The sequence below is a fragment of the Moraxella sp. HMSC061H09 genome, assembly GCF_001809255.1.
GTDB lineage: Bacteria > Pseudomonadota > Gammaproteobacteria > Pseudomonadales > Moraxellaceae > Moraxella > Moraxella catarrhalis.
This window is the reverse complement of the sequence record NZ_KV796849.1, coordinates 140,375-255,717: the sequence shown is the minus strand read 5'-3', so window position 1 is coordinate 255,717 and position 115,343 is coordinate 140,375. Positions and strand designations below refer to the sequence as shown.

The 115,343-nt window shown below is 40.9% G+C and carries 103 protein-coding genes, 3 tRNA genes, 1 other RNA gene and 4 pseudogenes (1 of these 111 cut by a window edge); 55 read left to right on the top strand and 56 right to left on the bottom strand.

What is annotated here, in order from left to right:
- Positions 1-1,040: the 5' portion of a dihydroxy-acid dehydratase gene (gene ilvD, locus HMPREF2573_RS05335; RefSeq protein WP_003660784.1), read on the bottom strand. It extends 859 nt beyond the left edge of the window; the window shows 1,040 of its 1,899 coding nt (coding positions 1-1,040); the start codon lies at positions 1,038-1,040; its stop codon lies off the left edge, out of view.
- A 510-nt stretch (positions 1,041-1,550) separates the two neighbouring features.
- On the opposite strand from ilvD, the gene HMPREF2573_RS05330 reads away from it, so the two are divergent.
- Both HMPREF2573_RS05330 and HMPREF2573_RS05325 read left to right on the top strand, forming a co-directional pair.
- A complete protein-coding gene (locus HMPREF2573_RS05330; RefSeq protein WP_003659108.1) occupies positions 1,551-3,251 on the top strand; it encodes a BCCT family transporter in 1,701 nt (566 codons plus the stop codon).
- Between the two features lie 136 nt (positions 3,252-3,387).
- Complete coding sequence (locus HMPREF2573_RS05325; protein ID WP_003659110.1) at positions 3,388-4,635, top strand: AI-2E family transporter; 1,248 nt, start codon at positions 3,388-3,390, stop codon at positions 4,633-4,635.
- Between the two features lie 71 nt (positions 4,636-4,706).
- Here the strand turns inward: HMPREF2573_RS05325 and HMPREF2573_RS05320 are convergent, their stop codons facing one another.
- Entirely contained in the window at positions 4,707-5,357 is a 651-nt protein-coding gene (locus HMPREF2573_RS05320; RefSeq protein WP_003660780.1) for a hypothetical protein, read from the bottom strand.
- A 116-nt stretch (positions 5,358-5,473) separates the two neighbouring features.
- On the opposite strand from HMPREF2573_RS05320, the gene HMPREF2573_RS05315 reads away from it, so the two are divergent.
- On the top strand, positions 5,474-5,908 hold the full coding sequence (locus HMPREF2573_RS05315) for an HIT family protein (RefSeq protein WP_070472811.1): 435 nt from the start codon (positions 5,474-5,476) through the stop codon (positions 5,906-5,908).
- A gap of 49 nt (positions 5,909-5,957) precedes the next feature.
- On the opposite strand, the gene HMPREF2573_RS05310 is transcribed toward HMPREF2573_RS05315, so the two are convergent.
- On the bottom strand, positions 5,958-6,731 hold the full coding sequence (locus HMPREF2573_RS05310; protein WP_003659117.1) for a ferredoxin--NADP reductase: 774 nt from the start codon (positions 6,729-6,731) through the stop codon (positions 5,958-5,960).
- A gap of 193 nt (positions 6,732-6,924) precedes the next feature.
- On the opposite strand from HMPREF2573_RS05310, the gene tsaA reads away from it, so the two are divergent.
- Complete coding sequence (gene tsaA, locus HMPREF2573_RS05305; protein ID WP_003659120.1) at positions 6,925-7,641, top strand: tRNA (N6-threonylcarbamoyladenosine(37)-N6)-methyltransferase TrmO; 717 nt, start codon at positions 6,925-6,927, stop codon at positions 7,639-7,641.
- Positions 7,642-7,744: 103 nt separating this feature from the next.
- Here the strand turns inward: tsaA and HMPREF2573_RS05300 are convergent.
- Together HMPREF2573_RS05300 and HMPREF2573_RS05295 are read right to left on the bottom strand one after the other, a co-directional pair.
- Positions 7,745-7,831: transfer RNA gene (locus tag HMPREF2573_RS05300), tRNA-Leu, on the bottom strand.
- 45 nt (positions 7,832-7,876) lie between these two features.
- Positions 7,877-7,950: transfer RNA gene (locus HMPREF2573_RS05295), tRNA-Cys, on the bottom strand.
- A gap of 376 nt (positions 7,951-8,326) precedes the next feature.
- Between HMPREF2573_RS05295 and HMPREF2573_RS05290 the strand changes: the two genes are divergently transcribed.
- The 3 genes from HMPREF2573_RS05290 to HMPREF2573_RS05280 are packed head-to-tail and all read left to right on the top strand — an operon-like array spanning position 8,327 to position 14,450.
- The gene (locus tag HMPREF2573_RS05290) at positions 8,327-9,748 is read left to right on the top strand and encodes an efflux RND transporter periplasmic adaptor subunit (protein WP_003659126.1); all 1,422 of its coding nucleotides are present in this window, start codon (positions 8,327-8,329) and stop codon (positions 9,746-9,748) included.
- Between the two features lie 13 nt (positions 9,749-9,761).
- Positions 9,762-12,917 carry an efflux RND transporter permease subunit gene (locus tag HMPREF2573_RS05285; protein ID WP_070472808.1) on the top strand — a complete coding sequence of 1,052 codons (3,156 nt, stop codon included), beginning with the start codon at positions 9,762-9,764 and terminating at the stop codon, positions 12,915-12,917.
- 9 nt (positions 12,918-12,926) lie between these two features.
- A complete protein-coding gene (locus HMPREF2573_RS05280; protein ID WP_070472805.1) occupies positions 12,927-14,450 on the top strand; it encodes an efflux transporter outer membrane subunit in 1,524 nt (507 codons plus the stop codon).
- Between the two features lie 59 nt (positions 14,451-14,509).
- Here the strand turns inward: HMPREF2573_RS05280 and HMPREF2573_RS05275 are convergent, their stop codons facing one another.
- A complete protein-coding gene (locus HMPREF2573_RS05275) occupies positions 14,510-15,178 on the bottom strand; it encodes a TerD family protein (RefSeq protein WP_003659132.1) in 669 nt (222 codons plus the stop codon).
- 187 nt (positions 15,179-15,365) lie between these two features.
- Complete coding sequence (locus HMPREF2573_RS05270; RefSeq protein WP_003660769.1) at positions 15,366-16,760, bottom strand: FAD-binding oxidoreductase; 1,395 nt, start codon at positions 16,758-16,760, stop codon at positions 15,366-15,368.
- Between the two features lie 272 nt (positions 16,761-17,032).
- Between HMPREF2573_RS05270 and yegQ the strand changes: the two genes are divergently transcribed.
- The 4 genes from yegQ (at position 17,033) to HMPREF2573_RS05250 (ending at position 20,420) form a co-directional block, all read left to right on the top strand.
- The gene (yegQ, locus tag HMPREF2573_RS05265; protein WP_003667742.1) at positions 17,033-18,442 is read left to right on the top strand and encodes a prephenate-dependent tRNA uridine(34) hydroxylase TrhP; all 1,410 of its coding nucleotides are present in this window, start codon (positions 17,033-17,035) and stop codon (positions 18,440-18,442) included.
- A 14-nt stretch (positions 18,443-18,456) separates the two neighbouring features.
- The gene (gene dcm / locus HMPREF2573_RS05260; protein WP_003660765.1) at positions 18,457-19,440 is read left to right on the top strand and encodes a DNA (cytosine-5-)-methyltransferase; all 984 of its coding nucleotides are present in this window, start codon (positions 18,457-18,459) and stop codon (positions 19,438-19,440) included.
- A 106-nt stretch (positions 19,441-19,546) separates the two neighbouring features.
- Entirely contained in the window at positions 19,547-20,155 is a 609-nt protein-coding gene (locus HMPREF2573_RS05255; protein WP_226889837.1) for a PDDEXK family nuclease, read from the top strand.
- Between the two features lie 4 nt (positions 20,156-20,159).
- Entirely contained in the window at positions 20,160-20,420 is a 261-nt protein-coding gene (locus HMPREF2573_RS05250) for a YfhL family 4Fe-4S dicluster ferredoxin (RefSeq protein ID WP_003660762.1), read from the top strand.
- Positions 20,421-20,497: 77 nt separating this feature from the next.
- Here HMPREF2573_RS05250 and HMPREF2573_RS05245 read toward each other — a convergent pair whose 3' ends face one another.
- The 5 genes and pseudogenes from HMPREF2573_RS05245 to HMPREF2573_RS05225 all read right to left on the bottom strand — a co-directional run bounded on the left by HMPREF2573_RS05245 (position 20,498) and on the right by HMPREF2573_RS05225 (position 25,189).
- Positions 20,498-20,944: a GatB/YqeY domain-containing protein gene (locus HMPREF2573_RS05245; protein WP_003660760.1), complete on the bottom strand. Its 447-nt coding sequence runs from the start codon at positions 20,942-20,944 to the stop codon at positions 20,498-20,500.
- Positions 20,945-20,969: 25 nt separating this feature from the next.
- On the bottom strand, positions 20,970-21,806 hold the full coding sequence (gene rsmI, locus HMPREF2573_RS05240) for a 16S rRNA (cytidine(1402)-2'-O)-methyltransferase (protein ID WP_003672930.1): 837 nt from the start codon (positions 21,804-21,806) through the stop codon (positions 20,970-20,972).
- A gap of 2 nt (positions 21,807-21,808) precedes the next feature.
- Positions 21,809-22,482 (bottom strand): annotated as a pseudogene (gene yihA, locus HMPREF2573_RS05235) (ribosome biogenesis GTP-binding protein YihA/YsxC).
- Between the two features lie 227 nt (positions 22,483-22,709).
- Positions 22,710-24,011 carry a homoserine dehydrogenase gene (locus HMPREF2573_RS05230; RefSeq protein WP_070472802.1) on the bottom strand — a complete coding sequence of 434 codons (1,302 nt, stop codon included), beginning with the start codon at positions 24,009-24,011 and terminating at the stop codon, positions 22,710-22,712.
- 374 nt (positions 24,012-24,385) lie between these two features.
- On the bottom strand, positions 24,386-25,189 hold the full coding sequence (locus HMPREF2573_RS05225) for a DsbC family protein (protein ID WP_003659154.1): 804 nt from the start codon (positions 25,187-25,189) through the stop codon (positions 24,386-24,388).
- A gap of 473 nt (positions 25,190-25,662) precedes the next feature.
- Between HMPREF2573_RS05225 and guaB the strand changes: the two genes are divergently transcribed.
- Both guaB and HMPREF2573_RS05215 read left to right on the top strand, forming a co-directional pair.
- Entirely contained in the window at positions 25,663-27,135 is a 1,473-nt protein-coding gene (gene guaB, locus HMPREF2573_RS05220; protein WP_003659156.1) for an IMP dehydrogenase, read from the top strand.
- A 393-nt stretch (positions 27,136-27,528) separates the two neighbouring features.
- Positions 27,529-29,805, top strand: coding sequence for a TonB-dependent receptor domain-containing protein (locus HMPREF2573_RS05215; protein WP_038519905.1), 2,277 nt, complete (start codon positions 27,529-27,531; stop codon positions 29,803-29,805).
- Between the two features lie 134 nt (positions 29,806-29,939).
- On the opposite strand, the gene HMPREF2573_RS05210 is transcribed toward HMPREF2573_RS05215, so the two are convergent.
- The 9 genes from HMPREF2573_RS05210 to HMPREF2573_RS05170 form a co-directional block, all read right to left on the bottom strand.
- Positions 29,940-30,509 carry a tetratricopeptide repeat protein gene (locus HMPREF2573_RS05210; protein WP_003659160.1) on the bottom strand — a complete coding sequence of 190 codons (570 nt, stop codon included), beginning with the start codon at positions 30,507-30,509 and terminating at the stop codon, positions 29,940-29,942.
- Between the two features lie 287 nt (positions 30,510-30,796).
- Positions 30,797-31,411: a methionine biosynthesis protein MetW gene (metW, locus tag HMPREF2573_RS05205; RefSeq protein ID WP_003659165.1), complete on the bottom strand. Its 615-nt coding sequence runs from the start codon at positions 31,409-31,411 to the stop codon at positions 30,797-30,799.
- Positions 31,412-31,465: 54 nt separating this feature from the next.
- Positions 31,466-32,635 (bottom strand): homoserine O-succinyltransferase MetX, encoded by a 1,170-nt coding sequence (locus HMPREF2573_RS05200; protein ID WP_070472800.1) that lies wholly within the window; start codon positions 32,633-32,635, stop codon positions 31,466-31,468.
- Between the two features lie 115 nt (positions 32,636-32,750).
- Complete coding sequence (locus tag HMPREF2573_RS05195; protein ID WP_070472798.1) at positions 32,751-33,248, bottom strand: FKBP-type peptidyl-prolyl cis-trans isomerase; 498 nt, start codon at positions 33,246-33,248, stop codon at positions 32,751-32,753.
- A gap of 205 nt (positions 33,249-33,453) precedes the next feature.
- Positions 33,454-33,966 carry a signal peptidase II gene (gene lspA, locus HMPREF2573_RS05190; RefSeq protein ID WP_003669222.1) on the bottom strand — a complete coding sequence of 171 codons (513 nt, stop codon included), beginning with the start codon at positions 33,964-33,966 and terminating at the stop codon, positions 33,454-33,456.
- Positions 33,959-37,186 (bottom strand): isoleucine--tRNA ligase, N-acetyltransferase domain-containing, encoded by a 3,228-nt coding sequence (gene ileS / locus HMPREF2573_RS05185; protein ID WP_310790504.1) that lies wholly within the window; start codon positions 37,184-37,186, stop codon positions 33,959-33,961. Before ileS ends, lspA begins: the two co-directional genes overlap by 8 nt.
- A 150-nt stretch (positions 37,187-37,336) precedes the next feature.
- On the bottom strand, positions 37,337-38,602 hold the full coding sequence (locus HMPREF2573_RS05180; protein WP_227502634.1) for an MFS transporter: 1,266 nt from the start codon (positions 38,600-38,602) through the stop codon (positions 37,337-37,339).
- On the bottom strand, positions 38,556-38,957 hold the full coding sequence (locus HMPREF2573_RS05175; protein ID WP_003660749.1) for a carboxymuconolactone decarboxylase family protein: 402 nt from the start codon (positions 38,955-38,957) through the stop codon (positions 38,556-38,558). Before HMPREF2573_RS05175 ends, HMPREF2573_RS05180 begins: the two co-directional genes overlap by 47 nt.
- Complete coding sequence (locus HMPREF2573_RS05170) at positions 38,941-39,948, bottom strand: aKG-HExxH-type peptide beta-hydroxylase (RefSeq protein ID WP_003672151.1); 1,008 nt, start codon at positions 39,946-39,948, stop codon at positions 38,941-38,943. The genes HMPREF2573_RS05175 and HMPREF2573_RS05170 overlap by 17 nt, the downstream gene beginning before the upstream one ends.
- A 654-nt stretch (positions 39,949-40,602) precedes the next feature.
- Here HMPREF2573_RS05170 and HMPREF2573_RS05165 point away from each other — a divergent pair.
- Entirely contained in the window at positions 40,603-41,910 is a 1,308-nt protein-coding gene (locus HMPREF2573_RS05165) for a solute carrier family 23 protein (RefSeq protein ID WP_070472794.1), read from the top strand.
- Positions 41,911-42,072: 162 nt separating this feature from the next.
- On the top strand, positions 42,073-43,572 hold the full coding sequence (locus HMPREF2573_RS05160; protein ID WP_070472791.1) for an alanine/glycine:cation symporter family protein: 1,500 nt from the start codon (positions 42,073-42,075) through the stop codon (positions 43,570-43,572).
- Positions 43,573-43,731: 159 nt separating this feature from the next.
- Here HMPREF2573_RS05160 and HMPREF2573_RS05155 read toward each other — a convergent pair whose 3' ends face one another.
- The 6 genes from HMPREF2573_RS05155 to ampD form a co-directional block, all read right to left on the bottom strand.
- On the bottom strand, positions 43,732-44,259 hold the full coding sequence (locus tag HMPREF2573_RS05155) for a protein disulfide oxidoreductase (protein WP_003667753.1): 528 nt from the start codon (positions 44,257-44,259) through the stop codon (positions 43,732-43,734).
- A 151-nt stretch (positions 44,260-44,410) separates the two neighbouring features.
- A complete protein-coding gene (locus tag HMPREF2573_RS05150; RefSeq protein ID WP_003659180.1) occupies positions 44,411-44,863 on the bottom strand; it encodes a CopD family protein in 453 nt (150 codons plus the stop codon).
- Between the two features lie 175 nt (positions 44,864-45,038).
- Positions 45,039-45,362 carry a ferredoxin FdxA gene (gene fdxA, locus HMPREF2573_RS05145; protein WP_003659181.1) on the bottom strand — a complete coding sequence of 108 codons (324 nt, stop codon included), beginning with the start codon at positions 45,360-45,362 and terminating at the stop codon, positions 45,039-45,041.
- A 288-nt stretch (positions 45,363-45,650) separates the two neighbouring features.
- Positions 45,651-46,166, bottom strand: coding sequence for a hypothetical protein (locus tag HMPREF2573_RS05140; protein ID WP_003660737.1), 516 nt, complete (start codon positions 46,164-46,166; stop codon positions 45,651-45,653).
- 196 nt (positions 46,167-46,362) lie between these two features.
- The gene (gene murJ, locus HMPREF2573_RS05135) at positions 46,363-47,913 is read right to left on the bottom strand and encodes a murein biosynthesis integral membrane protein MurJ (RefSeq protein WP_003659184.1); all 1,551 of its coding nucleotides are present in this window, start codon (positions 47,911-47,913) and stop codon (positions 46,363-46,365) included.
- A gap of 176 nt (positions 47,914-48,089) precedes the next feature.
- Positions 48,090-48,677 (bottom strand): 1,6-anhydro-N-acetylmuramyl-L-alanine amidase AmpD, encoded by a 588-nt coding sequence (gene ampD, locus HMPREF2573_RS05130; protein WP_003672940.1) that lies wholly within the window; start codon positions 48,675-48,677, stop codon positions 48,090-48,092.
- Between the two features lie 134 nt (positions 48,678-48,811).
- Here ampD and HMPREF2573_RS05125 point away from each other — a divergent pair, with 134 nt between their 5' ends.
- Complete coding sequence (locus tag HMPREF2573_RS05125) at positions 48,812-50,659, top strand: Lnb N-terminal periplasmic domain-containing protein (protein WP_070472788.1); 1,848 nt, start codon at positions 48,812-48,814, stop codon at positions 50,657-50,659.
- 1 nt (position 50,660) lies between these two features.
- The gene (locus HMPREF2573_RS05120; protein WP_003666111.1) at positions 50,661-51,509 is read left to right on the top strand and encodes a Rossmann-fold NAD(P)-binding domain-containing protein; all 849 of its coding nucleotides are present in this window, start codon (positions 50,661-50,663) and stop codon (positions 51,507-51,509) included.
- Between the two features lie 84 nt (positions 51,510-51,593).
- Here the strand turns inward: HMPREF2573_RS05120 and HMPREF2573_RS05115 are convergent, their stop codons facing one another.
- Positions 51,594-53,051 carry a DASS family sodium-coupled anion symporter gene (locus HMPREF2573_RS05115; RefSeq protein WP_196759429.1) on the bottom strand — a complete coding sequence of 486 codons (1,458 nt, stop codon included), beginning with the start codon at positions 53,049-53,051 and terminating at the stop codon, positions 51,594-51,596.
- Positions 53,052-53,338: 287 nt separating this feature from the next.
- Here HMPREF2573_RS05115 and HMPREF2573_RS05110 point away from each other — a divergent pair, with 287 nt between their 5' ends.
- Positions 53,339-56,266 (top strand): valine--tRNA ligase, encoded by a 2,928-nt coding sequence (locus tag HMPREF2573_RS05110; protein WP_070472784.1) that lies wholly within the window; start codon positions 53,339-53,341, stop codon positions 56,264-56,266.
- 74 nt (positions 56,267-56,340) lie between these two features.
- Entirely contained in the window at positions 56,341-56,559 is a 219-nt protein-coding gene (locus tag HMPREF2573_RS05105) for a hypothetical protein (protein WP_227497462.1), read from the top strand.
- Between the two features lie 39 nt (positions 56,560-56,598).
- Here HMPREF2573_RS05105 and HMPREF2573_RS05100 read toward each other — a convergent pair whose 3' ends face one another.
- The 3 genes from HMPREF2573_RS05100 to HMPREF2573_RS05095 are packed head-to-tail and all read right to left on the bottom strand — an operon-like array spanning position 56,599 to position 57,345.
- The gene (locus HMPREF2573_RS05100; protein WP_003663284.1) at positions 56,599-56,868 is read right to left on the bottom strand and encodes a DUF6953 family protein; all 270 of its coding nucleotides are present in this window, start codon (positions 56,866-56,868) and stop codon (positions 56,599-56,601) included.
- Entirely contained in the window at positions 56,861-57,079 is a 219-nt protein-coding gene (locus HMPREF2573_RS09070; RefSeq protein ID WP_077655999.1) for a YodC family protein, read from the bottom strand. The genes HMPREF2573_RS05100 and HMPREF2573_RS09070 overlap by 8 nt, the downstream gene beginning before the upstream one ends.
- A gap of 38 nt (positions 57,080-57,117) precedes the next feature.
- Complete coding sequence (locus HMPREF2573_RS05095) at positions 57,118-57,345, bottom strand: DUF2188 domain-containing protein (RefSeq protein WP_003663282.1); 228 nt, start codon at positions 57,343-57,345, stop codon at positions 57,118-57,120.
- 259 nt (positions 57,346-57,604) lie between these two features.
- On the opposite strand from HMPREF2573_RS05095, the gene HMPREF2573_RS05090 reads away from it, so the two are divergent.
- The 6 genes from HMPREF2573_RS05090 (at position 57,605) to HMPREF2573_RS05070 (ending at position 59,990) form a co-directional block, all read left to right on the top strand.
- Positions 57,605-57,865, top strand: coding sequence for a type II toxin-antitoxin system TacA family antitoxin (locus tag HMPREF2573_RS05090; protein ID WP_003663281.1), 261 nt, complete (start codon positions 57,605-57,607; stop codon positions 57,863-57,865).
- The gene (locus HMPREF2573_RS05085) at positions 57,849-58,106 is read left to right on the top strand and encodes a hypothetical protein (protein ID WP_003663280.1); all 258 of its coding nucleotides are present in this window, start codon (positions 57,849-57,851) and stop codon (positions 58,104-58,106) included. Before HMPREF2573_RS05090 ends, HMPREF2573_RS05085 begins: the two co-directional genes overlap by 17 nt.
- Before the next feature lie 124 nt (positions 58,107-58,230).
- Positions 58,231-58,449 (top strand): DNA adenine methylase, encoded by a 219-nt coding sequence (locus tag HMPREF2573_RS05080; RefSeq protein ID WP_003660726.1) that lies wholly within the window; start codon positions 58,231-58,233, stop codon positions 58,447-58,449.
- Between the two features lie 161 nt (positions 58,450-58,610).
- The gene (locus HMPREF2573_RS05075; RefSeq protein WP_070472781.1) at positions 58,611-59,390 is read left to right on the top strand and encodes a DpnI domain-containing protein; all 780 of its coding nucleotides are present in this window, start codon (positions 58,611-58,613) and stop codon (positions 59,388-59,390) included.
- Positions 59,377-59,547 (top strand): DpnD/PcfM family protein, encoded by a 171-nt coding sequence (locus tag HMPREF2573_RS09065; protein WP_003660722.1) that lies wholly within the window; start codon positions 59,377-59,379, stop codon positions 59,545-59,547. The genes HMPREF2573_RS05075 and HMPREF2573_RS09065 overlap by 14 nt, the downstream gene beginning before the upstream one ends.
- A 2-nt stretch (positions 59,548-59,549) precedes the next feature.
- Complete coding sequence (locus HMPREF2573_RS05070) at positions 59,550-59,990, top strand: DNA-methyltransferase (RefSeq protein ID WP_273557257.1); 441 nt, start codon at positions 59,550-59,552, stop codon at positions 59,988-59,990.
- A 7-nt stretch (positions 59,991-59,997) separates the two neighbouring features.
- Here HMPREF2573_RS05070 and HMPREF2573_RS05065 read toward each other — a convergent pair whose 3' ends face one another.
- Positions 59,998-60,903, bottom strand: a complete 906-nt coding sequence (locus tag HMPREF2573_RS05065) for a histone deacetylase family protein (RefSeq protein WP_070472779.1) — start codon at positions 60,901-60,903, stop codon at positions 59,998-60,000.
- Between the two features lie 35 nt (positions 60,904-60,938).
- Entirely contained in the window at positions 60,939-61,574 is a 636-nt protein-coding gene (locus tag HMPREF2573_RS05060) for a YbjN domain-containing protein (protein ID WP_003673665.1), read from the bottom strand.
- Between the two features lie 277 nt (positions 61,575-61,851).
- Here HMPREF2573_RS05060 and ccmA point away from each other — a divergent pair, with 277 nt between their 5' ends.
- Positions 61,852-62,610 (top strand): heme ABC exporter ATP-binding protein CcmA, encoded by a 759-nt coding sequence (gene ccmA / locus HMPREF2573_RS05055; protein WP_003673667.1) that lies wholly within the window; start codon positions 61,852-61,854, stop codon positions 62,608-62,610.
- The gene (locus HMPREF2573_RS05050; protein WP_003660714.1) at positions 62,607-63,281 is read left to right on the top strand and encodes a heme exporter protein CcmB; all 675 of its coding nucleotides are present in this window, start codon (positions 62,607-62,609) and stop codon (positions 63,279-63,281) included. Before ccmA ends, HMPREF2573_RS05050 begins: the two co-directional genes overlap by 4 nt.
- A 40-nt stretch (positions 63,282-63,321) precedes the next feature.
- On the opposite strand, the gene HMPREF2573_RS05045 is transcribed toward HMPREF2573_RS05050, so the two are convergent.
- From HMPREF2573_RS05045 to HMPREF2573_RS05015, 6 genes are all read right to left on the bottom strand, one after another.
- Positions 63,322-64,176 carry a nitrilase-related carbon-nitrogen hydrolase gene (locus HMPREF2573_RS05045; RefSeq protein ID WP_003673669.1) on the bottom strand — a complete coding sequence of 285 codons (855 nt, stop codon included), beginning with the start codon at positions 64,174-64,176 and terminating at the stop codon, positions 63,322-63,324.
- Between the two features lie 239 nt (positions 64,177-64,415).
- On the bottom strand, positions 64,416-64,616 hold the full coding sequence (thiS, locus tag HMPREF2573_RS05035) for a sulfur carrier protein ThiS (protein WP_003666128.1): 201 nt from the start codon (positions 64,614-64,616) through the stop codon (positions 64,416-64,418).
- 36 nt (positions 64,617-64,652) lie between these two features.
- Positions 64,653-65,036 carry a DUF423 domain-containing protein gene (locus tag HMPREF2573_RS05030; protein ID WP_003659203.1) on the bottom strand — a complete coding sequence of 128 codons (384 nt, stop codon included), beginning with the start codon at positions 65,034-65,036 and terminating at the stop codon, positions 64,653-64,655.
- 77 nt (positions 65,037-65,113) lie between these two features.
- Complete coding sequence (rpoH, locus tag HMPREF2573_RS05025) at positions 65,114-65,968, bottom strand: RNA polymerase sigma factor RpoH (protein ID WP_196758370.1); 855 nt, start codon at positions 65,966-65,968, stop codon at positions 65,114-65,116.
- A 445-nt stretch (positions 65,969-66,413) separates the two neighbouring features.
- Positions 66,414-66,830: a sulfurtransferase TusA family protein gene (locus tag HMPREF2573_RS05020; protein ID WP_036335130.1), complete on the bottom strand. Its 417-nt coding sequence runs from the start codon at positions 66,828-66,830 to the stop codon at positions 66,414-66,416.
- On the bottom strand, positions 66,830-67,483 hold the full coding sequence (locus HMPREF2573_RS05015; RefSeq protein ID WP_003663271.1) for a YcxB family protein: 654 nt from the start codon (positions 67,481-67,483) through the stop codon (positions 66,830-66,832). Before HMPREF2573_RS05015 ends, HMPREF2573_RS05020 begins: the two co-directional genes overlap by 1 nt.
- Positions 67,484-67,712: 229 nt before the next feature.
- Between HMPREF2573_RS05015 and serS the strand changes: the two genes are divergently transcribed.
- From serS to HMPREF2573_RS04920, 19 genes and pseudogenes are all read left to right on the top strand, one after another.
- Positions 67,713-68,981: a serine--tRNA ligase gene (gene serS / locus HMPREF2573_RS05010; RefSeq protein ID WP_070472776.1), complete on the top strand. Its 1,269-nt coding sequence runs from the start codon at positions 67,713-67,715 to the stop codon at positions 68,979-68,981.
- A 196-nt stretch (positions 68,982-69,177) separates the two neighbouring features.
- Positions 69,178-71,166, top strand: a complete 1,989-nt coding sequence (gene tkt, locus HMPREF2573_RS05005) for a transketolase (RefSeq protein ID WP_070472846.1) — start codon at positions 69,178-69,180, stop codon at positions 71,164-71,166.
- Between the two features lie 194 nt (positions 71,167-71,360).
- Positions 71,361-72,086 (top strand): UMP kinase, encoded by a 726-nt coding sequence (pyrH, locus tag HMPREF2573_RS05000; protein ID WP_003659214.1) that lies wholly within the window; start codon positions 71,361-71,363, stop codon positions 72,084-72,086.
- A gap of 105 nt (positions 72,087-72,191) precedes the next feature.
- Complete coding sequence (gene frr / locus HMPREF2573_RS04995) at positions 72,192-72,746, top strand: ribosome recycling factor (protein WP_003659215.1); 555 nt, start codon at positions 72,192-72,194, stop codon at positions 72,744-72,746.
- A gap of 96 nt (positions 72,747-72,842) precedes the next feature.
- Positions 72,843-73,589, top strand: coding sequence for a polyprenyl diphosphate synthase (uppS, locus tag HMPREF2573_RS04990; protein ID WP_003663268.1), 747 nt, complete (start codon positions 72,843-72,845; stop codon positions 73,587-73,589).
- Positions 73,590-73,655: 66 nt separating this feature from the next.
- The gene (locus HMPREF2573_RS04985; RefSeq protein WP_070472774.1) at positions 73,656-74,504 is read left to right on the top strand and encodes a phosphatidate cytidylyltransferase; all 849 of its coding nucleotides are present in this window, start codon (positions 73,656-73,658) and stop codon (positions 74,502-74,504) included.
- An 83-nt stretch (positions 74,505-74,587) separates the two neighbouring features.
- Entirely contained in the window at positions 74,588-75,832 is a 1,245-nt protein-coding gene (gene dxr / locus HMPREF2573_RS04980) for a 1-deoxy-D-xylulose-5-phosphate reductoisomerase (protein ID WP_003659218.1), read from the top strand.
- Positions 75,829-77,202: an RIP metalloprotease RseP gene (rseP, locus tag HMPREF2573_RS04975; RefSeq protein ID WP_003660702.1), complete on the top strand. Its 1,374-nt coding sequence runs from the start codon at positions 75,829-75,831 to the stop codon at positions 77,200-77,202. Before dxr ends, rseP begins: the two co-directional genes overlap by 4 nt.
- 172 nt (positions 77,203-77,374) lie before the next feature.
- Positions 77,375-79,816: an outer membrane protein assembly factor BamA gene (gene bamA / locus HMPREF2573_RS04970; RefSeq protein ID WP_003659220.1), complete on the top strand. Its 2,442-nt coding sequence runs from the start codon at positions 77,375-77,377 to the stop codon at positions 79,814-79,816.
- On the top strand, positions 79,816-80,829 hold the full coding sequence (gene lpxD / locus HMPREF2573_RS04965) for a UDP-3-O-(3-hydroxymyristoyl)glucosamine N-acyltransferase (protein ID WP_003660699.1): 1,014 nt from the start codon (positions 79,816-79,818) through the stop codon (positions 80,827-80,829). Before bamA ends, lpxD begins: the two co-directional genes overlap by 1 nt.
- A gap of 110 nt (positions 80,830-80,939) precedes the next feature.
- A complete protein-coding gene (fabZ, locus tag HMPREF2573_RS04960) occupies positions 80,940-81,467 on the top strand; it encodes a 3-hydroxyacyl-ACP dehydratase FabZ (RefSeq protein WP_003669183.1) in 528 nt (175 codons plus the stop codon).
- 43 nt (positions 81,468-81,510) lie between these two features.
- The gene (gene lpxA / locus HMPREF2573_RS04955) at positions 81,511-82,284 is read left to right on the top strand and encodes an acyl-ACP--UDP-N-acetylglucosamine O-acyltransferase (RefSeq protein WP_003667777.1); all 774 of its coding nucleotides are present in this window, start codon (positions 81,511-81,513) and stop codon (positions 82,282-82,284) included.
- A gap of 379 nt (positions 82,285-82,663) precedes the next feature.
- Complete coding sequence (locus tag HMPREF2573_RS04950) at positions 82,664-84,151, top strand: sodium-dependent transporter (protein WP_003659224.1); 1,488 nt, start codon at positions 82,664-82,666, stop codon at positions 84,149-84,151.
- Between the two features lie 15 nt (positions 84,152-84,166).
- The gene (locus HMPREF2573_RS09060; protein ID WP_003659225.1) at positions 84,167-84,295 is read left to right on the top strand and encodes a methionine/alanine import family NSS transporter small subunit; all 129 of its coding nucleotides are present in this window, start codon (positions 84,167-84,169) and stop codon (positions 84,293-84,295) included.
- A gap of 240 nt (positions 84,296-84,535) precedes the next feature.
- The gene (locus HMPREF2573_RS04945; RefSeq protein ID WP_003659226.1) at positions 84,536-86,140 is read left to right on the top strand and encodes a cytochrome ubiquinol oxidase subunit I; all 1,605 of its coding nucleotides are present in this window, start codon (positions 84,536-84,538) and stop codon (positions 86,138-86,140) included.
- Positions 86,141-86,142: 2 nt separating this feature from the next.
- On the top strand, positions 86,143-87,291 hold the full coding sequence (cydB, locus tag HMPREF2573_RS04940) for a cytochrome d ubiquinol oxidase subunit II (RefSeq protein ID WP_003659227.1): 1,149 nt from the start codon (positions 86,143-86,145) through the stop codon (positions 87,289-87,291).
- Positions 87,292-87,371: 80 nt separating this feature from the next.
- On the top strand, positions 87,372-87,500 hold the full coding sequence (cydX, locus tag HMPREF2573_RS04935; protein ID WP_003659228.1) for a cytochrome bd-I oxidase subunit CydX: 129 nt from the start codon (positions 87,372-87,374) through the stop codon (positions 87,498-87,500).
- Positions 87,501-87,688: 188 nt separating this feature from the next.
- Positions 87,689-89,650: a protein-disulfide reductase DsbD gene (gene dsbD, locus HMPREF2573_RS04930; RefSeq protein ID WP_003663264.1), complete on the top strand. Its 1,962-nt coding sequence runs from the start codon at positions 87,689-87,691 to the stop codon at positions 89,648-89,650.
- 279 nt (positions 89,651-89,929) lie between these two features.
- A pseudogene (locus HMPREF2573_RS04920) lies at positions 89,930-91,438 on the top strand (aldehyde dehydrogenase family protein).
- A gap of 210 nt (positions 91,439-91,648) precedes the next feature.
- Here the strand turns inward: HMPREF2573_RS04920 and HMPREF2573_RS04915 are convergent.
- Positions 91,649-93,154, bottom strand: a complete 1,506-nt coding sequence (locus HMPREF2573_RS04915; protein ID WP_003659239.1) for an alanine/glycine:cation symporter family protein — start codon at positions 93,152-93,154, stop codon at positions 91,649-91,651.
- Between the two features lie 421 nt (positions 93,155-93,575).
- Here HMPREF2573_RS04915 and HMPREF2573_RS04910 point away from each other — a divergent pair, with 421 nt between their 5' ends.
- The 4 genes from HMPREF2573_RS04910 (at position 93,576) to HMPREF2573_RS09320 (ending at position 96,379) form a co-directional block, all read left to right on the top strand.
- The gene (locus HMPREF2573_RS04910; RefSeq protein ID WP_003659240.1) at positions 93,576-94,199 is read left to right on the top strand and encodes a LemA family protein; all 624 of its coding nucleotides are present in this window, start codon (positions 93,576-93,578) and stop codon (positions 94,197-94,199) included.
- 22 nt (positions 94,200-94,221) lie between these two features.
- The gene (locus HMPREF2573_RS04905) at positions 94,222-95,304 is read left to right on the top strand and encodes a TPM domain-containing protein (protein ID WP_070472770.1); all 1,083 of its coding nucleotides are present in this window, start codon (positions 94,222-94,224) and stop codon (positions 95,302-95,304) included.
- On the top strand, positions 95,304-95,822 hold the full coding sequence (locus HMPREF2573_RS04900; RefSeq protein ID WP_003659245.1) for a TPM domain-containing protein: 519 nt from the start codon (positions 95,304-95,306) through the stop codon (positions 95,820-95,822). The genes HMPREF2573_RS04905 and HMPREF2573_RS04900 overlap by 1 nt, the downstream gene beginning before the upstream one ends.
- A gap of 269 nt (positions 95,823-96,091) precedes the next feature.
- A complete protein-coding gene (locus HMPREF2573_RS09320; RefSeq protein WP_003660680.1) occupies positions 96,092-96,379 on the top strand; it encodes a hypothetical protein in 288 nt (95 codons plus the stop codon).
- A gap of 356 nt (positions 96,380-96,735) precedes the next feature.
- On the opposite strand, the gene HMPREF2573_RS04890 is transcribed toward HMPREF2573_RS09320, so the two are convergent.
- Both HMPREF2573_RS04890 and HMPREF2573_RS04885 read right to left on the bottom strand, forming a co-directional pair.
- Positions 96,736-97,395: an NAD(P)H-dependent oxidoreductase gene (locus HMPREF2573_RS04890; protein WP_070472767.1), complete on the bottom strand. Its 660-nt coding sequence runs from the start codon at positions 97,393-97,395 to the stop codon at positions 96,736-96,738.
- Between the two features lie 105 nt (positions 97,396-97,500).
- Entirely contained in the window at positions 97,501-98,562 is a 1,062-nt protein-coding gene (locus HMPREF2573_RS04885; RefSeq protein ID WP_042510247.1) for an NADH:flavin oxidoreductase/NADH oxidase, read from the bottom strand.
- A 253-nt stretch (positions 98,563-98,815) separates the two neighbouring features.
- Here HMPREF2573_RS04885 and HMPREF2573_RS04880 point away from each other — a divergent pair, with 253 nt between their 5' ends.
- From HMPREF2573_RS04880 to rpmA, 3 genes are all read left to right on the top strand, one after another.
- A complete protein-coding gene (locus HMPREF2573_RS04880; RefSeq protein WP_070472764.1) occupies positions 98,816-99,733 on the top strand; it encodes a LysR family transcriptional regulator in 918 nt (305 codons plus the stop codon).
- A 166-nt stretch (positions 99,734-99,899) separates the two neighbouring features.
- Positions 99,900-100,211, top strand: coding sequence for a 50S ribosomal protein L21 (gene rplU, locus HMPREF2573_RS04875; RefSeq protein ID WP_003667943.1), 312 nt, complete (start codon positions 99,900-99,902; stop codon positions 100,209-100,211).
- Positions 100,212-100,275: 64 nt separating this feature from the next.
- On the top strand, positions 100,276-100,533 hold the full coding sequence (gene rpmA, locus HMPREF2573_RS04870) for a 50S ribosomal protein L27 (RefSeq protein WP_003659274.1): 258 nt from the start codon (positions 100,276-100,278) through the stop codon (positions 100,531-100,533).
- A 243-nt stretch (positions 100,534-100,776) separates the two neighbouring features.
- On the opposite strand, the gene HMPREF2573_RS04865 is transcribed toward rpmA, so the two are convergent.
- The 3 genes from HMPREF2573_RS04865 to HMPREF2573_RS04855 form a co-directional block, all read right to left on the bottom strand.
- Positions 100,777-101,421, bottom strand: coding sequence for a DUF2057 domain-containing protein (locus HMPREF2573_RS04865; RefSeq protein ID WP_003659275.1), 645 nt, complete (start codon positions 101,419-101,421; stop codon positions 100,777-100,779).
- A 98-nt stretch (positions 101,422-101,519) separates the two neighbouring features.
- Positions 101,520-102,284: a DnaA ATPase domain-containing protein gene (locus HMPREF2573_RS04860; RefSeq protein ID WP_003659276.1), complete on the bottom strand. Its 765-nt coding sequence runs from the start codon at positions 102,282-102,284 to the stop codon at positions 101,520-101,522.
- Positions 102,285-102,446: 162 nt separating this feature from the next.
- Complete coding sequence (locus tag HMPREF2573_RS04855; protein ID WP_003673686.1) at positions 102,447-103,556, bottom strand: AI-2E family transporter; 1,110 nt, start codon at positions 103,554-103,556, stop codon at positions 102,447-102,449.
- A 292-nt stretch (positions 103,557-103,848) separates the two neighbouring features.
- Between HMPREF2573_RS04855 and purM the strand changes: the two genes are divergently transcribed.
- The gene (gene purM, locus HMPREF2573_RS04850; protein ID WP_003659278.1) at positions 103,849-104,895 is read left to right on the top strand and encodes a phosphoribosylformylglycinamidine cyclo-ligase; all 1,047 of its coding nucleotides are present in this window, start codon (positions 103,849-103,851) and stop codon (positions 104,893-104,895) included.
- The gene (purN, locus tag HMPREF2573_RS04845; protein WP_070472760.1) at positions 104,895-105,563 is read left to right on the top strand and encodes a phosphoribosylglycinamide formyltransferase; all 669 of its coding nucleotides are present in this window, start codon (positions 104,895-104,897) and stop codon (positions 105,561-105,563) included. Before purM ends, purN begins: the two co-directional genes overlap by 1 nt.
- Positions 105,564-105,787: 224 nt before the next feature.
- On the opposite strand, the gene HMPREF2573_RS04840 is transcribed toward purN, so the two are convergent.
- The 11 genes and pseudogenes from HMPREF2573_RS04840 to alaS form a co-directional block, all read right to left on the bottom strand.
- Positions 105,788-105,863: transfer RNA gene (locus HMPREF2573_RS04840), tRNA-Asn, on the bottom strand.
- Between the two features lie 125 nt (positions 105,864-105,988).
- Positions 105,989-106,180, bottom strand: a non-coding RNA gene (gene ssrS, locus HMPREF2573_RS04835) — 6S RNA.
- Positions 106,181-106,263: 83 nt separating this feature from the next.
- The gene (locus HMPREF2573_RS04830; protein WP_036331921.1) at positions 106,264-107,019 is read right to left on the bottom strand and encodes a glutaminyl-peptide cyclotransferase; all 756 of its coding nucleotides are present in this window, start codon (positions 107,017-107,019) and stop codon (positions 106,264-106,266) included.
- 80 nt (positions 107,020-107,099) lie between these two features.
- On the bottom strand, positions 107,100-107,255 hold the full coding sequence (gene rpmG / locus HMPREF2573_RS04825) for a 50S ribosomal protein L33 (RefSeq protein ID WP_003659281.1): 156 nt from the start codon (positions 107,253-107,255) through the stop codon (positions 107,100-107,102).
- A gap of 39 nt (positions 107,256-107,294) precedes the next feature.
- Entirely contained in the window at positions 107,295-107,531 is a 237-nt protein-coding gene (gene rpmB, locus HMPREF2573_RS04820; protein ID WP_003659282.1) for a 50S ribosomal protein L28, read from the bottom strand.
- Between the two features lie 255 nt (positions 107,532-107,786).
- Complete coding sequence (locus HMPREF2573_RS04815; RefSeq protein ID WP_070472757.1) at positions 107,787-108,140, bottom strand: HopJ type III effector protein; 354 nt, start codon at positions 108,138-108,140, stop codon at positions 107,787-107,789.
- A gap of 98 nt (positions 108,141-108,238) precedes the next feature.
- Positions 108,239-108,406 (bottom strand): annotated as a pseudogene (gene csrA, locus HMPREF2573_RS04810) (carbon storage regulator CsrA); the annotation flags it as partial.
- 213 nt (positions 108,407-108,619) lie between these two features.
- Positions 108,620-109,903 (bottom strand): aspartate kinase, encoded by a 1,284-nt coding sequence (locus HMPREF2573_RS04805; protein ID WP_003659286.1) that lies wholly within the window; start codon positions 109,901-109,903, stop codon positions 108,620-108,622.
- Between the two features lie 386 nt (positions 109,904-110,289).
- A pseudogene (locus tag HMPREF2573_RS04800) lies at positions 110,290-110,489 on the bottom strand (IS982 family transposase); the annotation flags it as partial.
- A 351-nt stretch (positions 110,490-110,840) separates the two neighbouring features.
- Positions 110,841-112,406 (bottom strand): peptide MFS transporter, encoded by a 1,566-nt coding sequence (locus HMPREF2573_RS04795; RefSeq protein WP_070472754.1) that lies wholly within the window; start codon positions 112,404-112,406, stop codon positions 110,841-110,843.
- A gap of 301 nt (positions 112,407-112,707) precedes the next feature.
- A partial coding sequence (alaS, locus tag HMPREF2573_RS04790) for an alanine--tRNA ligase (protein WP_070472749.1) occupies positions 112,708-115,343 on the bottom strand: 2,636 nt, incomplete at its 5' end.

Sequence of the window (115,343 nt, the reverse complement as noted above, 5' to 3'; positions counted from 1 at the left end):
CCAGCACGATGCACATCTTCCATGTGGTATTTTTGGGTGGCAGGGGCAACTTTTGATAAGCAAGGCACCAAGCGAGACAGACGGTCAATGTCTGCCATCTTAAATGCCACGCCCGCTTCATTGGCTGCTGCCAGCAGATGCAAAATGGTATTGGTTGACCCGCCCATGGCGATGTCTAAGCTCATGGCGTTTTCAAAGGCGGATTTGGTGGCAATTGAGCGTGGCAAAACACTGTCATCACCCTGTTCATAATGACGCTTAGTAATCTCAACAATCATTCGCCCCGCCTTTAAAAACAGCTCTTTACGCTTGGTATGGGTTGCCAGCAGTGAGCCATTACCAGGCAATGACAACCCCAACGCTTCGGTCAAACAGTTCATGGAATTGGCGGTAAACATGCCTGAGCAAGAGCCACAAGTGGGGCAAGCCGAGTTTTCTACCGTTTGCACATCACTATCACTGACCAAATCATCTGCTGCGTCAATCATGGCATCAACAAGGTCAAGTTTGCGAATGGATTGCCCTTGGTCATTGACCACCGTTTCATGCACATTACTGCCATCAACCAAAGTGCTGGCGAGTACTTTGCCAGCTTCCATCGGTCCACCTGAGACAAAAATCGTCGGAATATTCAGACGCATCGCCGCCATCAACATACCGGGGGTGATTTTATCGCAATTACTGATACACACCAAAGCATCAGCACAATGGGCATTGACCATATATTCTACGCTGTCAGCAATCAAGTCACGGCTTGGTAGGCTATAGAGCATGCCACTATGACCCATGGCAATGCCATCGTCAACAGCGATGGTATTAAACTCTTTTGCCACCCCGCCTGCCTTTTCAATCTCACGAGCGACCAATTGCCCCATGTCTTTAAGATGCACATGCCCCGGAACAAATTGGGTAAAGGAATTGGCAATGGCGATGATGGGTTTTTGAAAATCGGCATCGGTCATGCCAGTGGCACGCCACAAAGCCCTAGCCCCTGCCATGTTGCGACCTGCGGTGGAAGTTTTTGAGCGATAAATTGGCATACATATTCCTTATTTGATGGCTTTGGGTTGCTTGATTGTCAGCGTTGACCTTTTATGCAGCCCATAATTTGGCTAATTTTTGCTATTTTAGCATTGTTTATTACAAAAAGTTGTTTGACTTTTTGTAATAAACATAACTATTAGTTATTAATAGTAGCTTATTCACTTTGCCTTGCTTTTTTGGCTGATTTATCAAATGATATTTATGAGATTATATCATAAAATTACAAAAGCCAAACATGTAAACCAAATACACACGCCCAACTTAAAAAATTGTTATAAAAACAAAATTTTATTGATTTTATTTGGTAAGGATTTGCTCAAAATTAGGTAATAAATTTGGGTAATAATATCTCACAAAATTTGCAATAAAACGGTATTCTTGTTAGGCTTATGTCCCAAAATATCAATGATTTATCATTGATACATTTTATTAAACTGAATAATCACAGTATATTAATTAAATTAATTTAATAAATTAATTAAAATTTTATAAAAATTGAGGGGCTTATGAGTGCATCACAACCACCTTCTCATCAAAAAAATCATAAAGACATACAAATTATGAATCAAGGCGTTAAGATAAGTCGGTTTGGTGTTTTTCCAAAGGTTAGCGTCCCTGTCTTTGCCGTTTCTGCTTTTTTGGTCATAGCATTTATGCTGTATGGTGCGATATTTAGTGAACAAGCAGGGCAAGTATTTGGACAAATGCAGCAATTTATCAGCCAAAATTTTGGTTTTGGGCTGGTGATTTTGATGAATCTTGCTTTGGCATTTTGTGTATATTTGGCATTAAGTCGCTATGGTGATATTCGGCTCGGGCATCAAACCGAAGTGCCAGCGTACAGTTTTGGTTCATGGATTGGCATGCTATTTTCAGCAGGTATTGGCATTGGGCTTTTATATTGGGGTACTGCTGAGCCTTTATATCACTTTGCCGCACCGCCTAGAGCCGAACCTGAGACGGTTAATGCAGCCGTTGAAGCGATGCAAATTTCATTTTTGCATTGGGGGCTACATGCGTGGGCAGTGTATGCGGTGGTTGCATTATCTTTGGCATATTTTCACTATCGCCGAGGATTGCCGCTGTCTGTGCGTTCGGTATTATTTCCATTGATTGGTAAACGCATTTATGGTGGCTGGGGTCATACGGTTGATATCTTGGCGGTATTTGGCACGATGTTTGGTGTGGTGACCTCTTTGGGTCTTGGCGTAATGCAGCTTGAGACAGGATTGGCACAACTATGGGGCGTGACACCAAGTTTAACACTAAAACTAGGATTAATCGCTGGGATTACGGTATGTGCGGCACTGTCGGTGATGGCGGGGCTTGATAAGGGCGTAAAACGCTTAAGTGATATTACCATCTTAGCTACCTTGGCGATGCTTGCTTTTATGATTTTGGCAGGTCCAACACGGTTTATTTTTGACAGCTTTATTGAAAATATTGGCAACTATGCAGGCAATCTGATTACGCTTGGGCTTTGGAATGAAGCTTATGTTGATACAGATTGGCAATCATCTTGGACCATCTTTTATTGGGCATGGTGGGTAAGTTGGTCGCCATTTGTGGGGATTTTTATTGCGCGCATTTCTCGAGGTCGTACCATTCGTGAGTTTTTATTTGGGGTGCTGTTTGTGCCGATGCTACTTTTATTTTTATGGTTTACAACTTTTGGCGGCGTAGCGGTTCATATGGAGATGCTTGGGTCGTATGGTTTTGTTGAAGCGGTTCAAGCTGATTACGGCAGTGCTATTTTTAGATTCATTGAACATTACCCATTCACCAAAGGCTTGATGGTTGTGATTATGATTATGATTGTGTTATGGTTTGTCACATCAGCAGACAGTGCAAGCTTGGTGGTGGATATGTTGACGGCTGGCGGTGAAACAGATCCACCAAAAATTCAAAGGTTATTTTGGGTAACCTCTGAAGGTATTATTGCAGCGGTTTTATTGGCAGCTGGTGGACTTGGTGCATTGCAGGCGGCGGCGATTGTGGCAGGATTGCCGTTTGCGATTGTGGTTTTTGTGATGATGTATTGTCTGTGGCGTGGTTTGGGTCGTGATCGCTTGACGCTGTACCGCAATAGCCAGTGGTACATCACCGAAGAATCCGCTGAGCATAATTCTCAAAATGAAATGATCGATGAGTATCTTTTAAAAGGGCCGTTACCCTTGCCTAAATCAGACCAATCAACTCAATCATAATCACTATAACAGTCATTGATAAAGGCGGCTTGATAAAGACATCAAGCCGCCTTTTTTATGTTGATGAATGATGATATGATAAACACAATTTTAAAGATGAATAAAACTTTAGTAAATAAAGTCTAATGGCAAATCTATGAATACACAAGAACAAAAGTCGTTTATTTTTATGACGGTAGCGGTCGTCTTGATGCTACTGAGTTTTTATTATTTAATACATGTTTGGCTGATTGTTTTTGCTTCAATTTTAATGGCGGTTTGGCTGTTAAGTTTGGTTGAATATCTAACTTTGATACCTTGGGTTGGTCAATATCTCAAAAAACTACCACATGGTATTTTATTAACAATGGTTTTGATGGGGCTTGTGGGGGTTTTGTCCACCTTGGCGGCACTGTTTGGGCATGAGTTGGCACTTCAACTAGAAAACTTAAAATTATTGGTGCCACAAGCATTTGAATATATGAACCAATATTTAACCCAGTATTTACAAACCCATCCTGCTGTTTATGAATGGCTGGCAGGCTTGGAATGGGCAAGAGAGCTAAGAGATAATCCGCAGCAATTTTTGACACGGTTTAGTGATGGTGCGATGGCGTATCTACCAACTTATTTGGGCGGTATGGTCAGCGGTATGGGAACTTTGGTCGTAATTACAATTATTGGACTATTTTTGGCAATTTCTCCATCTGTTTATCGCCGAAGCTTTGTGGCGATGGTACCAAAAGACAGCCGAGATAAGGCAGAATATTTGTTAGACCGTAGCTATCGTTCTATGCAGCAGTGGTTATTAGGGCAGCTGGTTGTGATGGCGTTTGTTGGCATTGCCACAGGGATAGCACTTTGGTTGATGGGCATTCCTTTTGCCTTAGCCTTGGGATTTATTGCCTTTTTACTGGACTTTGTGCCTGTTTTGGGCCCTTGGTTATCAGCCATACCGATTTTATTATTAACTTTAATTGTCTCACCAAAAATGTTGTTATGGGTGGCATTGATGATTGTTGTGGTGCAGCAGCTTGAAAGCTATGTCATCTCACCGATTGTCCAAAATCGTATGGTAGATTTGCCACCAGTGGCATTGCTGTTATCTCAGGTTATTATGGGTTCAATCACAGGCATTTTGGGCATTGCTTTGGCAACACCATTGATGGTTATGGTAATTGTTTGGGTTCAGGTGTTGTACATTAAATTTACTTTAGGCGATTATGCAGTGCGTATTTTGGATCAAAATGAAAGCCAAATGCAGGCTGACCCCTTTGGTGATTGGGAAGCTTATCAAAAAAAGCAATCTATTGAAGAAAACCCATCGCTTAAGCGTCGCTTACAGTTAATGCGTCAAAAAAGACAAGCCAAAGCCGCTCAAATCAAAGATAATCTCTCAGAATAATCAATGAATAATTAGGCATATCTATGCTGGTTATTAAAAATTCATTGTCAGCTAGGGCTTATAAAAATAGCTTATCGTTGGGCTGCGGTGATGGTTTCGATGATTGCATCATTTAAATAACCAATGGCATCAAGATTGGTATGCTTTAGGGTATTGATTGCATGGGTTGTGGCTAATGAATGGCTATTTGGTAGGCGTATATAACCGCCTTGTGCATGCATTGTCAGTATGTTATCTTCCAAATCAATGCTCACCAAATCGTAATTTGTATGTTTAAATAAGACATTCACATTACCTGTCATCTGCCAGCGGGCCGCTTCTTGATGGATGAGTGTTTGTTTATCACCATAGGCAACTTGGGCGGGTTTGGCAGTATTGGTAAAGTGAGTATGAATTGCCAACGATAATGCATCACATGCAATCACTGCCGTACCTTTTAGTTTGATATGCCAAGCTTTGGCGATGCTTGCATGTGGCAGCCCAAGCAATTTTTCTGCTTCATCGGCGGTCATCGGTGTATTCATGTGCTTTAAAAGCTGGGGGGTGAGAGGTATGCGTGCTTTTAACTCATCAGCCAATTGGTCATAATGTGCTAAAAACATTTGCGGTAAATCAAAATCAATGGTTAACTGAGCCAGTTTAACATTATGGATACGAAAGGTAAAACCTGTATCATTAAAAATATTTTGTAGTAAAATTAAAGTTTTATCGGTCTTGTTCATCTTAGTGCATCATCTTAAAACCCATACTATAGCATAAATTTACGACAAAATCCGAGCAAATACCAGCCAAGCTGTGCTAAAATAAGGTGACCATATCACTAACTCAGGAGGATATTATGACAACGCATTATGACGATAGTAATATTTTTGCTAAGATTTTAAGGGGCGAGTTGCCTTGCCATCGGGTCTATGAAGATGATCAGACTTTGGCATTCATGGATATCATGCCAGTGGCTGTTGGGCATGTGTTGGTCGTTCCAAAGTATCCAGCAGTTGAGTTGTCGGATTTGCCATTACAATATGTTCAAGCGGTCATTGCCACCGCTCAAAAAGTCATGAAAGCGCAAAGGCAAGTTCTACAAACACAAGGCATCACTCAAGTGCAGATAAATCACCCTGAAGCAGGTCAGTCAGTGCTGCATTATCATATGCATCTTGTGCCAGCACACTTTAGTGACATTGCCAAACATGAAGCCAAACATGAATCGGTATCTGCCAATCCAGATGAGTTGGCACAATTAGCTGCACAATTATCCGAGGCAATTAATTAAAAAATAAAAAGCCAAATCCTTGGGATTTGGCTTTTTTGATGAAAGTTAATTAACCAACAAACGCGCGTTCAACGACATAATCGGCAGGCTCACCCATACGGGGCGACACCGTCAGACCAAGCTCATCTAAGATGGCAGCAGTATCGGCATTCATCGCCATACTGCCACAAATCATCACACGGTCATCGTCTTTATTCATCACTGGTAAACCAATGTCATCAAACAGTTTGCCTGATTTTATCAAATCAGTGACACGACCAGTATGATGAAATTCATCACGAGTGACGGTAGGGTAGTAGATGAATTTTTCACGAATCCATTCGCCAAAAATCTCATCATTTGGTAGCTGATTTTCAAAAAAATCACGATAAGCCAAATCATTGACATGACGCACGCCATGTACCAAAATCACCTTTTCAAAACGCTCATATACCTCAGGGTCACGGCACAATGATAAAAATGGTGCAAGTCCTGTGCCTGTGGCAAGCATATACAAATGTTTACCAGGTAATAAGTCATCAAGCACCAAAGTACCAGTCGGTTTTTTACTGATTAATAATTCATCACCAACTTGAATGTGTTGCAGGCGAGAAGTCAGCGGACCATCGGGCACTTTAATTGAAAAAAATTCAAGCTCCTCTGCCCAGTTTGGGCTGGCAATCGAGTAAGCACGCGCCAAGGGTTTGCCATCAACCATGATACCAATCATGGCAAATTCACCATTACGAAAACGCAAGCTATCGCCACGGGTGGTCTTGATGGTAAATAAACTGTCATTCCAATGATGTACATAAGTGACGGTTTCTGTGATAAACTTTGACATAAAATTTCTCTGATTGTGATGATGTTTTGGTATCGGCAGATGATTACAGCAGCCGATGGGATAATTATTTTTTGTATGATAATGAATTTTACCCAGTTGTTTTAGGGTAATTTTGGAATAAGCAGCCTTTATTTTAGCATAAACCAGTTTTACATAAACGAAAAAATTTTAGCACAAATAAGAAAAATTCTCTATGACTATGATAACTTTTCCCATTATTGGTTACCATCATTCACCCCTAACGCAAAAATTTGGCATACCAAGACAGCCCAATCTTGTTCAAGTATCCAGTCATATTGAATTTGTGCCACCTTATGATAATGTGGCTGCTTTTGAGGGCATTGAAAATTATAGCCACTTGTGGATTATTTGGCAGTTTCATCATAATCGACCCCAAGCTAACTTTCGTCCACAAGTGAGGCCACCAAGATTTGGCGGTAATGCTAAAATGGGCGTCTTTGCAACCCGCAGCATGTATCGACCTTCACCTTTGGGGTTGTCGGTAGTCCGTCTAGAGCGTCTTGAGGTGATTAATCATAAAGTTAGGCTGTATATCATTGGCGCAGATATGGCGGATGGTACGCCAATTTTTGATATCAAGCCTTATTTGGCTTTTTCTGATAGTATCACCGATGCCATCAGTCAGCAGATAGACACGCCATCCATGCGTAAAACTGCCATAGATACCAAGGCTAAACAGGTGTTTGATGGGCTTATTAGGCAAGGTGTGTTAGAGGATGCTGATGTTCAGATTATCCAAGGTCTTATCGCTCAAGACCCAAGACCTGCTTACCGTCAAGATGAGGTGGGCACCATTTTTGCTTTGCGTTATGATGGCGTGGATGTGGATTTTTTGATGAATGAGACAGGCGTGCTTATGATTGTTGGGGTTCGCTTGATTGGGTCTTAAAATGCATTCATCACCCTAAATAATTGCACAATTCAAAAAAACCGCTAAAACCCAATCAGATTTAGCGGTTATTTGTTGAATTTGGTAATACCAAAGATAATGATGGTGCCCGAGGCCGGACTCGAACCGGCACACTCGTAAGAGCGAGGGATTTTAAATCCCTTGTGTCTACCAATTTCACCACTCGGGCAAAGCATTTTGCAAAAGTATGCTTTAGGTCTTTGCTGAATTACTTTGGAGGCTGGAGTCGGAATCGAACCGGCGTACACGGAGTTGCAGTCCGCTGCATGACCACTCTGCCATCCAGCCATTCAAGTGATGCTATCTTACCAAAAATTTTTAAAATTACAAGCAAAATTTTTAAAAATTTTCAAAAATGTGCCAAGTCTATGTCATTGCTCATAAAAAAGTATCAATTGCAAGACACAAATTTGACAACTTACCCAAAATATCTCAAAAAAATCTCACTGTTTTGGCGTTAAAATCAGCTATAATAAGAAATTTGGTTATTTTATATTTGTCCTTAAATGTTAGGAAAATCCTAGCCAAGATAGGGTGGTTTTTAAGGGTTTGCTTGATTTTGTGTCTAAGAGAATTTTGCGGTTATGGCAGTTATGGTTATCAATACCAAGTTAGCAGATCCATAAAATTATTCATTCAGTTTTAAAGTTTAAAGTGGGTTATCATGAAATTAAATCTAACAGCAGTGCTGGTCATTGGGCTGATGACCAGTATGGGCGTGCTGACGGCGTGCAGTCAACAGGACGATACCAGCGTGCAGCAACAAATGCCAAATCCGACGGTAGATGTTCAAACCATTATGCTCGAAACTGTGCCAGTGATTCAAAGTTTTGCAGGGCGTGTTGCCGCCATTGAGACTTCAGAGGTTCGCCCGCAGGTGACGGGCATTATTGATGAAGTACTGTTCTATGAAGGTAGTATGGTGCAGGCAGGACAGCCTTTATATCGGATTAATGTCGATAGCTATACCAGCCAAGTGCAAGCAGGTGAAGCAGCGGTTCAAAACGCTGAGGCGGCTGTCGGTAATGCCGAGGCCACACGAGCATCAGCTCAAGCAAATTTAGCCGCTCAAGAAGCCAATTTGGCTCAGGCACGGGCAGATGTCATGCGACTTGAGGGCTTATTGGAGGTTGAGGCGATCTCTCGTCAAGCTTTTGACCAAGCAGTAACCGCCATGCGAACCGCTGAAGCGAATGTTTTGGCTGCCAGAGCGGCAGTTGCGCAGGCAGATGCTAATATTCACAGTGCAACAGCATCCGTGCAAAGTGCACGCGCCAATCTAAACGCAAGCCAACTGGATGCAGGTCGTACCATTGTCAAGGCACCCATCAGTGGTGTAACGAGCATCTCAGCGGTGACAGCAGGTGCACTGGTATCCGCCAATCAGCCAACACCATTGGTGACAATTAATCGGTTGGATGAAGTGTATGTGGACATCAGCCAGTCTTCAACCCAAATGCTAAGATTGCGTGAACAGATTGAGTCTGGTCAAGTAGGTCAAGGCGGTGCAGATGTTCAACTGGTGCTTGAAGATGGTCAAACTTATCCAATCTTAGGACAATTATTGCTTGCCAATGCACAAGTGGATACAGCCACGGGCAACATGACCTTACGCGCTGTGTTCCCAAATCCTGATGGTAAGCTTATACCGGGTATGTTTGTTAATGCTCGCTTAATTCAAAGTGTGGTGCATGAAGCAGCTTTATTGCCACAATCAGCGATCATGCGTACACCAAAAGGCGAAACCCAAGTTTATATCGTTAACGCAGATAACAAAATCGAGATTCGCACGGTAACGACAGCAGGTACTTATCATGGTAATTGGATTGTAACAGGTGGTATTAATTCTGGTGATCGTGTTGTGATTATTGGCGGCAGTAAAGTTAAGCCAGACCAAGAGGTTAATGTGCGAGAACTGCCAGCTGCCAGCAGTGAAGCAAATGCTGATATCAGCACGCCACCGCCTTCTAAACCAAGTACTGTTAACTCAAACATTCCAATGGCAAGACCACAAAGTGATACGACGGTTGCCAACTTATCCGCCGAAGAACAAGCTGCGATGAACGCTGCTGACGAAACCAAGTAAATAAAGGTATAGCATGTCTCGTTTTTTTATACATAGACCGATTTTTGCTTGGGTGATTGCAATTCTCATCATGCTGGTCGGTATTTTGGCAATTAATAATTTGCCGATTGAACAATACCCAAAAATTGCACCGCCTCAAGTAAAGGTGCGTGCCGTCTACCCAGGTGCTGATGCTGAGACGGTTGAAAACTCGGTCACGCAGATCATCGAGCAGCAGATGAAAGGGATTGATGGACTGATGTACATGTCATCAAATTCATCAGCGGCAGGGTCTGCCTCTGTGACTTTAACATTTGAAAATGGCACTGATCCAGATACTGCCCAAGTACAAGTACAAAATAAATTACAATCTGCCATGAGTTCATTGCCTGAAACAGTACAACGCACGGGTTTGAATGTTGAAAAATCTGCCAGCGATTTTTTGATGGTGACAGCTTTTGTGTCTGAAGATGGCAGTATGGATCAGTCAGATATTGCCGACTATGTTGCAACCAGTATTGTTGATCCTATCAGCCGTGTGGAGGGCGTCGGTGGTACTAATGTGTTTGGTTCATCTTATGCCATGCGTATTTGGCTTGATCCTGCCAAATTGCGTGCCTACAACTTGATACCGTCAGATGTCTCATCTGCCATCAGATCCCAAAATGTTCAGGTTTCAGCAGGACAATTAGGCACTTTGCCAACCAATACTGACCGTGTGGTGATTAATGCGACCGTCAGCGTACAAAGCTATCTGCAAACACCAGAGCAGTTTGAAGATATCTTATTAAAAACAGATACTGCAGGCGCTCAAGTACGCATCAAAGATGTTGCTCGTGTCGAGCTTGGTAGTGAAAATTACCAATTTAGAGCTCAGTATAACGGTCAAGCAGCATCAGGCCTTGCCATTATGCTTGCACCAGGTGCTAATGCACTTGAGGTGCGTGAAGCGGTGGGCGTGCGATTAGATGAGCTGTCGCAAAATTTCCCAACAGGCCTAAAAATGGTCGTGCCTTATGACACAACACCATTTGTTCAACTGTCAATTACACAAGTTGTATATACGCTGTTAGAAGCAGTTGTACTGGTTTTTTTGGTGATGTTCTTATTTTTACAAAACTGGCGAGCGACAATCATTCCAACTTTGGCAGTGCCAGTGGTCATTTTAGGGACTTTTGCGGTATTATCGGTGTTTGGGTATAGTATTAATATCTTAACCATGTTTGCGATGGTACTTGCCATTGGTCTTTTGGTGGATGATGCGATCATTGTTGTTGAAAATGTTGAGCGGATTTTGGAAGAAAATCCATCTATCCAAGTGATGGATGCCACCATTCAATCGATGCGTGAGATTAGTAAGGTTGTTATTGGTATTGCACTGATTTTATCGGTGGTTTTTGTACCGATGATTTTCTTTGGTGGATCCTCAGGCGTGATTTATCGTCAGTTTGCGGTTACTTTGATGACCAGTATGGCACTGTCTGCATTTATTGCACTTGTGTTTACACCAGCTTTGTGTGTGACCATTTTAAAGCGTCAAGCACATAAAGATATCAACATTCAAACAGGATTTTTTGGTTGGTTTAACCGCTTTTTTTATCAAACCAGTCGTCGTTATGAAAACTTTATTGGTAAAACTTATGCCTCAAAATTGGCGTATTTAGCAGTATATACTGGCATTGTGGCGGTTATGGCATTGATCTTTATGCGACTGCCAAGCTCATTTGTACCTGAAGAAGATCAAGGTGCGGTCATGACTTTGGTGCAACTGCCAGCAGGTTCAACACTTGATAAGACCAATGCGGTGATGGATAAACTGGCAAATTATTATCATGATAAAGAAACGGATAACATCGAATCGGTGTTTACGATTTCTGGATTTGGCTTCATGGGCAGCGGCCAAAATTCTGGTATGGCATTTATCAAACTCAAAGACTGGGATGAGCGAGCAGGCAGTGAAAATACCGCTCAAAGTATTGCACGCCGAGCAATGGTGATGAATATGATGATCCCAGAGGCAAGTCTGATTTTTCCAATCGCACCGCCGCCAATCCAAGGCTTTGGTAATACCAGCGGCTTTGATTTACAATTAAAAGATGTTGGCGGTGTAGGTCATGAAGCCCTGCTGGATGCACGCAATCAGCTGATGGGTATGGCGATGCAAAATCCAGCGATTGCCTCGATTCGCCCAGGTGGTCAAGAGGATGCACCCAAACTAAAAGTTGACATCAATCAGGCACAAGCAGCCGCTTATGGCGTACCTTTGACAGCGATCAATGATACCATTGCACAAGCGTGGGGAGGCAGCTATGTGAATGATTTCATTGATCGTGGACGCATCAAAAAAGTCTACATCCAAGGTGAGCCAGACAGCCGTGTGGTGCCTGAGGACATCAATCGCTGGTATGTGCGTAATCAATCTGGTGAGATGGTGAGCTTTGGTGCTTTTTCTGGCAGTCAATGGGAATATGGCAGCCCAAGTTTGGCGCGTTATAATGGTGTGTCTTCGATGGTGTTGACTGGCAGTGCTGCCCTAGGTGTGAGTACAGGCGATGCCATGGAGGCGATGGCACAAATGGCATCACAGCTGCCTGCTGGCATTGATTTTGAGTGGACAGGTCTGTCGCTTGAGCAACAAAAATCAGGGGGTCAAGCACCAATACTATATGCCTTATCAATTTTGGTGGTTTTCTTGTGTTTGGCAGCACTGTACGAAAGTTGGTCTGTGCCTTTTGCGGTCATTTTGGTCATTCCTTTGGGGGTAATTGGCTCTTTATTACTCACAAAAATCCATGGGCTTGCTAATGATGTATACCTACAAGTTGCCCTATTGACTGTGATAGGTTTATCGGCAAAAAATGCCATTTTAATCATTGAATTTGCCAAAGAAATCCAAGAATCTGGTCAAACGCTCAAAGCGTCAATCATGATGGCGGCGCGTATGCGTCTGCGTCCAATCATCATGACCTCGCTTGCTTTTGGTGTGGGTGTTGTGCCACTATATATTGCCACAGGTGCAGGTTCAGGCAGTCAAAACGCTGTTGGTACGGGGGTTTTGGGTGGGGTGTTGACATCGACATTCTTGGGGATATTTTTTATCCCAATGTTTTATGTTTGGGTGCGTACGCTATTTCCCTATAAGCCAAAAGCTCAGCCTGTAACCCATGCTAAATCTCATGAACATGTTTAAGGATTGATTATGAAAATCTCTACAACTGCACGTATCTTGACGCTCTCAGCGCTGGCGATTGGCATGGCAGCTTGTAGTAGCATTCCAAAGAAAATTGACACATCGGCACCGATTTTGGCGGTGCCTAATGTGCCTATGAAGGATGGCTATCAAGTCTATGATGCTGACACCATCAGTGTGGCGCAGGCACCAAGCGTGGCATCACTACGCTGGCAGGAATTTTATACAAATCCTAAACTTGCAGCTTTGATTGAGCTTGCTTTACAAAATAACAAAGACTTGCAATCTGCGGTCTTAGCCGTGCAATCAGCCCGTGCTCAATATCAAATTACCGAAGCTGGCAGCGTGCCACAAGTCGGCTCAAATACCAGTGTGACACGCCAAGCGAATAACCGTATCGATGCCCATGCTTCAACCAATTATCATGTTGGGCTTGCGATGAGTGGTTATGAGCTGGATTTATGGGGCAAAGTTGCCAGTCAAAAACAGCAAGCACTACATCAATATTTGGCAACCAACGCCGCCAAAGACGCCGTTCAGATTTCAATCATCTCAAGCGTCGCCCAAGGTTATGTTAACTTAGCTCACGCTTTGGCTCAAAGGCAGTTGGCTGAGCAGACGCTAAAAACCCGTGAACATGCGATGATGATTACCCAAAAGCGTTTTGAAGCGGGGATTGATTCTAAGTCGCCAAGTCTACAAGCAGCAAGTTCACTTGAGTCAGCACGATTGGCAGTATATGCAGCAGATACCAGTATCTTAAAAGCCAAAAATGCGTTACAGCTGCTGATTGGTCGTCCTGTACCAAACGAGCTACTACCAGCGATAGATGCCAGTATGCATATGGGTCATATTACCACACAGACATTGTTTAGTGCAGGTTTGCCCAGCGAGCTTTTATATTATCGCCCAGATATTATGCAGGCTGAGCATCGCCTAAAAGCAGCAGGTGCAAATATCAATGTGGCACGCGCTGCTTATTTTCCGTCGATTCGTTTATCATCTAATGTGGGATTTAGTAGTAACAGTTTGAATAACTTATTTGAATCAAGTGCTTTGGGCTGGTCTTTTGGGCCTGCGATTAGCTTGCCTATCTTTGATGCAGGCAGTCGCCGTGCCAATCATGAGATGGCGCAAGTTGCTCAGCAGTCGGCATTGGTGGATTATGAAAAAGCCATTCAAAATGCCTTTAAAGAAGTGTCGGATGTTTTAGCTGAGCGTGCAACTTTAGGCTTGCGTCTTGATGCCCAGATTCGCCTTCAGGATAATTACCGTCAAACTTATGATATCGCTTATGCAAGATTTCGTTCTGGATTGGATAATTATCTGACGGTACTGGACGCCGAGCGGTCTTTATTTATTAATCAGCAAAATATACTACAGCTTGAGCTTGCCAAGTTAGTCAGCCAAATCCAGCTATACCAAGCATTGGGCGGCGGTGCAAGCTTAACTGCTGAGCAAATCACAGAATTTAATCGTCAGCGTGAAGCCATGCGTCCAGCCATGCTGATGGATGACGAAAAATCCCAATAGGCTGATAATCACCCAACAACCCAATATACCAACCAAGATATTGGGTTGTTGGGCATCAATTACCACCGTTTAGATTGTGCAGATTGAATGTGGGTTGTTACTGCATTTGTGAGCGTATCAAGTGATTTATCAGAAAGCTTGGTAAGTTTGATGTCGACCATCGGTGCACTTAACTCCCAATCTCCACGATAACAAGATAATTGCCAAGCCGCCAATGATTGGCAGTCTGGTTCGATTTGGTCAAAGCTGATACTAAATGCCTTAGGCGTTTCTTTATCACCAAAGTATAGCATGCCTTTTTTGGCTTTTTGTAGCGGTTGATTGTGATAACTACTCAGCACAAAAACCAAATGATGTGCCTCTTTGAGCAATTTATCCAATTTGATTTGAATTTGTTCTTGCTGAATTAGACTATCGTCAAAGCTTTTAGCACCTACCAAGGCATCGCCATGATGGCGAATAGATTCATTGGCATTACGCAAATTACCATACCAAATCGTCTCCAAGATATTAAATGCCTTATCATAAACAAAGCAAGATAAATCAATATCCATCGCCACAGGCGCCTCATCTACTAAGGGCAGTTTGGCAAGTAAGGCAGATAGCCCTTGTTTTTCAAGGCTGGTAAAGTGGTAGCTCACCCCCACGGTCACAGTATGACCAAGTTGATGCTCACGAATCTTGATTGGGTCAAAATATTCTTTTAAGATATGAGTATTGGTTGACATAAGGTAATTTTATCCATTTAAGTGAAAAGTTCATCATACCTTATCCACATCAGAGTTTTAAGTGTTGGCATGCAGATTGGTTGATAAAAGGGGCAATTTTAACAAAAAACCTAAACAGACCGTACAAATACAAGCAAAAACACCAATAGCAATCAGGCTGTGATGGGCAGGTTGATTGTTGGGTCAATTAATCAAAAATCTTCCCAGGGTTGATGATGCCATTGGGGTCAAATACCGCTTTGATGGCTTTCATATAATCAATCTCAGTCTGGGTGCGTGTGTAGGTTAGATATGGCTTTTTGGTCATGCCAACGCCATGTTCAGCCGAGATAGAACCTTGATATTTTTGCACGGTATCAAACACATAAGTATTGACCGTTTGGCATTTTTCAAAAAATTCATCTTTGGTCAAATTGGCAGGTTTTAGAATATTTAAATGTAAATTGCCATCGCCAATATGGCCAAACCAACAGATTTCAAAGTCGGGATAATTGGCTGTGACGATGTGTTCAATATCGCTGATAAAGTCTGCCAAATGGCTGATTAATACTGAAATATCGTTTTTATAAGGGGTGAATGCCGAGATGGTCTCAGAGATGCTTTCACGCAATTTCCAAAGTTCTTGAAGTTGCCCAATACTTTGGCTCATCACACCATCAACAATTAGCCCCTCTTCGGCACATTGCTCAAACACGCCCATCGCCAAATCCAGCACATCATCATTGATGGCCTCAAATTCTAGTAGTACATAAAAGGGTGCTTGGCTCTCAAAGGGTGCTTTGGTATGACCTGCGGCGATGACTTTATCAACAGCCAGTTGGTCAAAAAATTCAAATGCTGTTAAAGTCAATGCTTGACCAAATTGAGCCAGTAAAGTCACCACACTGTTAAACTCTGTCACGCCAAGCACCATGGCGGTTAGATTGATTGGCTGTTTTTCAAGTTTGATTAACGCCTTGGTAATAAAACCAAGTGTTCCTTCTGCACCGATGAATAAATGGCGAAAATCATAGCCTGTGGCATTTTTTAGCATACCGCCATTTAAAGTTAAAATATCCCCTTTGCCTGTAACAACGGTGAGACCTAAGATTTGATCTCGTGTCATACCATAACGGATAACCTTAATACCACCAGCATTGGTGCTGATATTGCCACCAATTTGGCTAGAACCTGATGAAGCAAAATCGACGGCATAATACAAACCTTGATTTTTGGCAAATTCTTGTAATGATTGAGTGATGACACCAGCGTCAACCTCAACCATACGGTCTGCTTCATAAAACTGACCAATTTGGTTCATTTTATCAAAACTTATCACCACCTCGCCTTTTGTCGCCACCGCTGCAGCGGATAGACCAGTGCGACCACCACTTGGCACTAAGGGGGTTTGATGCTCATTGGCCAATTTGACAATCACAGACACTTCTTCAGTTGTTTTTGGAAAAATGACTGCTTGGCAATGAGTATCAAAATGCACTGTCCAATCACGCCCCCAATGCTGGGTAGATTCGGTATCAGTTTTGATGCTTAAAGTGGGCAGAGTATTTGATAATGCTTGTAAAAATGCGTGATGTGGATTCATGCTCTTCTCAAAATTTTGGGTAAAAAACTAATCTAAACTACCATCAGTGTATAAAAGGTAAATCATACAAAATATAACTGTATCATAGCAGATTATCAAGTGATTTTAAAACATTCTTAAAAAACGGTTCTATAAACCACCTTAGAAAATAATCTTAATAAAATAATAAAATTAAATTAAATTAAATATAATTTTGGTGATGATACAACCCTAAAAGTAGAAAAATTTGCTATAATACAAATAATTTTGACCATAAAAAAAGAGCATTCATTATGACCTCCCCAATCGCCCAAAAATCTGAACTGCTTTGTCCTGCTGGCACATTTAAGAACATGCAATATGCTTTTGCTTATGGGGCAGATGCGGTGTATGCAGGGCAAGCCCGTTACTCTTTGCGGGTGCGTAACAACGACTTTGATGAAGAAAATTTGGCAAAAGGCATTGCCTACGCCCATTCGCTTGGCAAAAAGTTTTATGTGGTGGTGAACATTCAAGCACACAACGCCAAATTAAAAACCTTTATTGAAGACATTCGCCCTGTCATTGAAATGAAACCTGACGCGCTTATCATGTCCGATGCTGGCATGATTATGATGGTGCGAGAAGCTTTCCCCAATCAAGTCATTCACCTGTCAGTACAAGCCAATGCCGTGAACTGGGCAACGGTGAAGTTTTGGCAGCAGATGGGCATTAGCCGTGTGATTTTAAGCCGTGAATTATCACTCAAAGAAATTGAGCAAATCATCAAAGAAGTGCCTGACATGGAGGTTGAAGTTTTTGTGCATGGGGCGCTGTGCATGGCGTATTCTGGGCGGTGCTTGCTCTCTGGCTATATCAACAAACGAGACGCCAACCAAGGCACTTGCACCAATGCCTGTCGCTGGAATTACAACACTTATAAAGCGGTGGAGAATGAAACAGGCGATATCGTCCCTGCCAACCCAGAAGTGTTCGTCCCCAGTCAAGGCGAGATTAGCAATGTCAACCTAAATGGCGATGTCGTCATGGACGATGATTATGTAGAAAAACCGTCCGATGAGGTTGTACTCATTGAAGAACAAGGTCGCAAGGGTGAGCTGATGGCGATGTATGAAGACGAACATGGCACTTATATCATGAATTCAAAAGACTTGCGTGCGGTGGAGCTGGTGCCTGATTTGGTCAATATGGGCGTGCATTCTTTAAAAATTGAGGGGCGTACCAAATCGCATTATTATGTCGCTCGCACCGCTCAGGTCTATCGCCGTGCCATTGATGATGCTTTGGCAGGCAAGCCATTTGATACAGGACTCATCACTGCGCTTGATGGGCTTGCCAATCGTGGTTATACCGAAGGATTTTTACGCCGTCATGTGCATTCTGATTACCAAAATTATGAATACGGCTCATCTAAGACCGACAATCAGCAGTTTGTCGCTGAAGTGGCGGACATCAGCGATGAGCGTTTGACTTTGACTGTCAAAAACAAGCTGATGGTGGGCGATACCATTGAAATCATGACTCCGCAGGGGAATGTTAGCTACACGCTAACTGAGATGTGGGATAAAAAAGGCGAGGCGATTGATGGTGCGTTAGGCTCTGGTTGGGTGTGTCAAATTGCCAATCCCTTTAAGGATATGGATAAAGACGTGCTAAAATTTGCCCTAGTGATGAAAAGCGTGAGTGAGGCGATTTATAGCTAAGCGGTGATTGTTATATGCAGTTAAAATTTATGGATTTTTGTTCTGGCATAGGTGCAGGGCGTCTGGGTCTAGAAAATGCAGGCATGTGCTGTGTTGCTCATAGTGAAATTGATTTGAATTCTGACCTAACCTATCAATTATTTTTTAATGATTACTCAAATTTGGGGGATTTAACCCAACTAAATTCAGATGACTTACCTGATTTTGATGTGATGCTTGCTGGGTTTCCTTGTCAAACTTTTTCCATTGTTGGAAAAAGAGCAGGGCTTGATGATAACCGTGGGCAAATTATTTATTATCTGACAGATATTTTAAAGCAAAAAAAAGTCTCTTTTTTTATCTTAGAGAATGTCAAAGGGTTAATTAATCACAATAAAGGTGAAACACTGAACTTTATCTTATCATTATTGTTAGAAGCTGGCTATGATGTGTATCATCAAGTATTAGACAGCCAATATTATGGCGTACCACAAATGCGCCAACGGGTTTATTTTGTCGGCATCAGAAAAGATATTAAGCACATGCCTTTTAAATTTCCACAACCAATTTTATCAAAACCGATTGATGACTTTTTAAGTGATGATAGGGATTATGAATTTGATGTCAATAATCCCACTTTTCAAAAATACCTAGCCAGCAAATATAACAAAAATCAATACAATATTGAAGAAATTTTAAAAAATGACCATAACATTATTGATTGGCGACAATCAGATTTGCGCCTTTATGATAAAAAAGTTCCAACACTAAGAACAGGTAGGCATGGTATTTTATATACCAAAAATGGTACACTTCGTAAATTAAGTGGTTATGAAAGTTTATTATTGCAAGGATTTTCAAAGCAGCTTGCCAAAAAAGTCATAGAACACAAATTACCTGATGGTAAAATACTCTCGCAGGCAGGCAATGCCATGACTGTTACAGTCATTGAACAGATTGGCAAACAATTATTAAAATCTATTGGTGAGCAAGATGAACAACAAGCAAAACTTGATTGATTTGGGTTCACAAACTGCCAAAAATGGTTTCAAAAATGAAGAAGGCATTTGTGCTAAATTTAATCACTGGCAATCTGATGAGATTGCTCAGAAGTGGCTTGTTATTATGGGCTATGATTTATCACAAATTAAGAGCGTAAAAGCAGTTATTTTATCTGGATATAAGGCAGATATTAATTTACAAGTTTTTGTATTCTATAAAGAAGTGGTAGATATTAAAAATATTCAAGTCAAATTGGTTAGTAATAAAAAAGGTTTTAACCAAATTGATAAACGATGGGTAAAATCCTATCAAGAACTTTGGCATTTTGATGACAACATTGGTCAACTATTAAGATATTTTACAGGTGAATTAAAAAAAGGCAGTAAAAAACGACTTTTAATGAATGAATTTACTGACAATGAACAAATCATGTTATTAAATTGGTTTAAAAATAATAAAATCTTAGTACTGAGCGATATATTGCGTGGGCGAGGTGAGTTTAGTGCTGAATGGATGTTGGTTGCTCAAAAATTATCTCAAAATTCTCGTTGGGCTTTAAAAAATATTAATGAAGTTTTGCAACACTATGGCGATGGTGATGTGGTGATTTCACCTAGGGGTTCATTAAAAATTGGAAGGGTAACCATGCAAAGAAAAGGTGGGGATAATGGACGACCAACTGCCAATATGCTTCAGTTTAAGATTGACCCAGCAGAATTATTTGAGCTTTAAAGTTATGGCACTAAAAATCACCACCGACTGTATCAACTGCGACATCTGTGAACCAGAGTGTCCCAATGATGCCATCAGTTATGACCAAAAAGGGCAAAAGACTTATGTCATCAACCCTGATTTATGCACCGAATGCCTAGGCTTTTATGATGAACCGACCTGTGATAAGGTCTGCCCCATTGACTGTATCATCAAAGATGATAGCCGACCTGAAACCCCTGATGAGTTAATGGCAAAATATAAGCAGATTTGGGGAAAATCATAAAAATAAATCTTTTAAAGTAAACCGATTAAAAAGCGTACCCATTAGTACGCTTTTAATGTTTTGGTGGTTGTTTATTGCTATGCCGTCAGTGCTTTTTTGACCAATCCTGAAATGATGGCAGGATCAGCTTGACCGACGGTCTTTTCTTTAACAGCATTCATTACGCGTCCCATATCTTTCATGCTATTGGCTTCAAGCTCAGTAATAGTCGCAGCGATGATATCATTCAGCGCCGCTTCATTAAGTTGAGCAGGTAGAAACTGCCCAATGACCTCAATTTCAAATTTTTCTTTGGCTGCCAAATCATCTCGACCATTCGCTTCATAAATATCCAATGATTCTTGACGCTGTTTGATTTGCTTTTGTAACAGCTCAAGCACAGCATTATCATCTAAAGTTGTCTGAGTATCAATCTCTACTTTTTTGATGGCGGCTTGTACATTACGCAGGATTTTTACCACTTCCATCTCTCGAGCTTTCATAGAAGATTTGATGGTTTGGGTTAATGAGTCTTTTAAAGTCATGACAGTTTTCCTTTAATGGGGTTGATTAAGTATGGTTTTGTAGGGCTAACAGCCGATCATATACGGTCGTTTTTTTTAATCCAAGTACATCTGCAACAATGCTGGCAGCTTTTTTGGGTGGGAGTTCTTTGGTGATAGCAAGAAGCCACGCATCATAATCCGTGCTTTGGTGTACTGTGTCATCACATCCTGCAACCACCACGACAATTTCACCTTTTTGTTGATTGCTGTCATTTTGGACAAATTGGACAAGCTCACCTAAGGGCAGCTTTTTGATGGTTTCAAAGGTTTTGGTCAGCTCACGACATAAAGTTGCTTCACGAGTTGCCCCAAAAACAGTCATCATGTCAGTTAAGGAGTCAACGATGCGGTGTGGTGCTTCATAAAATATTAAAGTTTGTGTGCAGGCTTGCCAGTGTTGCAAGGCTTTAAGTCGTCCATGCGACTTGGCGGGCAAAAATCCAGCAAAAGTAAATCGGTCTGAGGGCAGTCCTGCCACCGAAAGGGCGGCTATCGCTGCACATGCACCCACAATAGGCACTGTATTGATACCGTGTTCGTGAGATGCCTTGACCAATCGATATCCAGGGTCAGAGACCAAGGGTGTCCCTGCGTCGCTAATGAGTGCAACAGACTGACCAGAGTTTAATTTTTCAATTAGGTGTACGGTTTGCTTATCGGCATTATGTTCATGATAAGCAATCGTTGGCGTGGTGATATTAAAATGCTTTAGCAATTTGGATGAAGTACGAGTATCCTCACAAGCGATGAGATTGACGGATTTTAGTGTGCTGATGGCGTGTTCTGTCATGTCTGATAAGTTGCCAATTGGCGTGCTAACAATGTATAAAGTACCATTCATGATTATTCATTCTCACCAAAAATATCTGTATTGCTGGGTGATAGATGATGCTTGTCAGAAGGTGTTAGGTGTAGCCAATCACCAAGCACCAAAGCAAGCTCATCCATACCCTCTTTTTTAAGTGCAGAAAACAACTGAATACTAAAAGGTAAGTCCAATACTTCTAGCTGTTTTTTTGTTGCTAACAAGGCGGATTTTTGTGCGCCTCGCTTAAGCTTATCAGATTTTGTGAGTAAAACATGAACAGGTAATTTGCCATCTTTTGCCCAGTGTAACATTTGTTCATCAAAATATTTAAGTGGATGGCGGATATCAGTCATCAAAACCAGCCCTGCCAAGGATTGGCGAGATACCAGATAGTCTTCAAGTTCTTTTTGCCATTTGATTTTCATGCTTTCAGGTACAGCGGCATAACCATAACCAGGCAAATCCACGATGCGTGCTTGTTCATCACCCACCATAAAAAAGTTAATCATTTGGGTTCGTCCTGGTGTTTTGACGAACGAGCAAGTTGTTTTTGGTGTGTGATGGTATTGATGGCAGAGGATTTACCAGCATTGGAGCGGCCAGCAAATGCCACCTCAAAGCCTGTATCTTCAGGGCATAGTTTAAAGGTGGGAGCGGACAATAAAAACTTAGTTTGGTGAATTTGTTTTAATATCTCTTGGCTGTTCATATCAGTTAATCGTTAAACATAATATTTAAGTGTACCATGAAAGATTAAAAATAGCGATATGAGCCTAGGGCGATGCGTGTTAAATTTCAGGCAAACCATCTATTTTTTTCAATGATGATAAAAAATGGCCATTTAAAAAATAGCCATTTAAGTGACATATTAAGCTTAAAAATGAATGTAAAAAGATGACTGGTATCTTTTTTACAAGGCAAATAGACAACTACGCTTTATTCTAAGCTTTCTAGGCGAATACGCACAACAGGTTCAACCACTGCTCCGAGTGCTTCAATTTGGCGGATGGCGGCATTCATTTGTTTTTCTAAGACAGGCAGTGTTAAAATAATCACTGGTACTAAGCCTGATTTATGGGCATCACGCTGTAAAATGGCATCGATATTAATACCATTATCACTTAAAATGCGGGTTGTGTCTGCCAAAACACCAACTTCATCTTTGACCGTTAAACGCAAGTAATAACCCGATGTCATCTCATCGGCAGGGAAAATACCAATATCAGACAGCTCTTCGGGAATAAATGCCAAATGTGGTACATCGCTTGGTGTGGCGGCATTGATGACATAAATCAAATCCATCACATCAGCCATAACTGCTGATGCGGTTGCACCTGCACCTGCACCATCACCATAATACAGTGATTGACCTAAGGGGTGAGCATCAATCATAACGGCATTTTTGACGCCATTAACATTGGCAAGAAGTGCTTGCGAAGGAATAAGTGTAGGATGAACACGAAGTTCAATGCCATGATCACGGCGGATAGCAAAGCCTAAATGCTTGATCGTATAGCCAAGCTCTTTGGCATAGATGACATCTTGTAAGCCGATCTTGGTAATGCCTTCGCAATAAACTTTATCAAACTGTACAGGAATGCCAAAGGCGATAGATGCCAATAGGGATAATTTATGTGCCGCATCAATCCCTTCAACATCAAAAGTTGGGTCAGCTTCTGCATAACCAAGCGCTTGAGCTTCAACAAGTACTTCGTCAAATTTACGATTTTTTTGTTGCATCTCTGTCATGATAAAGTTGCCAGTACCATTGATGATACCAGTGAGCCAGTCAATTTTATTTGCCGCCAACGCTTCTCGGACAATTTTGATGATTGGGATACCACCTGCAACAGCCGCTTCATAGCGTACTTGGACGCCATGCTCTTCAGCCAATCTAAAAATCTCATTACCATGTTTGGCAAGTAAAGCCTTGTTGGCGGTTACAACATGTTTTTTGTGGCGAATGGCATGCGTGATGACTTCATAGGCAATATCTGTACCGCCAATCACCTCAATCACGATATCCACATCCTTCGCCTCTGCAATGGACATTAAATCAGCAGTTTGATTGATACTTGGGTCGATATCATGGCGATGACGGCGAGTCCCTGCGTGTGTTATCACAAGCTGATGACCGCTACGGCGAGCAAGCTCATTGACATTATCTTTAATAAGGTTTAATACGCCAGTACCGACAGTACCCAAACCCAGTACGGCAAGATTGATGGTATTATTCACAAAATACTCCGCTATCGGAATGTTAATTTTGATACATTTGGCGATAAAAAGACCACCAAACTCTGAAAAAAGCGTTTATAATCAGTGCTGATATGTTCAATATTAAAATTATTCAAATTAAAAAATACCTTTTAACACCTTTGATAAATCTATAAATTGCCTAAGTTATCATAAGTTCGTGTTTTGTGCTAGGTTTTTTTGGTGATTTAATTTTTACCCTTAGGTATTAGGGTGTACTTACCTGTGGTATTGACAACAAAAATACAATTTAGTCGTTTTTCATCATAAATAATATTAAATTTTATTTTTATCAAAACTTAATAAAATATTATCAAGGGTAGGCACGCCCCAGCTTTTTTGATCAATCAGGACAGTTATCGTTGTTCAATGGCAGTATGGATGAGATCTTTGGCAGGCATATAGCCACCAATCTGCCTGCCAGATTCGGCAAAAACAGCAGGCGTGCCTGATACGCCCAAACTACGCCCTAATGCCAAATGTTCTTGAACAGGGTTTTTACAATGCTTGGCATGGACAGTTTGACCAAGCTTAGCTGCTGTTAAGGCTGCTTTTCGGTCTTGGCTGCACCAAATTGCTTCGGTGAGCGGTATGTCTTGTTCTGAGCGTGGCCACGCCAAATAACGCACCTCAATACCGCCAGCATTGAGCTGCTTGATATCCTTGTGTAGCATTCGGCAGTAGTGGCAAGTTGGGTCGCTAAAAACATAAATAGATGCTTTATGCTGACTGGTTGCAGGGTAAATAATCATATCATCAGTATTGGCTTTGGCTAAGGTTTCTTTGGCCAAAGATGACTGAATGTCAGCGGTAATATCTGTCGGATAATCACCACTTAATTTGACAATTTGCCCTTGAATTAAATATTCACCCGATTTATCTGTGAACATTGCAGGGGCATTTTCAAAGCTGACCCAATAGATATCAGGCATGGTTGTTGGCAGGGCATTTGTCACAGTGATATCAACCCCTGCTTGGGTCAAATTATCTTGGAGCGTCTTGACAAGCGTGGTATCGCTTTGAGAAGAAGTTTGGGTTGTTGGCTGGCTGGCATTAGAGGTATCTTTGGCATGAGAATTGCCAGAGCTGCAGGCGCTTAATAATAAAAAGCTTGCCATCAGTGTTGGCGGTAATAATCGGTGCATAAAAATTTGACGCATGGTTTTAACAGCCTAAAAGTGATAAACATGGTAGTTTGAGGGTGTGATATCAATGATTTATCAGTCATTGAGCGACTTGCCTTTGATGATTAAAATGGCTGTTGCATGAAGTTATGAAGTATTGACATCTTAATCATCATATCCCAAAAGTCATTGGCTTAACTAAAATAGATAATCTCAAAAAATTATACCAAAAAATGGCCATTGCTACCAAGATATTTCAAGATATTTGTTTAAATGACAGCGTTAATTTTTACTGTGGTTTGTTTTGGTTTTATCGCATTGGATTATTATTCATATTACATTTATAATAAATTGATAATAACTTAACTTATTTTATTTTAAATAATCGCATCATCTGACTTGCAAATTGTCATAATTATTTGATACAATACGGCGTTATTTCAAACCTGCCTTTGGTGTTTTATCACTCGATTTAAAGCCCAATTAGGCGCTCATACAGGAAATAACCTATGCTACGCATTGCCTATGATGCTTTGACATTTGATGATGTCTTGCTTTTGCCCGCCTATTCTGAAGTTCTCCCAAAACAAACTTCCCTAACCACTCGCTTAACCAAAGATATTACCATCAATTTGCCCATTATTTCTGCTGCCATGGATACCGTCACCGAATCAAAAATGGCAATTGCGATGGCTCAGCTAGGTGGCATGGGTATCATTCATAAAAATATGGATATCGCTCACCAAGCACGCCGTGTCCGCCATGTGAAAAAGTTTGAAGCAGGTACGGTGGCAGATCCGATTACTGTTACCGCCGATGCAACGGTTGGCGATTTGCTTGCCTTGACGCGTGAGCATAAAATCAGTGGCGTACCAGTCGTTGAAGCAGGCACTAATAAGGTTGTGGGTATTGTCACTCATCGTGATTTGCGTTTTGAGACCAATTTATCTCAGCCAGTCGCCAATGTGATGACCCCAAAAGATAAGCTTGTGACTGTTAAAGAAGGTGAAACCCAAGAGCGTATCAAAGAGCTGTTACATCGCCACCGTATTGAAAAAGTGGTGGTGATTGATGATGATTATCAGCTTAAGGGGTTGATTACCGTTAATGATTTTTCTAAAGCAGAAAATAACCCGAATGCCGCCAAAGACAGTAAAGGTCACCTGCTGGTTGGTGCGGCAGTTGGTACTGGTGCCGATACCCAAGCGCGTGTTGAAGCATTGATCGATGCACAAGCCGATGTGATTATCGTAGATACCGCACATGGTCATTCCAAGGGTGTGATCGATCGTGTGGCGTGGATTAAGAAAAACTACCCTAATATCCAAGTCATTGGGGGTAATATCGCAACAGGTGATGCTGCTTTGGCACTGTTAGATGTAGGGGCAGATGCTGTTAAAGTGGGTATTGGTCCTGGTTCTATTTGTACAACCCGTATTGTTGCAGGCATTGGCGTCCCGCAGATAAGTGCCATTGATAGTGTGGCAAGTGCGTTAAAAGATCGCATTCCTTTGATTGCCGATGGCGGTATTCGTTTTTCGGGTGATATCGCCAAAGCCATCGCAGCAGGTGCTTCATGTATTATGGTGGGTAGCTTGTTGGCAGGTACCGAAGAAGCACCTGGTGAGGTGGAATTATTCCAAGGTCGTTATTATAAGGCTTATCGTGGTATGGGCAGCTTGGGGGCAATGTCTGGTCAAAATGGCTCATCGGATCGTTATTTTCAAGATGCCAAAGATGGTGTTGAAAAACTGGTTCCAGAGGGTATCGAAGGCCGTGTTCCTTATAAAGGCCCTGTGGCAGGCATCATCGGTCAATTGGCGGGGGGGCTAAGATCATCCATGGGTTATACAGGTTGCCAGACCATCGAACAGATGCGTAAGAATACCAGCTTTGTCAAAGTGACTTCCGCAGGCATGAAGGAATCGCATGTACACGATGTACAGATTACCAAAGAAGCACCCAATTATCGCCAAAATTAACTCTATTAATAGCAAATACAAGCACTCATTAGATAGGGTGGGTGCTTTTTAGAGCATAAAAAATAAACTGACACATGACTTATTGTCATATTTTTAAAATGCTTTTAATTTAGATAATGGCTAAAAATAACAGAATATTAATTTAAAGTTTTCAAAATCAAGCGATTAGATGAAATTATGAAAATAAATAACAATAATTCTGATTTATTTTAACCAATAATATCAATTATCATTTACAAGAAAAATTTTTTTTGATAAAATTCTTACTTGTACCTTGCTATTTTTTCTTATTTATCATTTTTGGCGGTATTTTCGTTGATTTTAGTAAGTAGATGAGCAAGGGATAATTTGACAAAAACAAATTTGATTTCAAGCCTCATAATCGGAGTTATTATGAATAAGTTTCAATTATTACCGCTGACATTGGCGGTGAGTGCCGCTTTTACAACCACTGCTTTTGCAGCTGTTAGCCAGCCTAAGGTTGTCTTGGCAGGCGATACAGTGGTCAGTGATCGCCAAGGTGCAAAAATTAAAACCAATGTTGTTACCTTACGAGAAAAAGACGAAAGCACGGCTACAGATTTGCGTGGTTTGTTACAAGATGAACCTGCCATCGGTTTTGGCGGTGGTAATGGTACTTCTCAATTTATCAGCATTCGTGGCATGGGTCATAATGCCATTGACCTAAAAATTGACAACGCTTATCAAGATGGTCAATTACACTACCACCAAGGTCGCTTTATGCTAGACCCCCAGATGGTCAAAGTCGTTTCGGTACAAAAAGGGGCAGGCTTTGCCAGTGCAGGCATTGGGGCAACCAATGGTGCGATTGTTACCAAAACCTTAGATGCTGATGAGCTTTTAAGAAACAGCGACAAAGATTATGGCTTTAAAGTTGGTGCAGGCTTATCAACCAACAAAGGTCATTCTTATCATGGCAGTGCCTTTGGTAAAGCACAGACAGGATTTGGTCAGGTAGATGCCCTTGTCTCTTATAATCAAGTAAATGACAGCGACTATAAAGGCGGTAAAGGGTACACCAATCTGTTGGGCAATGATGTGGTTACAAGAAGTGCCTTGGATAAATCCAGTTACCTTGTCAAGGCAGGGCTAACTGCTGGCGATCATCGATTTGTGGTCAGCCATCTAAATGAAGTTCATAAAGGCATTCGTGGTGTGCGTGAAGAGTTTGACTTCGCCAATCGTGCCTTGACGCTAGATATAAAAAAAGATGATAAAACCCTTACCGAAACTGAGCTTCAGGCAGAGTTAGATAACAAATATGCAGGCAAGGGTTACAAACTTGGCAGTAAAACACCAGATGGTAAAAAGTATAATGTGGTTGATGCCAATGGTAAATTGGTGGCTGATTTAGATAGGAACAACCCAACTCAGCGTGAAACCTACCAGAAGTTAACTAACCTTGAATGGACAGGTAAAAACCTTGGTTTTGCAAATGAAGTTACTGCCAATGTCTATAAGTTAGAACATGGACGCAACTCTTCTAGCGATCAAGGTAACACCTATATCACCAAAGATGTGCCCAAAGAGATAATAGATAATGTTGATACACCATCAAACATGCATGTGGTAGCCACAGGGGCTAATATTAATTTTGATAAAGAATTTAATCACAGCCCATTAAAAGGCTTTGGTGTTGACCATACTTTATTAAAATATGGCATCAACTATCGCCATCAAAAAGCTGTACCGCCCAGAAGTCTAAAACCTGGTGTGGTGCATCAAGAAAAAACCGATGCTGGCATTTATCTAGAAGCGGTTAACCAAATTAATGACTTTACCATCAATACAGGCGTGCGTGTTGACCGTTTTGACTTTAAAGCCATGGATGGTAAAAAGGTTGGAAAAACCGACATCAACCCAAGCTTTGGGGTGATTTATGATGTCAATCCTAATCTTAGCGTCAGCGGTAACCTAATCTATGCCACTCGTAGCCCACGCTTTGCTGATGCTATCCTAAGCCGTGGTTATCGTGGTGGTGTGATTAGTATTGATGACAATGCAAAAGCAGAAAAAGCACGCAATACCGAGATTGGTTTTAACTATAATAATGGACCATATACCGCCTTTGGCAGTTATTTTTGGCAGCGTGTGGATAATGCCAGAGCGACCGCTGATATAACTCGTCATGGTACAACAGATGCTAATGGTAAGCCTATTAAAGTACCAACACTTGGCAACCAAGGTCATCAGACCAACCAAGGCTATGAGCTGGGTGTAGGCTATACCGAAGGTGCGTGGCGTGCGCGTGCTGGCGTTGCTCACAGCAAACCAACCATGCACAATGTCAAATTTAGTGGCAATCCTGAATATGCCGTGCGTACAGGTCGTACATGGACAGCAGATGTCGCCTATCGCCTGCCAAACCCCAGTGTAGAGCTTGGTGTGAGACACACATTGGTTGAAGGGGTAGATGCCAAAGACACATCCATCATAAGTGGTGAAGTTAGCAAACTTAACCGTGAAGGCTATAATGTCAGTGACATCTATGCCAACTGGAAGCCTTATGGTAATGATAAGGTGAATGTAAACTTTGCGGTGAATAATGTCTTTAATAAAAACTATCGCCCACACACTCAGCGTGCTTCCATAGATACCTTACCTGGGGCAGGTCGTGATTTCCGTGTTGGCGTGAACTTCACTTACTAATACTTACCGATTTATCGGTATAATACTGAACACTCAAGCACTGCTTGGGTGTTCTTTTTATGGGTATGAGTGGATAAAAACGATAAAAAACCAATCGTATCATATTGATTGGCTATAATGATAAAATTAAATCATTACTGATTTAAAAACCACGCATTGGCACTGCGTTTGGCAGATTCGATTTCACTGGAGGATAAATTCAGAGCAAGCTGGCTGACTTTAACCTTAGCACGATTGCGTACATTATCATCAAGCATACCCTCACGAGCGGATAAATCATACCATTTATAAGCATCAACCAAGCGTTGTTGCTGCTCATCAATCATTGCCAAAGCATAGCTGGCACGATTATCCCCCAAATTGGCTGCTTTCTCAAGCCAAGCTCGGCCTGTGGCTATATCGGCTCTAACACCTTCTCCACGCAAATACATGATGCCAAGATTGAGCTGAGCTGGAGCAATATTTTTTTCGGCGGCACGGGTATACCAATAAACAGCTTTTGAGGCGTCTTTGGTAACACCTTCTCCTTTTTGCAAGCGTTTGGCAAGAAAAAACTGGGCATGATAATCACCACGAGCGGCTTGATTGGTCAAGGTTGTGATATCGATTGTTTCAAAGCGAGTGTTAGCAATGGCGGATAGAGAATGACTGAAAGTGGCACTGCCCAATATGCTGGCAAATAAGGTGATTTTAAGCAGTTTCATGGCGATGTCCTTTGGTGTGTGAAAGCTTTGTAAAGTCTCCCAAAGTCATATGATGCTGACTGTCGGAAGTATTTACAGATAAAACCAAATAATACATCCATACCGTTCATATATGATATTCAATGATATTTATACGGTCTATGGCATGGCATATTATGAATGAATTCAACCACTTAGTATAATGTATTTATATCATCATATCAGTAAACAAAGGGTAACAGAAAGTTGCATAATATCATCAATTCATATCGCTAGGTGAATGTGCTTGCTCAACAGTCAGCGATACCTTAGTACTTGGCAATATGATAAACGGCAACATCTGCCAGCAGATTTGGAATACGCTTGACCATATGATTTAATAGCACTGGAGGTAATTTTGGATTTGGCTTATCGCTAATGGCAACTGTGTCTAGAATGCGAATGTTATTTTTATCGCACAATTGTTCAAAATCCTTAAAAGTACATAGATGAATATTGGGGGTATTATACCATTCATGGGGTAGAGTGTCTGATATCGGCATCATACCTTTGATGCCCAAATACATACGGTTTTGCCAATAGGCAAAATTTGGAAAAGTGACAATGCCTTCTTTGGCGACTCTGAGCATATCGATCAATAGCTGGTCTGGGGCCTTGACTGCTTGTAACGCACGAGCCATGACGACCGTATCAAAGCTATTATCAGCAAAGCGTGCCAAGCCATCATTGAGATTTTGTTCAATGATATTTAAACCTTTGGCAATGGCTTGATTGATTTTATATTCATCAATTTCAAGCCCATAACCTGTGACGCCTAAATGCTTTTGAAGATGTTCAAGCAGCGTTCCATCACCGCATCCTAAATCCAGTACACGGCTATTAGGTTCTATCCATTGCTCAACAAGTTGGTGGTCAATACGCATAAAATACCTATATGGATTTGATGAAAATTTTTGCTAACATATTAAAATTATGCTTTATTTGGCCTGTAAAAAACCTTTGAGAGCATCACGATAACGAGGAATATCAAATAAAAAAGAATCATGACCATGCGGGGCATCGACATTTACAAAGCTAACTGGCTTGGTATTAGCCATTAAAGCATCGACCAACTCAACTGAGCGTTCGGGGCTAAATCGCCAGTCTGTGGTAAAAGATATTACCAAAAATTGGCAGCGTGTGCGAGACAAAGTCAGCTTTAGGGCATCTTCATCAGACAGACCATCAGGTGCATAGTCACGAGTCGGATCAAAATAATCTAATGCTTTGGTCATTAAAAGATAAGTATTGGCATCAAAGTTTTGGCTGAAGCGTTCACCTTGATAGCGTAAATAGCTTTCTACCTGAAACTCAACATCATAGCCATACATAAACCGACCAGATTTTAAATCTCGTCCAAATTTGGCTTTCATGGCATCTTCGGTAATATAAGTGATATGCCCAACCATACGAGCTAATATTAAACCACGCCGTGGATAAGTGCCATGCTCTAAATACCAGCCATCATGAAACTCAGGATCTGATAAGATTGACTGGCGAGCAACTTCATTAAAGGCAATATTTTGGGCGGATAATTTGGGCGTACTGGCGATGATCACACAGCGAGATAATCTATCAGGATAATCAACCGACCATTGCAGTGCTTGCATGCCGCCCATTGAGCCACCCACGATGGCATGCCATTTTTTGATTCCTAAGCGATCAGAGAGCATAACTTGGGTTTTCACCCAGTCTTTGATGGTAATCAAGGGAAAATCTGCACCATAGATTTTACCTGTTTTGGGGTTGATGGTGGTAGGACCTGTTGAACCATGGCAAGAGCCAATATTATTTAAACAAACTACAAAAAATTTGCTGGTATCAATCGCTTTGCCGTTACCGATAAGATTATCCCACCAGCCAGCCTTGGTATCATCAGCAGAATGATAACCTGCAGCATGATGGCTGCCTGATAAGGCATGGCAAATTAAGATGGCATTAGATTTATCTGTATTGAGCGTACCATAAGTTTCAATGACAAGCTCAAAAGCAGGCAAAACCTGCTGGCATTCTAATGTTAAAGGCTCATCAAAAATAAGCGTCTGTGGCTGGACAATGCCAACGGAACTTGGATCAAGATACGGCGCTGTTTGTTCATAATCAGACACAACGGTTTCCTAATTTATTCAATGTATTTATGTACTTAATCTTGATTAACTGAAGTTAATTGACTGAATTTAGCTAAGCATTGATTTTAATGATAACTTAACTAAACACCATCGTCTAACTAGACCTTAATTGAAAACCAACCTGATTGGGCGGGGTAACCTTAAAGATTTGCACTTTAAATAACACATCTTGACCTGCTAAAGGGTGATTAAAATCAACCAAAACCTCATCATCGGTTACCAAGCTTATGACACCAACCAGTGAATTTTGACCTTTATCGGCAAATTCCATCATCATACCAACCACAGGATTGGGTTCGGATAGGGCAAATTGTGTCCGAGTAAAAGTTTGTACATTTTCAGGATTCCATTGTCCAAAGGCATCATCAGCTGACAAGGTGGCGGTGCGTGTATCACCAGCTTTGAGGTTGATTAAGACTTTTTCAAATCCTGCCAATAAACTTTCATCGCCGATGGTGAGTGTGACAGGTTCGTGGCGATGAAAAGTTGAATCAATCACCTCACCGTTCATCAAACTGACCTCAAAATGTAAACTGACGGTACTTTTATGGGTGATGCGAACTTCTTCACTGGGTAAAATGGGTGTATTCATGAGATGGCATTCAATTGGTGAATTGGATTTTGGGATGGATGGCGGTTTTTGTGGTTATTTTAGCACAGTTAATCAACAAAGATGGTTAAAACTTGAAAAATTGCGATTTGATTGGTGCTGGGTCTTTTAAACCTTATGGCAAAATGGTCAAAAATCTGCTCATTTTGATTGAATTTTTTGACCATTTTGACAGGCGATGGGTGATTTAAACAGATCGCCGTTTTTTTTCTAAAAATAGCATGTCATAAATAATCATTGCCATCCCAACACAAATACCAATATCTGCAATATTAAAAATCGGATAATGCCACACATCAGCATAATGCACATGGATAAAATCCACCACATGATTATGTAAAATACGGTCAATGACATTACCAATAGCACCACCTAATACCAATGATAAGCCTAAGTTTAGGATGTTGGCGGTTTTTGGTGCTTTTTTTAGATAAATGATGATGCAGCCTGAGACTATCAAACCTAAAATAGCAAAAAACCATTTTTGCCAGCCATTTTGATCTGCCAAAAAACTAAACGCTGCACCATAATTATGCGCCAAAGTCCAGTTTAGGATGGGTGAAATGACCTCAACACTCTCACCAAGCTGAAAGGTGTTTTTAAAATAAAATTTGGTCATCTGGTCACTGACTAAGACCACAATAGCAATGAGATAATAGCCCATGACCTGCTTGGTATTTAAAAGCAAATGATTAGGCATACAAACGCATCTCCCCATCATCTAAATTCTGCACACAACGACCACAAATCTCAGGATGCTCGGCGTGTGTACCAACATCAGTACGAACATGCCAGCAGCGGACGCATTTTGTGCCATCAGCAGGCGTGATGGTTGTAGACAGCGTATCACCAGATCTCACGGTTGCATCAGAGGTGATGAATACAAAGCGTAGTTCATCACCAAACTTATTTAAGATATCAGTGATATCTTGTGGAGCGGTAATGGTAACTTTGGCGGTCAGATTACTGCTGACAATTTTATCACTGCGTGCTTGCTCGATGGACTTATTCACCGTATCTTTGATTAAGGCAACTTTATCCCAATCTTCGTGACTGATATCATTCATCTGAAAGTCTGGTAACTGGTACCATTCAGCGGTAAAAATATAGCCTTGTGTATCTTTTAAAACCTGCCAAGCTTCTTGGGCAGTAAATGATAAAACAGGAGCAATCCAACGCAATAAAGCATGGGCAATGTGATATAAAGTCGTTTGAGCTGAACGCCGTGGCAGACCATCTGCCTTAGTGGTATAAGTGCGGTCTTTGATAATATCAAGATAAAACCCGCCCAAGTCTTGGGAACAAAATCCCATAACCGTTTGGCAAACTTGATGAAAATCCATGCTATGATAAGCTTGGATAATCTCTTGTTGGATATGTTTGGTGCGATATAAGATATATTTATCCAAACTGATGAGTTTATCTGTTGATACCATATCGGTTTTGGGGTCAAAGTCGTCCGTATTGGCAAGTAAAAAGCGAATGGTATTACGAATGCGGCGATACATATCGGTTGTACGGTCAAAGCCTTCTTTAGATACAGCCATCTCGTAGCGATAATCTGACGAACCTACCCACAGACGCAAAATATCTACACCCATTTTATTGGCAATATCTGATGGTTCAAAACCCTTGGTATTGCCTTTGGATTTGGATAATTTATGGCCTTTGGCATCAACAGTAAAGCCATGCGTTAAAACTTGTTTATAAGGTGGGCGACCATAAATAGATTCACTGACCAGTAACGATGACTGAAACCAGCCACGATGCTGATCTGAGCCTTCTAAATATAAATCAGCAGGGTTGGATAGCTCTTTGCGGTGATTTAGGACAGCAAAATTGGTTGCACCTGAATCAAACCACACATCTAGTGTGTCGGTTACTTTGTAATACTCACCGCTCTCATCACCCAAAAAGTCGCTAATGTCAGCATCAAACCATGCTTCAATACCGCCTTTTTCAATGATTTGGGCGGCTTTTTCAATAAGCTCGGAGGTGCGTGGGTGCAATTGGTCTGTTTCTTTGTGGATAAAAAAGGTAATCGGCACACCCCATGTGCGTTGGCGTGAGATACACCAGTCAGGGCGACCATCAATCATGGCTTCAATGCGGTTTTGACCCCATGCTGGTGTCCATGTGATATTTTTAATATCGTTTAGGGCTTTTTGGCGAAGTCCGTTTTGTTCCATGCTGATGAACCACTGGGGCGTGGCACGAAAAATAATGGGGGTTTTGTGTCGCCAGCAGTGTGGATAACTGTGGCGGATTTTTTTGTGGTCAAGCAAGTGTCCGCTTGACCCCAAAGTCTCGATAATCTTAGGCTGCGCTTTGTAGATGTGTTTACCCACAAAAACCTTGGCATTGTCCAAATACACGCCTGCATCACTGACGGGGTTTTCAACAGGTAAATTGTATTTGTTGCCCACAATATAGTCGTCCACACCATGAGCAGGAGCGGTATGCACCAACCCTGTACCACTGTCAGCGGTAACATGCTCGCCTGTGATGATGGGTACTTGGCGTTCGCTGATAAGGGGGTGTTGGGCGTTTAAGACGGTCAAATCCGCCCCTTTGATGGTTGTGATTGTCTCAACATCATCAAGTGCCACATTTTTGCTAAAATCCGCCACCAAATCATTTGCCACGATAAAATGGGTGGTGTGATTGATGGTGCTTGGGTTTGTGATGGTATAGACCCACATTTTACCAAAGTCATTTTCTACATCTTTTTGATAAACTGCCCCCAATTTTTCTACCGCCTTTTTGGAGCGGTCATTGCCTTCATGTATCTGAAAACAGACGGCATTTCTGTATTTAAAGGCGTGGTTTAATAAGGTGTGTTTAATCTCATCATTTACCCCTTTGCCCCAAAATTCGGGTGTGATGAAGGTAAAACCAATACCGATGGTATCATCTTTGGCATTGTCATGACAAAAACGGGTTGTGCCGATGATATTGCCAGTTCGCTTATCAATAATGGCATAGGCTTTATCTTTCACTGCTTGTTCAAAAAATGGTTCAAACACCTCTGGCAGGTGTCGTTTGGTTGGCATAAATTGCCAAATGGCAGGGTCGGATGCACACGCTTGTAGTGCCTGCTTATCGGCTTTGGTTAGGGTTCTTAGGGTAAAATTTTTACTGTCAATTTGGCTTGGTAGTGCAAAGATGGGGGTTTTTTTGCCCTTAATGACGGCATAATCAAAATCGCCATGTACCGAGATTGCTTGGTTGGCAGGCAGTGTCCATGGGGTTGTTGTCCAAATGACGGCTTGAAGCGTGCCACTGATATTGGCGATGATGGGTAGGTTTTCACGATTGACAATATCAAAGCCAACATAGATGGCATCTGAGGTTTTGTCTTGGTATTCAACCTCCGCCTCAGCTAAGGCAGAACCACAATCTAAGCACCAGTTGACAGGTTTCATGCCACGCACGATATGACCGTTGTCATAAATCTTTCCCAATGCTCGCACGATATTGGCTTCTTGTTGGTAATTCATGGTCAAATAAGGATTGTCCCAATCGCCAAGCACACCCAAGCGTTTAAAATCTGCCATTTGTAGTTGCACCTGACTTTTGGCATACTCTCGGCACGCTTCACGAAACTTTGTTGCATTGACCTTTTGTCCGACTTTACCAATTTTTTGCTCTACTTTTTGCTCAATGGGCAGACCATGGCAGTCCCAACCAGGGACATAAGGGGCGTCATAACCATCCAAGGTTTTATACTTGATGATAATATCTTTTAGGACTTTATTAACCACATGGCCTAAGTGAATTTGCCCATTAGCATAAGGGGGGCCGTCATGTAGAATATAGGTTTTGCGGCCTTGGCGAGCCTGACGAATTTGCCCATAAACATCGTCTTTTTCCCATTGTTCCAACCAAAGTGGCTCACGCTTAGCAAGGTCTCCTCGCATGGCAAAAGTGGTATCGGCAAGATTTAGGGTGTTCTTGTAGTCGGTGGTTTGGTCGGTCATAACTGGCTCGTAAAAATAAAGGAAGATGGGTGATTATAGCCTAGTTCACAACATTTATAAAGACAAAATTTACCTCAACTACCCAAATGATTATTGATAAATTTTAGGGTAGTAAGTTTTGTAATAACCCTCCAGTTTATCATTATCTACCTTATAGATATGAACAACATCTAAATTTTTATCAATCATAACAGACAACATTAATAAAAAACAAATAATCACACCATAAAAATAAATCAAAAATCCATTATTTAACACCCAAGTCGTCAAAAAAACACCAATGGGAATAAACACAATACAACACGCCAAAAAGATAAATTCAAAACTGGCACGAATATCCTTTGGGGTTGCTGTACAGCGAATATGGGTACTGTTAATATTAAACATTACCACCCCAACACCCATCATTATTAATGCCATGCAAAACAGATAAAATCCGTCCAACAAAGACAATAAAATCCCAATCGCAACCAATACAATGCTACACACCACACTTTTATGACTGCCAATTTTTTTATTGAATAATTTTAGAAAGTAAACACTACCCAATATCATTCCAATACCAAAACAACCCTCACTAATACCGATATAAAATGCAGGTAATTTAAATTTATTTGCTATATTATAGGGAATGATATAAGCAATCATTGGGGTGATGATAAAATTAGCCAGCAATGATACCAAAACCATCAATCTTTCAATGGGATTTTTAAGTAATATTTTAAAGGTATTTTTTGATTGTTTTTCTAAGTTTTCCTGCAATTTTATATTTTTTATACCATAAAACAAAATGCCACTTATAAAAGATAAAATAATACAAGCACATATAATTTGATGTGCACCAAAATAATGAATAATAAACCCAGAAATAGCGGGAGACAAGATGGTATTGATGGAATTGACAAATCCACGCACCTTAAAACCATTTGATTTATTGTTACCACCATACAAGTCATTGGTAAGGCTTGTCCCTAACGGATTTAAAAGAATGGTAAAAATAGAACTAATAACAAAAATTATACCAAAAATAAAATAATTATGAATAAATAATAATGGCAAAAAAGATAATAAGCAAATAACACAAAAACACAGTAATATCTTTTTACTATGAATGGTAAATTTTGGTTGACTGCACACCCAAGAAAACAACAACAATGCCAACACCTGACACGCCCAAGAAGTTCCAATAAAAACCCCCAAATGCTGGGGGTTTTTAAATACGGTAAGCATTAACCAAGCAAACAAAAAACCAACGGTTCTAATACTTGTATTCAGTACTGTTTCTGCAACTTGATAAACATAAAAATCCCTATGCTTCATTGTCTTTTCCTTGTAGATATTTCTTGTACACTTCATCAAGCACAACAGCAGCATTCATTGCTCTTGTAAACCCACTGAATATTGCGTTTTGTATCAATATTTCTTGAATTTCTTCTTTTGTAATACCAAGCTTATAAGCAGCTAGCCCCTGAAATGACAATTGCCTTTCTGAACTACCCATAGCAATAAGTGCTGATAATGTTGCTATATGCCGTTCTTTAATGCTCAAAACACCTCTTTGATAAATATTTCCATAAATTGAATCAATAAGCATTTCAACTAAATCTGGTGCTATTGGGTATAAATCATCGTTTAGCCTTCTTACTGCATCGTCATTAAATCTTTGCATCAATTCGATGGTTTCTTTGGATAACTTATCTGTTAATTTCATTAGGCATATCCTTTAATTCTTTGTAACAGTTCTCAATTATGGCACTTCCCAAATTCGTTAATTTTCCATTTTTGGAAATAACATCATAGCAAGCTAAAAATTGTTCCTTATTTTTATTGATATGAGAAATCAGATCATCGTAAGAATATTGAGTATTTTGTTTTTTGATAATTTGATTAAAAAATCGTGCTATTCTATACAAAACAAAAGCTGCGTGATATATACCATTCATTGTTCTTAAGCCAGTTCTAAGGGGTGATGGATAACGCTCATCATCTGAGTTAAGCACAACTTCATCATGTATCATTACAGATAACAATATTTGATGAGCAGATTCGTGTATAATCTTATCTAAGATAAACAAATCATCTTTATCAACAAAAATCTCTTCATTGAAAAAAATACAGCCTAGTTTATCAAAGTCACTTCCAGAATAAACCATTTCTTGACTATCTTTAAAGTCTACGCCAAATACATATATATCATCCACTATATTGTCAATTTCCATATAAGTTTCAAAATCAATATCCTTAATAAAATTCATAAGATTATTAATTTTTAACTTATACTCATCAATTAAATTAACATTAATTGGTTTGCAGGAAAATTCATAAGCATCATCATTAATTTTATTAAACTGATTTAAGTACAGGTTGCCCACATCTCCCACACCAGAGAAAATTATTTTTTCTCTATCATAAAACGAGATAAATTTATTAAAAGAAATAAACACATCATTTATTTCATAAATATTATTTTTTGTAATTGATTTAACAAGGTGATTAATAAAGTGGAATAAGATACCTCCCAATATGGAGTGAGATTCTGCAAACTCTATATTTTTGGCTATATTTTTCTTGAAATCTTTATCTAAGATTTCATCGCAAACATCCAACAAATAATAAAAAGAATCTACAATCTTTTCATTATTTGCACCACGCAATACAATTGCCAAAGATTGGTTTGGATTATAAATATCATTAAAATTCATTCATCGTCCTTAATACTTAATCAATAAAACAAAAAGACACCAGATTTTAACCCAGTGTCTTTTTGATTGGCATTACTTCTTATCTTTAACACCAATTGTCATAATTGTTTTGCAGTTTGATTGGTTTTTAAGCCCAACAGCTTTGCTTAGGTCTAATTGCTTTAACATAATTCCTTATATAAATGAAAAAGATAAACACCATAACCTAAAATACCTCATCAGCCTATGGTTCTTTGATTCTAAGTTAAAAAAACAAGATGTTAAGAATTTTTTATAAATTAGCATAATTTTTTTATTAAACCATTGTTTTTAATATATTTTTTTCAATATTCAACCCAAAAAAAGCGGTATCGGCAAGATTTAGGGTGTTCTTGTAGTCAATGGACTCAGTCATGGCGTATCTCGCTTTTGGCTAAATTTAGTAAACTGCCTATTATAAGACAAAATTAAGAAAGTTACAAATTATTTGGTGGGGGCGGATGGAATATTATCAAATACAAAATATAAATATAATTCCTTATCATCTCAAAAAGCAGCATAAATGTGATATTTACAATCGGCTTCATTTTTAAGAGGCTGAAAAAGTTTTGATACTTTTTATCATGCTAAGTATAGTACAATATTAACATTATTTTTGAGTGATTTGGAGTGCGTATGAGCTGGTTTCCAAAATGGCAACCTTATACAGGTGATATTAACACACAGCCTGTGGCAACGAATGAATATCTGCCAGTTGGGCAGAGTATTATGTTGGGATTGCAGCATGTCTTGGCGATGTTTGGGGCAACGGTGCTTGCACCTTTACTGATGGGATTTGATGCCAATCTTGCGATTATGATGAGCGGGATTTGTACCATTTTATTTTTTGTGATGACAGGCGGGCGTGTTCCGAGTTATTTGGGTTCAAGTTTTGCTTTTATTGGTGTGGTGGCAACAGCAACAGCACATGCCACAGGCAGCGGCGCTAATTCAAATCTATCAGTGGCGTTAGGTGGTATCATCGCTTGTGGTTTTTTGTATGCTGTCATTGGTTTTATTGTGATGGCAACAGGCACACAATGGATTGAAAAACTCATGCCACCCGTTGTGACAGGTGCGGTGGTGATGATTATCGGCTTAAACTTAGCCCCAATTACCGTCAGCGGTGTGCAAGGCAAGCCGTTTGATTTATGGATGGCATTGATGACTGTGTTATGTATGGGTATGATTGCGGTTTTTGCACATGGATTTTTACAGCGTTTGTTACTACTGATAGGTTTGGTGATGGCATATGCAATTTATGTGATAGCGACCAATATTTTGGGTTTAGGTGAGCCGATTAATTTTGCTTTAATTACTGATGCCGATTGGTTTGGATTGCCAAATTTTAGCAGCCCAACTTTTGATACCAATGCCTTGCCAATCATTGCACCAGTTGCATTTATTTTGGTGGCTGAAAATCTTGGTCATATCAAAGCGGTGGGTGCGATGACGGGAGAAAATTTAACACCGTATCTTGGCAGAGCATTTGTGGCCGATGGCGTAGCAACAGCATTATCAGCAAGTGTGGGCGGCACAGGTATGACCACTTATGGCGAAAATATTGGTGTGATGGCGGTAACTCGTGTCTATTCAACACTCATTTTTGTACTGGCAGGCATATTTGCCATGATTTTGGGATTTTCTCCCAAATTTGGTGCAATGATTCAGACCATTCCTAGCCCTGTTTTGACAGGGGCGTCCATTGTGGTATTTGGTTTGATTGCCATTGCTGGTGCTAAGATTTGGATTGATAATAAAGTTAATTTTGCCAATAACAAAAATCTTATGGTTGCTGCCATTACCATCATTTTGGGTACGGGTGATTTTGGTTTGATGGTTGGAAATTTTAATCTTGGCGGTATTGGTACAGCGACTTTTGCGGCAATCATTCTACATTGGTTTTTAAGTCTTCGAGAGTTCAATTCTTCGAGAGTTAAATAATGGCAAATCATTGGTTTAAAAAAGTTTACACAAAGTAAAATTTTCGTGATTTATGAGAAAATTTGTTATATAATCCTGACATTTGCCAAGTAAGGCAAATTCAAAGCATGGTTATAAAACAACGGATGGCGTTTATGCCATCTTTTTTTGGATTGAAAAATTATGTACGATAATCCGATATCTTGTTTGGCTAAGTCTGGATTTGTTGATGGGCTGCATTGTGTCGTAACGACTGTGAGTACGCCGCTTTGGGATATACTGATTTGGATGCTGATTGGTATTGGGCTATTTTTTACGCTATTTTCAGGTGTGGCACAATTTCGTTTATTTGGCCGTAGTATCAAATCCATGCTTGGTAGTCGCAATCAGCATGATGATGCAGGTATTTCAGGCTTTCAGGCATTTGTGACAGGGTTGGCAAGCCGTGTGGGCGTGGGCAATGTTGCAGGTGTCGCAATTGCAATTGGTATTGGCGGTGCTGGTGCGGTATTTTGGATGTGGCTGATTGCCTTGATTGGTATGTGTTCAGCATTAGCAGAGTCAAGCTTGGCACAGTTATTTAAGGTGCGTGATGCCACAACAGGTCAGTTCAGAGGTGGACCTGCGTATTATATTGAACAAGGTCTTGGTCAAAAATGGCTTGGGTGTTTGTTTGCCTTGGCATTGATTGTGTGTTTTGGTTTAGTTTATCAATCCATTCAATCTAATACCATCACACTTGCCATACAATCAGCATTAGGCTGTGTGGTAGAAGATGACATTTGCCAAAATCAATGGCAAAGTTATAAGCACATGATTGGGGCGTTGTTGGTGATTTTGACCGCACCGATTATTTTTGGTGGCATTCGCCGTGTGGCAAAGATTGCCGAAATGGTTGTACCGATCATGGCATTGATTTATATTTTGGTGGCTCTGGCTATTATCTTGATGAACATAACCGCCATACCATCAATCATTGCACTGATTTTTGAAAAAGCATTTGTTTTTGAAGCAGCAGGTGGCGGACTCTTTGGCTCTATGGTATCTGTTGCGATGATGCAGGGCATTAAACGAGGTTTATACTCAAACGAAGCAGGTCAAGGCTCTGCACCCAATGCAGCTGCTGCTGCCAGTGTCAAACATCCGTTAGACCAAGGCATGATTCAGATGTTTGGGGTATTTGTGGATACTTTAATTGTTTGTTCATGTACCGCATTTATCATTTTATTGGCACAAATGCCTGACAATGCAGCCAATTTATCTGGTATTCAGTTGACACAAGCGGCACTTGAAAGTCATGTGGGTAGCTGGGGCCAGTATTTTTTAGCCATTATTTTATTTATTTTTGCATTCTCAACCATCATTGGTAATTATGCTTATGCTGAGTCTAATATGCAATTTTTGAAAAATAATACAAAAGTTTTGACACTGTTTCGCCTGCTGGTATTGGGATTTGTGTACTTTGGTGCGGTCGTAAAAGTTGATGTTGTTTGGGATATGGGTGATTTGACCATGGGGACAATGGCATTTATTAACTTGATTGCCATTTTATTATTATCAAGATATGTTTTTGTGCTGATTCATGATTATCAATCACAACTCAAATTAGGTGTAGCTTATCCTATTTTTAAGCTTGACAACCATCCCAAACTTAAACAAAAAGTCAAATCTGATATTTGGTAGCCCAGTTGGTTAATTAAAAATCCAGTTCTTGAGACTGGATTTTTTTTGTGTATTATTAGAAAGTCTGCCTTTATAACACGAGTTATACTGGATGATTTATAAAAATGGATTGTTTTTGTATCAAAATTTCACCATCATTATATTTTAAGGGTGCATACTCTATATGGGTAGATAATGATGTAATACTAAGCGTAACTTTAGCATCCATAATGGTGAAATACCTGCCATGCCTTGAGTCATTTTTCCTTGATATAAAATAACAAACGATGGCGTCACTTGTCCTTGCCAGTTGGCGAATATTTGTCCATCGGTATCATTAATAGTCGTAAAATGATATTGATGTCTTTGTAAATATTGACCAAGTTGTGCGTTATCTCCTGATTTGACAGCGATACTGACGACAGAATAACCATCTTGGTGTAGTTGATTGACTTTAGGTGAGGTGATGGTGCACACATGACACCAGCTTCCCCAAAAATATACCAAGACAGGTGATTCTTGGCTGATGGCAGCAATATCAATGGGAGTGCCTTGATAATCTTTTAATTGTAAATTGGGTTTAACGGGCATGATAGGCTGACGCAACCAGTTAATCAACAGATAAATGATGAGAAATAATACCAGATATTTAAATATCGCTAATGATGATTTTAATATCATGGGCAAGGTCGGTAAACGCATATTCATCATAATATTTTATCGTGATAAGCCTGACTTATTTTAAAGCATTGATTAACGATTGTGCTAACTGATCAACAAGCGACCAAAACAAAATTTGGCATGATAACGAGTTATCTGTAGCACCATCAGCCATATCTGTAACAATCATCGGCTGATATTAAAATCCTGTCCGAAATAATACCCCAGTTGTCATAAATGCCAGCCCCAATACGGTTACCAAGATAATATGTCCAGCAAATATATGGCGTAACTTAGCATTACCCAAGTCTTTTTTTAATCTTGGAATGACGATAAGCTGAGCGGATAAAGCCGTCAGTATGGTGAATATTAGCCATGTGATTTTCATGCTAATCAGTACTGAAATTTGGTTATGATAATCAGTGAGCATGCCAAAGCTGGGCAAATATTTATGTGCCATATAAAAGCCCGTCAAGACCTGCACAATCAAAGCAGTCATGCCCAATTTTTCAAAACTATTTTCAAAGTTTAAGATGGGTTGGCTGTCCTGATGACGCACAGCCTTGGGTAATATGCACAGACACAGATATAAATGACCACCAACCCAAATACAGGCACCCAAAATATGCCAAAATAATAACCAAAAGTTCATAAATCGCCTTGATAAAATTTAATTAAATCATTGCTTATGAGTACAAATACTGATGCTGTGCGTCTTATGAGTATAAATTCTATGATGATAAAGTGCGGTATTAACACGAGATACCAGTCATATTTTTTACAAACCATCTTTTTTATGAATTATTTTTAAATGATGGTATTGTGATTTAGCGTTCTAAATATTGAAGTTTACCCTCAACACCATCCCATTTTTCATAGTCAGGTAGGGCGTCTTTTTTCTCGGTGATGTTTGGCCAAACAGCGGATAACTCTTCATTAATTTTTAAAAATTCTTCTTGACCGCTTGGAACTTCATCTTCAGAGAAAATGGCATTGGCAGGGCATTCAGGTTCACACAAAGCACAATCAATACATTCATCAGGATTGATGACCAAAAAATTAGGACCTTCATAAAAGCAATCAACAGGACAAACTTCAACACAGTCGGTATATTTACAGCGGATACAGTTATCAGTTACAACAAAAGTCATGTTCTTACCTTAGCGATTGGCTGGGGCGGTAAATTGCTGCCCGTAGGAATAAAAAATTAAAGAATGACAAAAAAGCACAAAATGGACAGCTGTCCAAATCAAGACTATTTTAGCCTGTTTATGAGATTTTCTCAAATAAAAGTCTGATATTTATTATGCTAAAAGTGAAAAAAGATTTCCAAAATAAGCAAAAGCTCTAAGCGATTGCAAATAAATATCGCTTAGAGCTTTGATGATACGAATCATAATCATTTAGATAAACTAAAATGAATATCTTGGATATATCAATTAAGCATTAAAATCCTGTGAGCTTGTCTCTTGGCGTTGAGATTGCTTGGCAATGTTATAGCATTCTTCAATGTGATCAAAAGCAATTTTTTTAAAAATCATATAGCCTAATGATGCTGCCACCATTGAGCCACCTAATGGGATAAATTTACTGATTTGCTTACCAATAAAGCGTCCGCCAAAACCTTGAATGGTCTTATTAACGACGCCACGAGCAGCAATCAAGCCACCAACAGAGACAATGCGATCTTTGATATTTTGCTTGCGTGCTTCTTCGGTTGAGGTATCTAAATTGGCTTTATCTTTTAGACCAAAGCGTTCGGTAATTTCAGGTAACAGCTTAGTTAGCATTGCCACATCAACGGCAACATCTAAAAATGGCAAGGGAATGACGGCAGCACCTGCTGAGACTTTGGCTCGAGATTTGGCTAAAGATTGGCACTCAGAACGGATTTTTTCTAAATCTAAGGTGGGGTCAATTTGAGTGGCGACAGGCTGACTAACAGGCGTTGACATGGTTATTTTCCTTGAGTAATTTAATGCGAATGCGGTATATGCTGTCTGGCTATTTTATATATGTGTCATCTTAATCGTTACATTTTACGATAATTATAAAAAGTTACAAGTAATTTTTTTTGTGTGCTTTGTATTGCTTATGTCAATGGTACGGCAGGGTATCATGTATAATGACAGTAGAATATATAATGACAGCTCAGCCATGCTTAAGCTGACTTGGGCGAAAACCAGTGATGAGTAGTGTGATACCATAAATGATTGCCCCAAAACCGCATATGCCCAGCAAGATGGCAATTTTGAGCCAGTGATTAGCATCAATTGGATATAAGGGCAAAATGACAGATAAGCTAATCACCATGGCAATATTGGCAATCACAAATTGTCGTATCATCTTTTTCCAGTGAGTACCAAAACGATAGATACCACGGCGATGTAAAACGGCATAGAGTAGACCTGCGTTAACAAAACTTGCTGCTGTGGTTGCCAAGGCCAATCCACCATGTAAAGGCAGTTTCATTAAATAAAATAGCCCAATAAATACGACGCTAAAAATCATATTAGCAAATACTGAAATGATGCCAATTTTAACAGGCGTTTTGGTGTCTTGATTTGCAAAAAATGCAGGTGCAAAAATTTTAATGAGCATAAATCCTAAGATCCCTCCTGATAAAGACTTTAGAGCAATACCACTCATCAAGGCATCTTGGTGGGTAAATTGACCACGCACAAATAAAGCATCCATCAAAATATCTGATAAAACAAATATCGCAAGACTGGCTGGTATACCGATGACAAGAATTAAGCGGGCAGCCCAGTCTAGCGTTTGGCGAAAATTTTCATCATCTGACTTGGCACGACTTGATGATAGGCTTGGTAAAATCACCGTACCAATCGCCACACCAATGAGTCCTAATGGCAATTCACTTAAGCGTTCGGCAGCATACATCCATGATACTGAACCTGCAATCATTAATGAGGCAAATACGGTGCTTAATAATAAGTTAATCTGGGTGACGGATACCCCAAAAATGGCAGGCAGCATGAGCTTTAAAATACGCCTAACGCCTTCATCTTTAAAGCTAATACTGGGTGGAATAAGCAGTTTTTGTTGCCAAAGCTGTGGCAACTGTATGAGCAGCTGCAAAATGCCTGAAATGGCGACAGCATAACCCAATGCCATGATTGGCTTATCAAGCATTGGTGCTAATATTAATGTACCGCCAATCATACAAAGATTTAGTAATACAGGAGCAAAGGCGGGTGCTGCAAATCTTCCATAACTTTGTAGAATGCTACCAAAAAATGCCGTCATGGAGACGAATAATAAATAAGGGAAAGTCAAGCGTAACAGCTTGGCGGTAGTGTCAAACTTTTGGGGGTCATCGGCAAAACCTGGTGCGAATAAATACACCACTTGAGGTGCCAAAAAGATAACCGCCACCGTCAATACAAGTAGCACCAAGGATAATACGCCAGAGACACGAGCAATCAGCAGTTGCACCTCAGTTAAAGTGCGTGCTTCTTTGTACTCAGTTAATACAGGAACAAAGGCTTGGGAAAATGCCCCTTCGGCAAACAGGCGGCGTAAAAAATTGGGGATTTTAAAGGCAACTAAAAACGCATCCATCAACCCACCAGCACCAAAAACACTCATCAAAACCATGTCTCTGATTAAACCTAAAATACGAGAAAGCATGGTCATGGAACTGACAATGACGGTGGAGCGAAAGAGCCGAGATTTTGCCATCTTAATATAAACTTATCAAAAATGTGTTATTTTACTTGGTTTTTCACTAATTTGCTTAGTTTTCTTGGATACTTTATCAATAAAAGTGATAAAAATTTTGTAAGCTAAGATGTCAAGCGATCATGACTTGATTGATTTAATGAACTCAAAGGGTCTTGGCTGACTTGACAAGCTGCTTAAATCATCATTTGAGCGACCAAAGTACGCAGCTTTTGCCAGTCAAAATACTTACCTGGATCAGTTTTTCGGTGGGGGGCAATGTCGCTATGCCCCATTAAATGGCGGCGTGTGGCAGGATAGGCATCATAAATAGCAACAATGATTTGACCAAGAGCTTGATACTGGACAGCTTCAAAGGGTATATCATCAGCCCCTTCAAGTTCAATACCAATGGTGAAGTCGTTGCAGTTTTGACGACCCAAATAGGCAGATTGTCCCGCATGCCACGCACGATCATTAAAATTGACAAATTGCGTCACGCTGCCATTGCGTTCGATGAATAAATGTGCAGATACTTTGAGTGTATGAATGCCCTGAAAGTATACATGATCATCGGGGTTGAGCTGATTTTGAAAAAAAGCCTTGACATGATGTACGCCATCGGCATTGACTTGCCCAAACTGTGAAGGAGGTAGGCTGATATTGTGAATAACAATGCCTGTTATGAGACCTGTTTTGTCAGCAGGACGAGCATTAAAATTTTCAGATTGGATGAATGTCGCACCCTGTAAAATTCCATGTTGTATCACAAAAGCTGAACACATAAGATAGACCGATTTGACTGATGATAAAATTATTTTAGCACAATTTATCATATCAAAAACAGTTCAAAAACAGTCAATTGCTGGGATTAAGCTGTGCTACAATAAGCCGTATTATTGAGATTTTGGAAGATAGCATGAAGCATACCACCAAATTTAGTGCCATATCTTTGGGCATCTTTATACTGCCATTTGTGATGAGTTTGCCATCTTATGCTGCCAATGTCATCACTGATACCACTCAAATCAAGCCAAACGCTGTTAGCAGACAAGATGGCTTCGTTGATACAAAAGTCGATCAGATGATGAATCCTTATGGACTAAGTGATAAAACCTTACAAAGCATCAGCCAATCGGCAGCGTGGCGGCGACTGTTATTATTTCAAGATACGCCTGTTGAGCATGATAACAGCAGTATTGATAACCCTAAATTTTTTTTGGCACAAAATGGGTATCACGATGCCTATGCTGAACTTATCGCCACATTATCCGCCATGCAAAGAGGTGATGGTGACGCCGTATGCCGCTTTGTTGCACGGACGCATTTTTTAACCCAAGCGTTGGCAACTCAAGATATTGATAGCGGTGTTGATGATAGGCAGTGCAGCGATTTTCATGCCTTTGCCGATACACTCAATGCCAAGCGTTTGTCGCTGATTTTTGCCGAAGAACATCCCAATAATATTGCTTCTGCTTTTGCGCATGTGCTGATGCGTGTCGATGATGGGCAAGATGAAGATAAAGCCGCCACTGCGATTAATTACACCGTACAGCCCAACAAAGCTGATGGCGTCATTGTCTCAACAGTCAAATCCGCCTCTGGAGGCTATCCGGCCGTGATGGAAATTATGCCTTATCAAAAAAAGGCAGATGACTATTTGGTCAAAGACGAACGAGATTTGTGGCAATTTAGTCTGAATTTAACACCCAAAGAAGTGACGCAGATTGTCCGTCATATTTGGGAGGTTAAAGAGATGAAGCGTCCGTATTTTTTTACACATGATAATTGTGCGACCGAAATTGTCAGATTAATTGATGTGGTTCGTCCCGAAGGGAATATACAAGCTGATATCGGTAATATTGCCATTCCCTCACGCATTGCAGCGATTTTAAGTCAGGTAGGCATGGTGACAGACCAAAAATTTATCCCATCAAACTCAACCATTAGGCAAGCTAAGCTTAATAATGGCGAGAATTTTGATATTGCCCATCTTGCCCCAAATCGCAATAGCCCTGTACATGCAATGCCTGTGCATCGGTTTGGTTTTGGTATAGGTCTGGATACTCGGCTTAGTGATCGTGCAGTTTATGGCATTCAATTAAATGGTGCCTATCAAGATTTACTGGATAATCCTCAAGGTGTTAGGTCTTTGTTGGATTTACAAGTGATGTCAGCCAGACTGATTACTGATGGCAGTATGCTTAGGCTTGAAGACTTAACGATTTTTTCAACTCGTAGCCTAAATCCTGCCAATACTGCCAAAAATAATGCAACCGTTAAAAAAGGTGTGGGCTTGGCAATGGCATTTCATACAGGTTTGACACGAACGATTGATGCATCCAATAAAGCCAATCATCATCATTTGGTGTTGGATATGGATATAAAGGCAGGCAAATCATGGAATTTTGGGCAGGTTCGCCAAAATAGCGGCGAGCTTGCGAATACGACTTGTTATACATTGGTAGGTGGCGGTACACAGATAGGGCGGGTTAATCAAGGCTATCGTTTGAGAGCTGGTACTGATATTGGCTGCATTCATTATGCTAACGAGAATTTGCGTGGTTTAATGCAGTTATCATTGCCTTATTATTACCATTTTGATAATGCACCAAGTGACCGCTCGGGTTATTTTCAGCCTGCCTTGAGTATTGGCATACAAGCAGATATCGCACCTTATCATGCCGTGCGTCTGACTGCCCAGCGTGAAAAACTAAACAGCGATTATGTAACTCAAGCGATGTTATCAGTACAAAGGTATTTTTAAGATGGCAAATTATTTAATGATTGGTCAAGGTAATATCGGCAAGCCTTTGGCAATCAGATTGGCAAAAGCTCATACTGTCAAAACCGTGGCTAGACGCTTGCATGAATATGGCACTTTGGCTAAATATATTCATTTTTTACAAAAAGACGCCAAGACTTTGACCTTGGATGATGTCAAAGATACCACGCACCTTGCCATCATTATCACGCCATCAAATATAGGGCGAGCGTCGACTTTGGATTATCAAAAAAGCTATTTGGCAGTGTGTCAGCATATTGTAGGTTTGGCAAATCAATCATGTGAGTGGCAGCAAAAGCTAAAGCAAGTGTTATTTGTGTCATCAACATCGGTTTATGGTCAAAACCAAGGCGAGTGGATTGATGAGACCGCGCCTGCACTACCCATAACTGATACCGCTCAGATATTAAAAGACGCCGAAGACTTGCTTTGGCAAACCTTTGGCAAGCGTGCCATTATTGTGCGTGCTGGCGGGATTTATCATAAAAATAGCATAAGACTCATTGAGCAGGCACGCCAAGCCCATTTGGTTGGTATTCCACGCCATCATTATACCAACCGCATCATGGATAGCGATTTGGTGAATTGTTTGTATCAAATTTTGGTGAGTGATTGCCCCAAGTCGTTGTACCTTGCGACAGATAATACACCTGTGACAAGTTTTGAGGTGCTTGAGTATATCGCAAAAAGTCTGAATTACCCATCTGTCACACCTATCTTTGATCCGCCAAGTGGCAAACGGATTATTGCAAACATTAATACCAATTGGCTAAGCTATCCTAATTATCAGATAGGATACGATGCTGTGATTGCACATTTGATCAGATCTTAGTCGACTATCTATACCATCTTGGTATCTAAAACGCCATTTATTTCCCATAAAAAAAGCGGATTAATATCCGCTTTTTATTTGGATTTACCAATAACCCAACACTTTCCACCATAGACCACCAATCAGGGTGAACACGATGATATTAACGACGCTCATCACAAAGCCAGCTTTCCACCATTCTGGCAAAGTGGTATAACCTGATCCAAAAATCACAGGAGAGGTGCCTGTGGCATAGTGCGTCAAAGTCATCATGATGCTTGATGCCGCCGCCATCAGCAAGGCAAAAAGCATTGGTGGCACACCCAAGGCAACACCTGCCGATAAAAACGCACCAAACATTGCGGTAATGTGCGCTGTCGTACTGGCAAACATATAGTGTGCATACATATATGCGATCAGTAATAAAAGACCTGCTGATAAGCCGCTCAAACCCAAACTTGCGATGTGTGTTTCAAGGCTGGATGAAAACCATGTAATCAATCCAAGCTTATTTAAAAATGTCGCCATCATAATCAAAGCTGCAAACCAAACGATCGTATCCCAAGCACCTTTTTCGGCAGTCACATCCTCCCAGGTCAGCACACCTGATAAGAGTAGTAAGCTTAAACCAATAAAGGCGGTAGCGGTAGCATTAATGGGGAAATTAAATAATAAATTTGGCACGCCTGCCCAACACAGTAACAAAACGGCAAAAATCGCCAACATGATGATTTCATCTCGGCTCATCGTACCCATGTCAGACAGTTTTGCTTTGGCAAATGTTACCGCATTGGGTGTATTTTTAATTTTGGGTGGAGAGACAAAGTACAGCACCAACGGCATCAAGGCAAATGCCACCAAACCTGGAATTAACATTGCCCACGCCCATTGACTCCAGCTTAAGCGAAACTCACTGCCCAAAGTTTCGGCGATGAGATTCACCACCAATGGGTTTGGTGCTGTTGCGGTGATGAACATTGCTGAGCTGATGGGGTTACTATGATAATTAACCAAAGCAAGGTATTTACCGATCGTATCTTGAGTGTTTTTACTTGGTGATGAGTCAAAACTGTCAGCAATTGCCCGCATAATCGGATGCATGATTGCACCACCACGAGCGGTATTACTGGGCGTAACAGGCGCTAAAATCAGCTCACTAAAAGCCAAGCTGTAGCCAATACCCAAGGTTTTTTTACCAAAGATGGCAATGAATATATAACCAATACGCGCACCCAAACCCGTCTTCAGCAAACCACGAGAAATCATGATAGACACCCCAATCAGCCAAATCAGCGGATTGGCAAAGCTTGATAACGCATCTTTCATGGCATCATTAGCACTGCCACCATCGGCGACTGTAATACCTGTAACAGCGACCAAAGTGATTGCCAAGATTGATAAGGCACCAATGGGCATTGCTTTACCAATAATTGCAGCAATCACGCCAACAAATAACGCAAGCAAATTCCAAGCTTGGTCAGTCACACCCTCAGGTGTTGGAATTAAAAGAATCGTCACCGAAAGGGCAATGGCGATGACTAATGGCATGGGTTTAAAGCCGATTTTCACAGACATTTTTATACCTATTTATTTGTAGAAGTGAATATAAAACCACAGTACAGGTGTTTTAATTATTTTTTGAGTAATTTAAAATTATTTTAATTTTATTATACGATAATAATAGTTTAATAAAAAGTCATAAATTAAAATGATATCAGTTAAACCATTGGGTAAATAAATACCATCCATCTGATAAATTCTCCCATGAAAATCCCCACAAACTGGCGAATTTACGGTAAAATAGTTGATTAAATGTCATTTTTTATTATAAATCATCAGAGAGTTATCCCATGAGCATAGACAATTTATCAACCAATTATAATCCAGCAAATATTGAACAAAAATGGTACAAGATTTGGGAACAACAAGGCTATTTTAACCCCCAACCAAACCCCGCCATGAGCGACAAACAAAACGCTTTCTCTATTGCCTTGCCGCCGCCCAATGTCACAGGTTCGCTCCATATGGGGCATGGCTTTAACAACACCATCATGGACACATTAACCCGCTATCATCGCATGATGGGTCATAACGCGCTTTGGCAGCCCGGTACCGACCACGCAGGCATCGCCACACAGATGGTGGTGGAGCGTCAGCTTGGGTTACAAGGCATCAGCCGTCATGATTTGGGGCGGGAGAAGTTCATTGACAAGATTTGGGCGTGGAAAGAGCAGTCAGGTAACACCATCACTCGCCAAATTCGCCGTTTGGGGTCGTCCGTGGACTGGTCTCGTGAACGCTTTACCATGGACGACGGTCTGTCGCAGGCGGTCAAAGAGGTGTTTGTGCGGCTTTATGATGAGGGCTTGATTTATCGCGGCAAACGCTTGGTAAACTGGGACCCAAAACTACACACCGCCCTTTCTGACTTAGAAGTAGAAAGCGTAGAAGAGCAAGGCAGTTTGTGGCATTTTAGATATCATTTTGCCGACCAAAGTTTGACAACCCAAGACGGTAAAAATTATCTGGTGGTGGCAACCACACGCCCTGAAACCCTGCTTGGCGACAGTGCGGTGGCGGTACACCCTGATGATGAGCGTTATGCCCATTTGATTGGTAAAACCATCGTCCTGCCCATTAGCGGGCGTGAAGTGCCTATCGTGGCGGACGATTATGTAGAAAAAGATTTTGGTACAGGGTGCGTCAAAATCACGCCAGCCCATGACTTTAACGACCATGAGCTTGGTAAACGCCACGAATTACCGCTCATTAATATTTTTGATGAAGATGCGTGCATAAAAGCTGAATTTGACTTGATTGCCAAAGTGGGAGAGCCGATTTCTAACCACATCACCGCCCCTGCCGACTATGCAGGGCTTGAGCGTTTTGCCGCTCGTAAAAAACTCATAGAACAAGCCCAAAACGAAAACTGGCTTGAAAAAATTGAACCTTATACCCTAAAAGCCCCCCGTGGCGACCGCTCCGGTACAGTCATTGAACCACTTTTGACCGACCAATGGTATGTGGCGATTGAAACCCTTGCCAAACCAGCGATTGAAGCGGTGCAAAATGGCGACATTCAATTCGTGCCACAACAATACACCAACATGTACATGGCATGGATGCGTGATATCCAAGACTGGTGCATCAGCCGTCAGCTGTGGTGGGGGCATCGTATCCCTGCATGGTATGATGACAATGGCAATGTGTATGTGGGGCGTGATGAAAGCGAAGTGCGTGCCAAATACAGCTTAGCCGATACCCCCCTTCGCCAAGATGATGATGTGCTAGATACTTGGTTTAGCTCGGCTCTGTGGACATTTAGCACGCTTGACTGGACAGGTCAGACCAGCTTTGATGATTATGGCGATGCCCTACAAACCTTTCACCCAACAAGCGTACTGGTAACAGGATTTGACATCATTTTCTTTTGGGTTGCTCGCATGATTATGATGACCATGCACTTTATCAAAGACAAAGATGGCAAGCCCCAAGTCCCCTTTAAGACCGTTTATGTGCATGGTCTGGTCAGAGACAGCCAAGGGCAAAAAATGAGCAAATCCAAAGGCAATGTGCTTGACCCCATTGACTTAATTGATGGCATTGATTTGGAAAATCTGGTCAACAAACGCACCCAAGGGTTGATGAACCCAAAAGAGGCGGACAACATCGCCAAACAAACCCGCCAAGAATTCCCTGACGGTATCCCAGCCTTTGGCACAGATGCCCTGCGATTTACCTACGCATCACTTGCCAGCACAGGGCGAGACATTAACTTTGACTTAAAACGCATTGAAGGATATCGTAATTTTTGTAATAAAATTTGGAATGCCACTCGCTTTGTACTCATGAACTGCATTGACAAAGATGGCCGTCCCCAAAACATTGATAAATCCGCCAACCCTAAGCTTTGGCAGTTGCCTGAACACTGGATCATCAGCCGCCTAAACGCCACCATCAATGACATTCACGAGCATATAAGCCAGTACCGTTTTGACTTGATGAGCCAAGCCATTTATGAATTTATTTGGAATGAATACTGCGATTGGTATGTGGAGTTTGCCAAATCCAGCTTAAACGCATCAGGACAAGACAGCACAGTCAGCGATGAGCGAAAAGCTCAAATCCGTTATGTGCTACTCTTTGTGCTTGAAATGGCAATGAAAATGACCCACCCCATCATGCCCTATCTCACCGAAGAGATTTGGCAAACCATCACGCCACTGCTGGGCAAAACAGGTGAAAGCATCATGCTAAGTACCTACCCCAAGTGTGATGACAGCAAAATCAACGAACAAGCCGAAAGCGACATGGCATGGCTACAAAGCCTTATCGGTGCGGTGCGAAACATTCGTGGCGAGATGAAACTGGGCAATGCCGTGCGTCTGCCTGTGCTAATTCAAGGGGCAAGCGATGAACAAAAAGCAAGCCTTGTACGCATTGACAATCAATTTAAAACCCTTGCCAAAGTAGACAGCCTAACGATTGTCAAAACTGGCGAAGAGGTGCCATTATCATCATCTGGCATGGTTGGACAAATGAAAGTGCTTGTCCCCATGAAAGGCTTGATTGACCCGACCGCTGAACTAAACCGCCTAAATAAAGTGCGTGATAAACTGCAAACCCAAGCAGATGCCATTAACAAAAAGATGTCCAATGACAACTTTATCGCCAAAGCCCCCGCTCAGGTGGTAGAAGCAGAACGAGCCAAACTCTCTGAGTTACAAGGGCAGTTAGCAGAAGTGGAGAAGCAGGTGGGGGCGTTGAAGCAGTTGTAAGCTTTTTTAATTTAGTGTATAGCAGGGTGTATATGTATGGCACCCTACTTTATTTCCAGTCCACGAGGTTAACCATGAGTCCAAATGCATTAAAGGATTTAATTAATAGTATCCAATTAACAGTAACTGAGGATCGTTTCTGCGAAGAATATACAACTAAATACAAACTTCCACAAGAAGCCCTGAATGACAAGGTAGAAAATGCATTAAAAGAGCATTTTCTAAACAATAACTACAAACAAGTTGAAATAGAGAACGGTGCACTCATTTTAAAACATCCTTCTATTGACTAGACATAGGGGGTTGTGAAAAACACAACCCCCTTTTTTTTGTTACCACCTTGCCATTCTACTTGGCTCATCCTCTAAAACCCTAAACCGCCAATACAATCCCCTTTGAACCCAAACAACATCGTCTAATGTTTTTTGTTTGAATACTGCAAGAACTTTATCCCTCAAGACCTGATTACCTTCAGCATTTTCAGCTGTCAAGTGTTCAAGATTGGCTTTAATTAAATAATCTATAACATCATCTTGATAAAGACAAGTGTCTTGATTTAACCGAATTAACATCCAATCAACAACAGTATCAAGCTCATTCATTTGTAGACTCTTTGTCGTCTACGATGATTAAAGAGCTATGCGGAAACATACCGGATTCTAATTTTTTTCCTGCAAACCATTGGTATTGATAAGAATCTTTCGATTCTGTTACATATCTCATTACCATGCTTGGATTATCTGACAATACAGCCTTCACCGTCATGTTTGGACCGCCTGACTTTAATTTTACAACTTGTCCAACGGCAAATATTTATTTAACACTTTCATTTTTCATCCTAAAATCTCCAACTATTTAGTGTCTTTTGGTGGAAATGGGTCATTTCCATAACTATTGCCTGCACGAATCTTTCCATCTCTACCATGGATCTTGGTGTCAGATTGTTGATTGCGTGCAATATCTTGTGCAATCTGAATGGCTTCTTTTTGTGTACTGGTAACTCGTGTTGGTTTTGAGTTACCTTCGCCTTGAACTGCCCAACCGTCTTTGTGCGGCACAACGTGCTGATTTTTACCCATGGAATATTCTCCTAAATTAAGGGGGTTATTGGATTTACTTTATAAATTGCTTGTAAGGATAGTTATCATTCTTAAGTATTAAAAATAAGTATACTAGCCATACATGCACTATATATTATGTGTTCTTTCAAATTTTTTTCAATATATTGTGTTAAAATTTTTAGTATTAATTTTTTAAGTGCTTAATTTAGCTGTATTTACGCTTGACACCCACCTCAATCCCCCATTGTACATCAATCCGACACCAAAAGGACACACTATGCCAGCAACCGAACGTATCAATATCCGCACCACACCCCACGCCAAAGCCTTGATTGAAAAGGCAAGCCAATGTCTTGGCGTGTCGGTCAGTAGCTTTATGGCTCAAAGTGCCTACGAAAAAGCCCTAAGTCTAGAACAGTCCGAAACCATTTATCTAAATCAAGATGAATGGCAAAAAGCCCTTGCCATGCTTGACGATGAGCCGTCTGATGAGATAAACGCACTTTTGGCAAGGGGCTATCGTGTTATCGGTCGTTAAATTTGACAAAAGTTTTGATAGGGAGAGTTTTGATTGTGGCGTGGCGGTGCTGAATGATTTTTTAAAAATTCGTGCCAGTCAATACATTAAGCGTTATGAAGCGGTGGTTTATTGTGCGTTTGATGACCAAACTCAAAAAATCGCGGGTTTTACACCCTGTCCAATACCGCCATTTGCCAAGCTGATGACCCTGTTTTTCTCAAAAAACAGCACCCAACCGCTCCGATTGGTTGCGTGTTGATTGGGCAATTGGTGGAAGTGGAGAAGCAGGTGGGGGCGTTGGGGAATTTGTGATCCTAACAACAGCAAATGGATCATCTTTTGGTCTATGTGCTTAACTTATTATGATAAACAATAGAAAAGTCATGAAACCTTTTATAAAATGGGCGGGCGGTAAGAATTCTTTGCTTGATAAAATTCAAAAACGCTTGCCTGATTTTGTTTACTCACAAGATTTTTGTTTGGTAGAACCTTTCGTTGGTGGTGGGGCGGTGTCCTTATGGGCATTGTCCGATTTGCCACATCTAAAACAGCTTATCATCAATGATTACAATGCCGATTTAATCAATGTTTACCCACATTAGCTCTAATCTTTAAAAGATAAACAAAGTATTGGGTTTATTATTTTTATTTGGCTGTCATTTTAATTTAGTGGATTGTGATGTTTGTTAAATGACATTCAATTAGATTGGATATGGGTAGATGCCATAAAAAGATAAAGAGAGTATAGGGCATGTAAAAGACGATGAATTTATATTTTGATAAAAACTTAGCAAATGAATACAGTAGTAAGGCTCAAATTGCAAGAGTTTTAACTGAAAATTGGGTGTTGAATAACTCATATTGTCCCAAATGCGGAAATCTGCCATTATCTGAATTTGAAAACAATCGACCTGTTGCTGATTTTTACTGTCAAAATTGCCTCGAAGAATTTGAGTTAAAAAGTAAAAATGGTCGTTTGCCCAATGTAATAACAGACGGTGCTTATGCAACGATGATAGAGCGTATCAACGCTAATAACAGCCCAAACTTTTTCTTCTTAACTTATGATAAACAGTGGCGAGTTAATGATTTTTTGATTATACCAAAACAATTTTTTACTCCAAGTATTATTATCAAAAGAAAGCCTTTGTCGCCCAATGCAAGGCGTGTAGGCTGGGTTGGATGCAATATTGATATATCCAATGTTGTTGATTTTGGTAAAATTTTTTTGGTCAAAAATTCTCAAATAATTAATCAAAATTTGGTGCAAGAACATTTTAATAATACCTTATTTATTCGCACTAAGAATATAGAGTCAAGAGGTTGGATATTGGACATAATGATGTGTATAGATAGTATTTCAAAAGATACTTTTAACCTAAAAGATATTTATGATTTTGAAGAGATATTAAAAATAAAATACCCAAACAATAACTTTATTAAAGATAAAATTAGACAGCAGTTGCAAATTTTAAGAGATAAAGGATTGATTGAATTCGTTGCCCGTGGTCGATATAAAAAGGTAAAATATGCAAACCTATAAAATACAACTTCAAGAGACTTTATCAAAAATTATTGAGATTCAAGCAAGTAACATTGATGAAGCCATTCGTATCGTACAAGAATCCTATCAAAATGAAGATATTGTACTGGATTGGGGTGATTTTGTTTTGGTGGAATTTGATGATGTTTCTGATTAAAAATTACTTCGTATTTCTCTTGCCGTTATTTTACTTATTCAAGTGAATGGATAATTTGGGCAAGAAAATATTCTAAGATACCACATTATTTTAACTATGATTTGATGAAAAAATTAAATGGTGATAAACAAGCCAAAGATGTTTGGCGATTGCCTGCGGTGGGTAGCTGGGAAAAGACACAGGGCAAACACCCTACTCAAAAACCACTTGGGCTTTTATCTCGTATTATATTATCATCTACCCAAAAAGGCGATTTGATTTTAGATCCATTCTCAGGTTCTGGTACAACAGGCATTGCAGCAACCATTTTGGGTAGGCAATTTATCGGCATTGATAAAGAATTGGAATTTTTAGAATTATCAAAAAGGCGTTATCAAGCAATTACACCCAAATCAAAATATGAATTTAAACAAAAAATTCGTGAGCAGATTAGTTTGGTGTAAAGGCACTTTAAGATGTCATCAACCCCACGGCCACCCCAAACACCCCACAATGAGCCGCCACCACCGTCTCAATGTCAGGTGAATAGCCCCCACCCATGACAACAGCGACAGGGATGCCCGCCTTGTGTGCGGTGGTGAGTACCAGTTTGTCTCGCTCATAACAGCCTTGTAAGCTAAGCGATAATTTACCCAGTTTATCCGTCGCCAGTACATCCACGCCTGCTTGGTAAAATAGCATGTCAGGGTCAAAATTATGGATAATCTTGGGCAGGGTCTCACTCAGTATCGTCAAATATGCCTCATCACCTGTGCCGTCATCAAGCTCTATGTCTAGGTCGGACTGTGGTTTGATAAAGGGATAGTTCTTTTTGCCGTGCATGCTAAACACAAAGACAGCAGGGTTATTTGCCATGATGGAGGCATTGCCGTTACCTTGATGCACATCCAAATCCACGCTTAAAATGCGTTTGGCTTGCCCTCGTGCTAAGAGCAGATTGCTCGCCACGCACACATCATTAAACACACAAAATCCCTCACCATGGTCAGCAAATCCGTGGTGCGTACCACCTGATACCGACAAAGAGATGCCGTATTCTTTGGCGTATAAGGCACATTCGTAAGTGGCGTGCGTAATGTAGCGTTCTCGCTTGATGAGACTGGCGGACATGGGCAGACCGATTTTGCGAATCTCTTTGTCCGTGAGCGTGCCTGTTTTTAATTTGTGCCAATAATCAGCGGTGTGCGTGCTTAGAATCTCTTGTTCTGATAACAGCTCGGGATGAAATAAATTATCTTGCGTGATGATGCCATCGGTAAGCAGTTTTTTGGGGATAAGGTCGTATTTTGCCATGGGAAAGCGGTGAGAGACTGGCAGACGATGACAAAATAGGGGTGAATAAGCAATTTTTAGCATAACTTAACCAAAATGCAAAAATATAATCAAATCTATCACTGATATTGATCGGTTGGCTCAAAGTATTGATCCAAAAGGTCTTTGGTATGAGCATCGGTAGGGTGCTGCAGGTAATCAGTAATGATGGGGCTGGGGTCGGCTTCATAAAGTACATCATCATACAGCCTTTGGGCAAGTTCAGTTAGGCTTGCCACACCTTGCAAATGCACGCCCAAAGCGTTATCGCTTAATGGAGTAAATTCAGCATCCAAGCTAACTTTGGCGTGTACCTCGCCATCGGTTGGGTCAAGCTCAATACTCCCAAAAGGGATTGATAGATTTGCCTTAGCGATCGCCATCAGCATCATCGCAAAATGACTATCAGGCACCACTTCAGGCAAAATACCAAAGATAGAAACCAGCTGGCTTGTTTCATTAATACGAAACACACAAGACCATTGATATTTAGTATAACTAAATAATATAATCAGATGATGAATTTGAGGCGTTATCGTGCCATCGTTTGATCGTGCTTCATATTGCCAGCCATGACGCTTTAGGTATTGGATGATATGATCGGTGATGGGCTGCTTTGCGTCTGATTGATGCTCAGTGATGGACTGTGCGTTCTTATTTGAGCGTTTGGCATCTGCTCGTTTGAGTAATGATTTTAATTTTTTTAACAGTTTCATCACAGTTATGAATTCATTAAATAAATCGTTGGATGGCTTTTTAGGATCGATATGGCAAGATTTTTATCAATATAAAATTTGGGCAAATCTGTGTTAATTTTTTATGAAAACCAATCAGATACTTGAGTAAAAATCACACACCAACAGCCAAAATATCATAAATACCACCAAGCAACTCAGATTTTTAACGCTAATGTACGCTTGGTAGATGAACTTGTATTGTATCATAAAATGGCTGTCTACTTTGGTATATTTATAGACCATAAGTGATAAAGCTATGTTAATAGGTTGGGTGATATGGCGGTTTATCATAGCTTTATTTGATAGGGTTGTGGTAAAATTAGGGGTTAATTTATATACCACAGTTAAACCCATCATTTTCATCATTGATACCAATCATGCCATGACAACAGTAACTAAGCCCATTGATACCGATAATAAGCCAATCCTTACGATTGATAAACTGGATGTACAGCGTGGTGATTTTGTGCTGTGCCAAGAGGTGCAGTTGACCTTAGAGATGGGTGATGTGTGTCATCTGATTGGCGAAAATGGCTTGGGTAAAACAACACTTATGTCTCAGATTGCAGGTTTATTACCTATTATTCATGGGACTTGTGTGTGTGCTGGTGCTATGGTATATGTCTCGCATCAGCTTGGTATCAGTGCAGCGTTGACTGTCGCACAAAATTTGCGATTTTTGTTGTCGCTATATGGTGTGGATGCTGATGATACATTGATTGATGAAGCATTATGGCAGGTGGGGCTTGAGGGGCTGCAAGATATCTCAAGTGTTCAGCTGTCAGCAGGTCAGATGCGACGAGTGGGATTGGCTCGCTTGTTTGTTTTGACACCAAATGAGGCATCATTTTGGCTGCTTGATGAGCCACTGACGGCACTAGATACCACCATGGTTCAAAGACTTGAGGCGTGTATTTTAGCATTTGCAAAGGCAGGCGGCGCTGTACTGATGGCCAGCCATCAGGCGACAAAAGCGACAAATCGGCAACTGAATTTGGCGGAATTTGCGTTATGATGACTCATCCTTTTTTGACCATGATTACCCGTGAATGGCAAATCAAACGACAAGGCACAGTTCAGTGGCTTTATCCTTTGGTGCTGTTTTTATTGATTATTACACTATTTCCCTTGGCGATTGGCAATGAACCAAAGCTTTTACTCAGATTGGCACCTTCGGCGGTGTGGATTGCTGCTTTGCTTGCATTGGTGATTGGTGTGGATGATTTATTCCGCAGTGAGTTTGATAACGGCACATTGGCACAAATGGTCGTTGCCAAATCACCCTTAATCATTTGGGTTTTGGCACGGCTTTTGGTGCATTGGTTGTTTAGTGCAGGTGTGGTAGCGATCTTATCCTTATTAGTGATTGTATTGTTTGAGATGCCATTTGGTGAAGCGGGAATATTGATGGTTTCGATATTTGTGGGTTCTCCGATTTTGCTTGGATTGTCTGCGATTGCAAGCAGTTTGACTTTAACTTTAAAAAATGGTGCAGTTCTTGTCCCTTTGATTGCATTACCGATGCAACTGCCTGTGCTGATATTTGCAACAGGTGCGGTGGACTTATATGCCACAGGGTTAAATGGCTTACCAACCTTGGCTTTATTGGCGGCAGGCAGCATTATCACGGTGCTGGTGACGCCATGGGTTGTCGCTTCAGTACTCAAAATGGCATGGGCAGATTAATCATCACACAGTATCATCAATCCAGTGGTAGGCTGTCATGCTACGCCAAGTGATGGCAGTCAAAAATCGGCATGGCAGCACGGATTTTAGCTTGCCTATCAGCGTCATAATCAGCATAAGCAATACAATAACCGTTGTCTGCCACCTCAGTGCGACCACTGTCTGCGATGATTTGACCATGTGCATTCACAATCATGGAATGACCCCAAGTCTGGCGTATGCTATTACCGATCTGATGGATACCGCCTTGAGCTGAACCGATAATCAGGCATTGACTATCCAACGCACGCGCCTGTAGCAGCATTTGCCAATGTGCCTGACCTGTGCGATGTGTAAACGCAGCTGGGACAGTGATGATGTCCGCCCCCATTTGTCTGAGCCGCTGAGCAAAGGCAGGGAATCTGACATCAAAGCAAATCATCATGCCAACATTGATCGTCTGCCCATGAATGACGCACGGCTCACAGACCAATCGGCTGCCATGCTCAAATGTCTTACCTTCATCATAGTTGCCTGTGCTGTCATCAATAGTTGCACGAAATAGATGAATTTTATCATATCGTGCTTTGATATTACCTTGGTCATCAATCAGTAGACTAACTTGTCTGACAAGATCGCAAGGCACATCACTGCCATCGGGACGAGTTGGGCAAGGTAGCGTACCTGCTAATAGATGAACGCCATATGTCTTGGCAAGCGATTGATAAAATTGGCAGATTTCATCATAGCGAGTGGCAAGCTGACTTTGACGACCCATAACGCAAGCATTTTCGGGCAGTACGATAAATTTAGCATCACAGGTGGCAGCTTCGCTGATGGCATTATTGATAATACCTAGATTGGCGTCAATGTCGGTTTGGCTATTTAGCTGAATGGTAGCAATGCGAATGGTCATGATATTTCCTTGATTTTTCAAATTATTTTGGATTAACTTATCGATATTTGTTTGGATTGTCAAGGTAATATGAGATGGCTTTGTACAAGATCATCACAAAAATACTTGCAAAATTGGGCAGGCTGTGCGATAGTAACAATACCCAATGACGATCACTAACAGGCATTTGATCATCATTGGGTATTTTTTTGGGTACTTTAGATTGTCGAAGATTAAATTTGGTATCAATACAGCGTGTATCAGCCACCACCAACGGCTTGCACAACTTCGATACTCATACCATCTTTTAGCTCTGTGAGCGTCAAGCGTGATTTTGGTACGAGCATCTCATCAATCTCCACTGCAAATCGCCCCTGGGTCAGACCGTGGGCATTTAGCAATTCAAATACCGTTGAATGATCCGATTCGGTCGGTTGTCCGTTTAAAGTTACTTGTTTCATAGTTTAAATTTTTGATTAAATTTTGGTTAAATTGGGTTAAGCCAAGCGAGTCGTTTTGGCGATTTGTAAGGCAAACACAAGCCAACCGATGATCAGTAAACCACCACCGATAGGTGTGATTGCCCCAAGCCAACGAGGCGCACCAAGTGCCATGGTATACAGTGTGCCTGAAAATATCACAATACCCATTTGTAGTAATACGCCAGCCAAAGCAGAGCGATATCGCCCAATATGCTGTAAAACACCAATAACCAATAAGCCCAACGCATGAATGAACAAATACAGCGTGGCAGTTTGCCAAATCTGTAACGCATACTCATCAGCAATGTGCTTAAGTCCATGTGCACCAAATGCCCCAAAGGCGACACCTATAGCAAGATTAAGCGCCGCCACTAACAGCCAATTGATTTTAACAGTCATAAAGCCTTCTATTTGATGGTGATTATGAAGAATAATACAACAAATACTAATACAACAAATTAGCCCAATGAAACCTTTTATTCATCTATAATCATACGATCAAGCGTAATAGCTTCTTTGATTTTATTCATGGCATTTTTTTCAATTTGGCGAACTCGTTCAGCCGAAATATTATAAGTTGCCGCAAGCTCATGTAATGTGGATTTTTGGTCAGCCAGCCACCGCTGCGTGATGATATCACGAGAGCGTTCATCTAGGGTTTCCATCGCATCTTTGAGTGCGGTTGTGGTATTTTCTTCCCAATCTGCCTCCTCAACGACATCGGCAGGATTGACCGCATCCTCCAAAAATAGCTGAGGGGCATAGCGTCCTTCATCATCATCTGAATCTTGTGCCTCAAAAGACGCATCATAACTGGTCAAGCGTGATTCCATCTCCAAAACTTGCTTGACGGTCACATTCAAATCATTGGCGATGGCAGTTGCTTCATCTAAAGTCAGCTGATTGGAGGATTTTTTTAGGCTGCGTAAATTAAAAAATAATTTACGATGTGCTTTGGTGGTAGCAACTTTAACAATACGCCAATTTTTGATGACAAATTCATGAATCTCCGCCTTAATCCAATGTACCGCAAAACTGACCAAACGCACCCCCTTATTAGGATCAAAGCGTTTGACGGCTTTCATTAAGCCAAGATTGCCTTCTTGGATCAAATCGGCTTGGGATAATCCATATCCTGAATAACTGCGTGCAATATGAATGACAAATCTTAAGTGGCTCATCACAAGCAGCCGAGCGGCTTCAACATCGCCATCATGATAATAACGCTCAGCCAAGGCACGCTCTTCTTCGGGTGTTAAAATAGGAATTTGATGCACAGTATTAATATAAGCACCCAAATTCACCCCAGGTGCTGCCAAATGGGTCGGCATGGCTGGTACTAGATCGTGCGTCGCAATGGCATCTGTGCCAGATGGTGTACTGTAAGCTTTGGGCGTAGCAGAAACTTTGGGTTTATCGATATCATCATCAATATCATCGATGATTTCGGCGTACTCTTCATCATCAATCTCATGAAAGCCGTCTAACGCTTCAATCAAATCCTCATCAAACTCATCGTCATATGTGTCATCATAGCCTTCATGGTTGTGATCATAATCATCACCGTTATCTTGGGTGCGTTTGGGTGCCATTTTGTCCCTATATATTCTCAAAATCTTGATACTATTGTAGGCAATTTTCCAAAAATTAGCTAGTATCCAATCTTTTAATCACATAAATTTTACAATCTGTAAAATTTGGCTAACCTTAATTTTTATGCCGAGTTTGATAAAATCTTTTTATATTAAATCAGTTTCATACTAAATCAGTTTTATATTAATTTGCAGGCTTGATAATGATAAAGTGATAGATGGGCGTCTCATTGGTCAAGTCATGACTATGCCAAGTATGGACAATCAGAGCGTTTTTGTTGCAATAGGTCACTAAGTCTTTTTGCGAGTTTTGGTCAGTAGCGATTAAATACAGCGCTTGATTATCGGTGACATGACGCAGTGTCACTTTGGCTTTTAATAAGGGCATCGGACAAGGCAGATTTCTGGCATCATAAAACACCTCTACGGTATTTAAAGGGAGGTTTAATGCTTCTAGTTTGCTGGTCAAATGAGCGTTAAGCGTACTTTTATCTTCTGCTGTGAGCGTGTCAAATATATGATTTAGCATCTGTGTCACCGAATAAAATTGACATAAACATGGAGCGGTGGCATATTTATTAGCATTAGGTTTTAGCGATATTAAGGCGTTTGAACCATAGACTCTAAGCCTTTTGGCCTAACTTGGCTTAGGTGCTTTTTGATGGTATCGATGGGTAGACCTTGTTTTTCGAGGCGTTTCGGGATAATTTGGCTACCTTTTTGACCTTTCATGTCAAACATCATGAATAAATAGTCATCTGTCTCATCCCAGCTACTCACTGTATGCCAAGGTATGGTTGCTGACTGCGTTGCACCTGCACGCATTTGCATACCTCGCATTTGTGGTGATTTCATCAGATCGGTGGATGTAGGCATCGCCATAACAAGCCCGTGTGATTGTACACCTAATTGCAGAGTGTGAAGCTGTTCAGGCATTTGGGTACTTGCCACTTGTTTTTCATATTCACGCTTCATATACCATTTCATACCCAAGGTACGAGCAAGCAGATACACACCAACCAAAATCAGCATAAGCCAAAAAATGATTGTCGAATAGCCACTGACAAATACCAAGCCTGCAATCGCCGCCACAACCATCAGGGCAATCACAATCCACTCTGTGCGTTTTAAGGACTTTAGTGTAAAATGACTTGTGCCTTTTTCAAACAATGATAACTGTGCTGCGTAAAATTCAGTTTCGCTCATGTTTAAAGCGATGGGCTTTAGCGTATAGGGATAAAGTGCTTTGGTCATTGAGATAAATCCTAACGATGAATTTGCCTATATTACCCATTTTATCCAAAAAAATAAACCCAAAGTTAATATTTGTCAAAATTTTTTGATTTTTAACTGCTTTGATTTGAAATTGGCTTAAGTTTTGGGGGAAAATTTGCTATTATAAGAATAAGAATAAATTTTATTGTTCATCATTTTAGCACGCCAAGCGCCGTTTGGGGCGTTTTTGTGCTTGATAGGATTTGATATGTTAGACCCTAAATTTTTGCGTGGTAACCTAGAAGAGCTAAAAGCCAAGCTTGCGGTGCGTGGTTATGATTTGGATGTGGCATTTTGGCAGGAAGTTGAAAATCAGCGTAAATCTATCCAAGTAAAGACCGAAGCATTACAAGCCAAAAAAAATGCAGGTGCCAAAAAGGTCGGTGAGCTCAAACGACATGGTGAAGACACAAGTGAGCTGATGAACCAAATGCAATTGGTCAGTGAAGCCATGAAGGCTGCCGAAAATGAGCTAAAAGAACTACAAAACACCATCACAACCGCCGCACTACAAATCCCAAATCTGCCCGATGATAGTGTGCCTGTGGGCAGTGATGAAACTGATAATGTTGAAGTGCGTCGCTGGGGCGTGCCTCGTAAGTTTGATTTTGCAATCAAAGACCACACCGATATTGGTGAAAGCTTAGGTCAGCTTGATTTTGAGTTGGCAGCTAAATTGACAGGTGCTCGTTTTAGTGTTTTAAAAGGTCATCTTGCTAAGCTCAATCGTGCGTTGGTGCAATTTATGCTTGACACGCATACCCAAAAATATGGCTATACCGAGATGTATGTACCTTATATGGTTAATTCTGATAGTTTACAAGGTACAGGACAGTTGCCTAAATTTGAAGAAGATTTGTTTAAGCTTCGTGGCGAAAAAGAATATTATTTAATTCCAACATCAGAAGTGCCACTGACCAACAGTGTTCGTGATACCATTCTTAGCCCTAGGGATTTGCCCATCAAACTGACCGCACATACGCCATGTTTTCGTAGTGAGGCAGGCAGTGCAGGGCGTGATACACGAGGGCTGATTCGTCAGCATCAGTTTGAAAAAGTTGAAATGGTGCAAGTAACACGGGCTGATAGCTCAATGCAGGCATTAGAGGATATGACTGCACAGGCAGAATATGTCTTGCAAGCGCTTGAGCTGCCATATCGTGTTATGACACTTTGTACAGGCGATATGGGCTTTAGTGCCGTTAAAACTTACGATATTGAGGTTTGGTTGCCATCTCAAAATATGTATCGTGAAATCTCAAGTTGCTCAAATTGTGGCGATTTTCAGGCACGGCGTATGAGTGCTCGCCTAAAAGATGGCAAACACAGTGAATTGGTGCATACGCTAAATGGTTCGGGTTTGGCAGTTGGACGCACTTTGTTGGCAATTTTAGAAAATCACCAAAATGCTGATGGTACGATCACGATTCCCAAAGCTCTACAGCCTTATATGGGTGGACTTGAAGTGATTGCCTAAGATAAAAGCCGCTTTGATAGCGGCTTTTGAAAGGGTGATTTTAGTATTGCCTTTTTTAGGCATTTAAACAAGGTAAATTAGGCATGATTGCCAAAAATGTACTTGGGTGATTGTCAGTATCTGATGACCAAATTTCAAAGCCCAAAAATACTGAAAATATGATATAATGAAGCAAATTTTGTTAGGAACTTTGCTGATGCCAATCGAACTTAACCAACGCCATAACGCCAATGCTATCCGTATTCTTGCGATGGATGCCGTCCAACAAGCCAACTCAGGTCACCCAGGGGCACCGATGGGTATGGCGGATATCGCAGAAGTGCTATGGCGAGAGTTTTTACGCCATAATCCAAAAAATGCCAAATGGGTAAACCGTGATCGCTTTGTGCTATCTAATGGCCATGGCTCAATGTTATTGTATGCTTTACTGCATTTGACTGGTTATGATTTAAGTATTGATGATCTTAAAAATTTCCGTCAGCTGCATTCAAAAACCGCAGGTCATCCTGAATACGGTTATGCCGATGGTATCGAGACAACCACAGGACCTTTAGGTCAAGGTATTGCTAATGCCGTTGGTTTTGCGTTGGCTGAGAAGACTTTGGCAGCACAGTTTAACAAACCTGACAATGCAATCATTGATCATTTTACCTATGCGTTTTTGGGCGATGGTTGTTTGATGGAAGGTATTAGCCATGAAGCATGCTCACTGGCGGGGACTTTGGGGCTTGGTAAACTGATTGCTTATTATGATGATAATGGCATTTCAATTGATGGCGAGGTTGAAGGTTGGTTTTCTGATGATACTGCCAAACGATTTGAAGCGTATGGCTGGCAGGTATTAAAAATTGATGGTCATGATGCTGATGCCATTCGTGATGCCACCAATCAAGCCAAAGCAGAATCAGCCAAACCGACATTGATTATTTGCAAAACCATTATTGGTTTGGGCTCGCCTAATAAACAAGGTAAAGAAATTAGCCATGGTGCACCTTTGGGCTTAGACGAAATTGCTTTGACACGCACGCAAATGGGCTGGGCGGACACCACGCCTTTTATAATTACCGATGAGCTGTATCGTGCTTGGGATGCCACCGCCAAAGGCAGTACCGATGAAGCAGCTTGGAATAAACAGTTTGCTGAGTATCAAGATAAATATCCTAAGGAAGCTGCTGAGCTTTTACGCCGTTTCAGTGGTGATTTGCCAGAGAACTTTGATCAGCTGGCAGATGAATTTATCCAAACTTGCATCCAAAAAGCAGAAAGTATCGCCACACGCAAAGCCAGCCAAAACGCCATCGCAGCACTTGCACCACACTTACCTGAAATCTTGGGCGGTTCAGCTGACCTTGCAGGTTCAAACCTAACTTTGTGGTCAGGTGCTAAAGGTGTTCAAAAGTACGCCGATGGTAATTATGTTCATTATGGTGTGCGTGAATTTGGCATGACAGCAATTGCCAACGGCGTGGCACTGCATGGCGGATTTATCCCCTACACAGCGACATTTTTAATGTTTATGGAATATGCTCGTAATGCTGTGCGTATGTCATCGCTGATGAAGCAGCGTGTGATCAATGTTTATACTCACGACTCAATTGGTCTGGGTGAAGATGGCCCAACGCACCAGCCTGTCGAGCAGATTGCTAATTTACGCATGACCCCAAATCATTATGTATGGCGTCCTTGCGATACGGTTGAGACAGCAGTGGCATGGAAGATGGCGCTTAAAACAAAAACCGCTCCTTCATCATTGATTTTATCTCGTCAGAATTTGGCATTTCAATCTCGCAGTGATGAGCAAATTCAGAATATCGAAAAAGGCGGATATATTTTAGCACCCGAAAAAGGTACTCTTAAAGCCATCATCATCGCAACAGGTTCTGAAGTTGAGCTTGCGATGCAGGCGTATGAGCAACTAGAAGGCGTGCGTGTGGTTTCTATGCCATGTGCTGAGATTTTTGTTAAGCAGGACAGTGGTTATATCGAAAGTGTGTTACCATCTGATGTTCGTGTGCGTGTTGCTGTTGAGGCGGCAATCACGGATTATTGGTATAAATTTGTTGGCTTAGATGGCAAGGTTGTTGGTATGACGACATTTGGAGAGTCTGCACCTGCCAAGGTATTGTTTGAGCATTTTGGTATCACAACCCAAGCTGTGGTGGATGCGGTAAATTCTTTACTTTAATCGTATCAGATAATAAAAAATCGGGTGATTGTATGACACCCGATTTTTTTATTTTAAGTAATGGTTAAAAATGATGATGGTTAGATTGCTCACATTTATCAGTATCAAAAATTGATGAAATATGCTAAAATTGGGAAAATATGTCCTAATTTTGCAAGGGCGAAATAAGCCACTTTAATCAGCTTGGGGGCTGTATGTCTGATAAAAATCCACAATTTTCACGCATTTTATTAAAACTATCGGGTGAAGCGTTGGCTGGCGGTCGTGATATGGGCATTGATGCTAATATCTTGGATCAAATGAGCCTATCCATTGCACATCTTCGAGGGCTGGGTGTTCAAGTTGGTATTGTTGTTGGTGGTGGCAATTTGTACCGTGGTAGTACGCTACAAAAACAAGGGTTGGTTGGTCGTGTGACAGGTGACCAAATGGGCATGCTCGCAACCGTGATGAATGGTTTGGCGATGCGTGATGCTTTGGTACGCCGAAATATTAAAACTCGCCTAATGTCAGCGATTGCCATTGATACAGTAGTTGAGTCATATTCTAGCCGTGATGCGATACGCCACTTAAATAATGGCGAGGTGTGTATCTTTGTGGCAGGTACGGGTAATCCATTTTTTACCACAGATACCGCAGCGTGCTTGCGTGGCATCGAGATTGAAGCAGGGCTGATTTTAAAAGCCACCAAAGTTGATGGCGTTTATGATAAAGACCCAACAACCGATGATGATGCGGTTAAATTTGACAGTTTGAGTTTTGATGAAGTGCTTGAAAAAAAGCTTGGTGTGATGGATTTAACAGCGATTGCGTTATGCCGAGAGCATAATGTACCGCTACAAGTATTTGATATGAATAAACCAAATGCGCTATTGAATGTGGTTATGGGTGAGGCTGAAGGTACACGAGTTTATCACTAAGCTTAGCATTTATACCTTAATATTCATATAAAATTTATTTATATGAAATATGTGAGATAAAATTGAGTTAAAAATTTAGACAATTGTGATGATTAAGGAAATTTTATGATTAATGAAATTAAAACAGATGGCGAAAGCCGCATGCAAAAATCTATCGAAGCTTTGGAAGCTGCTTTTAGTAAGCTGCGTACGGGTCGAGCCCATCCAGGGATTTTATCAGGCGTGATGGTCAGCTATTATGGTTCTGATACACCGTTAAATCAGGTAGCCAGTATCAATGTAGAAGACAGTCGCACTTTATTGGTGCAGCCATTTGAGCGGTCTATGGTACAAGCTGTTGATAAGGCAATCCGTGAAGCGGATTTGGGTCTAAATCCAATGACCGCTGATGTGATTCGTGTCCCAATGCCTGCTTTGACCGAAGAGACACGCCGTGATATGCAAAAAATTGCTCGCAATGATGCTGAACAAACACGCATTTCTGTGCGTAATATTCGCCGTGATATGCTAAGTGATATTAAAGATTTGCTAAAAGATAAAGAAATATCAGAAGATGATGAACGCCGTGCTGCAGATGACATTCAAAAATTAACGGACAAATTCATCGCAACCATTGATAGTCGCCTAGAGAAAAAAGAAAGCGAACTGATGGAAGTGTGATTGATTATAAAATAGCATGGGTAAGGAGTTTTCTTTATCCATGTTATTCATTTATTTAGATTAGATTTAAAGTTAAATGACGGTAATTGTAAAACCATGACAACCCAAATTTGTGAATCTTTACCCATCATTCCCAAGCACATTGCCATCATTATGGATGGCAATAATCGCTTTGGTAAATCCAAACAGCTGGCAACAGGTGCAGGCCATGTGGCGGGTAAAGATGCACTTGATCCGATTGTTGAGCATTGTTTGGCTTTAGGGGTTGAGGTGCTGACGGTATTTGCCTTTTCAAGTGAAAATTGGGCACGCCCAAAAGATGAGGTGGATCTTTTGATGCGTCTTTTGTCCCAAACGATTTACGAGCAGCTACCACGCATGAATCAGCACCGTATCCGTCTGCGTTTTATCGGTGATAGAAGTCAAATTGATGGCGACTTGGTAAAGCTTATGGCACAGGCAGAAGCCAAGACGGCAGATTTTGATGCGATGACTTTGGTGATTGCTATCAGCTATGGCGGACAATGGGACATTACCAATGCCGCCAAAAAACTTGCCAAACAAGTTGAATTGGGTCACTTATCTGCTGATGATATCGATATACAAATGATAAAAACGCAGCTTGAATTGGCGGATTTACCTTCTGTGGACATGCTGATTCGTACAGGTGGAGAGTACCGCATTTCAAATTTTTTACTTTGGCAGACGGCATATGCTGAATTATTTTTTACGCCCACATTATGGCCTGAATTTGGCTGTGATGAGCTTGATGAGATGATTCGTATTTTTGCTGGTCGTGAGCGTCGATTTGGCATGACAAGCGAACAAATCCAAAAAACCTAAGTGCTGAATTCAACTGATAGTTAAAGCGCTTTAAAATTGATAACTCTTTGCAAGGATGTTTTAGTCATGTGGCAACGAATAAAAACGGCAATAATTTTGGTTTTGATTGTTGGATTTGCGTTATTTGCAAGCTCAATGCCGATTTTTGTGTTGCCACTATTAGCCATTGGGGTTTTGATCGCTGCACATGAATGGACAAAACTCATGCCAAAATGCAGACAGCCTGTACAGTTTATTTTGGCAGTTTTAATCATCACCATGTTATCAGTTGCACTGCCTTGGACTTGGGTATTTTGGTGGGTAGTATCGCTGGGTATTTGGGTAATGGCAACGGCATGGGTGGCACAATACCCCAATAAAGAACGCTGGTATGGTAGGCGGCTGGTGTATATGGGTGCGGTCATTCTCACCGCTGCTATCACCGCCATGTATGGGCTTTGGCAGATGTCGCCTTGGTGGCTGATGTATGTGTTTTTATTGGTATGGTGTGCTGATAGTGGGGCTTATTTTATTGGCAGAAAATTTGGCAAACGAAAAATGGCACCCAATGTATCACCCAATAAAAGTATCGAAGGCTTATGCGGTGGATTGATGGTCTCTGGGGTGGTCACTGTGGCAGTTGGTTATTATTTGCAGCTGTCTGGTATGTCATTGGTATTGTTTTTGATTTTGTCTTGGCTAACTGTACTTGCCAGTATACTGGGCGACTTATTTGAATCTATGCTAAAACGCCGTGCAGGTATTAAAGATTCTGGGACAATTCTACCAGGTCATGGCGGTATTTTGGATCGAATTGATTCGCTACTTTCAGCGATACCGATATTTGCATTGGGTTTTTGGCTATTATTAAAACTTGGTATTTTTACAGAAGTTTGGATAAAAATGTACTTTGCAACCATGCAAGTGCCTTTTTGATGAGCTTGATTGATTAATAAGGTTTATTAATTATATTTATTAATCAAATAAAAAATGTAATTAAAATAAATTTAAGGATAATAATGGCAGATACGCTTCAATCTTTGGCAATACTTGGTGCAACAGGTTCTATCGGTGATAGTACACTGGCAATTATTCGTCAGCATCCCAATCGTTATCGCATTCATGCACTGACAGGATTTTCTCGTGTCGATAAATTATTGGCATTGGCGATGGAATTTCACCCTGTCAAGATTTGCACCTCGCCTGATAATTATGCACAATTAAGCCAAAAAGTTACTGATGCAGGATTGGATACTATCATACTTTCAGGGGATGAAGGTTTGATTGAGATTGCCAGTGATGAAGCGGTAGATACGGTCGTGGCAGCCATTGTTGGTGCGGCAGGTCTGTCGTCTACATTGGCTGCAGCGGGTGCAGGCAAAAGAATTTTATTAGCCAATAAAGAGTCACTTGTGATGGCAGGTGATTTGGTCATCAAAACTGCCAAAAAACACGGTGCAACCATTTTACCAATTGATTCAGAACACAATGCCATTTACCAGTGCTTGCCTGCCGCCATTCAAGCAGATAATACCGCCATTCACCATACATCCTATGGTATCAAAAAACTGTGGCTAACAGCTTCTGGTGGCAGCTTTTTGGATAAGTCAATCAAACAAATGCAAAATGCCAGTGTCAAAGAAGCGGTAAATCACCCCAATTGGTCAATGGGTCAAAAAATCTCCATTGATTCTGCTACGATGATGAATAAAGGGCTTGAGCTGATTGAAGCTTGTCATTTATTTGACCTAAAAGAGCATCAAATTCAAGTGGTGATTCACCCAAATAGCGTTGTACATTCTTTGGTGGAATATGTTGATGGCAGTTTTTTGGCACAGTTAGGTACGCCTGATATGAAAACGCCCATTGCACATGCATTGGCATATCCTGAGCGTATCAAATCAGGCGTCATGCCTTTAGACTTGTATCAGCTTGGCAGTCTTAAATTTTTGGCACCAGATTTGGATAAATTTGCCTGCCTAAAATTAGCACGATATGCCGCAAGATTGGGCACGGGGGCATGTATTGCACTAAATACCGCCAACGAAATTGCGGTAGAGGCTTTTTTAGCAGAAAAAATTTGCCTCACAGATATTGCTGTGATTGTTAAGGCTTGTCTAGATGATAAGACAATTGCCCAAGATTATTCACAGGATTTTGGTGATGAAGTGTTAGGGCTTGAGCGGATATTGACGATGGATAAAAAGGTTCGTAAGATTGCCACGGCTAAGATAAAGTTACTTAAACAAGGTGATGTGTTATGACGGCATTATATATGTTTCTTGCCGCTGTTTGTATACTCGGGCCTTTGGTTGCTTTACATGAGTTTGGGCATTATATCGTTGCTCGTTTATGTGGGGTTAAGGTACAAACATATTCAATTGGTTTTGGGCCAAAACTGCTTGCTTGGACTTCTAAACGCTCAGGTATACGCTACCAAATTGCCGCCATTCCTTTGGGTGGCTATGTTAAAATGCTGGACAGTCGTCAAGAATCTGTCGCAGATGAATTAAAGTCAGTTGCGTTTAATCATCAGCACCCTTTAAAAAAAATTGCCATCGTTGCAGCTGGCCCTGTCATGAATTTTTTGATTGCCATTGGGTTATTTTGGGTGCTATTTTTATTGCCCAGTGAGCAGCTTAACACCCGAATTGGTGAAATTATTGACAATTCACCTGCTGCTACCAGCGGCTTGGTGGTTGGTGATAAAATTATCAGTATCGATTCAAAATCAGTCAATACTTGGCAGCAGACCGCCTACGCATTGGCATCTAAAATGGGTGAAAGTACCACCATTCACATTGGTGTCAATCGTGATGGGCAAGTACTTCAAAAAACTGCCAAGGTTTTACATTTTATGCAGACCAAAGACAGTCGTCAGCCTAATGATCCTTTAAGTAGTTTGGGTATTTTGCCTTATCAACCCATCATCTCACCTGTGGTCGGCGAGGTGCTTTCTGACGGTGCTGGTGCGTTGATGGGTCTAAAAACTGGTGATGTCTTCACTGCTATTCATGGTGAACCAATCAATGATTGGCTAAGTGCCACCAAGATTATTCAGGCAAATCCAGAAACCATGCTTGATGTGACAGTCATGCGTCAAGGTAAGCAGGTTGATTTAAAATTAATGCCCCGTGGTGTAAAGACACAAAACGGCGTAGTCGGTCAACTGGGTATTCGCCCCCAGATTGATACCGATACGCTCATTCCTGATGAATATCGTATGACGATTCAATATGATGTCGGTGAGGCATTTACTCAAGCCATCCGACGAACTTATGATTTATCAATAATGACCTTAGATGCGATGGGTAAGATGATTACAGGATTGATTGGCATTGAAAATCTATCAGGTCCCATTGCCATTGCCGATGTTTCTAAGACCAGTTTTGAGTTGGGATTTCAAGAAGTGTTATCGACAGCCGCAATCATCAGTTTAAGCTTGGCAGTACTGAATCTTTTACCCATTCCAGTGTTAGATGGCGGGCATTTGGTATTTTATACTTATGAATGGATTATGGGCAAATCTATGAATGAAGCGGTGCAGATGGCAGCATTTAAAGCGGGTGCGTTATTGCTTTTTTGTTTCATGTTACTTGCAATCAGTAACGATATCATGCGATTTTTTGGCTAAGTTCTGATTTATCGTACCATTAACAAAATTTTTGGCTTTTTTAAGCTGAAATACTTGCCAAATTTAACTTTTTGGCTTACCTTTACACAATATAAATTTGGGTGTAGAAAATTTTGGATACATTTTTATACCTTATTTTTAGAAATTTTAAAAATTAAGTTTGGATAGACTTATGCGTAATTCATATTTTAAAGGTTTTCAGGTCAGTGCAATGACAATGGCTGTCATGATGGTAATGTCAACTCATGCCCAAGCGGCGGATTTTGTGGCAAATGACATTGCCATCACAGGACTACAGCGAGTGACCATTGAAAGCTTGCAAAGCGTGCTGCCGTTTCGCTTGGGTCAAGTGGTGAGCGAAGCACAGTTGGCTGATGGTGTCAAAGCACTTTATGCAACAGGCAATTTTTCAGATGTGCAAGTCTATCATCAAGAAGGGCGTATCATCTATCAGGTAACCGAAAGGCCGTTAATCGCTGAGATTAATTTTGAGGGCAATCGCTTAATTCCAAAAGAAGGTCTACAAGAAGGGCTAAAAAATGCTGGCTTAGCTGTGGGTCAACCACTAAAACAAGCCACAGTACAGATGATTGAAACCGAGCTTACCAATCAATATATATCACAAGGCTATTATAATACCGAAATTACTGTCAAACAGACGATGCTTGATGGTAATCGTGTTAAGCTTGATATGACCTTTGCTGAAGGTAAACCTGCACGGGTGGTTGATATTAATATCATTGGCAATCAGCATTTTAGCGATGCAGATTTGATTGATGTGCTTGCGATTAAGGATAATAAAATCAATCCACTGTCTAAAGCTGACCGTTATACTCAAGAAAAGCTGGTGACCAGTTTAGAGAATTTGCGTGCTAAATATCTCAATGCAGGGTTTGTGCGTTTTGAGATTAAAGATGCTAAGCTTAATATTAATGAAGATAAAAACCGTATCTTTGTTGAGATTTCATTGCATGAAGGTGAGCAATATCGCTTTGGACAGACACAGTTTTTGGGTAATTTAACTTATACTCAAGCAGAACTTGAGGCACTGCTTAAATTCAAAGCAGAAGAAGGGTTTTCACAAGCCATGCTTGAGCAAACAACAAACAATATCAGTACCAAATTTGGTGACGATGGCTATTATTATGCTCAAATCCGTCCTGTAACACGCATTAATGATGAAAGTCGTACGGTTGATGTGGAATATTATATTGACCCTGTACGCCCTGTCTATGTACGCCGTATTAATTTTACAGGTAACTTTAAGACCCAAGATGAAGTACTCCGTCGTGAGATGCGACAACTTGAAGGTGCGTTGGCATCTAATCAAAAAATCCAGCTGTCTCGTGCACGCTTGATGCGGACTGGGTTTTTTAAACATGTTACCGTTGATACTCGTCCAGTACCCAACTCACCTGATCAGGTTGATGTAAATTTTGTGGTTGAAGAACAACCTTCAGGATCATCAACCATCGCAGCAGGCTACTCTCAAAGTGGTGGTGTAACTTTTCAATTTGATGTTTCTCAAAATAACTTTATGGGTACAGGTAAGCACGTCAATGCTTCGTTTTCTCGCTCTGAGACCCGTGAGGTGTATAGTTTGGGTATGACCAACCCATACTTTACCGTAAATGGCGTCTCGCAAAGCTTGAGTGGCTACTATCGTAAAACCAAGTATGATAACAAGAACATTAGTAATTATGTACTTGATTCTTATGGTGGCTCATTAAGCTATGGATATCCAATTGATGAAAATCAACGCATAAGCTTTGGTCTGAATGCTGACAATACCAAGCTTCATGGCGGTCGTTTTATGGGCATTAGTAATGTCAAGCAGCTGATGGCAGATGGTGGCAAAATTCAAGTGGATAATAATGGTATTCCTGATTTTAAGCATGATTACACAACCTACAATGCCATTTTGGGGTGGAATTATTCAAGTCTAGATCGCCCTGTATTTCCAACCCAAGGCATGAGTCATTCTGTAGATTTGACGGTTGGTTTTGGTGATAAAACTCATCAAAAAGTGGTTTATCAAGGCAATATCTATCGCCCATTTATCAAAAAATCAGTCTTGCGTGGTTACGCCAAGTTAGGCTATGGCAATAATTTACCATTTTATGAAAATTTCTATGCAGGCGGCTATGGTTCGGTTCGTGGCTATGATCAATCCTCTTTGGGTCCACGCTCACAAGCCTATTTGACAGCTCGTCGTGGTCAACAAACCACACTAGGGGAGGTTGTTGGTGGTAATGCTTTGGCAACTTTCGGCAGTGAGCTGATTTTACCTTTGCCATTTAAAGGTGATTGGATAGATCAGGTGCGTCCAGTGATATTCATTGAGGGCGGTCAAGTTTTTGATACAACAGGTATGGATAAACAAACCATTGATTTAACCCAATTTAAAGACCCACAAGCAACAGCTGAACAAAATGCAAAAGCAGCCAATCGCCCGCTACTAACCCAAGATAAACAGTTGCGTTATAGTGCTGGTGTTGGTGCAACTTGGTATACGCCCATTGGTCCTTTATCTATTAGCTATGCCAAGCCATTGAATAAAAAACAAAATGATCAGACCGATACGGTACAGTTCCAGATTGGTAGTGTCTTTTAATGCCAAGTCTTCATGAAATGATGACTGCCATCGAAAAATATCAGAGCGTGCTTAATAAAGATGATATTGATGGCAGTATTAAGATAACAGGCGTGGCAAATTTATCGGCAGCCACCAAGCATCAAGTTGCTTTTTTGGCAAAAGCAAAATATTTGGATGAACTCAATCAAACAAACGCAGGGGTTGTGTTATTATCTGAACAATTCATCAATGAAGCACGGACGATTAACCCTAAGTGTTTGTATGTATTGGTCAAAGATGCTTATTTGGCCTATGCATGCGTTAGTACATTATTCACCCCTTCATGCGTGACAGGCATTCACCGCACGGCAATCGTTGCAGATTCAGCTGTTATTGGTAATCAAGTTAGTATTGGTGCAAACGCCGTCATTGGTGAAAAAGTGGTTTTGGCTGATGGCGTTGTGGTGGGTGCAGGTGTGATTATCGGTGAGCGTACCCAAATCGGTGCAGGCAGTCAAATTGATGCTGCTACCGTTATTCATCATGATTGTATCATTGGCGAGCAAACACGCATTCATAGCCATGCAAACATTGGATCAGAAGGGTTTGGTTTTGCTCCTGTGGCAACGAAAGATGGACGACAGTGGCAGCGTATTGCACAACTGGGGCGAGTAATTATTGGTAATCATGTGCGTATTGGTAGCCATACCTGTATTGATCGTGGTGCGGTGGATGATACTGTCATTAGTGATGATGTGATTATTGATAATTTGGTACAAATTGCTCATAATGTTCACATTGGTTGTGGTACAGCCATTGCCGCCAACTGTGGTATTGCAGGTAGCACCAAAATCGGTAAAAATTGCCTGATTGGTGGTGCGGTGGGTATCAGCGGGCATTTGACAATCACTGATGATGTTACCATTACCAGTATGAGTATGGTCATTGCAAATATCCAAAAATCAGGAAGTTACTCTTCTGGTACTGTTGCTATGCCTTCTTTAAAGTGGCGGCGTGCAGCAGCAAGATTTCGTCAAATGGGCGAAAAATAACCCAAAGTTTGATTGGTTACTAAGCTAGGTGTGTTCATTTTGTTGATTGATTGAATTGGGTATGAGTAAATAAAAAATAATCTTTTATCCGTTTATTCATAAGGAAATTTATGTCTGTTTCAAACATTGATTTTGATTTATTAGAGGCTGCTGATATTCAAGCATTAAGTGATCGTGGTGTCACATTACCACTACACTATAACCAAATTAAGCATTATTTGCCGCATCGCTATCCATTCATGCTGATTGACCGAGTGACCGCTTGTAAACCCAATGAGTGGATCACAGGATATAAAAATATCAGTATTAATGAAGAGTTATTTAACGGTCATTTTCCAGATAATCCAATCATGCCAGGCGTACTACAAGTTGAAGCAATGGCACAGCTATCGGGTATTTTAGGTTTCATCAGTGCAGGGCAGACCGCTGATGATGGTTATCTATACTTGTTTGCAGGTGTGGATAAAGTTCGTTTTAAAAAAGTCGTTAGCTCAGGCGATCAGTTGGTTATTCGCTCAAAGGTTTTGATGAATAAACGAGATATTTATAAATTTGAGTGTACTGCCCATGTTGATGGTCAATTAACTTGCAGTGCTGAAATTATGATTGCTCGCCAAAAGGTGGATGGCGTCAAATGATTAAAATTTTACAATCATTTGAGATAAATTTTAAGAGGTAACCATGACGATTCACCCCACAGCGATTATTGATAAATCTGCGACGATAGCGGATTCGGCGGTCATCGGTCCTTATTGTATCGTTGGTAAAAATAGCCAAATTGGTGCACATACGGTATTACGCAGTCATGTTATCATTGGTGAAAACACCAAAATTGGTGTGCATAATGAGATTTATCAATTTGCAAGTATTGGCGAAAATCCACAAGATCTAAAATACGCAGGCGAGCCGACTTACCTTGAAATTGGAAATTATAATCGCATTCGTGAAGCTTGTACCATTCACCGAGGTACGGTTCAAGATCGTGGTATCACACGCATCGGTAATCAAAATCTGCTGATGGTTAATGTGCATATCGCTCATGATTGCGTTGTGGGTGATGACAATGTTTTGGCGAATAATGTGGGCGTTGCTGGCCATGCACATATTGGTAATCATGTGATTATTGGTGGTCAGTCTGGTGTGCATCAGTTTTGTCGTATCGATGATTATAGTATGGTAGGTGGTGCAAGCTTGATTGTCAAAGATGTTGCGGCGTATGTTATGGCATCTGGTAATCCTGCCAAAGCACATGGTCTAAATAAAGAGGGTATGCGTCGAAAAGGGTGGTCGAAAGATACCATTAAAGCACTTGATGAAGCGTATCGGTTGGTATTTCGTTCAGGGTTATTGCGTGATGAAGCGTTAGATGAACTGACAAAACTGGTTGAAAAAGAACCAAAAATTCAATTACTCATTGATTCAATCAACAACAGTAAGCGTGGTTTGGTTCGATAAATCAAAAAAAGACGAATATTTATTGATTTTTTTATTAACGATTTAGATGATGTTAATTTATTTAAATCATTGACTGTATGTGTCAAACCTGTAACGACTTGTTGCAGGTTTTTTAATATTGATTATCAGATTTGTTTGACTTTTTTATTAAGTTCATACAAACTATGGTCGTGGTTTTTGATTCAAAGATGGTTTGATACCATCGGCTTATCTTAATTGATAGGAATAAAACACAACAATAAAAAAGGTGTGGTGATTTGGATTGATGAGCTTTATGCGTTCAGATTTTATGGAATCACTGTTATAAAATTAGAAAAATCATTTGCAATCGATGATGACAACTCATCAAAAGCGGAGATAAATTTTAAGGAGAGCTTATATGTCGGCGCAACGAGAAAGTTGGTCAGCACGCTCTGGCTTTATTTTGGCAGCCATCGGATCGGCTGTTGGTTTGGGGAATATTTGGCGTTTTCCCTATGTTTCTTATGAAAATGGTGGCGGTGCATTTTTTTTACCCTATTTGATTGCTTTGGCAACAGCAGGATTTCCTTTGTTGTTTTTAGACTATGTTATGGGTCAAAAATATAAAGGTGCGCCGCCGACAGCTTACCGCCGCTTTATCAAATCAGCGGAAGGTATTGGCTGGTGGCAAGTAGCAGTTTGTACCATTATCGGTATTTATTATGCGTCTGTTCTAAGCTGGGCTGGTAACTACACGCTATTTGCAGTGGGTCAGCAATGGGGTGAGGATACCGAAGGGTTTTTCTTTAATACCTATCTACAAAATGCCAGTGAATTAACCATGGCTTATTCATCTCAGCTATTGATTGGTTTGGTGGTTGTTTGGGTGATGGTATTATTGATTTTATATGGTGGTATCAAAAAGGGTGTTGAGCTATCAAATAAAATTTTCATTCCTTTATTAATAGTGATGTTTGGCGTATTGGTTGCTCGTGCGGTAACGCTACCAGGTGCAACGGTAGGTTTGGATACCTTTTTTGCGCCTAATTGGGAAAAAATGGCAGACCCTAAGGTTTGGTTGGCTGCTTATGGGCATGTGTTTTTCTCGATGTCAATTGGTTTTGGTATCATGGTGACTTACGCATCTTATCTAAAACGCAATGCCAATCTAACGGGGTCTGGTTTGGTGGTTGGTTTTGCCAACTCATCGTTTGAGCTTTTGGCAGGTATTGGCATTTTCTCTGTTTTGGGATTTATGGCGCAGGCATCAGGCGTACCAGTTTCTGAAGTGGTTTCAGGTGGTATTGGTTTGGCTTTCATCGCATTTCCAAAAATCATCTCAACCATGGGCGATGCTGGCAACTTGGTAGGTATTTTATTTTTTGGTTCTTTATTTATTGCTGGCGTAACTTCAATGGTGTCAATCCTACAAGTGCCCATTTCAGCCGTTCAGGATAAATTTGGCTGGTCAAAAAATCAATCAGTTACTGTGATAGGTTTAGGTTCAGCCATCATTTCGATTGCATTATTTGGCTCTCAAAATGCCATTACATTTGTGGATGTGATTGATAATTTTGTGAATAATATTGGTATTGTTTTTGGTGCGATTTTATCTATCATTTGGGTAACTTGGTTTAATCGCAATAAACTGCGTGGATTGATTAATCATATCAATGCCATCTCAAGTGTGAAAGTGGGTGCGATTTGGTCATTCATGCTGACGATTGTAACGCCGATTGCTTTGATTGTTACTTTGGGCTTGACGCTTAAATCCTTATTAACCGAAGGTTATGGCGGTTATCCAGCTAATGTACAGCTCATCTTTGGCTGGGGAGTGATTATTATCTGTGCAATTTTGGCACTGATATTACCACGAATCAACGGCCATTCATCTCATGAAAAATAATAAGGAGTTTTTATAATGGGAACTTTAGCGTTGACAGTGATGATAATTGCCATGGTGGCAATTTGGGGTGGTTTGATCATCTCTGCACTACATCTTAGCAAACACCCTGATATTGATATGGACAAAGTACCATCTCATCATTGATTCTGTATGAATCTAACAAACACACCAAGTCGCTGATTTGGTGTGTTTTTATTTGATTGTTTGTTTTTAAAAATGGCTTAGCGTTTAGTTATACATGGTATTTATTGGGAATATTGGCTATAATAATTCAAGTTTCACACTGATAACGCCCATGGATGGGCTATGTTGATTGATGTCATCAAAATATAAAGCTGTTTTTTGGGAGAATGACAGCTTTTATTATATTTAGGGGACTTTGGTATGATTACCGAGCATTTGGTTGATATATCACGCCTACAGTTTGCAACAACAGCATTATTTCATTTTTTATTTGTGCCATTAACACTTGGGATGACTTGGCTTTTGGTCATCATGGAGGCTGTTTATTTAATCACAGGTAAACAAATCTGGAAAGATATGACTCGTTTTTGGGGCAAATTATTTGGAATTAACTTTGTGCTTGGGGTTACCACAGGCATCACAATGGAATTTCAATTTGGTACCAACTGGGCATATTACTCACATTATGTGGGCGATGTATTTGGTGCGCCACTGGCTATTGAAGGGTTGATGGCATTTTTTCTTGAATCTACCATGGTTGGGCTATTTTTCTTTGGCTGGGATAAAATGTCACGGTTACAACATTTTACAACCACCTTATTGATGGCTTTGGGTACCAGCTTATCGGCATTGTGGATTTTGGTGGCAAATGGTTGGATGCAAAACCCTGTCGGTGCTGAATTTAATTATGACACCATGCGCATGGAGATGGTCAGTTTTGCTGAAATTTTCTTAAACCCTGATGCCCAAAATAAATTTGTACATACCGTATCAGCAGGCTATGTGACGGGTGCGTCATTTGTTCTTGGTATTTCAGCATGGTATTTGCTCAAAGGGCGTGATGTTGCTCTTGCAAAAAGAAGCTTTCATGTCGCCGCTGCATTTGGTTTTGCGGCAATATGCAGCGCCATTGTTTTGGGTGATGAATCTGGCTACTCAATTGGGCAAGCTCAACAAACCAAACTTGCAACCATGGAGGCAATGTGGGAAACAGAGCCAGCACCAGCAGGCTTTAATCTCATTGCAGATATCAATGAAGCAGAACAAAAAAATAACTGGTCTTTGCATATCCCTTATGTCATGGGCGTGATTGGAACTCGGTCAATAGATACTGAGATTTTGGGTATTCAAGATATTAAAAAACTCAATGCTGACCGTATCATCAATGGTGTGACTGCTGTTAGTGCGCTTGATTTGATGCGTCAAAATAAGCTAAATGGTATAAAAAATCCGCAAGCACTGATTGATATTTTTGAAGAACATAAAAAAGATCTGGGTTTTGGGCTACTGTTAAAAAAATATACAGATGATATGGCTAAGATTACGCCACAGATGCTTTCAAAAGCGGTTGATGATAGCATACCAAGGGTAACCCCAATGTTTTGGTCATTTCGCCTGATGGTGGGTATGGGCGTATTAATGCTTATCTTGTATGGGCTGTGTTTATTTTTTAGTCTAAAAGGCAGCTTTATCCATAAACCTTGGCTGCTTAAATTTGCCATGATTATGATTCCTGCACCTTGGATTGCCATAGAAGCAGGGTGGTTTGTCGCAGAATATGGTCGTCAGCCATGGACGGTATATGGCATTTTACCCACGCATTTATCTGTTTCAAACATTGATGCTGGGCATGTGATATTATCTTTGGCTGGGTTTGTACTTTTTTATACAATACTGGGGATTGTTGAAGTATTTTTGATGGTCAAGTATGTACGCCTTGGTCCTGCCAGTCTTGGTACGGGTAGATATGATGGTGAAAAGACCCAAGTACATTTGATTTGCCCATCTGATGAACAGGGGGTGTAATCATGTTATATGACTTATTTGATTATCAGCTATTAAAGCTGGTTTGGTGGCTGATTGTGGGTATACTACTCATTGGTTTTGCCATCATGGATGGGCATGATATTGGCGTTTGTACACTGCTACCGTTTGTCGGTCGTAGTGATATCGAGCGTCGCATTATTATTAATACGGTGGCACCTCATTGGGAGGGTAATCAGGTTTGGTTTGTGACTGCAGGGGGTGCAATTTTTGCAGCACTGCCTTTGGTTTATGCGACAGCATTTAGTGGCTATTACTGGGCTTTGATCGCTGCATTGTGGGCATTATTTTTTCGCCCTGTGGGTTTTAAATATCGCAGTATGATAAAAAATGATCGTTGGCGTCATACTTGGGATTGGCTATTGTTTATTGGTTCTGCAGTACCCGCCTTAATTTTTGGCGTCACTTTTGGAAACTTATTGCTTGGTTCACCATTTCATTTTGACCAAAATTTAGTATCAACTTATTCAGGGTCGTTTATTGAACTTTTAACACCTTTTGCACTTTTGTGTGGCGTGGTGAGTGTGGCAATGCTGACGATGCAAGGTGGTGTATATTTGGCACACCGAACTACCGAAAGCATCCAATCTTATGCAAAAACAGCAACCAATGTTGCAGCATTGGCTACCTCATTGTTATTTGCCATAGCAGGCTTTTGGGTGCAATCACTAGATGGCTATTTATTAGTTGGTGATATTGATGGCGGTGCGGTTATTGATCCTTTATCAAAACAAGTTCAAATCCAATCAGGTGCTTGGTTGACCAATTTTTATGATTATCCTTGGCTGTGGCTATTACCCGCTTTGGGGGTTTTGATGCCAGTGATGGTGATTATCTTATTAAAAATAGAACGCACTTTGCTGGCTTTTATTGCCTCAAGCTTAGCAGTTTTGGGCATCATTGCGACCACAGGGGCAGCATTATTTCCATTTTATATGCCATCTTCTACCGACCCACGCTCAAGCTTGACAGTTTGGGATGCAACCTCAAGCCATTTTACTTTGCTTGTCATGCTTTTTGTTGTTGTTATTTTATTGCCTTTGGTATTGACTTATACCAGTTGGGCTTATGCGGTGATGCGTGGTAAGGTTACTAAAGCCTATATTAAAGAAAATGAAAAAACGCTATATTAAGCTGTATGACCATAAAGGCAATTGATGTATTTAGCCATCATTGAACTATTAGATTTCATATGATATAAAAAAGGTAGGTTATGTGGTATTTTGCTTGGATTTTAGGACTGGGTTTTGCGGTGCTTCTCGCCGTTGTCAGTGCAGTTTGGGTTGAATTTGAAGACAGTCGCCGAGATGGTTTTAATCATCCAGACGACGACCAAAAATAACATTAACATCATCAGTCAAAGATAAACTAAATTGGCATAATTTTGGATTTGATGGCAGGTTAGCAAAAATTAAGCAAGATAAGCATGCTATAATTTGCTCAATTTGATCAAACCAACCTTAATAAATCATCTTCAACTTTCGTTATTTTAGGTGTCATATGTCAGTACTAAAAAATTGGATTTATTCTATGGCTTTGGGCGTATCCATTGTCGGTGTGGTATCAGTTGGCGTAGCCTTACCAGCGTCTGCCAATGGTTTGGCATCGCTATTTGGGGATACCAGCCAGCCAAAGTTTTTGCCTGTTCATGAAGCGTTTAAGGTTTCATCATCTCAAGTAGGTGATGAACTTGTAGTGAATTTTGTTGTTACACCGAAGCATTATGTGTATCAAGAACGCTTATCATTGACACTGCCTGAAGGAGTGAGTTCAGGGTCGTGGAAATTTGATAAAACACCTACCATGATTGATGATCCCAATTTTGGTATTACGCCTGTATTTGAAGAAAATGTCACAGCAAAAATTAAGCTATCAAGCCAAACTGGTATTCAAAAACAGCCTGTTCAGATTCGTTGGCAGGGCTGTGCAAAAGCTGGGCTTTGTTATCCACCTGAAACGACGACCGTTCAAATCAGCCTAAATGCTCATGATGGGCAAGTTGCATCTGCCAGCCAAACTGCGACCAAACATGATAGCGCCACCACTCAAATAGCCCCTCACAATCAGGATGCCTCGTCTCAAACAGCAGCATCTGCCATCACTCAAGATGAGGCAGTTGTTCAAGATTTTGTTAAACCTGATGAGCAATCCTTGGCCCAAACACAAACGCCACCTGTCGATGAAAATGGTGAGGCTGATACCAATCAAGATGTACAGATAAATGCGGTACAAAAAAACCGATTTGCGCTTGATCATACGCTGCCCACAATCAGTGATGAACGCATATCACCAATTTTAACGATTGGGCTATTGTTTTTGGCGGGCATACTGCTTGCTTTTACGCCTTGTGTTTATCCGATGATTCCGATTGTCGCTAATATTGTTGCCAGACAACATGCCAAATCTGATGCCAAACGAGGTTTTGCGTTATCTTTGGCTTATGGCGTGGGCGTTGCTAGTGCTTATGGATTGCTTGGGGCGTTGATTGCTTGGTTTGGTCAAGCACTTGGCATTGCAACTTGGTTGCAGCGTGCTGAGGTCTTGATAGGTGCCGCACTTTTATTCGCAATTTTTGCTATATTTATGTTGGGTTGGATTAATATTCGCCTACCAAGTGCCATTTCCAATCAGTTATCCTTAAAGTCTCAAGCAGCAGACAATCGACTAGGCACCATGGGTGGTAGCTACTTATCAGGTTTATTATCTGCTTTGGTGGTGTCACCTTGTGTTTCTGCTCCGATGGCGGGTGCGTTGACCGTTGTTGCTGCAAGTGGAAATGTCTTTTTTGGGTTTGCCGCTTTATTTGCATTAGGAATGGGGATATCGGCACCTTTGGTTTTATTAGGTACCGCCCAAGGTAAGTGGATGCCAAAATCAGGTGCATGGATGCAGCATATTCGTACATTAGGCGGATTTTTACTGTTTGGGGTTTCGTTATTATTGATTGAGCGTGTGATTTTAAATACTTGGATGCTTGGTCTGTGGATGCTTTGGTTTATTGCGGTTGCTGCTTGGTTGTACTTGTCAGTTGGTCGCCATCAGCCACTATTTAAGTTATTGGCTATCATACCTATGATTTGGGCGGCTATTTTAGCCTATGGCATAACCATCGGTGCTAATGATGCTTGGCGTCCGTGGCACGCCCAAAGCCAAAGTTTGTCAGCTTACCAAGATATTCATGCCAAAACACTCACAGAACTTGATAGCGTTCTTGTCACCCACGATAAAGTGCTTGTTGATGTAACGGCAGATTGGTGTATTGAATGCCGTATTATGGAGCGTACTTTATTTACTGACCGCCCAGCTGTGATGAATGATTATCAGGTGGTGAAGCTTGATATTACAGAAACAACTGATGATAGCCGTGCGATTTTATCGCGTTATCAATTATTTGGACCGCCTGCTTTACTGATTTATCATCAAGGTAAGCTTGAGCGTGTTTTATTGGGTGAAACAAAACCTGAAACACTCAAGCAAGCGTTAATGCCTTAAGTGATCGATTATTATCTATTTTAACCATAAAAAGCTCAATTCGTTGAGCTTTTTATGGTTATTACAACCATTAAAATGACAGCATTTATGACTCTTTGGGCGGATTGGCTGATTAATCTTAAAATACTTGCTTCTTGCCCAAAATTCAGGCATGATGGAGTAACTAAGTGATGATTTGTTCACCCAATCACCTTAGCATCGGTCTTGTTTGACCATTAACACTGACTGATTGATACAGTTAAATGAAACCTTAGTCATGATAACAAAGGAGTTGTTTTTATGCGTTATGCCAATCCAAATACCAAAGACAGTAAAGTTTCATTCAAAGAAAAATACGAAATTTATTGGGGGCAAGTGGGTTGCACCTGTAGATGGCGAGTATTTTGAGGATATTTCACCTGTTGATGGTAAAGTCTTTGCAAAAGTCGCTAAGTCCAACAAAAAGATGTTGAACTGGCATTGGATGCAGCAGATAAAGCCAAACAAACATGGAATAAATCCACGCCGAGCGAACGATCCAACTTGCTTTTAAAAATTGCCAATCGCTTGGAGGAAAATTTAGAATTATTAGCAGTGGCAGAAACTTGGGAAAATGGTAAGCCAATTCGTGAGACATTGGCGGCAGATATTCCATTGGCGATTGATCATTTTAGATATTTTGCAGGATGTATCCGTGCCCAAGAGGGCGGTATTTCACAGATTGATGAAGATACCGTCGCTTATCATTACCATGAACCAATTGGTGTGGTTGGGCAAATCATTCCATGGAATTTTCCAATTTTAATGGCGGCATGGAAAATTGCACCTGCTTTAGCAGCTGGTAATTGCATTGTATTAAAACCCGCCGAACAAACACCAGTGAGTATTTTGGTCTTAATTGAATTGATTGAAGACTTGTTACCTGCAGGTATTTTAAATGTGGTGAATGGCTATGGACCTGATGTGGGAGAACTGCTGGCAACCAATCCACGCATTGGTAAAGTTGCCTTTACAGGGTCTACCGAAGTGGGTCAAAAAATTATGGAATACGCCACCGAAAATATCATTCCTGCAACACTTGAGCTTGGTGGTAAATCACCTAATGTCTTTTTTGCTGATGTCATGGATAAAGATGATGAATTCTTGGATAAAGCACTAGAAGGGTTTACCATGTTTGCTTTAAATCAAGGTGAGGTATGTACTTGCCCATCACGCGCTTTGGTTCATGAAAGTATCGCTGAAGAATTTTTGAAAAAAGCGGTCGAGCGTGTTAAGAAAATCAAAACAGGACATCCACTTTATACCGAGACGATGGTTGGGGCACAGGCTTCCCAAGAGCAACAAGATAAGATTTTGGGCTATATTGATAAGGGTAAGTCTGAAGGTGCTAAAATGCTGACAGGCGGTGAGGTACGATATGATGTCGATGGTGGCTATTATATTGAACCAACTGTCTTTAAGGGCGAAAACAGCATGGAAATTTTCCGAGATGAAATTTTTGGCCCTGTGTTGGCAGTGACGACCTTTAAAGATTTTGATGAAGCGATAAAAATTGCTAATGATACCATGTATGGTCTGGGTGCTGGTGTGTGGACACGAGATGGCTCAACGGCTTATCGAGCGGGTCGAGCGATTCAAGCGGGTCGAGTATGGACAAATTGCTATCATATTTATCCAGCACACGCAGCTTTCGGTGGCTATAAAAAATCAGGCATTGGGCGTGAAAACCATAAGATGATGCTTGAGCATTATCAGCTTACCAAAAATCTATTGGTAAGCTGTTCACCCAAGGCGATGGGTCTGTTTTAATGAGTTTAGACGAGTTTGGTGCAATGAATTTGACCTACCAATGGGTGGGTCAAATTTTGCTTAAAACTTAAAGCTAATTCATTAAAACTTAATTAAATCCATTGCATGGTAATACAATAAAAGTCATCGGGCATTGATCAAACAATAACCAAAATCATAAAAAAGTCCCATGATATCGCTATCATGGGACTTTTGTTTGGTAGATGAAAATTAGTTTTGTTCTTTTTTATTGCGTTCTTCCCAGAAAGTGGCATTTTTGATACCCAGTTTGATGGGGTCAAAAGTAAACTTAGTTACGCCAGCTTTTTGTTGAGCTTCATAGTCTTTGAGTGCCAAAATAGCAGGCTTAGCCATAAAGAAGATTGCCAAAATACCGACAATATTAAGCCATGCGGTTAAACCGACACCAACATCACCCATATTCCAAATATAACCTGAGTTATTGATTGCCCCATAAGCAACCGCAAAGATAAGCACCAGTTTGATGAAAAATAAAGCCCCTGTTGTTTTAATTGAGCGTGTCAAATATGCCACATTAACTTCAGCAATATAATAATAAGCCATAATGGTGGTAAATGAGAAGAAAAATACCGCAACTGCCACAAAGGTATTACCAAAACTACCAAAAATGCTAGAAACAGCCATCTGTGTAAATGCAGGTCCGCTGATGATGGTGGCTGCATCAACATTTTGAACCAAGAACTGACCTTCTGGCAGTGTGCCTTGAATGTTGTACATGCCAGTCATTAAAATCATAAAGGCAGTCGCTGAACAAACAAATAGGGTATCAACATAGACCGAAAAAGCTTGTACCATGCCTTGTTGTGCAGGGTGTTCTACCTCTGCTGCACCAGCATGGTGCGGTCCCGTACCTTGACCTGCTTCGTTGGAATACACACCTCGTTTCACACCCCAGCCAATCGCAGCCCCCAAGCCTGCTTGTGCTGTAAAGGCATCACCAACGATTAGACTGATGATATTAGGCAGTTGGTTGATATTAAATAAAACAATCAGCACGGCCATCAAAATATAGCCCAATGCCATTAAAGGCACAACAAATTCAGCCACACGAGCGATACGCTTAATACCACCAAAAATGATTAAGCCTAAAATAAGAACCATGACCAAGGTTACCACCAGGGTATTTGTACCAACCGCACCAAATGCAGTATTTACCATAGTGCCTTCACCTGTGATGCCCGTGATGGCTTTAACAACACCATTTGACTGAACGCCTGGTAAGAATAATCCACAAGAGATGATGAATGAAATGGCGACTAAAATACCATAAAATTTACCAAACCTACCACCAAAGAACTTTTCAAAGTAGTAAGCAGGACCACCACGGTACTGACCACGGTCGTTTTCTTTATAAATCTGAGCTAAGGTAGATTCGGTATATGCAGTAGCAGCACCCAAAAAGGCAACCACCCACATCCAAAATACAGCCCCAGGGCCACCAAAACCAATCGCAGCGGCAACACCTGCAATATTACCCATGCCAACTCGGCCAGATAAAGAGACGGTCAGCGCTTGAAATGAGCTGATGCCTTCAGGTGATTGATTGCCAGAAAAAAGCAGGCGGATCATTTCTTTAAAATGACGCAGTTGCACAAAGCGAGTCAAGATAGAATAAAATAGCCCAGCTGCCAAGCACAGGTAAATCAGTGCAGGGCTCCAAATAATCCCATTTAGGGTATCAATCATGCTTTTCATAAGCATATTCCTTTATTTATCCCAAGCATTTTACCATTGGGAGATTAGACCACAATTATGCTATCAATCCATCACAATCTAGGATGTTGGTTAATAGATAGCCAATCCATTTACCTAAGAGATACAAAAATGCCATATTTTACCAATGACATGAAACATATTGTCTTAGATAATTGCAATTTGCCATAAAATTTTGAGAAAAGCCAGTAAAAATTATACTTTTTTATAAAAAATTTCATCAAACACATGATTTTATGGTTAATGTATAAATTTTTTTATGCATTTAAGGTGTTGTTAACAGAGCATTTTACCCATATCTACTCAAAAGATGCTAAATTTTAGACATTAAATTTACAAGCATCTTTATGATTAAAAAAAATGACTGTATAATCATAGCAATATAAAAAATGGGATTCTTAAAATGATTATGAAAAAACATCTGTTCATCAGTGTAATACTTGCCTTGACATTAAGTTTGTCGGGTTGCGGTTATAACGCACTGCAAGCCCAAGATGAGCAAACAGCTGCCGCTTGGTCTGAAGTGGTTAACCAATACCAACGCAGAGCTGATTTGGTACCCAATTTGGTACAGGTTGTTGAGCGTTATGCTAATCATGAGCAGGCCGTATTTAGCGAAGTTGCTGAAGCTCGGGCCCGTGTGGGTAGTGTGCAGCTGACGCCTGAAGCATTGAACGACCCCCAAGCCATGCAGCAATATCAAGACGCTCAAGGTCAGATGACCTCAGCACTGTCTCGCTTGATGATGGTATCAGAACGCTATCCTGAGCTTAAGGCAGATGCATTATTCCAAGACTTACAAGTACAGCTTGAGGGTACCGAAAATCGCATCACAGTTGCACGCAATCACTACATTGAAGATGTCCGTACCTATAATACAACTGTACGCCAATTTCCAACCAATTTGACGGCGATGGTATTTGGTATGAAGCCTAAGCCTAATTTTAGTGTTGAAAATGAAGCGGCGATCTCAGTGGCACCCACGGTTAATTTTGGCAATAACACCAATACTGGCACTGCACAGTAATTGACTTTGTGTGGTTAAGGTAATGCAAAAAATGCACGCTCATACTCAAGCGATACAGCGATGGGTGATGGCGATTTTACTACCAATTTTATTAATTTTTGGTGAGACCGCTTGGGCTTCTGAGTCTGTATCTGAAGATGATTTGACAGCACGGATTATCAGTGCTAATCGTGCGTCCCAAAGTAATCCAAATTCACCACTGGCAGAATCTGTGCGTGAATTTGAGCAGGCTATTAATCCCGCCAATCAAGCAGATACCAAACCTCAATCAACCCCCATCAATATACCAACATCTCACGCACAAAGTATCAGCCATGACAAGCTGATTTTAAATACACCTGTGGTTGATGTTGCTAAAATATTGACACCATCAGAATATCTACACTTAACCGAACAGCTCCAAAAGATTTATCAAGATAATTTGGCTCAAGCTGCTTTGGTGATTGTGCCAAGTACTGATGGTATTGATATTTTTGATTATGCACTTGCTGTTGCTGAGCGATGGCAGTTAGGCCAAGCAGATACAGATGATGGTTTATTAATTACTGTTGCGGTGAATGACCGAAAGATGTATATCCTAACAGGTTATGGGCTTGAGGGCGTGTTGCCTGATGCGGCATTAAATCGCATTATTCGTGATGATATCACACCTGCTTTTAAATCAGGCAATTATGCTCAAGGGCTATCAGCAGGGATTGCGCGCATTGATGAACGCCTAAGAGCTGACCCTGAAAGTTTGGCTCGTGCTGATGCTCAGGCTGATGATTCTGTGGATATAGATATCATTGGCTTATTTATCATTGCATTGATTGCAGGTTCTTTTTTGGGGGCAATCCTTGGTAGATTTTTGGGTGCAACCCTTGGTGCAGGTGGATTTGTTATTGTGGCACTGATGAGCGGTGCTGGATTTTTTGTGGCAATAATCGCTGCAGTCATATTATGGATATTTTTATTGGCTCGTGGTGTCTTACCGATCACAGGTGGTAGCGGCGGCTTTGGCAGCGGTGGGCGAAGTGGTGGTTTTGGTAGCGGTGGCTTTGGTGGCGGTGGTTTTAGTGGCGGTGGCGGCAGCTTCGGTGGTGGCGGTGCAGGAGGTTCTTGGTAATGCAGACAATTCAATCAACCAAAAGTTTGGCTCGGCTGTTTCGTCAGATGGTTTATATTCCCTCACTGCATAATCGCTGGCTGACTAAAACTGTCAAGACCACATTGACACAAGCGATTACACAGGCGGAGCTGGGTCATCGTGGGGAGATTTACCTGATTATTGAAAATCACTTGCCTATTACCAATGCCTATAGCCAAGATTGTCGTGAGCGTGCCTTATATTTGTTTGCAACGCACAAGGTTTGGGATACAGAGCATAATTCTGGCGTGCTTGTGTATGTCAATTTGTGTGAGCATAATCTTGAGATTATTGCTGATCGTGGTATTGATCAAAAGGCACATATGGATGATTGGCAAAATATGTGTGATGATGCGGTAGCTCAATTTCGCCAAGGCAAGATGCAAATAGGTTTGACAACGCTCATCACTCAGCTTGGTAAATTATTAAAACTGCATTATCCAAGTAGTGATGAGATGGGTAATGAGCTGTCCAATCAAGTCACTTATCTTAGGTAGGTTAGCATTGGTTTAAAATATGTCATTGGTTATTCATTTTTAACCATCAATGGAAATAACAGTAAATCTATTTGATAGGAAAATAGCTTATAGATGACAATCATTAAAAAAGCAAATGTCATCAAAAAATAACTATTGATATATGCACCAACAGACATAACAATCATCAAGACAATCATTAGATATGCAGAAAAAAATACTGGCGTTTGTATGGCTTCTTTGTAACAAGGGCATTTGCCAGAATATTCTAGGACATCAATGCATTTTTTATGACAGTTAGGGCATTTTTTCATAATGTATTTAACTATTTTTTAAGCCATGGTTTGGTTGCAATAACCTTCTTCTTACATCAAAAAAGTATACTAATAAAATTCTATTTATTTTTCAATACATTAGCAATCAAAAAACAGATAAATATCAGCGTTGATGATAAAAAACCCAAACCTAAGGTAAATAATATTAGATTTACACTTGAATTGGCAAAAAACTCTTCAATGCAAATGGCTAAAAATATCAAAAAACCAAAAATTAATGAAATGATGAATTGCTTTTTTTAGATTTTGTTTTTGCAATGTCATCACCCACACAAGATAACAAACCAGATAATAAGTCAAACATAAAACTCACCTAAAATTGTAAATTATGATGGATAGCCGCACTGGTGAGGATGGTTACTGTTGTGAACGATAACTGGTGTTTGTCAAGTGTTTTATACCAGAATATATCATATGGCAACCATACCCATCAAGAATGTGAGTTTATTTTAACGGTGGTACACTGTCTCATCAACTTCAAACTGTAAGGCGGTAGTATAAAGTATGCCCAATGCTCAAGGTTGGATATTGATGGCAATAAATAAAAATCCCTCGCTTTGGCAAGGGGAAAATTAAATTGTCATGAGAAGCAACTAACACTATTCCACAAACTTCACAACTTGCTTAAAAGTCTTGCGTGCTTTGGGCTTAATCTCTTTATCACGATAGCCAAATGTTACCATGACCGACACCGCCCACTCATTTGAGTCAAACAAACCCTCGTCTGCCAAAAGCTGGTTCACTTCCTTATAAGCAAAACCCTCAATCGGACAAGAGTCCACACCAATCATCGCCGCCCCTGTCATCATATTGGCAAGTGCGATGTAGGTTTGCTTGCTTGCCCAGTCATACAGACTGCGTTCGCTGTCTAAGATGGCGATGTCTTGTTCTTGGAATTTTTGGTACACCTCCAATGCTTTGGCACGGTCATCACCCGTCAAACCTCGTCTGTCCATGATTTCACCAAAATAAGGCGTGTCATAACGGGCATTTTTCTTGGCAAGTATGGCAACAATGTGGCTCGATGTTTCCATGGTCGGAATGCCCCAGCAGTAGGGCTTTAACTTTTGGCGTAAATCGGCATTTTGTAACACCAAAAATTGCCAAGGCTCAGAACCCACCGAGCTTGGGCTTAGACGCCCCAACTCCAAAATATAGTTAAAATCCTCAGCAGGGATTTTTTTATCGCCATCATACGAGCGAGTAGACACACGATAATGAAAGGCGTTTAAAACGTCATCTTTGTTAAAAAATTGCATGGTTGAACTCCAAAATAATGAATGATTATGATAATGTATCTAAACACGATTAAGCATGATTAAACAGCCCAAATCGCCCAAAAATACCGTTCATTGCTAAAAAATTTACATAAACCCACGCTCATATTGTCTGGGCACAAACTGCACCTCTTTGCCATCTGAGCGGTTTTGCTGATACTGGGCATTTAGCACCCAATATGGGTCTCGAAGCAGCCCACGACCTATCGCCACAAGGTCGGCATCGCCCACGCCAAGCACATGGTCAGCCACGGCAGGTTCATCTAGCATGCCCACAGCAATCACAGGTTTGCCTGTGGCGTGTTTGACTTTGCGAGCCAGTGCCACCTGATAGCCTGCATAAAACTCAGGGTGCTTGCCCTCACACAATACGCCATCGCCGCCGCCGCTGACATGAAACACATCTGCCCCAGCTGTTGAGAAGCGTTTGGCAATCTCTACGCCATAATCACTGTCAAAGCCGTTTTCGCCATACTCTTGGGCAGAGATACGCACGATTAGGGGCATCTCATCAGGCATGACGGCACGAACGGCGTGAATGACTTGCTCGCCAAACAATAGGCGGTCTTGTCCGTATTCATCGCTTCGTTGGTTGGATTTGGGTGCACAAAACTGGTGAATCAAATAGCCGTGGGCGGCGTGAAGCTCAATTGCATCAAAGCCTGCATTCACCGCTCTTTTGACAGAGTCGGCAAATGCTTGTACCAATGCTTTTATCTCGTCAATGCTCAGCTGCCTTGGGGTGATGAGATTTTGCCCAGCATAGTCAAGCTCACCATAATGAATGGCACTTGGGGCAACGGCATTTGGCTCATCTTGGGCTTTACGACCTGCATGGGCGATTTGAATGCCAATTTTCGCCCCTTGTGCATGCACGCTGTCCACCAATTTTTTAAACGCTTGTTCTTGCTCATCATTCCAAAGCCCCAAACAGTTCGCCGTAATGCGACCATTGGCAGCGACATTGGTCATCTCAACGATAATGAGGCCCACACCGCCCACCGCTCGGCTGGTGTAATGGAGCAAATGCCAGTCATTTGGCACACCGTCCGTAGCAGAATATTGGCACATTGGGGGCATGACAATGCGGTTTTTGAGTTCAAGGTTTTTTAGGCTGATGGGGTTTAGGATTTTGCGAAAAGTTGCCATGATTGTCCTATTGTTTTAGATGCTAATTGTTTTAGATGCTAGGTTTTTGATACTAAATTTTAGATGCTGATATTTTAAAAAAATTGTGTTATCATTTCAAATTGATTATTTTAATATGTGCTTATCAATATGGCTGATATCACCACTCACATTTTCCGACCAGATAACATTAACATAACACTGATTAACATAACACTGACAGACAACATTGATGAACAGCATTGATATTTTTAAAAAACACTAAGCGTGTGATATGACCGATATCCGAACCCTAGACCTAAACCTATTAAAAGCCTTTGTTGTCTTGCTGGACGAATGCAATGTCAGTCGTTCAGCACAACGACTGTCCATCACCCAACCTGCGATGAGCGGTACTTTAAATCGCCTGCGAGAGAGTTTTAATGACCCGTTATTTGTGCGGGTTCAGCACGGCATGCAGCCCACCGATAGGGCCATTGAGCTTGGGTATGTCGCTCGGCGTGTCTTAGAAGAGATAAGCGGCATGCTTGCCCCGCCCAAACTAGAACCTGCCAATTTGTCCATGACCTTACGCATTGGGGCGATGGATTATGTACAACAAATCATCGCTTTGCCCTTGATTTTAAGGCTAAGACGGCTTGCTCCGAATGTCAAAGTTGCCTTATTGCCTGTGCAAGGGCAAAACATCAGGACTTTGTTTGATAAAAACGCCATTGATTTGGCACTGGTTGGGCAACATCACATCAGTGATGACATGCCTCAAATGCGATTATATGAAGAGCATTATGTTTGTGTGATGAGCAAAATGCACCCCATGGCAAACACCGCTTTAACGCTTGATGAGTTTTGCAAATTGCCCTTTGCCATGCTCTCTTATAATGGCGGTGAATTTCGTGGTGCAACTGACATTGCCTTACAAAAGTTGGGGCGAAAACGCAAAGTGATGGTGTCGGTAGACCATATCTCGCTGCTGCCACAGCTGTTGAGCAATTCAGATTTGGTGGCGGTATTACCCAAGCACCTTGCCCAAAGATTGCCAAATGTCCATCTACAAAATCCACCCATCGCCATTGATGGTTTTACCATCATGATGACATGGCACGAACGCACCGAACAAGACATGGCTCATTGCTGGCTTAGGAGCATTGTGCTTGATGTGATGAAATCTGATAAAGGGGTCAGCCGATGGTGATTTTTTAAGTTTAATATCATGTTATCAACAAAGTTTTCAAAATTATCTTGTTTTTCTTGGTATAATTTTATATAATACCGCCTTATTTTATATCCTTGTCGTGTTCGTTATCAAGAGTCATCAAAGGGATGACCACGGCACACAGGTTTTATCTGGAGAGATAAAGATGTACGCAGTCATTAAAAGTGGCGGTAAACAGCACCGTGTTAGCGTTGGCGAAACGCTAAAAGTAGAGCTATTAAAAGCTGAAAAAGGCGAAACGCTAAAGATTGAAGAAGTGTTGATGGTTGTTGATGGTGCTGAGATTAAAATTGGCTCGCCTGTAGTTGCTGGTGCAAGTGTAGAAGCTGAAGTGGTTGAGCATGGTCGTGGTAAAAAAGTACGCATCGTTAAGCATCGTCGCCGTAAGCACTATCACAAAGAGCAAGGCCATCGTCAATGGTTTACCGAGCTAAAAATTAAAGCCATTAACGCTTAATTCACCACATTAGTATTTGATACTTTAGGGCATTGCCCATGGTATTTTAACAGGAGATATTTTCATGGCACATAAAAAAGCCGCAGGTTCTACTCGTAACGGTCGTGATTCTAACCCAAAAATGCTTGGCGTAAAAGTTTTTGGTGGTCAAGATGTTGTTGCTGGTAACATCATCGTTCGCCAGCGTGGTACCGAATTCCACGCAGGTGAAGGTGTTGGTATGGGTCGTGACCATACATTATTTGCATTAACTGAAGGTGTGGTTAAATTTGAGACCAAAGGTCAATTTAACCGTCGCTATGTTTCTGTTTTAGCAAAATAATCAGCATATTGCCTACAGATTAAAATATTTCAGTCTGTCGTAGCATAGCCACATATAAAGCTCATCGTGTCATATGATGGGCTTTTTATTATTTTATTATATTCTCTGTTAGATTAAACCAACCGCTGGATTGATTCAGATTGGTTCAGCCAAATTGACATGCTTAATGCCAATAAAAAAGCCTTGTCCAAAAACAAAGCTTTTTAGTGACTTTCATCAGTGGTTGTCATAGGAGTGGATGAATTATTTTTCAATCCATTGGCGAATTTTCTCACGCTCTTCATCGCTGGCGTTTAGCCAAATTTGCATAAAGCCATCTAAGTTGTCATCAGCACGCACCGCATGATTGTCAGTGGGTTTGGCGGTATTGTAAGTACTGATTGCAGCAATCGCCTCTTGGTTGGCAGTTGTTGCCGAATTTGTACGACCAAATAGGTTGTTAATCGTACTTGTAATACCGCCAAATAAACCTGAACGCTTCGTTTGAGTGGTATCTTCTTGGGTAATAATCGCACCGTGTTGTGTGATGGCTAAACTGGGTGTTTTGATATAATCTTTGGCAGCGTGATAGTCTTTAGGCTGATTTGGCATAATAAGTCGATAGGTTTGATGATCAGCTAAATTGGCAGTAATGGTAATATCGCCTGATTTTAGATAATCATGATCATCACGACCAAGTTTAAACAACCGATCATAACGCGCCGTAATGACATGCCGACCTGGTTCTAAAGTGAAATTTTGTTGTAGTGGTTGTAATAATCCATGATGGATTGCCTGACCATTAATTGCGGTTACCTTAATGTTATCATCAACATTAAGCTGGACTTGGGCAACGGCAGCAGTGCTTAGTAGGGCACTGACAAGCAAGCCAAGGCTGACTTTTTTCATAAAATATCCTTTTTGTGGGCTATGTATGTGGCATAACATACCATTAATTAGGTAACATTACTAGTATTTATCTTAAGTTTATTTAAATAAGCCGATTATCAAAAATTGGAGTCAGCATTATCACCGATTTCAAGCATGAATGTTTCATGTAAAATAATTTGCTTGGCTTCTGCGATGGTTTTTTTGGGAATTTGCACGCGTGAAAGGCGTGTCAGTAAAGGTCGAATGTGATCAAGGACGGTATTAATATCCCCAGCATTTCTAGGACCCTCTTCAAGTAAATAGTCAAAAATCTCTTCAGGCAGCTTCCAGTTTTTTTTCTTTAAAATCACCTCAATCAGGATACGACGATCATTAATATCATCATTATCTGGCAAAGTCAGCATGGGGGCTAGCGATAGCCGAGTATGTAAATCCAATAATCCAATTTGTAGCTCTCGTGCTGGATCATCTGCCAAATATAAAATCTGTTTTTGGTGTTCACGAAGGCGGTTGATTAGATGAAATAACCCTTCTTGCCATTCATAGCTATGCCGAACCATTTGTAAATCATCCACGATAATCAAATCAAACATCTCAAGCCCAACAAGTGCAGTTGCATGCGGATCTTGTTCTATGAGTTCGGTTAGATTTAAGCTGATGACCATTTTTGAGGTCATTGAAGTATAATGCTCATAGATGGCACTTGCCAAATGCGTCTTGCCAAAGCCAGAATCACCGACAATGAACAGCTCACGCAAACTGCCTTGTACCAATTTATCAATAGCATCCAAAATGGGGCGGTAACTTGAAGATTGAAAATCCTCAAGTGATGCTTCGGGACGAATATCTAAATTCAATGAATCTTGTATTGCTTGGGTCATGATGACAGCCTTGATGGGTGTTCATAGTGCATGTTGGATTTTTATCGTTATGGTTCAAAAGCCGATAAATAATGAGTACAAATGACACTTCTTGTGTTTTTTGGTGGCTATATATACCATATTTTGTACATTTTATGCAAGTAATTTATACCAAGGTGATTTTTAGTCATCTTCTTTCCATAAAGGCAGCTGCCTTTGACCCTCATGCCAATCACTGCGTAAATAGGCATCATACGCATAATGAAATAAAACATTGATGACTGCAGAGACGGGCAGGGCGATGAGCATACCGACAAAACCAAATAAAGATGCACCTGCCAAGACAGAAAAAATGACCCATAAAGGCGATAGGCCAATTTTATCACCTAGTAATAGAGGTTGAAGAATATAGCCTTCAACAACTTGCCCGATCATAAATGCCCCAAAAATCAGTCCCAAATAGATCCAGTCTAATCCAAATTGAAATAATCCTGCGATCAGTGCTGCAATAATACCAATACCAAAACCCAAATAAGGGACAAAGCTTGCAATACCAGCGGTGATACCAATAATCAATCCTAATTGCAAACCGATGAGCTGTAGCTGAATGGCATAAATCGCACCAAGTAGCAACATGACTAAAAATTGACCTTTGGCAAAATTCATCAAAGCAGTATCGCAGTCACGAGCAATTCTAACGACCTTATTGGTATAGGGCTTAGGAATAGATAGCTTCCATGCATACAGTCGTTGATCCCAGCCTAATAAAAAATAAAAGGTAAGAATAGGCACCATGACAATCAAACCAATGTTATTGGCCGCTGAAATACCTGAGCTAAATACTTGCTTAATTAAACCTTGAACATCGTTAACTTGATAGTTATTTTGAAAGTAATCCAAGGCCGTATTGGATATTAGGTCAATATCAAGTGGCAAAAGCTCACTGTTGGTATAGCGAGCAATCCAAGCTCTGCCAGTGTCATTATACCAAGTAATGATATGTGGCAATGACTCCCAAAGTATCTGCATTTGTGCCCAAACCATAGGCACCAACCAAATGATTAATGCGCCCATGACCACAAAACAGCTAATATACACAACTGAGACTGCCAAAATTCTTGGCATAATTAAGGCAAGTCGGCTGACCAAAGGATTTAAAAAATATGCCAAAATAAATGCTGCAACAAAGGGTGTAATGACCGTTTTCATCAAAAATAGGGCATATAAAAACAAACATAACGCCGCTAAAATAAACAGGCGGCGAAAAAACGGATCAATTTTGGCTGGATGCATGAAAACTCAAAATATAAAAGGTAGGATTGTGCGTGATATTGTAGGTGATTTGATTTAAATTTTCATGTAATTTTATGTATATTTTAATCAATCATTGCATTTGATAAAACTTGACCATGTTCAATCATCAGAACCAAACAGCTTAATTTTAAATCTTCATTTTAAATATAAAATATCTCTTAATAAATAGACATGCCACCAAATAAATTCAAGGCAAATCTGATATTTTGGGTTAAAATTTGATATAATTATTAAAATTTAAGTAACATCTCATTTTTAACAAGGGTCAAATATGACAGATCAAACCCCACTTAGCTATAAAGATGCAGGCGTAGATATTGATGCAGGCGAGGCATTGGTTTCGCGTATTAAATCGGTTGCCAAAGCCACCAGCCGACCTGAAGTAATGGGTGGCTTAGGCGGATTTGGTGCGTTATGCCGCATTCCGACGGGTTATAAATCACCATTACTTGTATCAGGCACCGACGGTGTCGGTACAAAGCTTAAGCTTGCACTACAGCTTAATCGCCATGAAACTATAGGCCAAGACTTAGTGGCAATGTGTGTGAATGATTTATTGGTCTGTGGTGCAGAACCACTATTTTTCTTGGATTATTATGCCACAGGTAAGCTTGATGTTGATACCGCTGCAACCGTTATCGCAGGTATTGGCGAGGGTTGTCAGTTGGCAAATTGTGCATTAATTGGCGGTGAGACGGCCGAAATGCCCGGTATGTATCAAGATGAAGATTATGATTTGGCGGGATTTTGTGTCGGTGTGGTCGAAGAGTCAGAAGTGATTACTGGCGAAAATGTCCAAAAAGGTGATGTATTACTTGCTTTGGCATCTAGCGGCGTGCATTCAAATGGCTATTCACTGGTGCGTAAAGTGATTGAAGTAACCAATACTGATGTTCATACACAAACCCTAGAAAGTGGCACTAAGTTGGCAGATGCACTGATGGCACCCACTCGTATTTATGTCAAGTCAGTCAATGCCTTACAAAAATCCTTGGGTAATGCCAATATTCACGCCATGGCACATATCACAGGCGGCGGCTTAACCGAAAATCTGCCCCGTGTCCTACCTAAAAATTTGGCGGCACAGATAGACACCAGCAGTTGGGCATTGCCTGAGGTTTTCCAATGGCTACAACATGGCGGCAATATTGACACTTTAGAGATGTATCGCACCTTTAACTGTGGCGTTGGCTTTATTTTGGTTGTTCCTGCCGATCAAGCCAAGCAGGCGATGAATAAACTGACTGCCGAAGGCGAACAAGTTTGGCAGATTGGTCAGATTATTGAGCGTACTGATGATGCGGTGGTGTATGCCTGATGAGCCAAAAACCCCTTAAGGTCGCTGTTTTGGTATCAGGTAGTGGCTCAAATTTACAAGTCATGATTGATGCCATGAAATCAGGTAGCCTTGCGATTGATATTGTTGGCGTCATTAGTAATCGTGAAGATGCTTATGCGATTACACGAGCAAAAGATGCAGGCATTCTTGTCTCAGTATTGTCTCATGTACCAAATGGTAAACGCATGAGTATCAATACTTTTGAGAAATACGCACTTCAGCAAATTCAAGATTGGTCACCTGATTTGGTTGTGCTGGCAGGCTTTATGCGAGTATTGTCTGCCCAATTTATCAATAACATGCCTTGTGCGATGATCAATTTGCACCCATCTTTATTACCAAATTATAAAGGGCTAGATACTCATCAACGGGTGTTGTGGTCGGGCGATAAATATCATGGTTGCAGCATTCATGTGGTAACACCGAAGCTTGATGCGGGGCAAGTACTCACGCAGGCTTGGCTTGCTGTTGATGTTTTGGATACACCCAAAAGCTTGGCAAAGCGTGTACAAACGCTTGAGCATCGACTCGTCCCTTATACGCTTGATATGATGATAAAAAAGGTCATTGATATTGATACCATCAGGGTAGGGCGTATGAATGGCATGATACCTTTACCCCTAAAATTTTGGATGGATGATGAATGATTGTCGCTGAACATTGGCAATCTTATGAACTTATATGCTGATGTTTTTTAGAATAAGATGCTCTAAATATCAATGAAATAAATATCACCAAACGCATTTAAATCCATTCACAAGATTGTTTTAAATGCGTATTTTATTTTAGAAGTGTTATGTTTTAGCAGGGTTGTATTTTAGAATATAATAAAAAAGTCCTTTAGTAAAATTCTAAAGGACTTTTTAAAATATGGCTCCCCAACCTGGGCTCGAACCAGGGACACACGGATTAACAGTCCGATGCTCTACCGACTGAGCTATTGGGGAATGTCGGTTATCTTATGCAGTTCGCTTAAGATGGGTGCTATTATAGCAGAATAAATTAAGCTGTCAACATTTTTTTGAAATTTTTTTAGAAAATTTTGTAAAAATATCCAAACACTGGCTTAAAGAAAAAAACCAAGGTACCGCTACAAAGGGAAACCATGAACCGTGAAGTTCAAGGCGGATAAGAGCCATGCTTATTACGGCTTCCTGATACATCAAAAAGATGCAGGCATGCACAACAAAGCATTGTCGCCCAAATCCTAAGATAAAAGTATCGGCTCAGGAATACGCTTTGCTGGCGAGTACCCCAGTGGAGCTATTATAGCAAATAGTCATCAGATTTTCAATGTGTCATGGCTATTCTGCTGGTATTTGGGTTTATTTTTAAGGATAAAATCAGTCATTGGGTGAATAAAACTTGCCAAACAACGCCAAAGTTTTTGCCAGTAATATAAAATGATTGTCCGCCGATATGAGCAATACCATTTAAAACGCTGTCAGGATCGGTAAGATTAAGCGTAGAAACCAAGGGGCTAAAATCATAGGTGTTTAGTACCTTGCCTGTATTGGGATTGATTTTAATAATTTTATTGCTCTGCCAAATATTGGCGTATAAAAAACCATTGGCGTATTCTAATTCATTAATATATTCAACGGGTTTACCATGATTTTGAACGCTAATCTCAGAAATCTTGTTAAAATTTTTGGCATCTAATTTTTGAAGCTTGGATGAGCCATCAGAAAGCCATAAAACTTTTTGCCGTTTGTCATAAGCCAAACCCCAGCCTTCACCCAAATAATGTGCGGTCTTTTTGATGGCCAATGTTTTGGCATCTCTTAAAAGCGCCATCTGTTCACGCCAAGTAATTTGCCAAATGCCATCATCGGTAACGGTCAAGCCTTCAGCAAAAACAGACGGAGCAAGCTTTTTAACGCCATATGTTTCACCTGTTGCCAGATTAAGATAACCGATTTCCGACCGTCCATATAAGCCAGCTGAATAGACCAATCGATTTGAGCCATCAAGCTGTAAACCTTGAATAAAAATAGGGTGATGCACAGGATAGCTTTGGATTAATTTAAAAGAATTTGCCCAAGCTGGTATACTAAAGCACAGCCCAAAGAATATACAAAAAACCAAACGATATTTTTTCATTAATTGATACATAAATTTATATCACACTGGTATAATAAAAATCCCAACTAAGTTTCAGCTGGGATTTTGGCACAAATCAATTATTTGATTTTTGCTTCTTTAAAAAGTACATGTTGGCGAATTTTTGGATCAAATTTTTTGATTTCCATTTTGCCAGGCATGGTACGCTTATTTTTAGTGGTGGTATAAAAATAACCAGTACCAGCGGTAGAAACGAGTTTAATTTTATCTCTCATGATTGTATCCTTTATCCATTCGGTAATTGGTAAAAATCGTTAGATTTTTTGACCTTGGGCACGCAAATCGGCAAGCACTTTTTCAATGCCATGCTTGTCAATGATACGCATACCTTTTGAAGATACACGAAGACGCACAAAACGGTTTTCAGATTCTACCCAAAAACGATGGTTGTGTAGATTTGGCAGAAAACGGCGACGGGTTTTGTTGTGTGCGTGAGATACATTATTACCCACAAGTGGGCGTTTTCCAGTCACTTGACATACTCGAGACATGGTGAACTCCTAATTTAGTGGCACGGATATTGAGCGGTATCAGGTGTGCCGGTCATGCTTGGTGCTTGGTTATTTGTGGTATGGACACAGCACAAATAAAGCAGGACTTTTCAATGGTTGAGCCACTTATTTCTTACCGTTAAAGGCGACGACAATCAAGAAGTAGCAGAAAAATTAAAGCCCAAATTATACACGAACTTATATATCTTGACAAGGTATTTTCGAAAGTTTCAGCAATAGGGCGATGGATTGGGCTTAGGCTAGTTTTTTTGGCGTTAATGCATTGATTGGCATACCGATTCCTGCCCAGCCATAACGCATAAAATTACGGATATTGGCATGATCAATACCTTGAGGGGTATTTTGTACAGCACGATAGTGTTCTGCAAATAATTTTAGGGTATCGACTTTATTAAGCCCATGCTGTTTTGCTAGGCTAAATACCTTAGCACTGCCTTCGTTGGTACCTAGTGCATTAGCCACCTCGCCATTTGAAAATTCAATCGGCTGATAATTATAATGTGCATCAATAAAAGCAAGCACATCATGAAAGGTCAGCTGATTTGATTCTACACCTGCTAAAATGCGTGAAATGTCTGTTGTTTTCATGATGTCTCTATGGCTTAGCGGTTAAAATAATCGTCATCATCAAATGAGGGTGGGGCAAAATTACCACCTTGTTCTAAATGACTCATGTGCATTTGCATAGAGCGTTCGTGTTGGATACGCTGATAAATCTCCTCACGATGCACAGCGATGTCTTTTGGGGCATTGACACCTAAGCGGACTTGATTGCCTTTGACGCCAAGTACAGTTACACTGACCTCATCACCAATCATTAAGGTTTCGCCAACACGGCGGGTTAAAATTAGCATTATTATACTCCTTTGATACCACCAAATTGCTGTTATTTTCCCATTTTAATCCATCATTATCGCAAATTGGTGTGGTTGTGGGGCGGATTAACCCCAAAAAAATCTGCTTAACGCAATATTATAAGGGGCATTAAGCAGATTGTCAGTAACTTTTCAAAAGATTTCGTTATTTTTTTGTGTCATAACTGTTGAAATCAGGGTGTGGGTGTGTGATTAGCCCGCTACTTTGCTCTCACCATCTTCACGGTCAAGACCAAAGGCGGTATGTAGTGATTTAACTGCCTTTTCCAGACACTCTTCTTTGATGAGTACAGAGACTTTGATTTCAGAGGTTGAAATCATTTGTAGGTTAATGTTTTGGGATGCCAGTGTTTCAAACATTTTACTTGCCACGCCAGCATGTGAACGCATGCCCACGCCCACGATAGAGACTTTGACAACATCGCTTGTGCCAACAACATCGCTTGCTCCAATGTCATCTTTGACTTGCTCATTTAGGATTTTCATGGCTTTATTAAAATCACCGCGTGGCACGGTAAAACTAAAATCGGTTACGCCATTTTCGGACATGTTTTGGATAATCATGTCAACCTCAATGTTGGCTCTACCAATTGGGCTTAAAATGGCAGATGCAATGCCTGGATGATCAGGCACGCCAAGTACAACAATTTTGGCTTCATCACGGTTAAAGGCAATGCCTGAGATTACAGCGCGTTCCATATCATCTCCTTCATCAGCGGTAATTAGCGTACCGACAGTTTGTTTAAATTTATCATCAAATATTCCATCATCACCCTCATCAAAACTGGATAAGACACGAAGTGGCACTTGATATTTACCAGCAAATTCTACCGAGCGGATTTGTAGCACTTTTGAACCAAGAGATGCCATTTCTAACATTTCTTCAAAAGTGATTTTGGAGAGTTTTTTGGCTTTGGGTGTTACTCGTGGGTCAGTGGTGTACACACCGTCCACATCTGTATAGATTTGGCATTCATCTGCCTTAAGGGCTGCTGCTAAAGCAACGCCAGTTGTATCTGACCCACCACGCCCTAAAGTGGTCACATCACCATGTTCATCAATCCCTTGAAAGCCAGCAACTACAATGACACGACCTGCATTAAGCTCGCTTAGAATAGAATCGGTATCAATACTTTGAATGCGTGCTTTAGTATGAGTATCATCAGTATGAATAGCGACCTGATCACCTGTCATCGATTTGGCATCAACACCAAGTGATTGCAATGCCATGGCAAGCAAAGAGATGGAAACTTGTTCACCTGTACAGACCATCTGATCATATTCACGAGGGTCCGGGTCAGAGCTGATCTCACGAGCCAAACCGATTAAGCGGTTGGTTTCACCACTCATGGCAGATACCACCACCACAACCTGATGCCCATTATCATACCAACGCTTGACACGCTGGGCGACATTTTTGATGCGAGTGATGTTTCCCATCGAAGTCCCGCCATATTTTTGTACGATTAATGCCATGAATGATACCTTATAAATCAAATAACGATCATCACTGATTTTAATTTATAATCAGTTGTAGTGAATTTGGTGATTAAGACTGGCTGTAACAGCTTTTTGATAAAACCTAAATATTTTAGCGGATTGGGCGGTATATGACAAGCATTTTATCATCTGTATGCCAATACTGACGCCCAAGGCTAATATCAAAGTTGGTCGGGTGCTGATTTTAGCCCCATCAGATGATAAGTGTGATTATCCTTCGTTCTTTTAATCATTAATAATTTTTCACCCCTTTAATAATTTATCTTCAAACTCCGCTCCAGATTCTGCCAATTTATCGCTTTGGCTGTTATAAAATTTTAAACCTTTCCTTAAATAAAGAATTTCCTTCTATAACCCCACTCTCAACTTGAAATAAGCAACTCAAACTGAAATGGGGATTGCCTAACTGTGTATTAATCACAAAGCAGAAGTTATAAGCCAATATTTTACGCATAAATCTGTGAGACAAATGCCATAAATCTCTGGCTCTAAGCTTTTGCATATTAAACCGCCCAAACAACCGATCAATCACCGTTTCAATATCGCCACGAGCATTTTTAAGACGATTGATGATAAATTCGTCAATGGGCATGGCTTATCCTCTAATCTTTTTGGTCTTTGATTAAAGTTTAGGTTCATGCCTTCTTTGTTTTAATCCCCTCTTAAAGGTGTTAAGGGTGGGGTAACTTGTATTTAAAGTTATTAAAGTAACTTACATCAAGTCAAGTAAGCCATATCAAGTCAATCAAACAAAGTAGACCATAAATGAGCTGTCATTAAAATGGTCGTTATTTAATGTTTAATATTAAATATTTAAAAACAAGCCCTAGGGTCATATTTTTTTGTCCTATTCTAACCCTAAGGCTCATTGTATCTGCGACTTATCTCATCTGTGATTTATTTTGCCTGCCATTTATTCCGCCTGCTTAAGTGTTTCTGAGTCCTTGAGCATTTTTTCGATGGGATGAGATAAAATTAACAGCATCACCGCACTCACCACCAAAAATATCGCCATGGTGGCAAATAAGTTGGGTAAGTCATTAATGGTATCAGCGGTGACATAGCCACCAAAAAACGCCGCCACCAGATTACCCACCGCAATCGACGCAAAAAACAAGCCCATGATTTGTCCCTGCATTCGCTCAGGAGCAAGCTTTGTCATTGATGATAAGCCAACAGGGCTAAGTGCCAATTCACCCAGTGTCAATAGGAGCAAACTGCCCACCAGCCACATGGGTGATACCAATATACCGGGTTGGTTCACCACATGGTTGGCCGCCACAATCATCAAGCCAAACCCTGCTGCTGCCAATAACATGCCCAAAGCAAATTTTGTCATACTGCTTGGTTCAAGCCCTTTATTTGCCAATTTGACCCAAATCACACTGACAATGGGGGCAAGCAATAAGATAAAAAATGGATTCAAAGATTGAAACCAGAGGCTTGGAATGTTAAAGCCCATCACATTCAAATCGGTATAACGATCGGCAAATAAGTTAAAAGAAGTGGGCTGCTGCTCAAAGCTTGACCAAAATAAGGTCGAACCAATGATGAGTAAAAAACAAATCAACAAACGAACTTTTTCATTTTTGCTTAAACTTGGGCTAATAAAGCGATACAAAAAATACAAAACAATCGTTCCTGCAATCAGATAAGTCATGTATTCAGCAACCACTTGTGGATTAAATGGCATGATGCCCATCATAATTAACCCAACCACCACGGTAAGCACCGCCACCACCGCAAAAACCCACCGCCCCACATTGGCAACCTGACCACTGGGGTACTCCCACACAGGGGTGATGTTATTTTCTTGAGCGTATTTTTTTAGGCTGGCATGTGCATAAAAGCGGTACAACAATAAAGCCACCAACATGCCAAAACCACCGACCCCAAAGCCGACATGCCACATGCCTTGTTCTTTAAAAATCCCCACAATTAAAGACGCAAACAACGCCCCAATGTTAATACCCATATAAAATAGCGTAAACCCAGCATCACGACGGCCATCACCGTCAGGATATAATGCCCCCACCATCACCGAAATACAGGTTTTAAACAACCCTGAACCGATGACAATGAACATCAACCCCAAAAAAAACACCGACGCACCCACCATGGTAGATAACGCAATGCACAAATGACCCAAGGCAATGATTAAACTGCCCCACCACAATGCCCGTTCTTGCCCAAGCCAGTTATCCGCAAGCCAACCACCTGGCACTGCCATTAAATACATTGCCCCAGCAAAAATACCATAAATGGCAGAAGCAGTAACATCATCAAAGCCAAACCCGCCACTTTGAATGGTTGCCACCATAAACAGCACTAACAAAGGACGAATGCTATAATAAGAAAAACGCTCCCACATCTCAGTAAAAAATAGTGGTTGCAAGGGTTTTGGGTGTCCCATAAAACCACTGTCTTTATGGGGCTTTATTGGCGTATCGCCTTCCAAATGGTTGATATTTTGCGTCATACTGTGTATGTCCTTATTTAAATTGAATTTATCCAAAAAAAGCATTATTTCATCAAATAGGCGATTTGTAAATTATTTTTTACACCCCGCTCTCAACTGGAAACTTGAAATAAGTAACTCAAACTGAAATGGGGGATTGCCTAACTGTTTATTACTCACAAAGCAGAAGTTATAAGCCAATATTTTACGCATAATTAAAAAAAATGTGTGCATATATTGCAATGCTTGGCAAACATGCACACATTTTGGTTGGTAATCTCCATTGTGGCATTTGCTGATTAAAAGACACTATGGATAAAGTTTAACCCAATTTCTCCCCAATCCAATCTGTCAAGCCAGTCATCAGCTTTGGCAGGTTCGCCACGTCGGTTGCACCCCCTTGGGCAAAGTCTGGTTTGCCGCCACCTTTGCCACCTAAGTTTTCGCTTAGGTGCTTGATGATGTCGCCTGCTTTGATTTTGCTTGTTAAGTGTTTGCCCACGCTTGCGGTCATGGCGATTTTGTCTTCACCGTCTGCCGTATAGACGCTTGCCAGTATCACAATGCCATCGGCCAGTTTTGACTTCATGTCGTCTGATAAGGTGCGTAATGCTTTATTATCCATGCCATTGACGGTGGCAATCAGCACTTTTTGACCATGGATATTTTTTAGGTTGTCCATCAATGAATTGGCGTGTAGGCTGGCAAATTTTTGGTTTAGCCGTTCAATTTGTTTTTCCAGATGACGGTTTTTGTCGCTCAACTGTGCCACACGCTGGGCGATTTCATGGCGTTTGGCTTTAAACTGATTGGCAAGTTGGTTTAATTGCTTATCGCCTTGTTGCACATAATTAACCGCTCCCATGCCTGTGACGGCTTCTATACGGCGAACACCTGCTGAAATGCCTTGTTCGCTTACGATTTTAAATAGCCCAATATCCCCTGTACGAGTCACATGCAGACCGCCACACAGCTCAATGGAAAATGGTTTGCCATCTTTATCGGTTGTACCCATGGACAGCACACGCACCGTATCGCCGTATTTTTCGCCAAAGAGCATCATTGCCCCTTTGTTTTTGGCACTGTCAATGTCCAAAATCTCAACATGGGCAGGGGTGTTGGCCAATATTTGTTGGTTTACCATGGTTTCAATTTGGCTGATGTTTTGTTCGGTCAATGGTTTGTCATATGAAAAATCAAAACGAAGCAAATCGCTGCTCACCATTGAGCCTTTTTGGCTAACCCCATCGCCCAATATGGTGCGTAAAGCGGCGTGTAGCAAATGAGTGGCAGAGTGGTTTTTGGCACTGGACGCACGCACCTGACTTGCCACTTGGGCGGTCGCTGACTGATTGTTGTTAATATGCCCCATTTTCACCACCCCATGATGAATGATGGCTTGTCCTGATTTTTGGGTGTCTAACACATCAAATACGCCAGATTCGGTGCTGATTTCGCCAAGCTCCCCCACCTGTCCGCCACTCTCGGCATAAAATGGGGTTTTATCAAGGATTAACACACCCTCATCACCTTCTGCCAGTGTATCAACAGCCTTGCCATCTTGATAAAGATGAATCACGGTGCTGTCATTATCAAGCCGTTCATAGCCTAAAAATTCGGTGGCACTGTCTACTTGAATGAGTGCGTGATAATCCATGGCAAATTTGCCTGCTTCACGCGCCCTTGTGCGTTGCTCTGCCATGCTCAGCTCAAAGCCCGCCTCATCAATGGTGATGCCTTTTTCACGCACGATATCAGCGGTCAAATCCGCAGGAAAGCCATAGGTGTCATATAATTTAAACACCGTTTCACCCGCTAAGGCATCGCCTTGCTGTAAGCTGTCCAATTCTTGCGACAGCAGTTTTAGCCCTTGCGATAATGTTTTGGCAAATTGTTCTTCTTCTTTTAAAATCGCTTGTTCAATTTTGTGCTGTTCATGACGCAGTTGGGGGTAGGCATCGCCCATGATGTCAGCAAGTGGGTGAACCAGCTGATAAAAGAATGCATCGGTTGCCCCAAGTTTGTTGCCATGACGCACCGCACGGCGAATGATGCGACGCAACACATAGCCACGACCTTCATTGCTTGGGATAACCCCATCAGCAATCAAAAACGCCACCGAACGAATGTGGTCAGCAAGCACCTTCAAAGATGGCTCATTTTGAATGTCGGTATCGGTTGGTAAGCCAATGATGTTGACCGCCTTTGTCATCAGCTTGGTAAAAATATCAGTCTCATAATTGCCATGCACCCCTTGCATGATGGCACTGATGCGTTCAAGCCCCATGCCTGTATCAACCGACGGCTTGGGCAGCGGCTGCATTGTGCCATCTTTTTGGCGGTTAAACTGCATAAAGACACAGTTCCAAATCTCAATATAGCGGTCGCCATCTTCGTCAGGCGTACCGGGCAGACCACCCCAAATATGCTCACCATGGTCATAAAAAATCTCTGTGCAAGGGCCGCAAGGGCCTGTATCCCCCATCATCCAAAAGTTATCGGATTGGTACGCCCCGCCTTTATTATCGCCAATGGCAATGATACGCTCTTGGGGCAGACCGATGTCTTTGTGCCAAATGTCAAAGGCTTCATCATCGGTGTGATAAACAGTCACATAAAGACGGTCTTTTGGCAAGGCAAGCCATTTTTCATCGGTTAAAAATTCCCACGCAAAGGCAATGGCGTCCTTTTTAAAATAATCACCAAAACTAAAATTGCCCAGCATCTCAAAAAAAGTATGATGGCGAGCGGTGTAGCCCACATTATCAAGGTCATTATGCTTACCGCCAGCACGCACGCACTTTTGTGATGACACAGCACGCACATAGTCGCGTTTTTCTAACCCCAAAAAAGTGTCTTTAAACTGATTCATGCCTGCATTGGTAAACAGCAGCGTGGGGTCATTGTGCGGAATGAGACTTGATGAGGGAACATGGGTATGCTGTTTTGAGACAAAAA

What these genes read in the sequence shown, in the direction of transcription:
- HMPREF2573_RS05330 (WP_003659108.1), top strand. Translation starts at nt 1,551, where the DNA reads ATGAGTGCATCACAACCACCTTCTCATCAAAAAAATCATAAAGACATA.
- HMPREF2573_RS05325 (WP_003659110.1), top strand. Translation starts at nt 3,388, where the DNA reads ATGAATACACAAGAACAAAAGTCGTTTATTTTTATGACGGTAGCGGTC.
- HMPREF2573_RS05320 (WP_003660780.1), bottom strand. Translation starts at nt 5,357, where the DNA reads ATGAACAAGACCGATAAAACTTTAATTTTACTACAAAATATTTTTAAT.
- HMPREF2573_RS05315 (WP_070472811.1), top strand. Translation starts at nt 5,474, where the DNA reads ATGACAACGCATTATGACGATAGTAATATTTTTGCTAAGATTTTAAGG.
- HMPREF2573_RS05310 (WP_003659117.1), bottom strand. Translation starts at nt 6,731, where the DNA reads ATGTCAAAGTTTATCACAGAAACCGTCACTTATGTACATCATTGGAAT.
- tsaA (WP_003659120.1), top strand. Translation starts at nt 6,925, where the DNA reads ATGACTATGATAACTTTTCCCATTATTGGTTACCATCATTCACCCCTA.
- HMPREF2573_RS05290 (WP_003659126.1), top strand. Translation starts at nt 8,327, where the DNA reads ATGAAATTAAATCTAACAGCAGTGCTGGTCATTGGGCTGATGACCAGT.
- HMPREF2573_RS05285 (WP_070472808.1), top strand. Translation starts at nt 9,762, where the DNA reads ATGTCTCGTTTTTTTATACATAGACCGATTTTTGCTTGGGTGATTGCA.
- HMPREF2573_RS05280 (WP_070472805.1), top strand. Translation starts at nt 12,927, where the DNA reads ATGAAAATCTCTACAACTGCACGTATCTTGACGCTCTCAGCGCTGGCG.
- HMPREF2573_RS05275 (WP_003659132.1), bottom strand. Translation starts at nt 15,178, where the DNA reads ATGTCAACCAATACTCATATCTTAAAAGAATATTTTGACCCAATCAAG.
- HMPREF2573_RS05270 (WP_003660769.1), bottom strand. Translation starts at nt 16,760, where the DNA reads ATGAATCCACATCACGCATTTTTACAAGCATTATCAAATACTCTGCCC.
- yegQ (WP_003667742.1), top strand. Translation starts at nt 17,033, where the DNA reads ATGACCTCCCCAATCGCCCAAAAATCTGAACTGCTTTGTCCTGCTGGC.
- dcm (WP_003660765.1), top strand. Translation starts at nt 18,457, where the DNA reads ATGCAGTTAAAATTTATGGATTTTTGTTCTGGCATAGGTGCAGGGCGT.
- HMPREF2573_RS05255 (WP_226889837.1), top strand. Translation starts at nt 19,547, where the DNA reads ATGGGCTATGATTTATCACAAATTAAGAGCGTAAAAGCAGTTATTTTA.
- HMPREF2573_RS05250 (WP_003660762.1), top strand. Translation starts at nt 20,160, where the DNA reads ATGGCACTAAAAATCACCACCGACTGTATCAACTGCGACATCTGTGAA.
- HMPREF2573_RS05245 (WP_003660760.1), bottom strand. Translation starts at nt 20,944, where the DNA reads ATGACTTTAAAAGACTCATTAACCCAAACCATCAAATCTTCTATGAAA.
- rsmI (WP_003672930.1), bottom strand. Translation starts at nt 21,806, where the DNA reads ATGAATGGTACTTTATACATTGTTAGCACGCCAATTGGCAACTTATCA.
- HMPREF2573_RS05225 (WP_003659154.1), bottom strand. Translation starts at nt 25,189, where the DNA reads ATGCGTCAAATTTTTATGCACCGATTATTACCGCCAACACTGATGGCA.
- guaB (WP_003659156.1), top strand. Translation starts at nt 25,663, where the DNA reads ATGCTACGCATTGCCTATGATGCTTTGACATTTGATGATGTCTTGCTT.
- HMPREF2573_RS05215 (WP_038519905.1), top strand. Translation starts at nt 27,529, where the DNA reads ATGAATAAGTTTCAATTATTACCGCTGACATTGGCGGTGAGTGCCGCT.
- HMPREF2573_RS05210 (WP_003659160.1), bottom strand. Translation starts at nt 30,509, where the DNA reads ATGAAACTGCTTAAAATCACCTTATTTGCCAGCATATTGGGCAGTGCC.
- metW (WP_003659165.1), bottom strand. Translation starts at nt 31,411, where the DNA reads ATGCGTATTGACCACCAACTTGTTGAGCAATGGATAGAACCTAATAGC.
- HMPREF2573_RS05195 (WP_070472798.1), bottom strand. Translation starts at nt 33,248, where the DNA reads ATGAATACACCCATTTTACCCAGTGAAGAAGTTCGCATCACCCATAAA.
- lspA (WP_003669222.1), bottom strand. Translation starts at nt 33,966, where the DNA reads ATGCCTAATCATTTGCTTTTAAATACCAAGCAGGTCATGGGCTATTAT.
- ileS (WP_310790504.1), bottom strand. Translation starts at nt 37,186, where the DNA reads ATGCGAGGAGACCTTGCTAAGCGTGAGCCACTTTGGTTGGAACAATGG.
- HMPREF2573_RS05180 (WP_227502634.1), bottom strand. Translation starts at nt 38,602, where the DNA reads ATGAAGTGTACAAGAAATATCTACAAGGAAAAGACAATGAAGCATAGG.
- HMPREF2573_RS05175 (WP_003660749.1), bottom strand. Translation starts at nt 38,957, where the DNA reads ATGAAATTAACAGATAAGTTATCCAAAGAAACCATCGAATTGATGCAA.
- HMPREF2573_RS05170 (WP_003672151.1), bottom strand. Translation starts at nt 39,948, where the DNA reads ATGAATTTTAATGATATTTATAATCCAAACCAATCTTTGGCAATTGTA.
- HMPREF2573_RS05165 (WP_070472794.1), top strand. Translation starts at nt 40,603, where the DNA reads ATGAGCTGGTTTCCAAAATGGCAACCTTATACAGGTGATATTAACACA.
- HMPREF2573_RS05160 (WP_070472791.1), top strand. Translation starts at nt 42,073, where the DNA reads ATGTACGATAATCCGATATCTTGTTTGGCTAAGTCTGGATTTGTTGAT.
- HMPREF2573_RS05155 (WP_003667753.1), bottom strand. Translation starts at nt 44,259, where the DNA reads ATGAATATGCGTTTACCGACCTTGCCCATGATATTAAAATCATCATTA.
- HMPREF2573_RS05150 (WP_003659180.1), bottom strand. Translation starts at nt 44,863, where the DNA reads ATGAACTTTTGGTTATTATTTTGGCATATTTTGGGTGCCTGTATTTGG.
- fdxA (WP_003659181.1), bottom strand. Translation starts at nt 45,362, where the DNA reads ATGACTTTTGTTGTAACTGATAACTGTATCCGCTGTAAATATACCGAC.
- HMPREF2573_RS05140 (WP_003660737.1), bottom strand. Translation starts at nt 46,166, where the DNA reads ATGTCAACGCCTGTTAGTCAGCCTGTCGCCACTCAAATTGACCCCACC.
- murJ (WP_003659184.1), bottom strand. Translation starts at nt 47,913, where the DNA reads ATGGCAAAATCTCGGCTCTTTCGCTCCACCGTCATTGTCAGTTCCATG.
- ampD (WP_003672940.1), bottom strand. Translation starts at nt 48,677, where the DNA reads ATGTGTTCAGCTTTTGTGATACAACATGGAATTTTACAGGGTGCGACA.
- HMPREF2573_RS05125 (WP_070472788.1), top strand. Translation starts at nt 48,812, where the DNA reads ATGAAGCATACCACCAAATTTAGTGCCATATCTTTGGGCATCTTTATA.
- HMPREF2573_RS05120 (WP_003666111.1), top strand. Translation starts at nt 50,661, where the DNA reads ATGGCAAATTATTTAATGATTGGTCAAGGTAATATCGGCAAGCCTTTG.
- HMPREF2573_RS05110 (WP_070472784.1), top strand. Translation starts at nt 53,339, where the DNA reads ATGAGCATAGACAATTTATCAACCAATTATAATCCAGCAAATATTGAA.
- HMPREF2573_RS05105 (WP_227497462.1), top strand. Translation starts at nt 56,341, where the DNA reads ATGAGTCCAAATGCATTAAAGGATTTAATTAATAGTATCCAATTAACA.
- HMPREF2573_RS05100 (WP_003663284.1), bottom strand. Translation starts at nt 56,868, where the DNA reads ATGAATGAGCTTGATACTGTTGTTGATTGGATGTTAATTCGGTTAAAT.
- HMPREF2573_RS05095 (WP_003663282.1), bottom strand. Translation starts at nt 57,345, where the DNA reads ATGGGTAAAAATCAGCACGTTGTGCCGCACAAAGACGGTTGGGCAGTT.
- HMPREF2573_RS05090 (WP_003663281.1), top strand. Translation starts at nt 57,605, where the DNA reads ATGCCAGCAACCGAACGTATCAATATCCGCACCACACCCCACGCCAAA.
- HMPREF2573_RS05080 (WP_003660726.1), top strand. Translation starts at nt 58,231, where the DNA reads ATGAAACCTTTTATAAAATGGGCGGGCGGTAAGAATTCTTTGCTTGAT.
- HMPREF2573_RS05075 (WP_070472781.1), top strand. Translation starts at nt 58,611, where the DNA reads ATGAATTTATATTTTGATAAAAACTTAGCAAATGAATACAGTAGTAAG.
- HMPREF2573_RS09065 (WP_003660722.1), top strand. Translation starts at nt 59,377, where the DNA reads ATGCAAACCTATAAAATACAACTTCAAGAGACTTTATCAAAAATTATT.
- HMPREF2573_RS05065 (WP_070472779.1), bottom strand. Translation starts at nt 60,903, where the DNA reads ATGCTAAAAATTGCTTATTCACCCCTATTTTGTCATCGTCTGCCAGTC.
- HMPREF2573_RS05060 (WP_003673665.1), bottom strand. Translation starts at nt 61,574, where the DNA reads ATGAAACTGTTAAAAAAATTAAAATCATTACTCAAACGAGCAGATGCC.
- ccmA (WP_003673667.1), top strand. Translation starts at nt 61,852, where the DNA reads ATGTTAATAGGTTGGGTGATATGGCGGTTTATCATAGCTTTATTTGAT.
- HMPREF2573_RS05050 (WP_003660714.1), top strand. Translation starts at nt 62,607, where the DNA reads ATGATGACTCATCCTTTTTTGACCATGATTACCCGTGAATGGCAAATC.
- HMPREF2573_RS05045 (WP_003673669.1), bottom strand. Translation starts at nt 64,176, where the DNA reads ATGACCATTCGCATTGCTACCATTCAGCTAAATAGCCAAACCGACATT.
- thiS (WP_003666128.1), bottom strand. Translation starts at nt 64,616, where the DNA reads ATGAAACAAGTAACTTTAAACGGACAACCGACCGAATCGGATCATTCA.
- HMPREF2573_RS05030 (WP_003659203.1), bottom strand. Translation starts at nt 65,036, where the DNA reads ATGACTGTTAAAATCAATTGGCTGTTAGTGGCGGCGCTTAATCTTGCT.
- rpoH (WP_196758370.1), bottom strand. Translation starts at nt 65,968, where the DNA reads ATGCCGACCCATTTGGCAGCACCTGGGGTGAATTTGGGTGCTTATATT.
- HMPREF2573_RS05015 (WP_003663271.1), bottom strand. Translation starts at nt 67,483, where the DNA reads ATGACCAAAGCACTTTATCCCTATACGCTAAAGCCCATCGCTTTAAAC.
- serS (WP_070472776.1), top strand. Translation starts at nt 67,713, where the DNA reads ATGTTAGACCCTAAATTTTTGCGTGGTAACCTAGAAGAGCTAAAAGCC.
- tkt (WP_070472846.1), top strand. Translation starts at nt 69,178, where the DNA reads ATGCCAATCGAACTTAACCAACGCCATAACGCCAATGCTATCCGTATT.
- pyrH (WP_003659214.1), top strand. Translation starts at nt 71,361, where the DNA reads ATGTCTGATAAAAATCCACAATTTTCACGCATTTTATTAAAACTATCG.
- frr (WP_003659215.1), top strand. Translation starts at nt 72,192, where the DNA reads ATGATTAATGAAATTAAAACAGATGGCGAAAGCCGCATGCAAAAATCT.
- uppS (WP_003663268.1), top strand. Translation starts at nt 72,843, where the DNA reads ATGACAACCCAAATTTGTGAATCTTTACCCATCATTCCCAAGCACATT.
- HMPREF2573_RS04985 (WP_070472774.1), top strand. Translation starts at nt 73,656, where the DNA reads ATGTGGCAACGAATAAAAACGGCAATAATTTTGGTTTTGATTGTTGGA.
- dxr (WP_003659218.1), top strand. Translation starts at nt 74,588, where the DNA reads ATGGCAGATACGCTTCAATCTTTGGCAATACTTGGTGCAACAGGTTCT.
- rseP (WP_003660702.1), top strand. Translation starts at nt 75,829, where the DNA reads ATGACGGCATTATATATGTTTCTTGCCGCTGTTTGTATACTCGGGCCT.
- bamA (WP_003659220.1), top strand. Translation starts at nt 77,375, where the DNA reads ATGCGTAATTCATATTTTAAAGGTTTTCAGGTCAGTGCAATGACAATG.
- lpxD (WP_003660699.1), top strand. Translation starts at nt 79,816, where the DNA reads ATGCCAAGTCTTCATGAAATGATGACTGCCATCGAAAAATATCAGAGC.
- fabZ (WP_003669183.1), top strand. Translation starts at nt 80,940, where the DNA reads ATGTCTGTTTCAAACATTGATTTTGATTTATTAGAGGCTGCTGATATT.
- lpxA (WP_003667777.1), top strand. Translation starts at nt 81,511, where the DNA reads ATGACGATTCACCCCACAGCGATTATTGATAAATCTGCGACGATAGCG.
- HMPREF2573_RS04950 (WP_003659224.1), top strand. Translation starts at nt 82,664, where the DNA reads ATGTCGGCGCAACGAGAAAGTTGGTCAGCACGCTCTGGCTTTATTTTG.
- HMPREF2573_RS09060 (WP_003659225.1), top strand. Translation starts at nt 84,167, where the DNA reads ATGGGAACTTTAGCGTTGACAGTGATGATAATTGCCATGGTGGCAATT.
- HMPREF2573_RS04945 (WP_003659226.1), top strand. Translation starts at nt 84,536, where the DNA reads ATGATTACCGAGCATTTGGTTGATATATCACGCCTACAGTTTGCAACA.
- cydB (WP_003659227.1), top strand. Translation starts at nt 86,143, where the DNA reads ATGTTATATGACTTATTTGATTATCAGCTATTAAAGCTGGTTTGGTGG.
- cydX (WP_003659228.1), top strand. Translation starts at nt 87,372, where the DNA reads ATGTGGTATTTTGCTTGGATTTTAGGACTGGGTTTTGCGGTGCTTCTC.
- dsbD (WP_003663264.1), top strand. Translation starts at nt 87,689, where the DNA reads ATGGCTTTGGGCGTATCCATTGTCGGTGTGGTATCAGTTGGCGTAGCC.
- HMPREF2573_RS04915 (WP_003659239.1), bottom strand. Translation starts at nt 93,154, where the DNA reads ATGAAAAGCATGATTGATACCCTAAATGGGATTATTTGGAGCCCTGCA.
- HMPREF2573_RS04910 (WP_003659240.1), top strand. Translation starts at nt 93,576, where the DNA reads ATGATTATGAAAAAACATCTGTTCATCAGTGTAATACTTGCCTTGACA.
- HMPREF2573_RS04905 (WP_070472770.1), top strand. Translation starts at nt 94,222, where the DNA reads ATGCAAAAAATGCACGCTCATACTCAAGCGATACAGCGATGGGTGATG.
- HMPREF2573_RS04900 (WP_003659245.1), top strand. Translation starts at nt 95,304, where the DNA reads ATGCAGACAATTCAATCAACCAAAAGTTTGGCTCGGCTGTTTCGTCAG.
- HMPREF2573_RS09320 (WP_003660680.1), top strand. Translation starts at nt 96,092, where the DNA reads ATGACAGTTAGGGCATTTTTTCATAATGTATTTAACTATTTTTTAAGC.
- HMPREF2573_RS04890 (WP_070472767.1), bottom strand. Translation starts at nt 97,395, where the DNA reads ATGCAATTTTTTAACAAAGATGACGTTTTAAACGCCTTTCATTATCGT.
- HMPREF2573_RS04885 (WP_042510247.1), bottom strand. Translation starts at nt 98,562, where the DNA reads ATGGCAACTTTTCGCAAAATCCTAAACCCCATCAGCCTAAAAAACCTT.
- HMPREF2573_RS04880 (WP_070472764.1), top strand. Translation starts at nt 98,816, where the DNA reads ATGACCGATATCCGAACCCTAGACCTAAACCTATTAAAAGCCTTTGTT.
- rplU (WP_003667943.1), top strand. Translation starts at nt 99,900, where the DNA reads ATGTACGCAGTCATTAAAAGTGGCGGTAAACAGCACCGTGTTAGCGTT.
- rpmA (WP_003659274.1), top strand. Translation starts at nt 100,276, where the DNA reads ATGGCACATAAAAAAGCCGCAGGTTCTACTCGTAACGGTCGTGATTCT.
- HMPREF2573_RS04865 (WP_003659275.1), bottom strand. Translation starts at nt 101,421, where the DNA reads ATGAAAAAAGTCAGCCTTGGCTTGCTTGTCAGTGCCCTACTAAGCACT.
- HMPREF2573_RS04860 (WP_003659276.1), bottom strand. Translation starts at nt 102,284, where the DNA reads ATGACCCAAGCAATACAAGATTCATTGAATTTAGATATTCGTCCCGAA.
- HMPREF2573_RS04855 (WP_003673686.1), bottom strand. Translation starts at nt 103,556, where the DNA reads ATGCATCCAGCCAAAATTGATCCGTTTTTTCGCCGCCTGTTTATTTTA.
- purM (WP_003659278.1), top strand. Translation starts at nt 103,849, where the DNA reads ATGACAGATCAAACCCCACTTAGCTATAAAGATGCAGGCGTAGATATT.
- purN (WP_070472760.1), top strand. Translation starts at nt 104,895, where the DNA reads ATGAGCCAAAAACCCCTTAAGGTCGCTGTTTTGGTATCAGGTAGTGGC.
- HMPREF2573_RS04830 (WP_036331921.1), bottom strand. Translation starts at nt 107,019, where the DNA reads ATGAAAAAATATCGTTTGGTTTTTTGTATATTCTTTGGGCTGTGCTTT.
- rpmG (WP_003659281.1), bottom strand. Translation starts at nt 107,255, where the DNA reads ATGAGAGATAAAATTAAACTCGTTTCTACCGCTGGTACTGGTTATTTT.
- rpmB (WP_003659282.1), bottom strand. Translation starts at nt 107,531, where the DNA reads ATGTCTCGAGTATGTCAAGTGACTGGAAAACGCCCACTTGTGGGTAAT.
- HMPREF2573_RS04815 (WP_070472757.1), bottom strand. Translation starts at nt 108,140, where the DNA reads ATGAAAACAACAGACATTTCACGCATTTTAGCAGGTGTAGAATCAAAT.
- HMPREF2573_RS04805 (WP_003659286.1), bottom strand. Translation starts at nt 109,903, where the DNA reads ATGGCATTAATCGTACAAAAATATGGCGGGACTTCGATGGGAAACATC.
- HMPREF2573_RS04795 (WP_070472754.1), bottom strand. Translation starts at nt 112,406, where the DNA reads ATGACGCAAAATATCAACCATTTGGAAGGCGATACGCCAATAAAGCCC.